This is a genomic window from Pseudomonas sp. Pseusp21 (assembly GCF_059492145.1).
Genome location: NZ_CP168520.1, coordinates 1,091,929 through 1,200,361, shown reverse-complemented (window position 1 = coordinate 1,200,361; position 108,433 = coordinate 1,091,929). Strand labels below are relative to the sequence as shown.

General features: G+C 60.9%; 117 protein-coding genes (2 of these 117 running past the window's edge). 50 read left to right on the top strand and 67 right to left on the bottom strand.

What is annotated here, in order from left to right:
* Together ACEN93_RS05235 and moaA are read right to left on the bottom strand one after the other, a co-directional pair.
* A protein-coding gene (locus tag ACEN93_RS05235) for a bestrophin family protein (RefSeq protein WP_490840914.1) crosses the window boundary here: on the bottom strand, window positions 1-58 show its start. The gene continues 842 nt to the left of window position 1, outside the view; only the first 58 of its 900 coding nucleotides appear in the window; the start codon lies at window positions 56-58; its stop codon lies off the left edge, out of view.
* A gap of 29 nt (window positions 59-87) precedes the next feature.
* Entirely contained in the window at window positions 88-1,086 is a 999-nt protein-coding gene (moaA, locus tag ACEN93_RS05230; RefSeq protein WP_039767130.1) for a GTP 3',8-cyclase MoaA, read from the bottom strand.
* Between the two features lie 357 nt (window positions 1,087-1,443).
* Here moaA and ACEN93_RS05225 point away from each other — a divergent pair, with 357 nt between their 5' ends.
* From ACEN93_RS05225 to ACEN93_RS05210, 4 genes are all read left to right on the top strand, one after another.
* Window positions 1,444-3,768, top strand: coding sequence for an FdhF/YdeP family oxidoreductase (locus ACEN93_RS05225; protein ID WP_490840915.1), 2,325 nt, complete (start codon window positions 1,444-1,446; stop codon window positions 3,766-3,768).
* Window positions 3,769-3,877: 109 nt separating this feature from the next.
* Window positions 3,878-5,293 carry a cytochrome ubiquinol oxidase subunit I gene (locus ACEN93_RS05220; protein ID WP_490840916.1) on the top strand — a complete coding sequence of 472 codons (1,416 nt, stop codon included), beginning with the start codon at window positions 3,878-3,880 and terminating at the stop codon, window positions 5,291-5,293.
* Between the two features lie 17 nt (window positions 5,294-5,310).
* Entirely contained in the window at window positions 5,311-6,327 is a 1,017-nt protein-coding gene (gene cydB / locus ACEN93_RS05215; RefSeq protein WP_064597494.1) for a cytochrome d ubiquinol oxidase subunit II, read from the top strand.
* Window positions 6,314-6,466, top strand: a complete 153-nt coding sequence (locus tag ACEN93_RS05210) for a DUF2474 domain-containing protein (RefSeq protein WP_074688757.1) — start codon at window positions 6,314-6,316, stop codon at window positions 6,464-6,466. The genes cydB and ACEN93_RS05210 overlap by 14 nt, the downstream gene beginning before the upstream one ends.
* 172 nt (window positions 6,467-6,638) lie before the next feature.
* Here the strand turns inward: ACEN93_RS05210 and ACEN93_RS05205 are convergent, their stop codons facing one another.
* On the bottom strand, window positions 6,639-7,490 hold the full coding sequence (locus tag ACEN93_RS05205; RefSeq protein ID WP_039767125.1) for a CAP domain-containing protein: 852 nt from the start codon (window positions 7,488-7,490) through the stop codon (window positions 6,639-6,641).
* Between the two features lie 199 nt (window positions 7,491-7,689).
* Between ACEN93_RS05205 and ACEN93_RS05200 the strand changes: the two genes are divergently transcribed.
* Complete coding sequence (locus ACEN93_RS05200; RefSeq protein ID WP_490840917.1) at window positions 7,690-8,310, top strand: cell wall hydrolase; 621 nt, start codon at window positions 7,690-7,692, stop codon at window positions 8,308-8,310.
* 87 nt (window positions 8,311-8,397) lie between these two features.
* Here the strand turns inward: ACEN93_RS05200 and ACEN93_RS05195 are convergent, their stop codons facing one another.
* From ACEN93_RS05195 to ACEN93_RS05180, 4 genes are all read right to left on the bottom strand, one after another.
* Window positions 8,398-9,804, bottom strand: coding sequence for a heavy metal sensor histidine kinase (locus ACEN93_RS05195; protein ID WP_495611148.1), 1,407 nt, complete (start codon window positions 9,802-9,804; stop codon window positions 8,398-8,400).
* Window positions 9,801-10,472, bottom strand: a complete 672-nt coding sequence (locus ACEN93_RS05190; protein WP_495611147.1) for a heavy metal response regulator transcription factor — start codon at window positions 10,470-10,472, stop codon at window positions 9,801-9,803. Before ACEN93_RS05190 ends, ACEN93_RS05195 begins: the two co-directional genes overlap by 4 nt.
* A 12-nt stretch (window positions 10,473-10,484) precedes the next feature.
* Window positions 10,485-10,742: a DUF2790 domain-containing protein gene (locus tag ACEN93_RS05185; RefSeq protein ID WP_064597487.1), complete on the bottom strand. Its 258-nt coding sequence runs from the start codon at window positions 10,740-10,742 to the stop codon at window positions 10,485-10,487.
* Between the two features lie 147 nt (window positions 10,743-10,889).
* A complete protein-coding gene (locus ACEN93_RS05180) occupies window positions 10,890-11,603 on the bottom strand; it encodes a murein L,D-transpeptidase catalytic domain family protein (RefSeq protein ID WP_011334749.1) in 714 nt (237 codons plus the stop codon).
* A 151-nt stretch (window positions 11,604-11,754) separates the two neighbouring features.
* Between ACEN93_RS05180 and ACEN93_RS05175 the strand changes: the two genes are divergently transcribed.
* Complete coding sequence (locus ACEN93_RS05175; protein ID WP_039767111.1) at window positions 11,755-13,368, top strand: L,D-transpeptidase family protein; 1,614 nt, start codon at window positions 11,755-11,757, stop codon at window positions 13,366-13,368.
* Between the two features lie 3 nt (window positions 13,369-13,371).
* On the opposite strand, the gene ACEN93_RS05170 is transcribed toward ACEN93_RS05175, so the two are convergent.
* Both ACEN93_RS05170 and ACEN93_RS05165 read right to left on the bottom strand, forming a co-directional pair.
* Window positions 13,372-13,887 carry an HvfX family Cu-binding RiPP maturation protein gene (locus tag ACEN93_RS05170; RefSeq protein WP_495611146.1) on the bottom strand — a complete coding sequence of 172 codons (516 nt, stop codon included), beginning with the start codon at window positions 13,885-13,887 and terminating at the stop codon, window positions 13,372-13,374.
* Between the two features lie 57 nt (window positions 13,888-13,944).
* A complete protein-coding gene (locus ACEN93_RS05165) occupies window positions 13,945-14,148 on the bottom strand; it encodes an HvfA family oxazolone/thioamide-modified RiPP metallophore (RefSeq protein ID WP_039767107.1) in 204 nt (67 codons plus the stop codon).
* A gap of 241 nt (window positions 14,149-14,389) precedes the next feature.
* On the opposite strand from ACEN93_RS05165, the gene glsB reads away from it, so the two are divergent.
* The gene (gene glsB, locus ACEN93_RS05160; protein ID WP_085746123.1) at window positions 14,390-15,298 is read left to right on the top strand and encodes a glutaminase B; all 909 of its coding nucleotides are present in this window, start codon (window positions 14,390-14,392) and stop codon (window positions 15,296-15,298) included.
* Between the two features lie 69 nt (window positions 15,299-15,367).
* Window positions 15,368-16,870 (top strand): aldehyde dehydrogenase family protein, encoded by a 1,503-nt coding sequence (locus ACEN93_RS05155; protein ID WP_495611145.1) that lies wholly within the window; start codon window positions 15,368-15,370, stop codon window positions 16,868-16,870.
* Window positions 16,871-16,918: 48 nt separating this feature from the next.
* Here ACEN93_RS05155 and ACEN93_RS05150 read toward each other — a convergent pair whose 3' ends face one another.
* The 3 genes from ACEN93_RS05150 to cynS all read right to left on the bottom strand — a co-directional run bounded on the left by ACEN93_RS05150 (window position 16,919) and on the right by cynS (window position 18,374).
* On the bottom strand, window positions 16,919-17,578 hold the full coding sequence (locus ACEN93_RS05150) for a carbonic anhydrase (protein ID WP_007950573.1): 660 nt from the start codon (window positions 17,576-17,578) through the stop codon (window positions 16,919-16,921).
* A gap of 11 nt (window positions 17,579-17,589) precedes the next feature.
* A complete protein-coding gene (locus ACEN93_RS05145; RefSeq protein ID WP_103385976.1) occupies window positions 17,590-17,826 on the bottom strand; it encodes a DUF2790 domain-containing protein in 237 nt (78 codons plus the stop codon).
* Window positions 17,827-17,909: 83 nt separating this feature from the next.
* Window positions 17,910-18,374, bottom strand: coding sequence for a cyanase (gene cynS, locus ACEN93_RS05140; RefSeq protein ID WP_011334741.1), 465 nt, complete (start codon window positions 18,372-18,374; stop codon window positions 17,910-17,912).
* A 119-nt stretch (window positions 18,375-18,493) separates the two neighbouring features.
* On the opposite strand from cynS, the gene cynR reads away from it, so the two are divergent.
* Window positions 18,494-19,372 carry a transcriptional regulator CynR gene (gene cynR / locus ACEN93_RS05135; protein ID WP_103385977.1) on the top strand — a complete coding sequence of 293 codons (879 nt, stop codon included), beginning with the start codon at window positions 18,494-18,496 and terminating at the stop codon, window positions 19,370-19,372.
* A gap of 72 nt (window positions 19,373-19,444) precedes the next feature.
* On the opposite strand, the gene ACEN93_RS05130 is transcribed toward cynR, so the two are convergent.
* Complete coding sequence (locus ACEN93_RS05130) at window positions 19,445-19,774, bottom strand: hypothetical protein (RefSeq protein WP_047293552.1); 330 nt, start codon at window positions 19,772-19,774, stop codon at window positions 19,445-19,447.
* Between the two features lie 327 nt (window positions 19,775-20,101).
* Between ACEN93_RS05130 and ACEN93_RS05125 the strand changes: the two genes are divergently transcribed.
* Window positions 20,102-20,272 (top strand): hypothetical protein, encoded by a 171-nt coding sequence (locus tag ACEN93_RS05125; RefSeq protein WP_158248852.1) that lies wholly within the window; start codon window positions 20,102-20,104, stop codon window positions 20,270-20,272.
* Between the two features lie 12 nt (window positions 20,273-20,284).
* On the opposite strand, the gene ACEN93_RS05120 is transcribed toward ACEN93_RS05125, so the two are convergent.
* From ACEN93_RS05120 to ACEN93_RS05110, 3 genes are all read right to left on the bottom strand, one after another.
* A complete protein-coding gene (locus ACEN93_RS05120) occupies window positions 20,285-20,788 on the bottom strand; it encodes a GNAT family N-acetyltransferase (protein WP_495611144.1) in 504 nt (167 codons plus the stop codon).
* A gap of 47 nt (window positions 20,789-20,835) precedes the next feature.
* Window positions 20,836-22,779, bottom strand: coding sequence for a DNA topoisomerase III (locus ACEN93_RS05115; RefSeq protein WP_495611143.1), 1,944 nt, complete (start codon window positions 22,777-22,779; stop codon window positions 20,836-20,838).
* 117 nt (window positions 22,780-22,896) lie between these two features.
* A complete protein-coding gene (locus ACEN93_RS05110; RefSeq protein ID WP_085667574.1) occupies window positions 22,897-24,111 on the bottom strand; it encodes an MFS transporter in 1,215 nt (404 codons plus the stop codon).
* 180 nt (window positions 24,112-24,291) lie between these two features.
* Here ACEN93_RS05110 and ACEN93_RS05105 point away from each other — a divergent pair, with 180 nt between their 5' ends.
* Window positions 24,292-24,660 carry a DUF427 domain-containing protein gene (locus tag ACEN93_RS05105; protein ID WP_074688734.1) on the top strand — a complete coding sequence of 123 codons (369 nt, stop codon included), beginning with the start codon at window positions 24,292-24,294 and terminating at the stop codon, window positions 24,658-24,660.
* Window positions 24,661-24,709: 49 nt separating this feature from the next.
* On the opposite strand, the gene ACEN93_RS05100 is transcribed toward ACEN93_RS05105, so the two are convergent.
* Both ACEN93_RS05100 and ACEN93_RS05095 read right to left on the bottom strand, forming a co-directional pair.
* Window positions 24,710-26,332, bottom strand: a complete 1,623-nt coding sequence (locus ACEN93_RS05100) for an MFS transporter (RefSeq protein ID WP_039767085.1) — start codon at window positions 26,330-26,332, stop codon at window positions 24,710-24,712.
* Between the two features lie 81 nt (window positions 26,333-26,413).
* Window positions 26,414-28,063 carry a GMC family oxidoreductase gene (locus tag ACEN93_RS05095; protein WP_074688732.1) on the bottom strand — a complete coding sequence of 550 codons (1,650 nt, stop codon included), beginning with the start codon at window positions 28,061-28,063 and terminating at the stop codon, window positions 26,414-26,416.
* Window positions 28,064-28,196: 133 nt separating this feature from the next.
* Between ACEN93_RS05095 and ACEN93_RS05090 the strand changes: the two genes are divergently transcribed.
* The gene (locus ACEN93_RS05090; RefSeq protein WP_039767081.1) at window positions 28,197-29,084 is read left to right on the top strand and encodes a LysR family transcriptional regulator; all 888 of its coding nucleotides are present in this window, start codon (window positions 28,197-28,199) and stop codon (window positions 29,082-29,084) included.
* 98 nt (window positions 29,085-29,182) lie between these two features.
* A complete protein-coding gene (locus ACEN93_RS05085) occupies window positions 29,183-30,445 on the top strand; it encodes an MFS transporter (RefSeq protein WP_495611142.1) in 1,263 nt (420 codons plus the stop codon).
* A 21-nt stretch (window positions 30,446-30,466) separates the two neighbouring features.
* Here the strand turns inward: ACEN93_RS05085 and ACEN93_RS05080 are convergent, their stop codons facing one another.
* The 7 genes from ACEN93_RS05080 to ACEN93_RS05050 are packed head-to-tail and all read right to left on the bottom strand — an operon-like array spanning window position 30,467 to window position 36,761.
* Window positions 30,467-31,834, bottom strand: coding sequence for an ATP-binding protein (locus tag ACEN93_RS05080; protein ID WP_039767076.1), 1,368 nt, complete (start codon window positions 31,832-31,834; stop codon window positions 30,467-30,469).
* Complete coding sequence (locus ACEN93_RS05075; protein ID WP_085687674.1) at window positions 31,831-32,493, bottom strand: response regulator; 663 nt, start codon at window positions 32,491-32,493, stop codon at window positions 31,831-31,833. The genes ACEN93_RS05080 and ACEN93_RS05075 overlap by 4 nt, the downstream gene beginning before the upstream one ends.
* Window positions 32,494-32,504: 11 nt before the next feature.
* Window positions 32,505-33,149 carry a tetratricopeptide repeat protein gene (locus ACEN93_RS05070; RefSeq protein WP_495611141.1) on the bottom strand — a complete coding sequence of 215 codons (645 nt, stop codon included), beginning with the start codon at window positions 33,147-33,149 and terminating at the stop codon, window positions 32,505-32,507.
* The gene (locus ACEN93_RS05065; RefSeq protein WP_414882843.1) at window positions 33,146-33,955 is read right to left on the bottom strand and encodes an SDR family oxidoreductase; all 810 of its coding nucleotides are present in this window, start codon (window positions 33,953-33,955) and stop codon (window positions 33,146-33,148) included. Before ACEN93_RS05065 ends, ACEN93_RS05070 begins: the two co-directional genes overlap by 4 nt.
* Window positions 33,942-34,616 (bottom strand): iron-containing redox enzyme family protein, encoded by a 675-nt coding sequence (locus ACEN93_RS05060; RefSeq protein WP_414882844.1) that lies wholly within the window; start codon window positions 34,614-34,616, stop codon window positions 33,942-33,944. The genes ACEN93_RS05065 and ACEN93_RS05060 overlap by 14 nt, the downstream gene beginning before the upstream one ends.
* Window positions 34,613-36,094 carry an AMP-binding protein gene (locus ACEN93_RS05055; protein WP_163975678.1) on the bottom strand — a complete coding sequence of 494 codons (1,482 nt, stop codon included), beginning with the start codon at window positions 36,092-36,094 and terminating at the stop codon, window positions 34,613-34,615. The genes ACEN93_RS05060 and ACEN93_RS05055 overlap by 4 nt, the downstream gene beginning before the upstream one ends.
* Complete coding sequence (locus ACEN93_RS05050; protein WP_495611140.1) at window positions 36,084-36,761, bottom strand: thermostable hemolysin; 678 nt, start codon at window positions 36,759-36,761, stop codon at window positions 36,084-36,086. Before ACEN93_RS05050 ends, ACEN93_RS05055 begins: the two co-directional genes overlap by 11 nt.
* A gap of 205 nt (window positions 36,762-36,966) precedes the next feature.
* Between ACEN93_RS05050 and ACEN93_RS05045 the strand changes: the two genes are divergently transcribed.
* Window positions 36,967-37,521, top strand: a complete 555-nt coding sequence (locus ACEN93_RS05045; protein WP_495611139.1) for a cytochrome b — start codon at window positions 36,967-36,969, stop codon at window positions 37,519-37,521.
* A 209-nt stretch (window positions 37,522-37,730) separates the two neighbouring features.
* On the opposite strand, the gene ACEN93_RS05040 is transcribed toward ACEN93_RS05045, so the two are convergent.
* Window positions 37,731-38,309 (bottom strand): DUF4337 domain-containing protein, encoded by a 579-nt coding sequence (locus ACEN93_RS05040; RefSeq protein ID WP_169430773.1) that lies wholly within the window; start codon window positions 38,307-38,309, stop codon window positions 37,731-37,733.
* A gap of 513 nt (window positions 38,310-38,822) precedes the next feature.
* On the opposite strand from ACEN93_RS05040, the gene ACEN93_RS05035 reads away from it, so the two are divergent.
* Window positions 38,823-39,185, top strand: coding sequence for a DUF6124 family protein (locus ACEN93_RS05035; RefSeq protein WP_039767057.1), 363 nt, complete (start codon window positions 38,823-38,825; stop codon window positions 39,183-39,185).
* A 67-nt stretch (window positions 39,186-39,252) separates the two neighbouring features.
* Here ACEN93_RS05035 and ACEN93_RS05030 read toward each other — a convergent pair whose 3' ends face one another.
* Window positions 39,253-39,609, bottom strand: a complete 357-nt coding sequence (locus ACEN93_RS05030; protein ID WP_495611138.1) for a hypothetical protein — start codon at window positions 39,607-39,609, stop codon at window positions 39,253-39,255.
* Window positions 39,610-39,781: 172 nt separating this feature from the next.
* Between ACEN93_RS05030 and ACEN93_RS05025 the strand changes: the two genes are divergently transcribed.
* The 4 genes from ACEN93_RS05025 (at window position 39,782) to ACEN93_RS05010 (ending at window position 43,082) form a co-directional block, all read left to right on the top strand.
* On the top strand, window positions 39,782-41,311 hold the full coding sequence (locus ACEN93_RS05025; protein ID WP_039767056.1) for a phospholipase effector Tle1 domain-containing protein: 1,530 nt from the start codon (window positions 39,782-39,784) through the stop codon (window positions 41,309-41,311).
* Entirely contained in the window at window positions 41,311-41,967 is a 657-nt protein-coding gene (locus ACEN93_RS05020; protein WP_039767054.1) for a DUF2931 family protein, read from the top strand. Before ACEN93_RS05025 ends, ACEN93_RS05020 begins: the two co-directional genes overlap by 1 nt.
* A 10-nt stretch (window positions 41,968-41,977) precedes the next feature.
* Window positions 41,978-42,634, top strand: coding sequence for a DUF2931 family protein (locus ACEN93_RS05015; protein ID WP_495611544.1), 657 nt, complete (start codon window positions 41,978-41,980; stop codon window positions 42,632-42,634).
* 133 nt (window positions 42,635-42,767) lie between these two features.
* Window positions 42,768-43,082 carry a hypothetical protein gene (locus ACEN93_RS05010; RefSeq protein ID WP_246883710.1) on the top strand — a complete coding sequence of 105 codons (315 nt, stop codon included), beginning with the start codon at window positions 42,768-42,770 and terminating at the stop codon, window positions 43,080-43,082.
* Window positions 43,083-43,225: 143 nt separating this feature from the next.
* Here ACEN93_RS05010 and ACEN93_RS05005 read toward each other — a convergent pair whose 3' ends face one another.
* From ACEN93_RS05005 to ACEN93_RS04995, 3 genes are all read right to left on the bottom strand, one after another.
* Entirely contained in the window at window positions 43,226-43,465 is a 240-nt protein-coding gene (locus ACEN93_RS05005) for a hypothetical protein (RefSeq protein WP_011334704.1), read from the bottom strand.
* 72 nt (window positions 43,466-43,537) lie between these two features.
* A complete protein-coding gene (locus tag ACEN93_RS05000; RefSeq protein WP_495611137.1) occupies window positions 43,538-44,641 on the bottom strand; it encodes a DNA alkylation repair protein in 1,104 nt (367 codons plus the stop codon).
* 2 nt (window positions 44,642-44,643) lie between these two features.
* On the bottom strand, window positions 44,644-45,249 hold the full coding sequence (locus ACEN93_RS04995) for a glutathione S-transferase (protein WP_495611136.1): 606 nt from the start codon (window positions 45,247-45,249) through the stop codon (window positions 44,644-44,646).
* 409 nt (window positions 45,250-45,658) lie between these two features.
* Between ACEN93_RS04995 and ACEN93_RS04990 the strand changes: the two genes are divergently transcribed.
* The 3 genes from ACEN93_RS04990 (at window position 45,659) to ACEN93_RS04980 (ending at window position 48,213) form a co-directional block, all read left to right on the top strand.
* Window positions 45,659-46,063 (top strand): TraR/DksA family transcriptional regulator, encoded by a 405-nt coding sequence (locus ACEN93_RS04990; RefSeq protein ID WP_039767046.1) that lies wholly within the window; start codon window positions 45,659-45,661, stop codon window positions 46,061-46,063.
* 228 nt (window positions 46,064-46,291) lie between these two features.
* Window positions 46,292-47,896, top strand: a complete 1,605-nt coding sequence (locus ACEN93_RS04985) for a methyl-accepting chemotaxis protein (RefSeq protein WP_495611135.1) — start codon at window positions 46,292-46,294, stop codon at window positions 47,894-47,896.
* 113 nt (window positions 47,897-48,009) lie between these two features.
* Window positions 48,010-48,213 carry a hypothetical protein gene (locus ACEN93_RS04980; RefSeq protein WP_074688708.1) on the top strand — a complete coding sequence of 68 codons (204 nt, stop codon included), beginning with the start codon at window positions 48,010-48,012 and terminating at the stop codon, window positions 48,211-48,213.
* A gap of 6 nt (window positions 48,214-48,219) precedes the next feature.
* On the opposite strand, the gene ACEN93_RS04975 is transcribed toward ACEN93_RS04980, so the two are convergent.
* On the bottom strand, window positions 48,220-48,456 hold the full coding sequence (locus ACEN93_RS04975; protein WP_039767041.1) for a DUF2789 family protein: 237 nt from the start codon (window positions 48,454-48,456) through the stop codon (window positions 48,220-48,222).
* A 37-nt stretch (window positions 48,457-48,493) separates the two neighbouring features.
* Window positions 48,494-48,757 carry a hypothetical protein gene (locus ACEN93_RS04970; RefSeq protein ID WP_074688706.1) on the bottom strand — a complete coding sequence of 88 codons (264 nt, stop codon included), beginning with the start codon at window positions 48,755-48,757 and terminating at the stop codon, window positions 48,494-48,496.
* 408 nt (window positions 48,758-49,165) lie between these two features.
* Here ACEN93_RS04970 and ACEN93_RS04965 point away from each other — a divergent pair, with 408 nt between their 5' ends.
* The 3 genes from ACEN93_RS04965 to ACEN93_RS04955 all read left to right on the top strand — a co-directional run bounded on the left by ACEN93_RS04965 (window position 49,166) and on the right by ACEN93_RS04955 (window position 50,975).
* Window positions 49,166-49,636: a hypothetical protein gene (locus ACEN93_RS04965; RefSeq protein WP_007950541.1), complete on the top strand. Its 471-nt coding sequence runs from the start codon at window positions 49,166-49,168 to the stop codon at window positions 49,634-49,636.
* Entirely contained in the window at window positions 49,633-49,830 is a 198-nt protein-coding gene (locus ACEN93_RS04960; protein ID WP_039767035.1) for a hypothetical protein, read from the top strand. The genes ACEN93_RS04965 and ACEN93_RS04960 overlap by 4 nt, the downstream gene beginning before the upstream one ends.
* Window positions 49,831-49,958: 128 nt before the next feature.
* Entirely contained in the window at window positions 49,959-50,975 is a 1,017-nt protein-coding gene (locus ACEN93_RS04955) for an ABC transporter substrate-binding protein (protein WP_039767033.1), read from the top strand.
* 114 nt (window positions 50,976-51,089) lie between these two features.
* Here the strand turns inward: ACEN93_RS04955 and ACEN93_RS04950 are convergent, their stop codons facing one another.
* Window positions 51,090-53,222 (bottom strand): TonB-dependent receptor, encoded by a 2,133-nt coding sequence (locus ACEN93_RS04950; protein WP_495611134.1) that lies wholly within the window; start codon window positions 53,220-53,222, stop codon window positions 51,090-51,092.
* A gap of 94 nt (window positions 53,223-53,316) precedes the next feature.
* Entirely contained in the window at window positions 53,317-53,703 is a 387-nt protein-coding gene (locus ACEN93_RS04945; protein WP_011334690.1) for a DUF2946 domain-containing protein, read from the bottom strand.
* Between the two features lie 94 nt (window positions 53,704-53,797).
* Between ACEN93_RS04945 and ACEN93_RS04940 the strand changes: the two genes are divergently transcribed.
* Window positions 53,798-54,238, top strand: a complete 441-nt coding sequence (locus ACEN93_RS04940) for a DUF3995 domain-containing protein (RefSeq protein ID WP_074688700.1) — start codon at window positions 53,798-53,800, stop codon at window positions 54,236-54,238.
* On the opposite strand, the gene ACEN93_RS04935 is transcribed toward ACEN93_RS04940, so the two are convergent.
* The 7 genes from ACEN93_RS04935 to ACEN93_RS04905 form a co-directional block, all read right to left on the bottom strand.
* Window positions 54,235-54,597, bottom strand: a complete 363-nt coding sequence (locus ACEN93_RS04935) for a Na+/H+ antiporter subunit G (RefSeq protein WP_064379433.1) — start codon at window positions 54,595-54,597, stop codon at window positions 54,235-54,237. The two genes, ACEN93_RS04940 and ACEN93_RS04935, sit on opposite strands and share 4 nt — an antisense overlap.
* Window positions 54,594-54,872, bottom strand: a complete 279-nt coding sequence (locus tag ACEN93_RS04930) for a K+/H+ antiporter subunit F (RefSeq protein WP_011334688.1) — start codon at window positions 54,870-54,872, stop codon at window positions 54,594-54,596. Before ACEN93_RS04930 ends, ACEN93_RS04935 begins: the two co-directional genes overlap by 4 nt.
* Window positions 54,869-55,357 (bottom strand): Na+/H+ antiporter subunit E, encoded by a 489-nt coding sequence (locus ACEN93_RS04925; protein ID WP_039767025.1) that lies wholly within the window; start codon window positions 55,355-55,357, stop codon window positions 54,869-54,871. Before ACEN93_RS04925 ends, ACEN93_RS04930 begins: the two co-directional genes overlap by 4 nt.
* Complete coding sequence (locus ACEN93_RS04920; RefSeq protein ID WP_414882851.1) at window positions 55,354-57,033, bottom strand: monovalent cation/H+ antiporter subunit D; 1,680 nt, start codon at window positions 57,031-57,033, stop codon at window positions 55,354-55,356. The genes ACEN93_RS04925 and ACEN93_RS04920 overlap by 4 nt, the downstream gene beginning before the upstream one ends.
* On the bottom strand, window positions 57,030-57,374 hold the full coding sequence (locus ACEN93_RS04915) for a Na+/H+ antiporter subunit C (RefSeq protein ID WP_003192163.1): 345 nt from the start codon (window positions 57,372-57,374) through the stop codon (window positions 57,030-57,032). The genes ACEN93_RS04920 and ACEN93_RS04915 overlap by 4 nt, the downstream gene beginning before the upstream one ends.
* The gene (locus tag ACEN93_RS04910) at window positions 57,374-60,274 is read right to left on the bottom strand and encodes a monovalent cation/H+ antiporter subunit A (RefSeq protein WP_039767016.1); all 2,901 of its coding nucleotides are present in this window, start codon (window positions 60,272-60,274) and stop codon (window positions 57,374-57,376) included. Before ACEN93_RS04910 ends, ACEN93_RS04915 begins: the two co-directional genes overlap by 1 nt.
* Before the next feature lie 106 nt (window positions 60,275-60,380).
* Complete coding sequence (locus ACEN93_RS04905) at window positions 60,381-61,319, bottom strand: DMT family transporter (RefSeq protein ID WP_085667583.1); 939 nt, start codon at window positions 61,317-61,319, stop codon at window positions 60,381-60,383.
* A gap of 85 nt (window positions 61,320-61,404) precedes the next feature.
* Here ACEN93_RS04905 and ACEN93_RS04900 point away from each other — a divergent pair, with 85 nt between their 5' ends.
* The 3 genes from ACEN93_RS04900 to ACEN93_RS04890 all read left to right on the top strand — a co-directional run bounded on the left by ACEN93_RS04900 (window position 61,405) and on the right by ACEN93_RS04890 (window position 65,063).
* A complete protein-coding gene (locus tag ACEN93_RS04900) occupies window positions 61,405-61,968 on the top strand; it encodes a helix-turn-helix domain-containing protein (RefSeq protein ID WP_039767012.1) in 564 nt (187 codons plus the stop codon).
* Between the two features lie 216 nt (window positions 61,969-62,184).
* Window positions 62,185-63,588: an LLM class flavin-dependent oxidoreductase gene (locus tag ACEN93_RS04895; protein ID WP_134333921.1), complete on the top strand. Its 1,404-nt coding sequence runs from the start codon at window positions 62,185-62,187 to the stop codon at window positions 63,586-63,588.
* A 59-nt stretch (window positions 63,589-63,647) separates the two neighbouring features.
* Entirely contained in the window at window positions 63,648-65,063 is a 1,416-nt protein-coding gene (locus ACEN93_RS04890; protein ID WP_074688696.1) for an FAD/NAD(P)-binding protein, read from the top strand.
* Window positions 65,064-65,127: 64 nt separating this feature from the next.
* Here the strand turns inward: ACEN93_RS04890 and ACEN93_RS04885 are convergent, their stop codons facing one another.
* The 5 genes from ACEN93_RS04885 to ppnN form a co-directional block, all read right to left on the bottom strand.
* Entirely contained in the window at window positions 65,128-65,376 is a 249-nt protein-coding gene (locus ACEN93_RS04885) for a hypothetical protein (RefSeq protein WP_039767006.1), read from the bottom strand.
* A gap of 108 nt (window positions 65,377-65,484) precedes the next feature.
* Window positions 65,485-66,219 (bottom strand): substrate-binding periplasmic protein, encoded by a 735-nt coding sequence (locus ACEN93_RS04880; protein WP_074688694.1) that lies wholly within the window; start codon window positions 66,217-66,219, stop codon window positions 65,485-65,487.
* Between the two features lie 162 nt (window positions 66,220-66,381).
* A complete protein-coding gene (locus tag ACEN93_RS04875; RefSeq protein WP_074688692.1) occupies window positions 66,382-66,714 on the bottom strand; it encodes a hypothetical protein in 333 nt (110 codons plus the stop codon).
* A gap of 152 nt (window positions 66,715-66,866) precedes the next feature.
* A complete protein-coding gene (locus ACEN93_RS04870) occupies window positions 66,867-67,604 on the bottom strand; it encodes a response regulator (RefSeq protein ID WP_039766999.1) in 738 nt (245 codons plus the stop codon).
* Window positions 67,605-67,664: 60 nt separating this feature from the next.
* On the bottom strand, window positions 67,665-69,038 hold the full coding sequence (gene ppnN / locus ACEN93_RS04865) for a nucleotide 5'-monophosphate nucleosidase PpnN (RefSeq protein WP_039766997.1): 1,374 nt from the start codon (window positions 69,036-69,038) through the stop codon (window positions 67,665-67,667).
* A 211-nt stretch (window positions 69,039-69,249) separates the two neighbouring features.
* On the opposite strand from ppnN, the gene ACEN93_RS04860 reads away from it, so the two are divergent.
* On the top strand, window positions 69,250-69,771 hold the full coding sequence (locus tag ACEN93_RS04860; protein WP_134333922.1) for a DUF3087 domain-containing protein: 522 nt from the start codon (window positions 69,250-69,252) through the stop codon (window positions 69,769-69,771).
* On the opposite strand, the gene ACEN93_RS04855 is transcribed toward ACEN93_RS04860, so the two are convergent.
* Complete coding sequence (locus ACEN93_RS04855; RefSeq protein WP_039766992.1) at window positions 69,768-70,154, bottom strand: DUF2784 domain-containing protein; 387 nt, start codon at window positions 70,152-70,154, stop codon at window positions 69,768-69,770. The genes ACEN93_RS04860 and ACEN93_RS04855 overlap by 4 nt on opposite strands.
* A gap of 155 nt (window positions 70,155-70,309) precedes the next feature.
* Between ACEN93_RS04855 and ACEN93_RS04850 the strand changes: the two genes are divergently transcribed.
* Genes ACEN93_RS04850 through ACEN93_RS04840 form a run of 3 tightly spaced genes read left to right on the top strand, consistent with a single transcriptional unit; the run spans window position 70,310 to window position 71,506 of the window.
* On the top strand, window positions 70,310-71,008 hold the full coding sequence (locus ACEN93_RS04850) for an AzlC family ABC transporter permease (protein ID WP_064597377.1): 699 nt from the start codon (window positions 70,310-70,312) through the stop codon (window positions 71,006-71,008).
* The gene (locus tag ACEN93_RS04845; RefSeq protein WP_166742327.1) at window positions 71,008-71,319 is read left to right on the top strand and encodes an AzlD domain-containing protein; all 312 of its coding nucleotides are present in this window, start codon (window positions 71,008-71,010) and stop codon (window positions 71,317-71,319) included. The genes ACEN93_RS04850 and ACEN93_RS04845 overlap by 1 nt, the downstream gene beginning before the upstream one ends.
* A gap of 40 nt (window positions 71,320-71,359) precedes the next feature.
* Window positions 71,360-71,506, top strand: a complete 147-nt coding sequence (locus ACEN93_RS04840) for a hypothetical protein (RefSeq protein WP_166742325.1) — start codon at window positions 71,360-71,362, stop codon at window positions 71,504-71,506.
* Between the two features lie 44 nt (window positions 71,507-71,550).
* On the opposite strand, the gene ACEN93_RS04835 is transcribed toward ACEN93_RS04840, so the two are convergent.
* The 4 genes from ACEN93_RS04835 to ACEN93_RS04820 all read right to left on the bottom strand — a co-directional run bounded on the left by ACEN93_RS04835 (window position 71,551) and on the right by ACEN93_RS04820 (window position 74,712).
* Complete coding sequence (locus ACEN93_RS04835) at window positions 71,551-71,823, bottom strand: hypothetical protein (protein ID WP_134333923.1); 273 nt, start codon at window positions 71,821-71,823, stop codon at window positions 71,551-71,553.
* Between the two features lie 267 nt (window positions 71,824-72,090).
* Window positions 72,091-72,771, bottom strand: a complete 681-nt coding sequence (locus ACEN93_RS04830) for an SOS response-associated peptidase (protein WP_134333924.1) — start codon at window positions 72,769-72,771, stop codon at window positions 72,091-72,093.
* A 53-nt stretch (window positions 72,772-72,824) separates the two neighbouring features.
* Window positions 72,825-73,664 carry an ABC transporter permease gene (locus tag ACEN93_RS04825; protein ID WP_134333925.1) on the bottom strand — a complete coding sequence of 280 codons (840 nt, stop codon included), beginning with the start codon at window positions 73,662-73,664 and terminating at the stop codon, window positions 72,825-72,827.
* Between the two features lie 61 nt (window positions 73,665-73,725).
* Complete coding sequence (locus tag ACEN93_RS04820) at window positions 73,726-74,712, bottom strand: aliphatic sulfonate ABC transporter substrate-binding protein (RefSeq protein ID WP_039766977.1); 987 nt, start codon at window positions 74,710-74,712, stop codon at window positions 73,726-73,728.
* A gap of 293 nt (window positions 74,713-75,005) precedes the next feature.
* Here ACEN93_RS04820 and ACEN93_RS04815 point away from each other — a divergent pair, with 293 nt between their 5' ends.
* The 3 genes from ACEN93_RS04815 to ACEN93_RS04805 all read left to right on the top strand — a co-directional run bounded on the left by ACEN93_RS04815 (window position 75,006) and on the right by ACEN93_RS04805 (window position 77,352).
* The gene (locus ACEN93_RS04815) at window positions 75,006-75,953 is read left to right on the top strand and encodes an ABC transporter substrate-binding protein (RefSeq protein WP_039766976.1); all 948 of its coding nucleotides are present in this window, start codon (window positions 75,006-75,008) and stop codon (window positions 75,951-75,953) included.
* Window positions 75,954-76,087: 134 nt separating this feature from the next.
* Window positions 76,088-76,987, top strand: a complete 900-nt coding sequence (locus ACEN93_RS04810) for a polysaccharide deacetylase family protein (RefSeq protein ID WP_074688681.1) — start codon at window positions 76,088-76,090, stop codon at window positions 76,985-76,987.
* A gap of 122 nt (window positions 76,988-77,109) precedes the next feature.
* Window positions 77,110-77,352: a DUF1652 domain-containing protein gene (locus ACEN93_RS04805; protein ID WP_011334667.1), complete on the top strand. Its 243-nt coding sequence runs from the start codon at window positions 77,110-77,112 to the stop codon at window positions 77,350-77,352.
* Window positions 77,353-77,355: 3 nt separating this feature from the next.
* On the opposite strand, the gene ACEN93_RS04800 is transcribed toward ACEN93_RS04805, so the two are convergent.
* The gene (locus ACEN93_RS04800) at window positions 77,356-77,718 is read right to left on the bottom strand and encodes an NUDIX hydrolase (RefSeq protein ID WP_039766972.1); all 363 of its coding nucleotides are present in this window, start codon (window positions 77,716-77,718) and stop codon (window positions 77,356-77,358) included.
* A 197-nt stretch (window positions 77,719-77,915) separates the two neighbouring features.
* Here ACEN93_RS04800 and ACEN93_RS04795 point away from each other — a divergent pair, with 197 nt between their 5' ends.
* Window positions 77,916-78,104 (top strand): hypothetical protein, encoded by a 189-nt coding sequence (locus ACEN93_RS04795; protein WP_039766970.1) that lies wholly within the window; start codon window positions 77,916-77,918, stop codon window positions 78,102-78,104.
* A 59-nt stretch (window positions 78,105-78,163) separates the two neighbouring features.
* Here the strand turns inward: ACEN93_RS04795 and ACEN93_RS04790 are convergent, their stop codons facing one another.
* Entirely contained in the window at window positions 78,164-78,403 is a 240-nt protein-coding gene (locus ACEN93_RS04790) for a hypothetical protein (RefSeq protein ID WP_007950501.1), read from the bottom strand.
* A gap of 177 nt (window positions 78,404-78,580) precedes the next feature.
* On the opposite strand from ACEN93_RS04790, the gene ACEN93_RS04785 reads away from it, so the two are divergent.
* Window positions 78,581-78,916 (top strand): hypothetical protein, encoded by a 336-nt coding sequence (locus ACEN93_RS04785; protein ID WP_039766968.1) that lies wholly within the window; start codon window positions 78,581-78,583, stop codon window positions 78,914-78,916.
* A gap of 64 nt (window positions 78,917-78,980) precedes the next feature.
* Here ACEN93_RS04785 and ACEN93_RS04780 read toward each other — a convergent pair whose 3' ends face one another.
* Window positions 78,981-79,529, bottom strand: a complete 549-nt coding sequence (locus tag ACEN93_RS04780) for an RrF2 family transcriptional regulator (protein ID WP_074688679.1) — start codon at window positions 79,527-79,529, stop codon at window positions 78,981-78,983.
* 336 nt (window positions 79,530-79,865) lie between these two features.
* On the opposite strand from ACEN93_RS04780, the gene ACEN93_RS04775 reads away from it, so the two are divergent.
* On the top strand, window positions 79,866-81,071 hold the full coding sequence (locus ACEN93_RS04775) for an NAD(P)/FAD-dependent oxidoreductase (protein WP_085667588.1): 1,206 nt from the start codon (window positions 79,866-79,868) through the stop codon (window positions 81,069-81,071).
* 51 nt (window positions 81,072-81,122) lie between these two features.
* Here ACEN93_RS04775 and ACEN93_RS04770 read toward each other — a convergent pair whose 3' ends face one another.
* Window positions 81,123-81,401, bottom strand: a complete 279-nt coding sequence (locus ACEN93_RS04770; RefSeq protein ID WP_495611133.1) for a Rho-binding antiterminator — start codon at window positions 81,399-81,401, stop codon at window positions 81,123-81,125.
* Between the two features lie 241 nt (window positions 81,402-81,642).
* On the opposite strand from ACEN93_RS04770, the gene ACEN93_RS04765 reads away from it, so the two are divergent.
* Entirely contained in the window at window positions 81,643-82,248 is a 606-nt protein-coding gene (locus tag ACEN93_RS04765; protein ID WP_039766964.1) for a DUF6338 family protein, read from the top strand.
* A gap of 142 nt (window positions 82,249-82,390) precedes the next feature.
* Here ACEN93_RS04765 and ACEN93_RS04760 read toward each other — a convergent pair whose 3' ends face one another.
* The gene (locus ACEN93_RS04760; RefSeq protein ID WP_039766962.1) at window positions 82,391-83,290 is read right to left on the bottom strand and encodes a LysR family transcriptional regulator; all 900 of its coding nucleotides are present in this window, start codon (window positions 83,288-83,290) and stop codon (window positions 82,391-82,393) included.
* 121 nt (window positions 83,291-83,411) lie between these two features.
* Here ACEN93_RS04760 and ACEN93_RS04755 point away from each other — a divergent pair, with 121 nt between their 5' ends.
* On the top strand, window positions 83,412-84,779 hold the full coding sequence (locus ACEN93_RS04755; RefSeq protein ID WP_495611132.1) for an MFS transporter: 1,368 nt from the start codon (window positions 83,412-83,414) through the stop codon (window positions 84,777-84,779).
* A 24-nt stretch (window positions 84,780-84,803) separates the two neighbouring features.
* The gene (locus ACEN93_RS04750) at window positions 84,804-86,078 is read left to right on the top strand and encodes a glucarate dehydratase family protein (RefSeq protein ID WP_103386931.1); all 1,275 of its coding nucleotides are present in this window, start codon (window positions 84,804-84,806) and stop codon (window positions 86,076-86,078) included.
* A gap of 42 nt (window positions 86,079-86,120) precedes the next feature.
* On the opposite strand, the gene ACEN93_RS04745 is transcribed toward ACEN93_RS04750, so the two are convergent.
* A complete protein-coding gene (locus ACEN93_RS04745) occupies window positions 86,121-87,005 on the bottom strand; it encodes a LysR substrate-binding domain-containing protein (RefSeq protein ID WP_011334658.1) in 885 nt (294 codons plus the stop codon).
* Window positions 87,006-87,164: 159 nt separating this feature from the next.
* Here ACEN93_RS04745 and ydiJ point away from each other — a divergent pair, with 159 nt between their 5' ends.
* Together ydiJ and ACEN93_RS04735 are read left to right on the top strand one after the other, a co-directional pair.
* A complete protein-coding gene (gene ydiJ / locus ACEN93_RS04740) occupies window positions 87,165-90,194 on the top strand; it encodes a D-2-hydroxyglutarate dehydrogenase YdiJ (protein ID WP_495611543.1) in 3,030 nt (1,009 codons plus the stop codon).
* A gap of 115 nt (window positions 90,195-90,309) precedes the next feature.
* On the top strand, window positions 90,310-91,479 hold the full coding sequence (locus tag ACEN93_RS04735; protein WP_495611131.1) for an acetyltransferase domain-containing protein: 1,170 nt from the start codon (window positions 90,310-90,312) through the stop codon (window positions 91,477-91,479).
* A gap of 6 nt (window positions 91,480-91,485) precedes the next feature.
* On the opposite strand, the gene ACEN93_RS04730 is transcribed toward ACEN93_RS04735, so the two are convergent.
* The gene (locus tag ACEN93_RS04730; protein ID WP_103386934.1) at window positions 91,486-92,391 is read right to left on the bottom strand and encodes a LysR family transcriptional regulator; all 906 of its coding nucleotides are present in this window, start codon (window positions 92,389-92,391) and stop codon (window positions 91,486-91,488) included.
* A gap of 130 nt (window positions 92,392-92,521) precedes the next feature.
* On the opposite strand from ACEN93_RS04730, the gene ACEN93_RS04725 reads away from it, so the two are divergent.
* Window positions 92,522-93,352: an oxidoreductase gene (locus ACEN93_RS04725; protein ID WP_085667594.1), complete on the top strand. Its 831-nt coding sequence runs from the start codon at window positions 92,522-92,524 to the stop codon at window positions 93,350-93,352.
* Window positions 93,353-93,428: 76 nt separating this feature from the next.
* Window positions 93,429-94,961, top strand: a complete 1,533-nt coding sequence (locus ACEN93_RS04720) for an MFS transporter (protein WP_495611130.1) — start codon at window positions 93,429-93,431, stop codon at window positions 94,959-94,961.
* Between the two features lie 48 nt (window positions 94,962-95,009).
* On the opposite strand, the gene ACEN93_RS04715 is transcribed toward ACEN93_RS04720, so the two are convergent.
* On the bottom strand, window positions 95,010-96,401 hold the full coding sequence (locus ACEN93_RS04715) for an aldehyde dehydrogenase family protein (protein ID WP_495611129.1): 1,392 nt from the start codon (window positions 96,399-96,401) through the stop codon (window positions 95,010-95,012).
* A gap of 103 nt (window positions 96,402-96,504) precedes the next feature.
* Here ACEN93_RS04715 and ptrR point away from each other — a divergent pair, with 103 nt between their 5' ends.
* On the top strand, window positions 96,505-97,386 hold the full coding sequence (ptrR, locus tag ACEN93_RS04710) for a putrescine utilization regulator PtrR (protein WP_414882873.1): 882 nt from the start codon (window positions 96,505-96,507) through the stop codon (window positions 97,384-97,386).
* A gap of 88 nt (window positions 97,387-97,474) precedes the next feature.
* On the opposite strand, the gene ACEN93_RS04705 is transcribed toward ptrR, so the two are convergent.
* Both ACEN93_RS04705 and ACEN93_RS04700 read right to left on the bottom strand, forming a co-directional pair.
* Window positions 97,475-99,040, bottom strand: a complete 1,566-nt coding sequence (locus ACEN93_RS04705) for an aldehyde dehydrogenase (NADP(+)) (protein ID WP_495611128.1) — start codon at window positions 99,038-99,040, stop codon at window positions 97,475-97,477.
* Entirely contained in the window at window positions 99,037-99,675 is a 639-nt protein-coding gene (locus tag ACEN93_RS04700; protein ID WP_074688656.1) for a cysteine hydrolase family protein, read from the bottom strand. The genes ACEN93_RS04705 and ACEN93_RS04700 overlap by 4 nt, the downstream gene beginning before the upstream one ends.
* Before the next feature lie 99 nt (window positions 99,676-99,774).
* Here ACEN93_RS04700 and ACEN93_RS04695 point away from each other — a divergent pair, with 99 nt between their 5' ends.
* The gene (locus ACEN93_RS04695) at window positions 99,775-100,272 is read left to right on the top strand and encodes a winged helix-turn-helix transcriptional regulator (protein WP_039766945.1); all 498 of its coding nucleotides are present in this window, start codon (window positions 99,775-99,777) and stop codon (window positions 100,270-100,272) included.
* A 70-nt stretch (window positions 100,273-100,342) separates the two neighbouring features.
* Here ACEN93_RS04695 and ACEN93_RS04690 read toward each other — a convergent pair whose 3' ends face one another.
* From ACEN93_RS04690 to ACEN93_RS04665, 6 genes are all read right to left on the bottom strand, one after another.
* Window positions 100,343-101,758: a purine-cytosine permease family protein gene (locus tag ACEN93_RS04690; RefSeq protein ID WP_039766943.1), complete on the bottom strand. Its 1,416-nt coding sequence runs from the start codon at window positions 101,756-101,758 to the stop codon at window positions 100,343-100,345.
* Between the two features lie 288 nt (window positions 101,759-102,046).
* Window positions 102,047-103,195, bottom strand: a complete 1,149-nt coding sequence (argE, locus tag ACEN93_RS04685; RefSeq protein ID WP_495611127.1) for an acetylornithine deacetylase — start codon at window positions 103,193-103,195, stop codon at window positions 102,047-102,049.
* On the bottom strand, window positions 103,192-103,869 hold the full coding sequence (locus tag ACEN93_RS04680) for a DUF1028 domain-containing protein (RefSeq protein ID WP_039766940.1): 678 nt from the start codon (window positions 103,867-103,869) through the stop codon (window positions 103,192-103,194). The genes argE and ACEN93_RS04680 overlap by 4 nt, the downstream gene beginning before the upstream one ends.
* Before the next feature lie 27 nt (window positions 103,870-103,896).
* On the bottom strand, window positions 103,897-104,313 hold the full coding sequence (locus ACEN93_RS04675) for a RidA family protein (protein WP_007950460.1): 417 nt from the start codon (window positions 104,311-104,313) through the stop codon (window positions 103,897-103,899).
* A 58-nt stretch (window positions 104,314-104,371) separates the two neighbouring features.
* Window positions 104,372-105,679, bottom strand: coding sequence for a flavin-containing monooxygenase (locus ACEN93_RS04670; protein WP_495611126.1), 1,308 nt, complete (start codon window positions 105,677-105,679; stop codon window positions 104,372-104,374).
* Between the two features lie 261 nt (window positions 105,680-105,940).
* Window positions 105,941-106,759, bottom strand: a complete 819-nt coding sequence (locus ACEN93_RS04665) for an alpha/beta fold hydrolase (RefSeq protein WP_495611125.1) — start codon at window positions 106,757-106,759, stop codon at window positions 105,941-105,943.
* 184 nt (window positions 106,760-106,943) lie between these two features.
* Between ACEN93_RS04665 and ACEN93_RS04660 the strand changes: the two genes are divergently transcribed.
* Both ACEN93_RS04660 and ACEN93_RS04655 read left to right on the top strand, forming a co-directional pair.
* Window positions 106,944-107,393 carry a winged helix-turn-helix transcriptional regulator gene (locus ACEN93_RS04660; RefSeq protein WP_039766933.1) on the top strand — a complete coding sequence of 150 codons (450 nt, stop codon included), beginning with the start codon at window positions 106,944-106,946 and terminating at the stop codon, window positions 107,391-107,393.
* A gap of 237 nt (window positions 107,394-107,630) precedes the next feature.
* On the top strand, window positions 107,631-108,433 hold the 5' portion of the coding sequence (locus tag ACEN93_RS04655) for a ShlB/FhaC/HecB family hemolysin secretion/activation protein (protein ID WP_490840948.1). 904 nt of this gene lie beyond the right edge of the window; the window shows 803 of its 1,707 coding nt (coding positions 1-803); its start codon is at window positions 107,631-107,633; its stop codon lies off the right edge, out of view.

Genomic DNA, 108,433 nt, shown 5'->3' with positions numbered 1-108,433 from the left:
TCGAGCCCTTGAGGGTGAAGAGAATGGCGAATTGATTGACCTTGGGTCGGATAATCATGCGGCTCTCTGCCTTGCAAACGTGGCGGATCAGCCGCCGGTCATGTTCATGAAACGCACCACTTGCACGTCGTCGTTCACTTCAAAGTTGTGCCGGTAAGGCTTGAGTTTCATCGCTTCGATGATGGCTTTCTCGAGCCGTTCCGGTTGGCCCGGATGAGCCCGCAGCACCGCTTTCAGATCCACCGAATGCTCGTTCCCCAGACACAGTAGCAAACGCCCCTCGACCGTCAGCCGCACCCGGTTGCAGGTGCCGCAGAAATTGTGGCTGTGGGGAGAAATAAACCCCAGTCGAATGTGCGGCGCTTCGGCCAGCCGCCAGTAGCGCGACGGGCCCTGGGTCGATTCGGCGGAGTCGATCAGGGTGTAGCGCTCGGCGATCTTTTCGCGCACCTGAGTGCTGGAAAAGAACGACTCGGCGCGGCTGTGTTCGCTGATGATCCCCAGCGGCATTTCCTCGATGAAGGAAATATCCAGATCCCGCTCGATGGCGAACTGCACCAGATCATTGATCTCGTGATCGTTGCGGCCCTGCATCACCACGCAGTTGAGTTTAGTGCGGGTAAATCCGGCGGCGCGTGCGGCGTCGATGCCGTCGATCACCTGGCCCAGGTCGCCGGTGCGGGTCATCTGTTTGAAGCGCTCGGCATCGAGGCTGTCGAGGCTGACGTTGAGGCGTTTGACCCCGGCGTCGAACAGCGGGCTGGCGAGTTTGCCGAGTTGCGAGCCGTTGGTGGTCAGGCACAGTTCGCGCAGGCCGGGCAGGGCGGCGATCTGCTTGCACAAGCCGACGACGCCGGGGCGAATCAGCGGCTCGCCGCCGGTCAGGCGGATCTTGCGGGTGCCCAGTGCAACGAAGCTCTGCGCCAGTTGATAGATCTCCTCCAGCGTCAGTACCCGTTGGCGCGGCAAAAACTGCATGTCTTCAGCCATGCAATACACGCAGCGGAAGTCGCAGCGGTCGGTGACCGACATGCGCAGGTAGTCGACGCGGCGGTTGTAACCATCGATCAAGACGCGCTCTGACATGACAGCCTCGCTTGGGTGAAATCCGCTATTGAAGGGATTGGGTCGGCGCAGATTATGAGCAACTTGAGACAGCGTCCAATCACTCTTAATGACCGGCCGATTGATGCTGTCGATGATGAAATAATTATTTGGAATTTTGCGCTTCTTAGTTTTGCAAGTGCCCGTATTCAAAGGGTTTAACGCCGTGATAGATGCTTTCGATAACGCAGTCATTAATAGCGATTAGACAAGGTTTTGCAGCGGTTTCTATCCTTGGCCCCGTCAAACGAAACGACCGCTTTTTTAACCTGAAAGTCAGTCGTCGCTGTTTAAACCCGATCAGGTTTTTGCCTGTGTGCATCGTCGTGGAGAAGTCCCATGTCACAAGTCGACCGTTACAAACCCTACAAGGGCGCCGCTGCGGGTTGGGGCGCTGTGATCAGCCTCACCAAGAACTGGCTGGGCAGTGAAAATGCCCTGAAAAACATCCGCGCCATGCTCAAGACCAACCAGAACGGCGGCTTCGACTGCCCCGGTTGCGCCTGGGGTGAAGCACCCGGCGCGAGCATGCTCAAGTTCTGCGAGAACGGCGCCAAAGCGGTGAACTGGGAAGCCACCGGCCGCCTGGTCGATCCGGCGTTCTTCAACAAGTACACAGTCTCGAGCCTGGCCGAGCAAAGCGATTACTGGCTTGAGTATCAGGGCCGGATCACCCATCCGATGCGTTACGACGCGCGGGTCGACCGCTATGTCGAAACCACCTGGGACGACGCCTTTGCGCTGATCGCCAAGCACCTCAAAGGCCTGAAATCGCCCCACGAGGCCGAGTTCTACACCTCGGGTCGCGCCAGCAACGAAGCGGCGTTTCTCTATCAGTTGTTCGTCCGCGCCTACGGCACCAACAATTTCCCGGACTGCTCGAACATGTGCCACGAAGCCAGCGCCGTCAGCATGGGCGAGAGCCTGGGCGTCGGCAAAGGCACGGTGGTCTATGAAGACCTGCACCACGCCGACGCGATTTTCGTGATCGGCCAGAACCCCGGCACCAACCACCCGCGCATGCTCGAACCGCTGCGTGAAGCGGTGAAACGTGGCGCGCAGGTGGTGTGCATCAACCCGCTCAAGGAGCGTGGGCTGGAGCGCTTCCAGAATCCGCAGAACCCGATCGAGATGCTCAGCAACGGCTGGGAAGCGACCAACACCGCGTACTTCCGCCCGGCACTGGGCGGCGACATGGCGATGATTCGCGGCATGGCCAAATTCCTGCTGGAGTGGGAGCGCGAAGCCCAGGCCACTGGCGGCGAACCGGTGTTCGATCACGCCTTCATTGCCGAGCACACGTCGGGTCTCGACAGCTACCTGGCCGAAGTCGATGCCACGAGCTGGGAGCACATCGTCGAGCAGTCCGGCGTGCCGCTGCATGACATCGAACTGGCCGCGCGCATGTATGCCCGGGCCAAGAGCGTGATCATGTGCTGGGCCATGGGCCTGACCCAGCACGTACACTCGGTGCCGACTCTGCAGGAAGTCATCAACCTGCAACTGTTGCGCGGCAACGTTGGCCGTCCGGGCGCCGGGCTGTCGCCGGTGCGCGGCCACAGTAATGTGCAGGGCGACCGCACCATGGGCATCAACGAACTGGCCCCGACCGAGCTGATGGACGCCCTGGAAAAACGCTTCAACTTCAAGGTGCCGCGCATGCACGGCCACAACACGGTGATGGCGATTGGCGCCATGGAGCGCGGTGAAGCCAAGGTGTTTATCGGGCTCGGCGGCAACTTCGCTCAAGCCACGCCGGACACCCCGCGCACCCACGCCGCGATGCGCAAACTCGACCTCACCGTGCACATTTCGACCAAGCTCAACCGCAGCCATCTGGTGACCGGGCGTGATGCGTTGATCCTGCCGTGCCTGGGCCGTACCGACATCGATGTCCAGGCCGAAGGTCCGCAAGGCGTGACGGTGGAAGACACCTTCAGCATGGTGCACTTGTCGTTCGGCCAACTGAAACCGAAGTCGGCGCACCTGAAATCCGAGCCGGCGATCATTGCCGGGATCGCCGCCGCCACGTTGGGCAAACACCCGATCAACTGGGAATGGGCGGTGGGCGACTACGGACGCATCCGCAACCTGATCGCCGACGTGATTCCGGGCTTCGAGAATTTCAATGAGAAGCTGCTGACCCCCGGTGGTTTCCACCTCGGCAACAACGCCTCAGACCGGGTCTGGAAAACCGAATCCGGCAAGGCCCAGTTCACCCCGTGTGTGCTGCCGGAACATCTGATCAGCGAAGGCGTGCGCAACCTGCCGGTCAAACCGCATCTGATCCTGCAAACCATGCGTTCCCACGATCAGTACAACACCACGCTGTACGGCCTCGATGACCGTTATCGCGGTGTATACGGCATGCGCGACGTGGTGTTCGCCAACGAGCAGGACATCCGCCGGCTCGGTTTTGAACCGGGGCAAAAGGTCGATCTGGTGGCGCTGTGGGGCGACGAGCGCGAGCGTCGGGTCAGCGGTTTCACCCTGATCGCCTACGACATTCCCGCCGGGCAGGCTGCCGCGTACTACCCGGAAACCAATCCGCTGGTGCCGCTGGAAAGTTACGGTGACCGCACCTACACGCCGACCTCCAAATTCGTGGCGATCCGCCTCGAAGCGGCCGAGGCGAGCAACCTGATCCCGTCGTCGGTGGCCTGACCGACCCACGCGATCCAACCCTTTTGCATTTTGACTGGCTGCAGGCGTTAGCGCCTGGCGGTGGCCCGGCCGTGTGCTGCCGCTTTTCAGCCTGGATGAGGACATCATCATGTTCAACCTGGAGGCACTGGACCTGGCGCGAATTCAATTCGCGTTCACGGTTTCGTTCCACATCATTTTCCCGGCGATCACCATTGGTCTCGCGAGTTTCCTGGCGGTACTCGAGGGCCTGTGGCTGAAAACCGGTAACGACACTTACCGCGATCTTTACCACTTCTGGTCGAAGATCTTCGCCGTCAACTTCGGCATGGGCGTGGTGTCGGGGCTGGTCATGGCGTACCAGTTCGGCACCAACTGGAGCGGGTTTTCCGACTTCGCCGGCAGCGTCACCGGGCCGTTGCTGACCTATGAAGTGCTGACCGCGTTCTTCCTCGAGGCCGGGTTCCTCGGGGTGATGCTGTTCGGCTGGAACCGTGTCGGCCGTGGCTTGCACTTCTTCGCCACGGTGATGGTCGCCATCGGCACGCTGATTTCGACCTTCTGGATTCTCGCCTCCAACAGCTGGATGCAGACCCCGCAGGGCTTCGAGATCGTTGACGGCCGGGTGATGCCGGTCGACTGGCTGGCGATCGTGTTCAACCCGTCGTTCCCGTTCCGGCTGGCGCACATGGCGATTGCCGCGTTCGTTGCCACGGCGTTCTTTGTCGGCGCTTCGGCGGCCTGGCATTTGCTGCGCGGCAACGACAGCAAACCGGTGCGCAAGATGTTTTCCATGGCGCTGTGGATGGCGCTTATCGTCGCGCCGATTCAAGCGGTGGTCGGTGACGCCCATGGCTTGAACACCCTGGAACACCAACCGGCAAAAATCGCCGCCATCGAAGGTCACTGGGAAAACGCCGACAACGGTCCAACCCCGCTGGTGTTGTTCGGCATCCCGGACATGCAGGCGGAGAAGACCAAATACGCGATCGAGATTCCGTACCTCGGCAGCCTGATCCTCACCCACAGCCTCGACAAGCAGATTCCGGCGCTCAAGAGCTTCCCGAAAGAAGACCGGCCGAACTCGACCGTGATCTTCTGGAGCTTCCGCGTGATGGCCGGGCTGGGCATGTTGATGATTCTGGTCGGTGTGCTGGGCCTGGCGTTGCGGCGCAACGGCAAGGTCTACCGGCATCGCGGCTTCCAGCGGCTGGTGCTGCTGATGGGGCCGAGCGGACTGATTGCGCTGCTGGCGGGGTGGATCACCACCGAAGTCGGGCGTCAGCCGTGGGTGGTGTACGGCCTGATGCGCACCCATGACGCCGCGTCCCATCACTCGGTGGCGCAGATGAGCACCTCGCTGGCGCTGTTCGTCGTCATCTACTGCACGGTGTTCACCGTGGGCATCGGCTACATGATGAAACTGGTGAGCAAGGGCCCGCAGCCGCACCACGAACATCCGCCCGAAGGCACTCAGGTGCAGACCCCGCGCCGGCCACTTTCGGCGGTCACCGACAACCTCGAATCCGCGACCCGGGTCCACTGAAAAAGGAGCATTGAGTCATGGGTATTCAAGGTATCGATCTCTCGTTGATCTGGGGCGTGATCATTGCCTTCGGGGTGATGATGTACGTGATCATGGACGGCTTCGATCTGGGCCTCGGGATCCTGTTCCCGATGATCAGCGACGAGCAGGAACGCGACGTGATGATGAACACCGTCGCACCGGTGTGGGACGGCAACGAAACCTGGCTGGTGCTCGGCGGGGCGGCGTTGTACGGCGCGTTTCCGCTGGCTTACGGGGTGATTCTCGAGGCGCTGTATCTGCCGTTGATCTTCATGCTCGCGGGGTTGATTTTCCGCGGTGTGGCGTTCGAGTTTCGCTTCAAGGCACCGGCTGAAAAACGCCATCTGTGGGACTGGGCGTTCATTGGCGGTTCGCTGCTGGCGACGTTCTCCCAGGGCGTGGTGATCGGCGCGTATGTGGCGGGGATTCCGGTGGTGGATCGGCAGTTCGCCGGTGGCGGTCTCGACTGGCTGGCGCCGTTCCCGCTGGTCTGCGGCGTCGGTCTGGTGATCGCCTACGCCTTGCTCGGCAGCACCTGGTTGCTGGTCAAGACCGAAGGCATGCTCGAATCGCGGATGCGTCACTACAGCCGTCCACTGGCGTGGCTGTTGCTGGCGATGGTGGTGGTGATCGGCGTGTGGACGTTGCAACTGCACCCGGAACTGGCCAGCCGCTGGTTCAACCATGCGCACCTGACCGTGTTCGCCGGGCTGGTGGTGTTGGCGGTGCTGGCGTTGTTCGGGCTGTTGCGTTCGCTGCGTCAGCGCCACACCCACTGGCCGTTCGTGTTCACCCTGGTGCTTATGTTCCTCGGTTACATCGGTCTGGCGCTGAGCATCTGGCCGAACATCATCCCGCCGTCGGTCAGCCTGTGGGCGGCGGCTTCACCGGCCACCAGTCAGTTGTTCGCCTTGATCGGCGCGCTGTTCATCCTGCCGGTGATCCTGATGTACACCTTCTGGAGCTACTACGTGTTCCGCGGCAAAGTGAGGATTGGCGATGGCTACCATTGAGATGCGTGAAGTGAAAAGCCGCTGGTACAAACGCCTGGGCTGGTTGCTGTTGATCTGGTCCGGCAGCGTGGTTTCGCTGGCGGTGGTGGCGAGCCTGCTGAAACTGGCGATGTACGCGGCGGGGATGAGAACTCACTGAGCATAAAAAAACCGGAGCCTGGCTCCGGTTTTTTATTGCCTGCATATTGCATCCCTGCACACCCCCTGTGGGAGCCAGCCTGCTGGCGATCGCGATCTTTCAGTCTGTGAAGATGTGATGGCCTCATCGCGAGCAGGCTCGCTCCCACAAGGGCAGCGGTGGATTCAAGTCATCATTCGCCGCCAAACATCGCGGTCCAGTAAATCCCGGCGCTGCTCTTCGGATCGACTGCGTAAGCAGCGCCCAGCTCGCGGTATTGCGGGTTCATCAGGTTGGCGCAATGACCGGGGCTGGCGAGCCAGCCGGCGACGACCTTCTGCACCGTGTCCTGCCCGGCGGCGATGTTCTCGCCGACCTGCTGGCCGCTGTAGCCGGCCAGTTCCGCGCGGTCGCCGGGAGTGCCGCCGTTGCGGTCCTTGTGGTCGAAATAATTGTTGTTGGCCATCTCGCGGCTGTGTTCCTGGGCAACGCCGCCGAGCACTGCGTTCCACGCCAGCGGCGCAGTTGCTGCGAAGGCCTGACTGCCGCACTGGCGCGGTTGGGCGCGGGCGGCATTGAGTTGTTCGAGGAGTTTCTGGCCTTCCGCCTGACCGTCGCCGAGGCGGGCCGACAGCAGCGGTCGGGCCAGAGTGATGCGCCAGTCACGGTCGGCGCGACTGACACCGATATCGACGAACTGCGGATCCAGCACCACCTGACAGAAGCTCTCCTGAATCGCCTTCATCGCCGACGCCGCGTCCCGTGGTCCGTTCAGGGTGATCGCCTGCACGTTGACCATCGGGTAGCGAGCGCTGGACATCGCCTGCTGCAAATCCACCACGCCGGTGGCCGGCAGAATCAGGCGCGGATCGGCCGACAGCGGCGGCAATTCGCTGGACGCCTGGCTGCCACAACGCTGCGGCTGGCTGCGGTAGCTGTTGATCGATTCGATCAATTGCGACTCGTCGGTGGCCATGGCCGAAGTGGCCAGCGCCAGGCCCACGGACAACGCGGCGAGTCGCAGAACGGATGGCATGAAGCGCATGGAAATCTCCCTTGGGCTGAGTGCGCACATCATGCGCGAAAGGGCCCCGGTTGGTGCAATGTCTTTTTCTTCATGGCACGGATTTTTCTGCGGAACGATGCTGTGAAAATTGCCGTCTACACTTCGCGAAGAGCCCGGGATCCGGGCGTCTCAACCACGTAACACTTTGCCCGCAGCGGGCCCTGCCGGAAGAATGATCATGGGATTGAACGGGTTGCTTTGCTGTCTTGCGTTGACCCTGCTGAGCGGCGCGGCACTGGCCACCGATCAGGCACCGATCAAGGAAAAGGCCGAGGCGAAAGCCGAGGTTCTGGAAGAGAAGGCGGCTGACAAGCCCGACGCGCCCCCGGCACCCAGATCCGAAGCCATCACCCCGACCGAAGCGCAGGCGGTTGACCCCGCCGGTGCCGCGCCGCTGGACGATCCGATCACCTGTCTGGCACGCAGTATCTATTGGGAAGCCAAGGGCAAGGACACCGCCGACATGGAAGGCGTGGCCAGTGTGGTGATGAATCGCTTGGGGCATGACGGCTTTCCGGGCACGGTCTGCGCGGTGGTCAAGCAGGGCTCGGAAAGCAAAAGCTGCCAGTTTTCCTGGTGGTGCGACGGGCGTCCGGATCAGGTCAAGGAAGATGCCGAATACGCGCTGGCCAAGGAAATCGCCGGCAAGGCGCTGAACCGTCAGCTCACCGATCGCACTCACGGCGCGCTGTACTTCCACGACCGCAACGTACATCCGAGCTGGGCGAAGGAGTACAGGAAAACCGCCGAGACCAGGAAATTCCTGTTCTATAAGCCCGCTGGCGGGGATGCGCGTTAGGCGCAGACTTCGCGCACACAATGGCGCCGTCGCACTGCATTTTCCTTGTGGGAGCAGGTTCGCTCCCACAGGGAGAACTTGGCGAAATCAGTCGCGGGGTTGTCGGGCCGGAAAGAACAGTTCAAAGCAGGTGATCCCGTCGGCGCTGCTGACGCTGTAGCGGCCCTGATGCAATTGCATGATGGTCGCGACAATCGACAGGCCCAGTCCGTTGGATTGGGCAGAGCGCTCGCGGGACGGATCGACGCGGTAGAAGCGTTCGAACAGCCGCGACAGGTGTTCGGCAGGAATGGTCGCGCCCTGATTGCGTACCCGCAGATAACTGCCGTCCGCTTCAGCCACGGCCTCGACCTGCAGCGTCGAATCTGCCGCGCCGTACTTGATCGCGTTGGCGCACAGATTGGCCAGGGCCCGGCGCAGCAGCATCGGCTCGGCCCAGATCACGCCGCTGCCACTGGCCTCGATGGTGATACCGACGTCCGCCGCCAATCCCTCGAAGTAATCGGCAATGCGTTGCATCTCATCGCCGGCGTCCAGCTCCTGACGCTGGCTCAGCGCGCTGGCCGGGTCGGTGCGGGCAAGAAACAGCATGTTGTCGAGCATCCGCGCCAGCCGCTCGAGTTCTTCGACGTTGGAGGCGAGCAACTGCTGATAGGCGTCCACGCTGCGGCTCTGTTGCAACGCGACCTGGGTTTCGCCAAGCAGGTTGTTGATCGGCGTGCGCAGTTCGTGGGCCATGTCGGTGGAGACCTGGCTCAGTTGCGCAACCCCTCGGTCGAGCCGGTCAAGCATCGCATTGAAAGCTTCGATCATCGGCTGCAATTCCCGGGGCGTGCCGTGGCGGTCGAGGCGTTCGCCGAGGTTGGCGATGCCGATCCCGTGGGCATGCCGGGCAATCCGCCGCAATGGCAGCAAACCGCGATACACCAGCAGGCAGCCGACCAGCGCCAGCACAATCGCGGCCAATGACGCGAGGCCGTACACGCTGAGCCGGTAATTGGCGAGCATTGCCGTGCGCTCGGTCATCAGGCGTCCGGTGAGCACCTGCAGGTTGCCCAGATCGCCCGAGTCGATGGTCGCCGCCACCGCCGAAAACGGCACACCGTCGACGCTCGGCAAGTGCTGTACATCGCTCAGGGCCATCGGGTGATCGATCGGTACGGCGGGCAAGTTCGGGGTGGCGAGGTTGCCGGGGTTGACCACCAGCAACGGCGGCTGGCCGGGTGCGCCGATGGTCAGCAAGGCTTCGCGGTTGCCGAGCATGTTCTGAAACAGCGCCGGCTTGTTCTTGATCAGTTCCAGGGTGTTACTGTCGTTGAGGAAGGTGCGCAACTGATCGACGCGACTGACCAACTGGATGTCGTCGCGGCGAATCAGAGCTGCTTCCAGCTGGTTGTAAAGCGCTGCGCCCAGGCCTGCCAGAGCGGCAAAGGCGAGCACGGCGAAGACCAGCGCCAGACGCAATGTCAGGGAATAAGTGCCGGCGATTTTCATGGCTGGATATCGAAGCGGTAGCCGATGCCGCGGACGCTGTGGATCAGCTTGAGCGGGAACGGATCGTCGATCTTCGCCCGCAGGCGGCGCACGGCGACATCGACCACGTTGGTGTCGCTGTCGAAATTCATGTCCCACACCCGCGAGGCGATCAGCGAACGCGACAGCACTTGCCCGGTGTGGGTGGCGAACAGTTGCAGCAGGGCGAATTCCTTGTTGGTCAGGGTGATCCGGTTGCCGGCGCGGGTGACCCGACGTTTGAGTACGTCGATCTGCAGATCGGCCACCTGCAATTGCTCGTCTTCATGGATCGGCCCGCGCCGGGTCAGGGTGCGCAGGCGCGCCACCAGTTCGGCGAAGGAAAACGGCTTGATCAGGTAATCGTCAGCGCCCAGTTCAAGGCCTTTGACCCGGTCGGCGATGTCGTCGCGGGCGGTGAGGAACAGCACCGGTGTGTCGGTTTCCTTGCGCAACCGGCGCAGCACTTCCCAGCCATCCATTTTCGGCATCATCACATCCAGCACGATCACGTCGAAGTCAAATTCCAGCGCCAGGTGCAGACCGTCGGCGCCGTCCCGGGCCAGGCTCACGCTGTAGCCCAGTTCCTGCAAGCCGTTGAGCAAATAATTGCCGGCCTTGGGTTCGTCTTCGACAACAAGGATATTCATGGCTACTGCGCCTCAATGGTCGTTGGTGCAGCCGCTGCCTTGCACTTGATAGTCCAGCACATGTTCACGGCCCTGGTGGTCGAGGTAGTCGAGCTGCGCGGGGATCACGCCGCAGGCCTGGGAAATATCGGTGCTGGAGAGGACTTTGTCGACATCCAGATGCACGAAGAAGCCGGTTTTGTCATGAATGACGGCAGCGTCCGGCGCAGGTGCGGCGAACACGGAACCGGTGGCGAGGAGGGCGGTGAAGGCGAGGATCAGGGTTTTCATGATGGGTCACTCGAATCGTTGAAGTTGATCGGCGTTCTGGCCGGGACAACTTCAAGCTACCGGGCGATCCGCTCGGCAAACCGACAACTCGATGACAAATCTGTAATAAACCGAACCTGTGGGAGCCAGCGCACTCCCACAGAGTATTCAGCTGGCGTGAGTGCTGAGAATGCTCGCGATCTGTTGTGGCTGGCAGTTGAGGTACGGCGAGGATTTCAGCCACTGCTGATCCGGGTACCAGGAGAACATGAATTGGCCATTCTTCAGGCTGTCGATCACCCGTTTGGCAACCTGCGGTCGCACCGCCGGGCAACCCTGGCTGCGGCCCAGGCGGCCGGTACGTTTGCTCCAGAACGGGTTCACGTAGTCGGCGGCGTGGATCACGATGGCGCGGTCACGGGCCATGTCGTTGATGCCTGGTTCCAGACCGTCCATGCGCAGCGAGTAACCGTGGGTGCCCTGGTAACTTTCCTGGGTGCGGAACAGGCCGAGGCTGGATTGAAAACTGCCTTCACGGTTGGAAAACCGGGTGGCGAAGTTTTCCCCGGAGTTTGAACCATGGGCGACCAGATCACGCAGCACCAGTTTTTTCCGGGTCAGGTCGAAGATCCACAGCCGGCGCTCGGTGGACGGCTGCGAATAGTCGATGATCGCCAGGTGACGGGACTGCTTCGCGCCGTTGTTGATCGCACATTGCATGGCGTTCAAGGCACCTTTCAGCGCCTGGGGATTGAGTTCCGGAGCGGCGTGCGCGAGGCTGGTGTACAGAACCGGCGAAGAGGTGCCGGCGGCAAAGGCTGGGCTGGTCAGCACGCCAAGGGCGGTGGCAGTCAGCAGAAGTCGGCGCAAAAACGTCAACATTTAAAGTGAGTCTCCACTTGCTACTTGTTTGGCACTTAGGCTCCTGACGTCCAGTCGTTCCCGGCAAGCCCGCGAATCGGGCCTGACTGTGCACCGCACCTGAGGTAAGGTTGACCGTCAATCAAGACGGCCATGGATTGGAGTAAAGCAGTTGTTCAAAAAGTACGCATGCTACTTGAGCATTTGTTTGCTCGCTGCGCCGTTTGTCGCTTGCGCCGAAGAGCCGTTGCCGGGACTTCCGACGCTGCCGCCCGTGCCGACGGAAATGCCCATCGAACCGCAGAGCCCGTTGCAGGCTGCGCTGATCAGCCTGCCCCAGGCGTGCCCGACGATCGGCACCAGCCTCAACGGCCCGGCGCTGGATCAGTTGCGCGCGTTCTACCAGCAGCAGGACTGGCTGCCAGTGTGGGCCGATGGCGGGCAATTGCCGGCCTTGCATGCGCAATTGCAGCTGTTGGCCGACGATGGCCTGAACCCGAAACGCTATCCGGTAGCGCTCACTGCCCCGCAGGACGGCGAACTGTGCGCCGATATCGAGATCAGCCGCTATTACCTGCAAGCCCTGCAGGATCTGCATTACGGCCGCCTGTTGCAATCGCACTTCGAACCGCTGTGGCATTCCGACGAAACGCCACGCGACCGGCAGGCCGAATTGCTGGCGATCGCCGTGCCGGGCGTGCACAACGTTCCCGCCGCCTTCGATCTGGCCCGGCCGCAGTTGGCGCAGTACCAGAACCTGCGTCATCTGTATGCCGCGCAGCGCCTGCAAGCCCTGCCTCAGTGGACGTCGGTGGGCAACGGCCCGTTGCTGCGTCCGGACATGGAAGACAAACGCGTGCCGGAACTGGCCCGGCGGCTGTACAGCGAAGGCTACCTGAGCAGTGTGGTCGGCACGCCGGACAACGCTTATCAAGGCGTATTGGTGGAGGCGGTGAAGCGTTTTCAGGCCAACCATTCGTTGCAGGCCGACGGGGTGGTCGGGCCGGGAACGATTGCCGAACTCAACATCAGTCCGTTGACTCGCCGCGAACAGTTGCGGGTCAACCTTGAACGTTTCCGCTGGATGGCCCAGGACATGGAGCCGGACGGTCTGCTGGTCAACGTCGCCGCTGCCGAGCTGACGCTTTATCAAGGTGGCCTGCCGGTGTGGCAGACCCGCACCCAGGTCGGGCGCGCCGAACGCCAGACCCCGCTGCTCAAATCCCGGGTCACGCGCCTGACGCTGAACCCGACCTGGACCGTGCCGCCGACCATCTGGAAGGAAGACAAACTGCCGGAAATCCGCAAGGATCAGACCTTCCTCAGCCGCCAGAACCTGCAAGTGCTCGACGCCAACGGCCAGCCGCTGGCCGCCGCCGACATCGACTGGGACAACCCCGGCAACATCCTGCTGCGTCAGGACGCCGGGCCGCGCAACCCGCTGGGGCAAATGGTCATTCGGTTCCCCAACCCGTTTTCGGTGTACCTGCACGACACGCCGAGCAAGGCACTGTTCGACAAGGGACCGCGGGCGTTCAGCTCCGGCTGCGTGCGGGTCGAGCATCCGATGAAGCTGCGCGATTTGCTGCTCAGCCCGGCGGAGAAGGCGCGCACCGACACCTTGTTGGCCACCGGCACCACCCATGAATTCCGCCTGAGCAATCCGGTGCCGATCCTCATGACTTACTGGACGGCACAGGTCGACGGCCAGGGTCGTGTGCTCTACGCGCCGGACATCTACAGCCGTGACAGCGCGTTGCTGGCGGGGCTGGACCGAGCGCATTGATTCTCAGCGGCTGGCGCGTTTCCAGAAGGACCGCGCCAGCCACGCATCGACGCTCAACTTGCCGGCCCCGGCAAACACCAGCGGCACCAGCGCAGCCAGGTAGATCGCCGGCAGCTTGAAGTTACCGAAGCCTTTGTTGGTGATCGCGTAACCTTGGGCCAGTTCACTCAGCGATGACCAGTCCGCCGGCCAGTGCACGGCAGCGGTGGCGACGACGGTCACGACAATCAGCGAAATCGCCGAAATCCGCGTGCCGAATCCGATCAGGATCGCCAGCGCGCAGATCAGTTCGGCCCACATCGACAGTTCCCAGTTCAGCGTGGCCGGCAAGTGGTCGAAGGGAAACGGGAACCGCTCCTGAATGTCTTCGAACCAGTTCTGGCCGTTGAATTTCTCCAGTCCCGATTCGAAAAACTCCCAGGCGATGAACAGGCGCAAGGTCAGCGGCGCGAGCCACTGGCCGGCGCGGTCGAGGTTCCAGTGCAGGCCTTTGACGGCCGACGAGAGAGCTGTGGTCATGGGAAGGCTCCATTCATTCAAAAGAAAACGGGGCATTGGCGTGCCCCGTGAAAAGGGTTACTCGCCGGCGCCGCACTTGCCTTCGCCGCATTTGCCTTCCGAGGTTTTTTCCGCCGAGTCGGCTTTGGCCTGAGTCTGGCTGTAGCCGTGATCCAGTTGCTTGACGCTGAACGCTTCGGAAGCCGAAGCGGCGTTGGACAGGGCCAGGCCACCGGCAAGCAGCAGGCCGAGGGTCAGGGAGGTTTTCGAGCGCTTGGTCATGGTGAATCTCCGATGCGATGTGTGAGTTCAAAGGTTTGATCGGGGTTGCCGATCGACAGGTTCATTTGAACGCCGGGCTGTATCGGTGATGTGTCGCGAAGGGCCGGATTTGTTCGCGGGATGTGTCGGGCGTCGGGCCGTACACACTGCGATACACCGCGCCGGTGTGATTCGATTGCCGGGCGCAGCGTCTAGCCACCGTGTCCCCGCAATCCCATGGGGCGAGACTTCGAGACCCGGCATGCAAGCGCTGTTGAACGAGATCCTTGACGCTGTCCGGCCCCTGATCGGGCAGGGCAAGGTGGCTGACTACATTCCCGCCCTCGGCACCGTGCCGGCCAATCAGCTGGGCATCGCCGTGTATGGCAACGACGGCGAGATGTATTGCGCCGGCGACGCCGAGACGCCGTTCTCGGTGCAAAGTATTTCCAAGGTATTCAGCCTGGTGCAGGCCATCGAACATTCTGGCGAGGCCATCTGGGAGCGTCTGGGCCATGAGCCGTCCGGCCAGCCGTTCAACTCGCTGGTGCAGCTGGAGTTCGAACGCGGCCGCCCACGCAATCCGTTCATCAATGCCGGGGCGCTGGTGATCTGCGACATCAACCAGTCACGCTTTGCGGCGCCGGCGTTGTCGATGCGCGATTTCGTGCGGCGGCTGTCGGGCAACCCGCAGGTGATGGTTGACGGCAAGGTCGCTGACTCCGAATACCAGCACCGCGCGCGCAACGCGGCGATGGCTTACCTGATGCAATCCTTCGGCAATTTCCACAACGACGTTGAAGCGGTGCTGCGCAGCTACTTCAGCCACTGCGCGTTGCGCATGAGCTGCATCGACCTGGCCCGGGCCTTTTGTTTCCTGGCCAACGACGGCTTCTGCAAACACAGCGGCGAGCAGATTCTTACTCGCCGCCAGACCCAGCAAGTCAACTCGATCATGGCCACCAGCGGCCTGTACGACGAGGCGGGCAACTTCGCCTACCGCGTTGGTCTGCCGGGCAAGAGCGGCGTCGGTGGCGGCATCGTCGCGGTGGTGCCGGGGCAGTTCACGGTGTGCGTGTGGTCGCCTGAGTTGAACGCGGCGGGCAATTCGCTGGCGGGGATGGCGGCGCTGGAAATGCTCAGTTCGCGGATTGGCTGGTCGGTGTTCTGAGCCCGTGTTGCGTTGAGGGAGGCCAACCTATACATTTTCCGGCCGCCCTCAATATGGTGAATCCGCTCCATGTCTCTCGCGCTCGAACGTCTCGTCGCTGGCACGCCTATCCCTTTCGCCGGTAACCGCGTCACCGTGGTCAGCCCCGAACTGGCCGAGCGTTTCCGACCCGGCGACCACCTGTTGGTGGAGCAGGTGAGCGGCGAGCTGTTGCTGATTCCGGTGGTTGATCAACAGGCAGCCTCGGTGGCGATCGAGCGTGCAGCGGCGGCGTTTACCGCGTTGTCCGCGGTGCCGGACGAGGCCATCAGCCGCTTCTTCGATCTGTTTGCCCAACGCCTGGAAAACCCGGACGCCTGGGCACTGATCGAAACCGCCAACCTCGCCGACATCGAACGGGCCAAGGCGCGCGGTCGCTCCACCACCCGCTTGCTCGCCGACGAGCGCATGCGCCGCGACATGATCGCCGGTCTGCGGGCCTGGCGTGATGCGCCGGCCACCCGTGGCAAGGTGATCAGCAGCGTCGAACATGACGGCTGGAAGGTCGAGCAAGTGGTGTCGCCCCTGGGCATCGTCGCATTCGTATTTGAAGGCCGGCCAAACGTCTTCGCTGACGCCGCTGGTGTACTGCGCACCGGCAACACTGCCGTGCTGCGGATTGGCAGCGATGCGCTGGGCACCGCGCAAGCCATCGTCACCCACGCCCTGAACCCGGCGTTGGCCGATGCCGGTCTGCCGGCGGGTGCGGTGTCGCTGGTGGAGAGCGTCAACCACGCCGCCGGTTGGGCGATGTTCGCCGACCGGCGTCTGTCGCTGGCGGTGGCCCGTGGTTCGGGCCGTGCGGTCAGCCAGTTGGGCAGCATCGCCCAGCAGGCCGGCACCGCCGTCAGCCTGCACGGCACCGGTGGCGCGTGGCTGATTGCTGATCGCGATGCCGACGCCAAACGCTTCGCCGCGGTGGTACGCAACTCGCTGGACCGCAAAGTCTGCAACACTTTGAACGTCTGCCTGATCCAGCGCGACCGTGCCGCCGAACTGGTGCCACTGTTCCTCGATGCCTTGAAACAGGCCGGTACCGCGCGCGGTCAGGGCTGCAAATTGCACATCGTCGAAGGCAGCGAAAGCTACCTGCCGAGCGACTGGCAGAACGCGACGGTCGAGGTCTATCGCGCCGAGGGTTACCAGACCGAGGCCCTGGCCGAGCCGCTGCCCGAAGATCAACTGGGCCGCGAGTGGGAATGGGAAGAAACCCCGGAAACCAGCCTGATGATCGTCGACGATCTGGATCAGGCCATCGCACTGTTCAATCGCTACAGCCCGCAATTCACGGTGTCGTTGATCAGCGAAGATCCAGCGGTTCAGGAACGTTTCTACAGCGCGGTCAATGCGCCGTTCGTGGGCAACGGGATCACCCGTTGGGTCGATGGCCAGTACGCGCTGAACAAGCCGGAACTGGGTCTTTCGAACTGGGAAAGCGGTCGGTTGTTTGCTCGCAGCGCGATTCTCTCCGGCGACGGTGTGTTCACCGTGCGCAGCCGCATGACGCAAATCGATCTGGGCGTAAAACGCTGAACAGAACAACGCCGCGCCCGTCGCAATGACGGGCGCGGCGTTGTGTTTTCAAGCCGCATCGACTGCCTGGCCGTACACCGCGCACGTCGACGGTTGCTCGGCCAGCGAGACAAAGGTACGGCGGTCGGCACTCAGTGCGTCGATCGAGCCGGTCTCGATGTCGTACACCCAGCCGTGCAGATTCAGCAGGCCTTTCTCCTGGGCCAGGCGCACGCTCGGGTGAGTCTGGATGTTCGCCAGTTGCGCGATCACGTTTTCTCGCACCATCGAACTCAGCTTGGCTGCGTCATTGGCATGAGGCCGCGATTCGTTGACCACTTTCGCCGACTCGGCGTGTTGCAGCCAGCCGCTGACGGCGGGCAGGTGATCCATGCATTTGCACTGGGCGATGGCGGTCATGGCGCCGCAATCGGAGTGGCCGCAGATCACGATGTCGGTCACGCCGAGCACGGCCACCGCGTATTCCACCGTTGCCGAAACCCCGCCCGGATGCGGACTGTAGGACGGCACGATATTGCCGGCGTTGCGGATCACGAACAGCTCGCCGGGTTCCTGCTGGGTCAGCAGTTCCGGAACGACGCGGCTGTCGGAGCAAGTGATGAACAGCGTGCCCGGGGTTTGGGTAGTCGCCAGGTGTTTGAACAGCTCGGTGCGTTGCGGAAACGCTTCGTTCTGGAATTTCAGGAAGCCTTCGATCAGGTTTTTCATGGTGTGTCCTCTCAGTTCGAACAGCCGGTGCCGAATTCGCTGTATTGAAGAATGTGTTTTGCGCCGTGGCTGTCGAGGTAAGTCATTTCGACCGGCACCACGCCGCAGACGTCGGCGACCGGGGTGATGCTCACGACCTGCGCGATGTCCAGCGACATGCCGTAGCGGTAGGCGACGGCCTCTTCATCAGCCTGGGCCTGGGCAGCAAGGCCGGCGAGCAGGGTCAGGGTCAACAGAATTTTTTGCATGGGGCAGCCTCCAGACAGATGTGGTGATGTCTTGGCAAATCAGGTTTGAATGGGCCCGCACGCGGGGGGCGGGCCCGGAGGGATCAGAACGGACGCAGCGGAAGGAACTTGCCGTCGAGGGTGACCACAGCGCGGGAACCGCCTTCAGGGTCTTCGACTTTCTTGATGTCGAGCTTGAAGTTGATCGCGCTGATGATGCCGTCGCCGAACTGCTCGTGAACCAGCGCCTTCAGGGTGGTGCCGTAGATCTGGATCATCTCGTGGAAGCGGTAGATGGTCGGGTCGGTCGGCACACCGTCGAGGCTGCCGCGCAGCGGGATGATTTGCAGGGCGGCGACGTCTTCGGCGCTCAGCTCAAGCTTGTCGCCGACCACTTCGGCCGCGGCTTTCGGCAGTGGATGCTGGCCGAGGAGGGCGGCGGTGACGTAGGCCAGGCTCAGGCCGGTGCCGTCGGCCAGATCCTGCCACGACAGGTTTTTCTGTGCCTTGGCATCCAGGGCGCGGGTGGTCAGGGCGATGCGGCTGTCGTTGTAGGCTTGGGATTGCATGGTGCTTCTCCTTTCGGGGTTGGCTTGCTGTGTGGATTCATCTTCTGCCGATTGATCCATAGCGTCCAAGACCGATATACAATGCCAAGCATAAGTAATGCCTATAGATGGAGCGTTCCATGCTGCTGCGACATTTGCGATACCTGCTGGCCGTGGCCGATCACGGCGGCTTCACCCGGGCGGCCGAGGCGCTGCACGTGTCGCAGCCGACCCTGTCGCAACAGATCCGCCAACTGGAAGAAAGCCTCGGTGTCGATCTGTTTGATCGCACCTCGCGCTCGGTCAAACCTACGGACGCCGGACAGGCCTATATCGAATGCGCGCGACGGGTGCTGGTGGAGCTGGAGGCGGGCAAGCGCGCGTTGCATGACGTGAAGGATCTGTCCCGAGGCTCGCTGCGGCTGGCCATGACGCCGACGTTCATGGCGTATCTGGTCGGGCCGCTGGTGCGCGATTACGTGGCGCGGTATCCGGGGATTCACCTGGAGATTTTCGAGTTGTCGATGGATGACATCGAGGCCGGGTTGGCGGATGACTCGCTGGATATTGCGATTGCCTTCACGCCGGTGCGCAATCCGGACATTGAGTGCATTCCGGCGTTTGTCGAGACGTTGGGGGTGATGGTCGGGCGTGAACATCCGTTGTATGCCAGTGCTTCTGTGCTGACGCCGGATGACATTGCGCAGCTGGATTTCGCCTTGCTGGCGCCTGACTTTTTCACGCGCCTGTCGATCGACGAATATTTCCGCCAGCACGGCATCACGCCCAAGGTGCAGATCGAGGTGAACTCGGTGAGTACGTTGCTGGAAGTGATCCGGCATGCGCCGATTGCGACCATGCTGCCCGAGGCGATTGCGACCGAGGACCGGGCACTGCGTCGGTTGCGGGTCGAGAGCGAGGCGCCGCAGCGGGGAGCGGCATTGTTGCGGCGCAAGAACAACTATCACAGTGCGGCGGCTGAGGCGTTCATGAAGCTGGTGCTGGAAACTCGTTCATGAGCTTTTTTTGCGAGCAATAAAAAGAGCCTGCTTCGTTTTCGAAGCAGGCCCTTGTTTTATTGAAGTTTTAACTTAGCAGAACCGATCAATCACCCGAACTTCGTTCTTGTTCTGCATCGAGTCCCACGCCTGTTTCAGCGTCTGCAGAACATTACCGATGAAGTCCTTGTCGGCCGCGGCTTTCTTGCCGACATAGCCGTGGCCGCGGCGGTACATCTTCAGGCGGGCCAGCAGGTTCTGGTTGTTCCGGTCGAACTCTTCTTCACCAGCATGGGGCGACAGGCAGTCGATATGGACCTGACCCGACTTGCTGATCCACAGAATATGGCTGTCGTGGCTGTCTTTTTGCGCCGCGAACATACGAGCCAGTTCTTCGATAGTAGGTTGATTGTTCAGATTCATGATATTGCCCCTTGACCAGTCTGGTGATCTTTCAAAGTTGATTCGCTAATACAGGTAGCCCATCGGTTAGTTGATCCCTGGCACCGAAACCAGGACGTCAGCGGTCGCCCGTATGAAGTACGGGGTCATGCGTCTGTTGCATGTAGTCGTGTTGAATAACTGCTACGCAAAAGCGTCACAACGAGGAGAAGCAGCGAAAACCGGGAGGCTCCTTGACGACGTTTTCAGGGTCGACCACAAGCGTCTTGAGAATTTTCGCCAGCGCTTCTCGTCCTTGTACTGGACGTTCAGGCCAGGTCAGCTTCTTCAATCTGCCTTGTGGGCAGCGTGTATCCGGAAAAACAGCTCGGCGGTCAGACGAGCTTGCTCAAGCGTGTTGCCAGTGCTCCCGATCGGGGAGACGTCTGCATCATGCAAAAGCAAAACGATGCCGTCAACGGTTTTGTAGTGATTATTTTTGGTCACTACATATTGTCGGACAAAGTCATTCTGGAATGAAAAAAGAGGTCTTCAGACAGCGGGAGAAAGGCTGCGCAGGCAGTAGAACGTACAGGGATAGCCGTCCACGGTTTTGGTCTGGCGGGTAAAGTCGCCGCCGCTCAGCTCGGGGATGAACCGGGCCCAGAACCGCTGTGCAGGCAGGTTTGCGTCGACATGGAAAATCTGCCATCGACCGGGCAGGTGGCTCAAGAGGGCAGAGGCGACAAACTGCGCGACGCCTTGGCCACGCCAGCGCCGGCTGACGAATAAATAGCCGATGTTGTAGTCGGCGCCTTCGATGAGAAGGTGGTCATCCACGGTCACGAACCCCGCCAGTTCGCCGTCGACGTGGATCAGGAATGGCCGCGTCGCCGGCTGGCGCCAGTAATCGTCTTTCAACTGGATCGGGAAGAAACCATGCCCGCCGAGCTTCAGCGGCAGCCACTCGCTGAAGTCATAGGTGTAGAACTGCATCAGGTTTTCGAGGGTGTCCAGTTCGTCGCGTCGGGCGACGCGCAGTTCGATGACAGACATGCCGCTGCCTCCTGACCATCACTGTTGAAACAGTAGCGCGCAGCGGGCTATTTGGCCGCCGGTTTCGCCGAGCGTTTGCCGGTTCCGGTGGTTTTGCGCCGAGTGGTCTTGCGTTTGTTCTTCCATGGCGCAGCGGCCTTGCCGGCAGGTGGCGGGCCGCTGATGGTCAGGCTCAGCCCGGCGCAGCGGGTCACTTGCTTGCTCATCCACGCGGCCTGTTTGGTGACGAATACCTCCAGACTCATTTCGCCGCTCTGCACCATGTCCAGCGCCTGCTCCCAGATCGCTGTGGTGCCGGGGTCGGCAATCGCCCGCGGTACGGCGTCGATCAGGCTGAAGGCGGCGGGCGTGGCGGACAGCGCCTTGCCGTTCTTCACCAGATAACCGCGATCCAGCAACCCTTGAATGATCGAGGCGCGGGTGGCCTCGGTGCCGATGCCGGTGGTGTCCTTGAGTTTCTGCTTGAGCAGCGGATCTTCCACCAGTTTGGCGACGTTCTTCATGGCCTTGATCAGGTCGCCTTCGGTGTAGGGCTTGGGCGGTTGCGTCCAAAGGTCCTTTAGCTTCACGTCCGCCACGGCGCACTCGGCGCCTTGGGTCAGTGTCGGTAGCGTCTGTGGTGCGGGGGCTTCACGCCCCCTGGCCGGGGCCAGCGTTTCGGGCAACGCGCGTTTCCAGCCCGGCTCGATGATCTGCTTGCCGACCGCGCGCAAGGCTTCCCCGGCGCAATCGAAATCGGCCTGGGTGCGGTCGTATTCGTGATTGGGCAGGAACTGCGCCAGATACCGCGCGCGAACCAGCGTGTAGACCGCGCGGTGCTTGCCGGTCAGACGCTCCAGGTTTTTCGCGGCAGCGGTCGGAATGATGCCGTGGTGGGCGCTGACCTTGGCGTCGTTCCAGGCGCGGGAGCGGCGCTGTGGCTCCAGATGCTCGCGCAGCGCTTCGAGGCTCGGGTCGGCCTGACGCAGCGCCGCAAGAATCCCTGGCGCCTCGCTGTGCTGGCTCAGGGGCAGGTAGCCGCAATCGCTGCGCGGGTAGGTGATGACTTTGTAGGTTTCGTAGAGAGCCTGGGCGATGTCGAGGGTCTCCTGGGCACCGAGGCCGAGCTTCTTCGAGCAGACTTCCTGCAAGGTGCCGAGGTCGAAGGGCAGGGGCGCCACTTCGCGCATGCGTTCGGTGCGCAGCTTGACCACCCGGGCGCTGGCGGCGCTGCCGATGGCGGCGGCCGCTTGCTGGGCGAGGGCCTGATTGAGACAACGGTCCTGATCGTCACAGGCATCGCCCGGCGCACGCCACTGCGCCGTGAACGGCGTGCCGTTGTGCAGCAGTTGCACGTCGATGGCCCAGTACGCGACCGGCACGAAATCGGCAATGCTGCGGTCGCGATCCACCACCAGCCGCAACGTCGGCGTCTGCACCCGGCCCACCGGCAGTACACCTTGATAGCCTGATTGCCGCCCGAGCAGGGTGAACAGGCGACTCATGTTCATCCCGATCAGCCAGTCCGCCCGGGAGCGCCCCAATGCCGAATGATACAGGCTGAAGGTTTCAGCGCCCGGTTTGAGCGCCGCCAGCGCCTTGCGAATCGAGGCTTCGTCCAGCGCCGACAGCCACAAGCGGCGGATCGGCCCGCGATAGCGGCAATGCTCCACCAGCTCCCGGGCGATCATTTCGCCCTCGCGGTCGGCGTCGGTGGCGATGATCAGTTCGCTGGCCTCGCCGAGCAGGCGCTTGACCGCCTTGTACTGGCTGGCGGTACGCGGCTTTACGGTCATTTTCCATTTGTCCGGGATGATCGGCAGGTCGGCCAGCACCCAGCGCTTGTATTTGGCGTCGTAGGCGTCCGGCGGCGCGGTTTCCAGCAAGTGGCCGATGCACCAGGTCACCGTGACGTCCGTTCCCAGCCAGCAGCCGTCGCCCCGACGCTTTGCGCCGAGCACGGCCGCAATGTCCTTGGCCTGGGAAGGTTTTTCACAGAGGTACAGCCGCATAACCACCGTCGTCGATCATTGCCCGAAGAGGCGCACAGGATGGCCTGACTCGGGCGAACGGGCAACTTTTATCTGTATGGATATACAGATAAAAAGATTGCCGGGCGTGTACAGCTTTTATCGGTCGGTTTCGAAAATCGACGCCATGGAGGAACGCCGTACTCTGGCAAACCACCAGAGAGCCGCAACGCCCAGCAGCGTCGCCAGCACAGCCAGGATCAGGATCACACGTTGTGCCCCCAAAGGCGCGGCGAGCAGCGCAACAAGCAGTCCCGCGAGCGGTTGTGACAAGTTGTTGAGCAGGGTGATCACGCCCACGGTCTTGCCGAAGTCCTGAGGGGGAATCACTCGCTGGCGAATGCTGCGCATGTAAACGTTGAACATCTTGTCGAAGCCGACGATCAACAGAAAACCCAGCACATAACCCGCCAGGTTCGGGCTCAGAGCGCTGATGAAGGCGCCGGCGGCGAGCATCGAATAGGCAACGCCACCCAATACGCGCAACGGCAATACCACCCGGGCGAGGAAAAACAGAATCACGATGGTGGTCACCGCGCCAGCCGCTTGCAGCACGGCGTAGTCGTCCTTGCCGGCGCTGTATTGACCGAGCACCATGGCCGCCGAAGTGGCCAGGGTGACCCCGACAATCAGGTTGACCCCGATCGCCAGGGTGATGATCTTTTTCAGCTCCGCCAGTTCGCGGATATGCCTGAACGCGATGCGCAGAGGCTGCAGCCAGATGTCCTGATGCTGCTCAAACACCTCGAGGGTGATACGACTGAAACGTTGCCACACCAGCATGCTCAGGTCGGCCAGCAGGAACAGCCCGGCCACCCACAGCACCACCCAGTGCCAGGCCGAAACCTCCAGCAGCAATGCCGCCACCAAGGGTCCCAGAACCAGTCCGGTCTGGTCGGCTATCTGCGAGTAGGAAAGGGTTTTGGTGTAGCTGTAGTGCTGGAAAATATGCGGCATCAGCACTTCGCGGGCCATGATGCCCTGAGTAGTCAGCACGCCGCACAGCGCAGACAGCACCACAAGCCACGCGATACCGCCGAAGACGGCATAAAGCCCAACCGCCAACACGCAGAGCAGCGCCCGGTAGACCTGACTGATGTGCAGAATCCTGATGGGCGAGAACTTGTCGCACAGGGCCCCACACAGTGGAAACGCGAGAAAACGCGGCAGCGACTCGACGAAAAATGCGAGCCCCGCCCAGGAAGCGCTGTTGGTGGTCTGGAACACCACCAGCGGCACGATGAACAACAGGATCTGATCCGCCAGCCGCGACAGGAACAGCGAGATGAAGAAAGCCAGGTAATCCTTACGCATGATGACTCCTGTCGGTGAGCGTTTTGGCCGTTTTGCGCGTGATATGAAACCAGAATCCGCCGCCTCCGCAAGCGGCGGTCATATCTGATCGGAGAAAAACCGTTCGGCTGCGGATCCGACGAGATTCCCCCGCATGGGTTATACCTGAACCGGTGCCTTCGCCGCCGTCAGGAGAAACCGATGAAAACGTCCGGTCCCAGTCCCGTCATCACCGTCGCCGAGCAGCCTGGCTGCCTGCTTGTAAAATTCCACGGCATACAGGTCGCCGCCTCGGCCCGAGCGCTGGTGCTGCTCGAAGCCAATTACCCGCCCGTCTACTACATCCCGCGCGAAGATATCGACGAAAAATACTTCGCCCGCACCGACCACACCACCTACTGCCCGTACAAGGGCGATGCCAACTATTTCAGTCTGCAAGTGCCGGGGCATGAAGGGGCGAATGCGGTGTGGACGTACGAAAATCCGAAGATTTCGGTCAGCCAGATCAAGGATTACGTGGCGTTTTATCCCGATCAGGTGAAGTTTGAGTTGCTGGACGCGGAGGTCTGAGATCCAGCAGGGTGGCGAGGGCATTGCGCCCCCGCCACACGAATATCAATCAGTTCTTGTCCAGATCGATATTCTTCGTCTCACGCAGACAGATCATCCCCACCACCAGGCTCACTCCGGTAATCAGCACCGGGTACCACAGCCCGTAAAAAATATCCCCGGTGTACACCACCAGCGCAAACGACACGGTTGGCAGGAATCCGCCGAACCAGCCGTTGCCGATGTGATACGGCAGGGACATCGAGGTGTAGCGGATGCGGGTCGGGAACAGTTCGACCATCAGCGCGGCGAGCGGACCGTAGCACATGGCCGAGATGATGATCAGGCCGACGATCAGGGCCACGATCATCGGTTTGTTGATTTGCTGCATGTCGGCCTGTTGCGGGTAGCCGGCCAGAGTGATGGCGCCTCGCAGGGCGGCTTCGTCGAAGCCGTCGAGTTTCACATCGCCGACGCTCACTTGCACCGTGCTGCCCGCCGGCGCGGCGACGCTGGAGTAGGGTAGGCCTTGTTTGACCAGGAAGGTTTTGACCTTGTCGCACGGGCTGTCGAATTTGGCCTTGCCCACCGGATCGAACTGGAAGGTGCAGGTCGCCGGATCCGCCACCACGGTGATTGGTGCCTGTCGGCTGGCGTGGTCGATGGCCGGGTTGGCGTAGTGGGCCAGGGATTTGAAGATCGGGAAGTACAGCGCGGTGGCCAGCAGCAAGCCAAGCATCAGCACCGGTTTGCGCCCGACCTTGTCCGACAGCCAGCCGAAAATGATGAAGAACGGCGCGCCGATCACCACGCTGATGATCAGCAGACTGTTGGCCACCGCGGGGTCCATTTTCAGGAACTGGGTGAGGAAGAACAGCACGTAGAACTGCGCGGCGTAGAAGGTCACCGCTTGCCCGGCGTTGATACTGAACAGGGCGATCAGCACGACCTTGAGGTTTTCCCATTTGCCGAAGGATTCGCGGATCGGCGCCTTGCTGGCCTTGCCTTCCTCTTTCATTTTCAGATAGGCCGGCGATTCGTGCAGGCTCAGGCGAATCCAGGTGGAAATGCCCAGCAGCACGATCGACAGCAGGAACGGAATACGCCAGCCCCAGACTTCGAATTGATCGCCGGTGAAGTAGCGGCAACCGAGCACCACCAGCAGCGACAGCAGGAGACCAAGGGTCGCGGTGGATTGAATCCAGCTGGTGTGGAACCCGCGCTTGCCGATCGGCGCGTGTTCGGCCACGTAAGTCGCGGCGCCGCCGTATTCGCCGCCGAGGGCAAGGCCCTGAAGCATGCGCAGTATCACCAGAATGATCGGTGCGGCGATGCCGATGCTGGCGTAGGTCGGCAGCAGGCCCACGGCGAACGTCGCCACGCCCATCAGGATGATGGTTGCGAGGAAGGTGTATTTGCGCCCGATCATGTCCCCCAACCGACCAAACACCAGCGCCCCGAACGGCCGCACGATGAAGCCTGCGGCAAACGCCATGAGCGCGAAGATGAACGCCGTGGTGTCGTTGACCCCGGCGAAAAACTGCTTGCTGATGACCGCCGCCAGGGCGCCGTAGAGGAAGAAGTCATACCACTCGAACACCGTCCCCAGGGACGAGGCGAAGATGACCTTTCGGGTATCGGGGCTGGCGTCCGCGCTGCGCACGGCGTCCAGAGGCTGAACGTGTTCTGACATATCGGTATCCCTCACAGTGATTGTTTTTGTTGTTTCCACTGTCGGCGCCGACCTTGTGGGCGTGCGCCGCTGTTCCTTTGGTCAAGAGAGTGCGGTCAGTGCTTTTTCTTCGGCGGGAAAACTCCGGGCGGTTGGGGTGAGAATCAGCTGTGCCGCTTTTTCAGCAATCATCAGCGTAGGCGAACAGGTGTTGCCCGAGGTAATGCGCGGCATGATCGACGCATCGGCAATCCGCAGCCCCGGTACGCCGTGCACGCGCAATTGCGCATCGACCACCGCTTCCGCATCGTTACCCATGCGACAAGTGCCGACCGGGTGGAAAATCGTCGTGCCGATCTTCGCCGCCGCTTCGTGCAGTTGTTCTTCGGTTTGCAGGCTGGCGCCGGGCAGGTATTCCACCGGATTGAAGGCTTGCAGGGCGGGGGCGCTGACGATGCGCCGGGTCAGGCGAATCGCGTCCGCGGCCACGCGCAGGTCTTCGGGATGGCTGAGGTAGTTGGGCTGGATCAGCGGCGCGGTTTGCGGATCGGCGGCGCGGATTTCGATTCGGCCCCGGCTCTGCGGCCGCAAATCACACACCGACGCGGTGAATGCGGGGAAGCTGTGCAGCGGCTCGCCAAAACGCTCCAGCGACAGCGGCTGCACGTGATATTCGAGGTTGGCCGAAGTCTGTTCCGGCCCGGAGCGGGCAAATGCGCCCAGCTGACTCGGCGCCATCGACAACGGCCCGCTGCGGTCGTACAGGTAACGCAGGCCCATGCCCATCTTGCCCCACACGCTGCCGGCGATCTGGTTGAGGGTGCGGGCGTTTTCCAGTTGGTAGATAAGCCTCAGTTGCAGGTGATCCTGCAGGTTGCCGCCGACGCCCGGCAGTTCATGCACCACACCGATGCCGAGCTTTTCCAGCAGCGGGCGCGGCCCGATTCCGGAGCGTTGCAGAATGCTCGGCGAGCCCACGGAGCCGGCGCACAACACGATCTCCTTGCGCGCCTTGAAGCTCTTTTGTTGACCCTGCCAACGGGCACTGACTTTCGAGGCGCGACCGTCCTCGAACAACACTCGATCCACTTCGACTTCGGTCAATACCGTGAGATTGGCCCGATCGCGAATCGGCTTCAGAAACGCCTTCGCCGCATTCCAGCGCACCCCGGCTTTCTGATTTACCTGAAAGTAGCCGCAACCCTCGTTGTCGCCCTGGTTGAAGTCATCGATGCTGGCGATGCCGCTCTGTTCGGCAGCGCTGCGGAAGGCATCGAGAATCGGCCACGACAGGCGCTGGCGTTCGACTCGCCACTCACCCTTGTCGCCATGAAAATCCGCCGCGCCGGCAAAATGGTTTTCGCTCTGTTTGAACAGCGGCAGCACGTCATTCCAGGCCCAGCCCGGATTGCCCTCGGCAGCCCAGCCGTCGTAGTCGTTGGCCTGGCCGCGCATGTAGATCATGCCGTTGATCGACGAACAGCCGCCCAGCACCTTGCCGCGCGGATAACTCAGCGCGCGGCCGTTGAGGCCCGGTTGTTCTTCGGTCTTGAAGCACCAGTCGGTGCGCGGGTTGCCGATGCAGAACAGGTAACCCACGGGGATGTGAATCCACGGATAGTTGTCGCGCCCGCCAGCCTCCAGCAACAGCACGCGCTGCTGTGGATCGGCCGACAGCCGATTGGCCAGCAAACACCCGGCCGGCCCGGCGCCGACCACGATGTAATCGAATTCATCAAGGGAAGTCTGCATTCCCTGACCTCGCTAATTGTTTTTGTTGTCGGTCATCCTAGTTGTTAGCTTTCGTCAAAAGAATGTTAGTTTTTGCGCAGCCGCTGTGCGTTTTCAAACAGCGCTCCCTGACGATAGCCGACAAGGACAAGCCATGTTCGACTGGAACGACCTGCGGTTCTTTCTTGAGTTGCAGCGCAGCGGCCGACTGCTCACCGCCGCCCGTCGCCTGAACACCACGCACGCCACCGTCGCCCGGCATATCGAGGCCATCGAAAAAAGCCTCGGCACCGCGTTGTTCGTCCAGCACGCCCAGGGCTACGAAATGACCCCGGCGGGGGAGGCGCTGCTCAAGCATGCCGAAGCCATGGAGAACGTCGCGCTGCTGGCTCAGGAGGAAATCACTCAATCCACCGCACCGTTGGGCAAGATTCGCGTTGGCGTGACGGAGGGGCTGGGCATCATGTTTTTGGCCAGCCGCATGATCGGGTTGTTCGAACGCTATCCTGGGCTGGAAGTGGAACTGGTGGCGGTGCCGCGCTTCGTCAGCATCCTCAACCGCGAGGCGGAAATCAGCATTCACCTGGAGCGGCCGGCGGCAGACATGCTGGTCACCCGTAAACTCACCGATTACCGGCTTGCGCTCTATGCCAGCCGCGCCTACCTGGACAACGCGCCGCCATTGCGCAGCCGCGAGGATCTTGGCCGGCATGCGTGGATCGGCTATGTCGATGATCTGCTGTTCAGTCAGGAGCTGATGTTTCTCAACAGCTTCTGCCGCAATCCACGAGTGGTATTTCACAGCACCAGCGTGATCGCCCAGCAGCAGGCGGCGCGCTCAGGTCTCGGCATTGCCGTTCTTCCTTGTTACATGGCGGCGTCGGATCCGGATCTGGTGGCGCTTTTACCGGATGAGAGCATCGAGCGCAGTTACTGGATCAGCACGCGGCGCGAGTTGCACAAGTCGGTACGGTTGCGGGTGGTTTGGGATTACGTGGTGGGGCTTTGCGAAGGCGAGCGCGAGTTGTTGATGGGCCAGTAAAGACGGCTGTTTCATGCAACTAAAACGCCCGGCGAAAGGTCATTCGATTTGCGGAGGTTGAGTCATTTCGCAGAACCTCGACAACGAAGACGTTTCCCGTGGCCACTCACCTCGATCGCCGCAATAACCTGTCCCTCGACAGTCTGAATTTCTTTCTCGCCGACGTGCGTGACGGGCTCGGTCCTTATCTCGCGATTTACCTGCTGGCGGTTCACCACTGGGAGCCGGCGAGCATTGGTCTGGTGATGACGATTGCCGGGATCGCCGCGCTCATCACCCAGACCCCGGCAGGCGCGCTGGTCGACAGCACACGCTTCAAACGGGCGCTGATAGCGATTGCCGCGCTGGTGGTCACCGGAAGCTGCCTGTTGCTGCCGTTCGTGACATCGTTCAGCTTGGTGGCGCTGACGCAGGCCATCAGCGCTGCTGCCGCTTCGATTTTCGCGCCGGCCATTTGCGCGATCACCCTTGGCATTACCGGGCCTCGCGCGTTTACGCGAAGAACCGGGCGCAATGAAACCTTCAACCACGCGGGCAATGCTTGCGCTGCGTTGTTGGCCGGTTTGTCCGCGTACCTGTTCGGCCCGGTGGCGGTGTTTTATTTGATGGCAGTCATGGCGCTGGCCAGTGTGATTGCCGTCTCGTTCGTATCGGCCGACGCCATTGACCACGATCTCGCCCGAGGACTGGAGCCTAGCGCAAAGGGGCAGGGCAAGCAGCCTTCGGGCTTTTCCGTGTTGCTCACCAACCGCCCGCTGCTGATGTTTGCGATCTGCTGCGCGCTGTTTCATCTGGCGAACGCGGCGATGTTGCCGCTGGTGAGTCAGAAACTGGCGCAGGCCAATCTGCAGATGGCCACGCCGCTCACGTCCGCCTGCATCGTCGCGGCACAACTGGTGATGGTGCCGGTCGCGCTGCTGGTGGGGGCGAAGGCCGATCTGTGGGGGCGCAAGCCATTGCTGCTGGCGGGGTTTCTAATTTTGCCGTTGCGAGGTGTGCTGTATGTGCTGTCGAACGATCCGTGGTGGCTGGTTTCGGTGCAGTTGCTCGATGGTATCGGCGCGGGGATTTTCGGCGCGCTGTTTCCGGTGGTGGTGAAAGACCTGACGCTGGGGACCGGCCACTTCAACGTCAGTCTGGGGGCGATTTCGACAGTGTTCGGACTGGGCGCGGCATTGAGCAACAGTCTGGCGGGCATCGTGGTTCAAGAGGCCGGTTACAGCGCCGGGTTTCTGACCTTGGCGGCCGTGGCGCTGGTAGCGCTGGTGCTGCTTTGGGTGGCGGTGCCCGAGACAGTGTCGGGTTCCAATGCCGACTCAATGGCACTGCAAAGCAAGGCGCCGCCGATGGTTACGCCTTGACTCAACGGTCCCAAGACCTGTTCAACCGGCGGGAATCGACAGCGTCGCCCGCAGGCCTCCCTCGACCCGGTTTTCCAGTGTGATCCGCCCACCCAGACGCGTTGCGATGGTATTGACGATGGTCAGCCCCAGGCCCGCGCCCTCGGGATTGCCCCGGCTGTAGAACCGTTCGAACAACCGCGCCCGGTCCGCTTCATCGATACCCGGCCCCTGATCTTCAACGCTCAAATGGTAAAAACCGTCGGTCTGGGTCAATTGCACGCTGATCACGCCAAGTTCGGGAGAGAAGTTGGCGGCGTTGGTAATGAGGTTATTCAGGGCGATGTCGATGGCGGCGGCATCGGCGAACGCTGGGAAGGGTTGGTCGCTGACGTCAAAGGCCAATTCCAGATGCTTGCTCAGCAGCCACGGCGTGAGTTGCACCAGACTATTGCGCACGGTGTCGCCAAGGTCGATGCGTTGGTTGGCAGGCGCACTGGCCTTGGGTTCGAGGCGGGCCATGGTCAGCAACTGATTGACCAGTCGGCTGGTGCGATCCACCCCGGCGATCAGAAATTCGAGTGACTCGCGACGTTCCTGCTCGGTGCCAGCCTCCAGCAGGTTTTGCGCATGTACCCGCAGTACCGCCAGCGGCGTGCGCATTTCGTGGGCGGCGTCGGCGATGAACCGGCGTTCCCGACCGAGCACTTCCTGGATCTGCGCAAGCATGCGGTTGAGTGCGGCTTGCATCGGTTCCAGCTCGCTGGGCAGGGGTGTCAATTGCAGCGGTTCGAGGGAGCCGCTGTGCCTGGCGCGTAGCGTCGCCGCCATATTGGCCAGGGGCTTGAGCCCCCAGCCGATGGCCAGCCAGATCATCGCCGCCAGCATCAGGCTGCCGATCACATTCGGCCACAGGGTATGGCGGACGATCCGGTCAACCAGATCCGCTCGCACGTCGCCACGTTCGCCCACCCAGATGCGCAGCCCGTTCTGTTTGTCTTCCAGGACAAACGCCCGCCAGTGGCGCTTGTTCAAATCCACCACATCACTGAAGCCTGGCTGGATCGGCGGCGTGCTGAAGGAGGGCGCGCTGGCGGTATGCACCAGGACCTCGCCCTTGGCATTCCAGACCTGAAAGGCGAGCTTTCTTTCGTAGGGATGGCCGTCACCCTTGGGCACGGCTTCAGCCAGGGCCGAGTTGAACGCCCGATAAAGATCCGCGTGTTCCTGCCCCGGCAACGGCATGCGCATCACCCCTTGCAGCAAGCGTGCGTTCTGCGCCAGTTGCGCGTCGTAGACCTCGGCGATTTCGTGGTTGCTGTCGTGCAGGTTGAACAGGCTGAGCACAGTCAGACCGGCGAGCATCAAGCCGATGATCAGGGTCAGGGTGCGGCGCCGGATCGAGGTCATCGGCGCTCCTCCACCAGATAACCCACGCCGCGAATGGTGCGGATCAGGTCGGTGGAGAATTTCTTGCGCAGGTGATGAATGTGCACTTCCAGGGTGTTGCTTTCGGCTTCTTCGTTCCAGCCGTAAAGCAGTTGTGTGAGGTGGTCGCGGGTCATGACCCGGCCCGGCGGCGAGAGCAGTTCGTGCAGCAACTGATATTCCTTGGGCGTGAGCACCACCGGTTGGCCCAGATAGCTGACTTGCTGGGTGCCGGGGTTGAGGCTGATGCCGGCATGTTCGATCAGCATCTGCGCCCGTCCGGCACTGCGCCGCAGCAGAGCGCGCAGGCGGGCCTTGAGCTCGGCCAGGTCGAAGGGCTTGATCAGGTAATCGTCGGCGCCGGCGTCCAGCCCCGCAATGCGGTCTTCTGTGGCATCGCGGGCGGTGAGGATCAGCACCGGCAGGTTCGAGCCGCTGGCGCGCAGACGGCGTAACACTTCGAGACCGTCCATGCGTGGCAGGCCGAGATCGAGCACCGCCAGGTCAAAGGTCTCGCTGAGCAGGGCGTGCAGGGCGCTGCTGCCGTCCTTGAGCCAGTCGACGGTGTAGCCCTCGCGCCCCAGCGCCTGATGAATGCCCTCGCCGAGGGCCACGTCATCCTCGATCAGTAGTAAACGCACACGGACTCCTGTCAGTCGAGTTTCTTGTTCACGTCCACCAGCAACGCGGCGATCTCTTTGCGGCGTCCGGCATCGGCACTTTCCCGGCCTGGGCGAGGAGCGGCTTGCAGGGCCTTGAGCAGCGCTGCTTTGGCTTCAGCGTAGCGTTTTTGACGGTAAAGGTGATCGCCCCAGAAGTACAGACTGTCGATTCCCTCGGGGTTGAGTTGCAGGGCTTGTTTGAGCAGTTGTTCAGCCTTGTCGCTGTCACCAAAACCGATCGGCCAGCCCGGTACCCGGTCGTACAGCGCGGCGAGGCTGGTGTAGGCCGAACCTTGCAGCGCCTTGGGGTCGAGGGTCAGGGATTTTTCCAGATCGGCCTTGGCGTCCTTGGTTTTGCCCAGGGCTCCGAGCCCGCCCTCGGCACCGGCCCAACTGCTGGTGACGATGCCTTTCCAGATCCAGGCCTCGGCAACGGCCGGCCGTTCGGTGGCGAAGTGCGTTGCCTGGACGGCCAACTGTTCAAACGCAGCGGCGCGCTGTTTTTCCGGTGTTTCGTACTGGATGTGCGCCCAGCTCTGCTGGATGCTGCTGAGGCGTTGTTGATCGGCGGCGTCCAGCGCCCAGACACTTTGACTGAGGGCGCCCAGCAGCACACAGGCGAGAAGTTTTTTCATGGTTTCGGCGTCTCGTTTTCAGGTTTTTCACTCAGGCGACGGATCAATGGCAATTGCTTGCGCAGACCGCGATCCACCAGATTGGGCAGCAGGCTGTTGAGGCGTACGAAGAAGCGCTCCGGCCAGCCCAGATAGAGGTCGCGGCGATCACCGGCAATCGCATGGATCACGGCGGCAGCGACGGCTTGCGGATCGTCGACGCTGGATTTGAGTGCGTCGTTCAATGCCTGGGCGGCGGGGCTGTTCATGGCGGTGCGTGTGGCGCGGGGCGCCACGTACAACACACCGACCCGGGTATCCGCCAACTCTCGGCGCAAGGCCTCGGAAAATCCGCGCAAGGCAAACTTGGTGGCGCAATAACTGGCATAACCGGGATAGCCGATCGACCCGTAGGTCGAGCCAACGTTGACCACCATGGCACTGTCGGCCTGCTTGAGCAGCGGCAGCAACAGCTTGGTCAGGCAGATCGGTGCACCGATGTTCACCGCCAGCATGGCGTTGATGTCGCTGTCGTCGAGCTGTTCCAGCATTGCGAAATGATTGACCCCGGCGGCGTTGATCAGCAGGTTGATGCCGCCGATGGCCTCGGCGGTGGCCAGCACCTTGCGTCGGTCGCTGAGGAATGTCAGGTCGGCAGCGACCCAGCACAGGTTCTGTGGGTAAAGATCGAGCAACGGGCGCAGCGATTCCTGATGCCGCGCGACCGCCAGGACCTGCGCACCGGCAGCGCACAGGGCACGCGTGATCGCTATCCCGATGCCGCCGCTGGCACCGGTCAGCACCACACGGGCTTCATGCAGCTGCATGTTGAACCTCCGCGTCACGGGGCAGGCCGCGGAACATGTCGGCGTAGAGACGATAGACGACTTTCGAGGCATGAATCACCGCCGCCTGGTCGGCCGGATCTTCCAGCTGATTCATCAGCCGGCGATAGGTTTGCATGTGCTCGATGTCCAGCGAACCGTGGGAGCTGAGGTAGCTGAACGCCGTTTCCGGCAGGGCCAGACGTTCGCGGATGCTGCCCGCCGCATGGGTGGCCAGGGCGATGCTGGTGCCCTCCAGCACGTTGACCATGCCAAACAGACCCACCGGATTGCCTCGGGCGATCAGGTCGTAAAGAAAGCTGACCATCAGCTCGATCGGCAGCGACGGCTGGCCATCACGCACCGCGTTACGGTCACCGCCACAGGCCTCGATGTCGTTGAGCACCCATTGCTCATGACCGTATTCGTCCTCGATGTATTCGCACACGGCTTTGCGCAGCCATTCCAGGTGCGTTGGCAGGCGCGCGCCGCAAGCCATCATCAAGGGGACGGTGTGACGCACGTGGTAGTAGGCCTGGGCGAGAAACGCGCGATAGCTTTCAAGGCTGACCTTGCCTTGCAGCGCATCGAGGATGATCGGCAGATTGAACAGCTCGTGGCGTTCCTGGTGCGTGGCTTCTTGCAGGGTGTCGAAAAAACTCATGATGCGGATTCCTCGGAAAAGGCGGATTCGGTAAGCACGGCGCGGTACTGCGCGACGATTGCCTCGCGGCGCGGGCGACCGTTGGCGGTGAGCAGGCCGTTGGTGGCCGTGAAAGGTTGTTCGAGGCGTGTCCAGTGATGCACCTGGGCGTAATCGGGCAAGGCCTCGTTGGCAGCGGCGATGGCGGCTTCCAGTTGTGCATCGGTGCAATCAGGGCGATGTGGCCAGAGCAGGGCGTGGTTGTGCGGCAAGGCCTCGCCATACACAAAGGCCTGGGCGATGTGCTGGCGCTGAGTCAGTTCGGACTCGACCCATTCCGGGTTGACGTTGCGCCCGAAACTGGTAACGAACTGATGCTTCTTGCGGCCCTTGAGGTAGAGAAAACCTTCCGGGTCGAACTCGCCCAGATCGCCGCTGGGCCACCATTCATCGCTGTACGTCGGCTCGCCAAGGTAACCGAGCAAGGTCGAGCCTTTGATCAACACCTCTCCGTCTTCGGCAAGGCGCACGTCGACATGGGGCAGGGGCCGCCCGACACTGCCCGGACGACGTTCGCCGGGTCGGTTGAGGCAGACCACCGAGGCGCACTCTGACAGGCCGTAACCTTCGTAGACCGGCAGGCCGATTCGTTGCGCGCGGTGCAGCAGATCCTCGGAAACCCGTGCGCCACCAACGGCGGCAAAACGCAGCGATTGCGGATCGAAGGCTTTCTGTTCGGCAGCGCTGACCAACAGCAAAAGCAATTGCGGCACCAGGATCAGACTCTCGGGCGCCCGGTGGGCCAGGCAGCCCAGCAAACGCGGCAGGTCGACGCCGCTGGCGCCCTGGATGCCCAGGGTTTTCTGACTTGGCACGCTCAGCATCGCGCCGGCGTACAGGGCCGCGTAACAGCCAAGGTTTTCCAGCAGGATCGCCAGCGGCAGCAACGCCACGTGATGTTGAGGGGCTGTGGGTTTGCTGGCCTCTTCCAGCTCCCGAGCGACCCGCAGCAGACTGTCGGCGCTCAGGCACACGCCTTTCGGTGTGCCGGTGGTGCCGGAAGTGAACGTCAGTTTGGCGGTGCCGACTGGCAGGCGGTTCGGGCCTTCAAAAGCGCGGCACCAGAATTCACCGCGTTGTTCATAACCGGCGGCGAGCAATTCTGGCTCCAGCTCCGGTTCGGCGATCACTCTTTCGGCCTGGCTTTGTTCAAGACAATGGGCACGTTGTGCCGGACTGAAGAACGGCGGCAGGGTCACGCACGTCAAGCCTTCAAACAACGCCGCCAGATCCCAGAGTATGGCTTCGACGCCGTTGTCCAGCGCCAGGGCGATAACCTTCACGTTTTCATCGCGCAAGCGCTGCTGGCGGTACATCACCTCGGCGTACAGCGTGGTGTAACTGATTTTCAGCGTGTCGCCCCACAACGCCAGGGCGTTGTCATTGCGCCCTGCGTGGCTGCGCAGGGTTTCCTGAAATCGTTGACGTTCAAGCGACATGGCAGGCTCCCTCAACGGATGTCGGCAATCCCAGCCGGCTAAACAGACCGATGTTGCGCAGATGGATAAAGCCGGCGCGGATATTGCCGACATGCACCCAGGGTTTGCTTTCGTAGTAACTGCCCCAGTGGTGACGGTCATCGCCCAGACGCTCCGGGTCAGCGGCGCACAGCGTCACCGGTTTCAGACCCAGACGATGGAAGCTGTTGACGAGGCCGATATTGCCGGTGAAGGTCACCCATTCCAGACCGCCCATGGCCAGCAGGTAAGTGAGGGCAATGATGCTCAGACGCGCACTGCCGGTGTCGTTGGCGGCAAGGTTGCCGACTTCGACAATCGCGCTGCGCTCCACCGGTCGCTCGGCGGCTGCGCTGATCAACGGCTCGATCGGCTCATCCAGGTAGAGTTCGAGAAACAGCGATTCAAGATGCGCGCGGCGTACGCCGGCCACCGCGCACAGGTCGCCGGAGTCGTTGTGCACGCCAAACAGTTCGGGCATGAAATGACGAATATCGGCGCCATGGGCCTTGCGAAAACGCTGTTGAATGAACGCTTCGAACGATGCCCGCTGAGCGTCGCCCGGCAGCGAGCTGGACAATTGCATCGGTGGTGTTTCGGCATGGCCGAAGTGCAGGGGCAGGGGGATGTTCCAGTCAGAATCGGGCATGGGCTGAAGGCCTCCCTCAATAGGTTTGAGTGGAGTATCCGGGCCATTTCTTAACGAAGTCTGAAGGTGAAAAAAGGTTAACGAACGTCGGATCTTCAGATTGTCTTAAGACTGTCACGGCAGTGTGACGCCGTCGGTCCGCCCGGCAACCGGATCGAGACAGCCGAACGAATCGGCCTTCGCTTACAACAATCACGAGGCAACTATGACCCGCGACCTGGCCGCACCCCGTTATGGAAAACTGTCGATCACCTTGCACTGGCTGATGCTGGCGCTGTTCGTGGGCGTGTATGCCTGCGTTGAAATAAAAGGCTTCATGCCCCGAGGCAGCGAAGCGCGAGGCCTGTTAATGGGCCTGCACGGAATGTTCGGCGCGAGCATTTTTGTTCTGGTTTGGGTGCGCCTGTTTGGCCGCCTGACGCCACGTCCGCCGATTATCCCCAAACCGCCTGCCTGGCAGACGGCAATCGCGCACCTGATGCACCTGGCCCTTTATGGGCTAATGATTGTTACGCCAGTGCTGGCCTGGCTGATGCTTGCGGCCGGCGACAAACCTTTTCCGTACTTTGGCTTCCATCTTCCAGCCCCGGTGGCTATCGACCCGGACTTTGCCAAACGCCTCAAATACTGGCATGAACTGCTGGGCAGCACCGGCTACTGGCTGATCGGTCTGCATGCGGCGGCGGGGCTTTTTCACCACTATTGGGTGCGGGATAACACCTTGGTGCGGATGTTGCCGGGGCGTAGCAATTCGCAGTAGGCCTGTTCGGATCGACTCCTGGAAGGTCGCCATCCTGGCGCCTGCCCGCCGCATGACCGTGCAGGTAGTGATGTCGGGGGCATTGGTGGTGAAGCAGGCATTGGAGAGCGTGGAGCCGAAGGGGCAGAGGCCGTTCCCAAGCGAAAACGAACAGATTCATGCACTGAGTCTGTTCCTTTTTTCGTCAGCTTCAGCGGTTTCGCCCTTTTTCAGATATGCAACCAGGCCAAGGAGCCCAACATGACACCCAGGCCCGCCGCCCCAAACGAGACCCGTCTGAGCCATTCCTTGCGCGTCAGCAGGGTGATGGCCGCCAGCGAAATAGCGATTTGAATCGCGGTCATGGCCTGGGCCCAGCGGTGATGCTGATGCAGGACCTGCTCTGACTTTTCGTCCCACTCTCGCGCCTGTTGCTCAAGTGTTTCCGCCTTTTTGCGCGCTTGCTCTTTCTGCTCGGCATAGCGCCGAGCCTCGGCAACATAATGAGCGGAATCCAGTCCCGGAAGATGGCTGGCCAGCTCCGACAGGTTCTGCCGACTGGACTTGGCCTGGTAATAGCTCCACTCGTTGGCCGCTTCGGTCTTCTGAATGGCCGCGTTGTTTTTGTCCATGGCCGCCTCACTCTCCGTCGAGCCGGCCTGATAACTCATCAGGGCGCCGACCGTCGCCATGATCGCCGTCATGACCGCAATCTTGCTGGCAAAGCGATCGCCTTTTGCGTGGGCGTGATGGGTGGTGTGTTCAACGTGTTGCTCGTGAGGACTGGGGACTTCGAACTCTTCAGGCATGACGGTCGGACTTGGGTTGATGGGGAAATTTGCGCGGATTATGCCGGGTGGCCGGTTTTTTAGACACAGGGGAATGGTGGTGTCTGGGTGAAAGCGGACGGCCTGATTTACGTATTCCCGTCGGACTGCGAAACAGTCTTTTTTGTCAGATATTAAACACAGAATACGTGGCCTGTTTATGCGTGGTCTTTCGTCACATCCCGATGCCCACAACGCCTTGCGCCACGCCCTACACCTAAGACAGAATCCGCCGGCTTGTGCGTCTGGACTTCCGACCGTAACTTGATTCCCGTCACTGCCCATCAGTGATCGGGTCTGCAAGCCCGCCGGAAAAACCAGTCGCACAGCCTGCCAAAAGGACGCTCGTTCGCGTCCGCTCAATGGCGGCTTTGTGCGGGAGACCCTCGGGTCTGCCGGGTGCCTGGTTTCCCGGTCTTGCAGACCCGCACATGGCTGCCACCCATCATCTGCAAGTGATGCTGGTAGCTCCTATTGAAAATCAGGAGTTTCACCATGATCAAACCCACACCGAATCCCCCGGAAACCGATCCGGTTTCACCCTACAGATTCCCCGACTCCCGAACCCTGAACGAAGCCGCCGAACGCGCGCTCGATCATTACCTCACTCCGCAGCAACGGGTCATGGGGAGTCATCACAAACACGATCCGATGTACCTGGCCAATCCGGCGTATGACACCGAATCACTGCTCGCCAATGCCAGCGAATCCCTAGGCTCGGCCAGCGAAATGCTCAACAACTTTGCGGCCACGCTGGAGCCCGCTCACCGTAAGACTGCGATAGGGATTGCGCAGATTGTGATGCTCGGAGAATTGGCGGTGAATCAGGCGTTGGATAACGTCGAACTGAAGACTTAAGGCTGTCCTTCAGTAAAAAGGGAGCAGATTCACTACCTGAATCTGCTCCCTTTTTTGTTCGTTAAGCTCAACCGTTGGTGTTTGCTCTCTTTTCCGCCGTCACGATGCAAGCCTTGTAGAAATTGGAATGGAAATCGCTGATCGCTTTCTGTTGCAAACTCTCGCTTGAGTATTGAGGAATCTCGTACGCCTCGCGAATCAACGACTTGAACACCTCACCCACATACTCGTTCTGCTTACCTGCCGCTTCGGCCAGTTCCAACACCGAAGCCATGGGCACGCCTTGCTGCCTGGTTTTCATGACCTGTTTGGCCGAGTTTTCTATTCGTTGGCACTCTTCGAGCTCTTCCTGCGGTACGGGAGAGGCAAGAGCGGAAAAACTGATGGCGAAGGTTACTGCTGCTGCCAGACATTGTTTGTGCACGAGGTGTCGTCCCTGGTTTTGAGGCTGAACCATATCATTCGTGGCTCGGCGCCACCATTGCAGGCAGGGAGAAAGAGCGCCAAGTGCTGGCACGCGGCCACGCCTTGCGCCCCCCGATTTCCGCTGTCACCCTTCGGCCCGTTCTTCAAGGATCAGAAGAAGGAATCAAGGATTGAGTGGCTACATTCCCAACCCGCCTAAAAACTATCGCAACAAAGGAACCGACCCCGTCGATATTCATGCCCAGCGTTGGGCTGAATATGAGAAACACGGGAAGGAACCGGCATCGGCTCGTGAAAAGATCGGCATAGCCCTGCGGATCGGAGTGTTCTTCGATGGGACGGGGAATAATGCCAATAATGCTGCGGCCGGGCTTTTGTGTGGTGCTCATCATCCGATTGCGGCTCAAGATATTGATGCGAGTTGCAAGCCGTATATGAGTGATCCGGACAGTAGTTATGGCAACGATGTCAGCAATATCAAAAAGCTGAGTGAGCTGTATGACGCGGTTCCTGTAGCGCAAGGGGGACGAGCCTCCCGCGTTGTCTACGTCGAGGGCATCGGCACGCGATCTGGCGAAAAAGACAGCACACTCGGTGCTGGTACCGGGCGCGGAGAAACAGGTGTCGCAGGGCGAGTCGAGTCCGTGTTTCCCATGATCCAACAAGCGATCAATCGAGTCCTGGAAGATAACCCGGACAGTGAAATCACCTCACTGACGTTCGATACGTTTGGTTTCAGTCGTGGCGCCGCAGCCGCACGGCATTTCGCCAACGAAATTGTTCGCACCAGTCGCGGCCCTCTTGGTCATGTACTGCGAAATCTACCGAGAGCATTCGGTCCTAGATTCAATGACCAGTATAAAAGCGACATCAATATGGGGTTTATCGGCTTATTCGATACAGTGCCCTCGATTGCTGGTTGGTCGAATTTGGGAAACATCAAAAGTCCAATTGCGACGGGTATCAAGCTTTACCTTGATCGTCGTTTTTTCAGTGATGTCGCTCAGTTGGTTGCTCGTGATGAATGCAGAGCCAACTTCGCACTCAGTCGCGTCAAACCTGATCATCTGGAGATTATTCTGCCTGGAGTGCATTCCGACATCGGCGGGGGGTATCTGGAGGAAGCGCAGGAGTGTGTTCTTGTTAGCCCAATGCAAACACTGATCGTGCCATTGAACACCGACGTCGTGACTACCTCGATCTACAGCGATGCGGTTAATGTTAGAAACCAGTGGTTATCCAAGGGATGGCCTGCAGACATGCTTGAGATTGTGACTCCAGAAGCGCTTCTGGTGCCGAATAGTCCGCAAGATCGGCTGAGTCCAAGCGCTAAACGTGTTTACGCAGCTGTACAGCTCAAGCGTCCGGTGAGTGGCATGCTATCCAGGGTTTACCTGAGAGTGATGCATCATCTGGCAAAAGAGAAAGGCGCTCGATTCAACGATATTCCTGACACTCCGGATTTGACCGTCCCCGCAGAACTTCAAGCTTTGTGTGATCGGTTCGTTGCGGGTGACTACAGCACCACGCCTGAAGAGGAGCAGTTGCTGAAACTCAAGTACATTCATATGTCCGCAAACTGGAACCATCCACTCGGCCGCAGAGATGGCAGCGGACTAAATGCGGTATACATCAACGCCCCTACCGCCGATGCCATCCGCGTGCTACACCCACACGTACCTGATTGGACGCTTTGGTAATGAGAGTTTTTGTAACCCTGTTTTGTGCTTTGTTCATGACTGGCTGTCAGTCTGCGGACCCGCTGTCTGCCAAAAGCGACCCTAAGTCCGAGTCGTGGGAGCTCGCATTTACTGAGCCTTACTATATGAAAGTGTGGGTGGAGGACAGTGCCGTCGAAGATATAAACGGCAAGCTGTTCAAACGTACGGGAGGAGGTACGGCCGCTGGTGGGGAGCCTGAAGACGGTAAAGAATCTGCACGTGGATGGCACGCTGTAGGCGCTGCTGCAAAGCCAGTAATTGGTGCAGATCTCCCCAAACGCATTTACGTGCGTTGGCAATCGATTGTCGAACCTCAGACCTATAGTGTTTGGTTGGATGTGCCCGAAGAGGCCAGACAATTAATGAGAACGTCGGTCGATCAGCGTTGTCCGGAAACTCCGAAGGAGCAAGCGAGTTATTCCGCTTCTATCTACTTGGGACTGGCTCCCGGCGGGGTTGTACAAGTCTGGGTCAGGGACTCGTGCCACCATCCAGTGAGAGTGGCCAGGGCCAAAGCCGAAATCGAACCGCTTGGTCCGAGCCAGGGTAAGAACCAAGGGCGTTACGCTTATCCGGTCAGTGAGAAGTCGCAACGCTACATTGAGAAATTTGGCATTCCGTACGGCAGCTGGTAACAGTCAGCAAATGAGGCCATTCATAAGTTTTCTATGTGTGGTGTTGATTGCTGGTTGTCATTTGACCGATCCGTTGTCAGGCGAAAATGATCCCAAGTCCGAATGGTGGGAGCTGGGTTTCACAGAACCTCACTACATGAAGGTTTGGGTGGAAGATACTTCGGTGGAAGACATCAAAGGAAGAACGTTCCTGCACACCGGCGGAGGATCCGCCTCGGGCGGACAACCAGAGGATGGCACAGAGTCAGCCCGAGGTTGGCATGGCGTAGGCGGCTCTGCAAAGGCAGTAGTAGGCGCCGATCTTCCCAAGCGGATCTTCGTTCGTTGGCAATCTATTGTGGAGCCTCGGACCTATCGTGCTTGGGTTGATATACCGGAAGAAGCCAGGCAACTAATGCTGACATCGGTCAACCAGCGATGTGCGAAAACTCCGGAGGAAACGGCCACCTATATTTCTTCCGTTTATTTAGGGTTGGCGCCGGGCGGAGTTGTGCAAGTGTGGGTTAGAGACTCTTGTCATCACCCGATCAAAGTGGCTAGGGCGCAAGCTGAGATTGAACCGTTGGGGCCAAGCCAAGGCAAAAACCAGGGGCGTTACGCATATCCGGTCAGTGAAAAATCCAAGCGTTATATCGACCAGTTCGGCATTCCATATGGCAGTTGGTAATTCTTGGAAACGGGGGGAGTCGGAAAAAATAGAGCGGGTCTTTTGATAAATAGATGCGTCCCCATTTTTCGATTTTTTGCACGTCCCCATTTTTTTTAGCATTTCTTTGAAACGATCCTTCTATGGTGATCAAATGCTGGATGCCACTTTGAAGATAATAAAAGCTACTCGCTTTGATGACATCGACCACGACCTCGGGTATGAGTATCGTGGTTATAACTACGAAATACAGAGCGAAGAGGATATGTTTCTGATCAGGATTTACGATGACGAACCCGGACAGGCAGCGGTAGTGCGTCCGACGTCGATGTCTAAAAACAAAAAGCTAAGAACGTTAGTCGAGCTTTTACAGTCCGAGCTGGGCGTGTCCAGGGTCTCGCTTTACAAGGGGGATATAGGTTCTTACGCCGAGATCAATCTTGACAGTTTGACCTTCCTTCCCGCCTGAAGCCGGCTGTGAAGGGGTGCCAAGCGTGTTTAGATACTTTTGGTCAAAATCAGTCAGAAAGTAAAGTCGTAAATTTTTGATCGGTTGCGAAGAGTTGAAAGCGTCGAGTTGGATTAGTCGGAATGACGCATAGGTGTGAAGTTTTATCTCTTGTTGAACATTTCATACACCCATTTAGCCAGCTCCTCTGGTGATGTTGTCTCTTTTCTCAACACTTCATAACCGCGATCTCGCGCAACGATAGCCAGTTTTCCTGAGTCGGAAATTTCAACATACGGCCCGCCAAACTCATCGATTTCAGTGGTAAGGGGGAAGCTGCTGTACGGATTTCTCCGTTCAATCGCATATTTAAAAAAGCAATCGACTATTTGTTTAAGCTTCATGGCCAGGTCCTTGGATTTTTTTGTTGGCTAGTCCACGTACGAGAGCAACGTCAGAGAGAATCTTTCAGTCCGTCAAAAATCGATGTCAACCGCTGTACTCCCCAACCGCTCCCCATTAACCACCACATGCACCGCATGCACCCCCGCATAGTGCTTGCGCGTAGTGAAATCCTTGATCACCTGTCGCCGCGCCACAACCTCACTCCCAAACCCTGCCAACTCCAACGTCTTCAACTTGAAAACCTTCGCCGAAGTCCCGCCATTCGCCTTCACATAGTCAATCGCATAATCAATCACCAGCCGCTGTTCAACTGGCACCAACGATCGAACGGTAAACGACAAGGTAATCGTCTCCCCAAGCCGCACAACCGCCGGTTCCACCTTCACATCCAGCAATTCAACCTCAGCCTTCGCCCCAGCGCCTATAACCGTGAGCGCCCGAGAATTCCCCTGTTTGATCAAACTCCGCAACGCATGTCTGGCAATCCACGCCGTGTGCCTGTTCTCCAGTGACCACCCCTCAACCGTATCCAGCACCCATTCCGGATGCTCCTTGGTTACATCATTCAAATGATTCGCCACGGACTTGCGCACGTACAAACTTTCATCCGCCTTCAACCGGTCGAGAATCCCGGCAGCCAACAGCGGATCCGCCTGCACCGGTTCCAGGCGAAACGACCACGGCAGGCGAGGGCGGCTGCCTTCGCTGGCGAGGCGGCGGACGTGGTGGTTTTCGTCTCGTGCCCAGTCGTGCATCCGTTCCAGCGAGCGTTCCAGGTCGCTGCGCAGGAAGTGGCGGATGGCGAATTCGGAGGAGCCGAAGGTGGTGAAGTACTTCAGGGCCTCCATCGAGGTGTCGAACGCGTGCGCGCCGTAGCTCGCGACGTAGTGCGGCAGGCTCATGCTGACGAAGCCGCTGTTCAGACGTGGGGCGAGTTCGCGCAGGACGGCGAGGGAATCTGCGTAGTCCAGTGGCAGCACGGCGTGCAGGCTTTCGCTGACGCGGGCCATGCGTTGCATGACGGAGAGGTCGGCGAGGCCGTCGTTGGCGTGCTTGAGAAACGCCTTGGCCTTGAACGCCGGGTACACGGCGCTCATTTGTGTGGCGATGTGTTGCAGGCGTTCGGCGTTGAAGATTTCTTTCAGGGCTGGGGCGGTGGTTTCGGTCGTGCTCATGGTCAGGTCATCGGGGTGCTGATGAACGCTTGGGTGCTTTCGGCGTACGCGGTGTATTGGGCGATGCGCGGGAAGCGTTGGGCGTCGATCTGGTCGGGGACGACTAAGCTGGTGAAGCTCCAGGCGATGGCGAGGGTGATGCCGTCCTGATGGAGGGAGCCGTCGGTGGGCAGCGGGTGCTTTTCGAGTTGGTGTTCGAGGGCGGTGAAGGCGGCGGCGAGTTGGCCTTCGACGCGTTCGACCCACGGCTGGTATTGAATGTCGGCCGGGCGCAGGTTGCGTTCGTAGTAGAGCTGCACGGCTTTTTCGCAGGCGGCAAGGCCGAGGCCGGTCAGGCGCAGGGCTTTGGCGCGTTGCGGCAGGTCGGCGGGCAGCAGGGTTTTGCCGGACAGGGCTTCGAGATAGTCGAGGATGAGGGTCGAGTCGATCAGCACTTCGCCGTCATCAAGGATCAGGGTCGGCGCCTTGACCACCGGGTTGATCTGCTGGAAACGTTCGAAGTGGCGGAACACCGAGACCGGGTCGTGTTCCAGTTCGACCCCCAGGCATTTGGCAGAGATCGCCACGCGGCGCACGTAAGGGGAGTCCAGCATGCCGATCAGTTTCATGACGCGTTCCTTCTAGTCGAACCGGGGAGGGCATAACGTAGCCGAGGTTGGGGGGATTTGTCAGTCTTTGGGAAGGGCTGGTGTCGCGGTCAACGACTGTAACGAATTGCGACAAAGCGCCGCTCGTCCGACGTTTGTCTTCTATATACAGCCGCTAGACTGAATTTCTTGCTATAAACGCACTCCGATGAGCGCTGTGAAGCCTGTGTCAGAGCAGTTTCCGGGCCTTGTCGGACAAATTCCCGGTATTTACAGTTGCTGAGGCCTCAAACGGGCCTTAGACTGCCGCCCCTTCGTAAATTGAGTGCCGGGTGGCGTTTGCAATAAACGATGCCTTTCCGATGACCGCAGGCGGTTCGCCGGAACGCTCCCTAATTCGCCTTAATGCACGTTTTTTATAGAGATATCAATGACAAAGGACAAGTTGCTGGCCATGCCGGCAGATGACTACATGAATGCCGAGCAACACGCTTTCTTTCAAGAGCTGTTGCAGAACATGAAAGTCGAAACCCATGAGCGCATTGAGCAGAACCGTATTGCCATCGAAAGCCTGGACACCCCGGCTGACCCGGCGGACGCCGCATCGGTGGAAGAAGAGCGCACCTGGCTGGTAAACGCGATCGATCGCGACCAGCGCATGCTGCCGCAACTCGAGCAGGCCCTTGAGCGTATCAAGGAAGACAGCTTCGGCTGGTGCGACGACAGCGGCGAGCCGATCGGCCTGAAACGCCTGCTGATCAGCCCGACCACCAAGTACTGCATCGAAGCTCAAGAGCGTCACGAGCAGATCGACAAGCACCAGCGTCAGGCCTGATTCCTGAGGCGACCCCTTCAATGCGGGTCGTCGCGAAAAGATCGCAGCCTTTTGCAGCTCCTCCGGGAACTGCAAAAGGCTGCGATCTTTGCTTTTTCTCGTCTGCCGGAAAGTCTCCCCGCCATTCCATTGACCTGCCACAGACCCACGACTAACGGACCATGGATAATGGCGTTGTAGTGGCGTTTAATGCAGTCACAACAATGAGAACAAGCGTGGGGTAACAAAATGACGAGAGATGGATCTCTGGTTGCGGCTCTGCCTGCACCAGTTGTTTTGCCGAAGAATCGCTGGCTGACGCCGACCCTGCAAAGCATCGCCCTGATGCTGTTGCTGGCCGGGATGAGCCTGGGCGAATGGCCGTTGTACGTCGGCATGCCGCTCGCGGTGCTGATCGTCTGGCTGCCGCGCCTGCGTTCCCGGCCGGTCCCTGATGCGCAACCGGTCGATAGCAGCAACGCGATGTCCGAGCTGACTCGCGACCTTTCCTACACCACCAGTCATAATGCGCTGTCAGCCGCCGGCGTGGCATTTTCCGTCAAGGAATTGGCCGGCAAGCTGCAATCGCAACTCGACGCCGCCGCGCAGATAGTCAACAACGCTCAAGTCATGATCGCCACTGAGCAGGCCACTTCGCAGCTCAGCCGTGAAGCCTTGGGCGCTGCCAGCGAAGCCCATCACAGCAGCGCGGCGGGGCGCACCGAGCTGGTGGATTCCATTTCGCGCATGCATCAGCTCAGCCAGCGTGCCAATGCCAGCCGCGAACTGATCGAAGCTTTGAGCCAGCGCAGTGACGACATTCAGCGCGTGACGTTGGTGATTCAATCCATCGCCAGCCAGACCAACCTTCTGGCATTGAACGCCGCCATTGAATCGGCCCGGGCCGGCGAGCACGGTCGTGGATTTGCAGTGGTCGCGGACGAGGTACGCGGCTTGGCGGCGCGTACCGCGACGGCCACTGGCGAAGTGGGCGAGATGGTCGCCGACATCCAGCAACGCACGGCGCAGGTGGTGGAACAGATTCGCCAGCTCTCCGACGATTTGCACATGGGTGTCGAGCAGGTCGAACACACCGGTCAGCACCTGGAAAACATTGCGCGACTGGCGGCCGGGGTGAAAACCCAGGTTGGCGAAATCGCCCGAGGCGCGGAAACCAATCGTGAACAGCTCGACAGTCTGTTCACCGCCATCGAACAGATGCGCAGCGATCTTGCGATCAGCGACCAACAGACCCAGCGCCTGGCCGAAGCCGCGGTGCAGATGGAAGGACAGGCAGAAACCATCAGCGAACGTCTGGCAGAAGTCGGGCTGGATGACTATCACCAGCGCATCTACGATCTTGCCCGCGAAGGGGCCAGTCAGATTGCCGCGCGGTTCGAGGCCGATGTCGAGCAGGGACGCATCAGTCTTGAGGACCTGTTCGACCGTCAGTATCAGCCGATTCCAGACACCCAGCCCGCCAAGTTCCAGACTCGTTTTGATCGCTACACCGATCAGGTGCTGCCGGCCATCCAGGAACCGTTACTGCCGCGCCACGAAGGCCTGGTGTTCGCCATCGCTTGCACGCAGCAGGGTTACGTGCCGACCCACAATCAGGCGTTCAGCCAGCCGCTGACCGGGGATGTGCAGGTCGATACCGTGAACAACCGCACCAAACGCAAATTCGCCGACCGCACCGGCATCCGCTGCGGCAGCCATCAGCAACCGGTGCTGTTGCAGACCTACACCCGTGATACCGGCGAGCTGATGCACGACCTGTCGGTGCCGATCATGGTCAAGGGCCGGCATTGGGGCGGGTTGCGTCTGGGCTATAAACCGGAGAAGCCGCGCTGAGCCATTGTTGCCGGAACTGCAATTAAGCTGTGCAGCGGAGTTGCTGTTTCCTCTTGATCCAAATCATTAACATGCCCACATAGTTAGGTTGCTAATGAAATTGGGAGGTCAACATGCAATGCAGAGTCGATGTCGCGGTGATGATCGGCACCGGTGTACCCGCCGGTCTGCGCGCGATGGGGCAAAGTGTCTGCTGGGTGGTGCTGCTCAATGGCGAACGCCGGGGCACTGCGTTTGCAAGTCGTAACGAGGCGGAAGAGTGCAGGGCTGCATGGCTTGCGCAATTGAGCGCTGAAACCGGTGACAGCCTGCACTGATCAAGATTACTTGCCCCGGTGCAGGCGCACATTCAGCTCATCGACCATGATGGCTTCCTCGCCATCGGCCCGCAGCCACTCCTTGAGCATTTGCGCCTGTTGTGGGCTCCAGAAGTCGGCGTCGATCAGCTTGGTATCGGCATCCAGCGGATGGGCTTCGATGAAGTCGTCGATCGCCGTTTCCTCCGAAGGCAGCCCTAATTGATCGAACAGGGTTGTCAGGTTGTAGGCAGGCAGTTCCATGGTGTGCTCCTTGAAAGATGGCGGGGTCGATCTCTCTTTATCTGAGGTGCTCGCTGGCCAGGAGTTCGATCCGGGATTCAAGTGAACGGGCGAGGGCGCAAGCGGCGTTGTGATTCTCACGGAAACCTCTGACAAGCCCCGTCGACTTTTCCCTGATATGGAAAAAGCCGTTGCCCGCCGGGATTACCTGAAACAACGGTGCCTGACCGCAAGACTCGATTGCAGGAACAGTCTCGAAGGCTGGAGTGTTCAAGGCAAAGGCGGGTTCGTGAGTCACGGCAAAATGCGTCATAGTGCACATATGAAGTCCTTTTCATGGTTTGACCCGCATTTACAGGGTGTTGCGGGTAGTCGCGAACAGCATCGCTGCTCTAGAATCGCCAACACCTGTTGACGGCATGGCCCTATCTAAAGCAATTTTTTGCGTGCGATATGTCGGAAAAGTGCTTTTGTTGGTGAGTTTTTTCCCTAAAGTTCGTAGTCAGTTTTTTCCTGGCCGGCCGTGACGCGTTTTCCTTCAACATTTGGAGAACGTCTTTGCAGGTTTCGCGAGTGGCATTCCAGTAGTCTTGTGCAACTCGCGTTGAATGAGCACTTCGCTCCCTCAGGCGTATATTCGAGTCATCGCGCAACACCTTCGGCCCGGCCGACTTTTTTTGCTGTGCGCGCTTTCGCGTATGGCACTCTTTTCAAGTGTGGGGATGTTTCTTTGGCAGTCAGTAACCTCGATATGCATGCTTTGTTCGTGCTGGGTGATTTGCGGGCAAAGCTGGTCAAGCAGTTTCAATCGCGTTTTGTTTACATCACCGAGCAAAACGCCGAAGGCATTTACGTTGCCGAGATCGACACCGAAAGCGCATTGGTGGTCGATGACAAACCTGGCCTCAAGCTCAAGGTCGGCGATCATTTCAGCGCGTCGGTACTGCCCAGCCGTGAAGGCGGCAAGATGGACATCCGCTTTCGCGAAATCAAAATGACCGTGTACGGTCTGGGCGACTACGCGTTCGTCACCACGGCCGATGGCCACGCCATCGTGTTCAAGGAAGGCCACAGCGCGGTTACCGTGTTCGCCGCCAATGAACAACTGCAGGAAGGCCTGACCAAAACCTTGAAAGCCGTCACCGCCAAAGCCGCCAAGTGGCGCAAGGGCGAACTGGTGACGTTCAAGGCCAGCGAGTGAGCCGCGCCGATTTCCATTTGCAGAACCTCGACAGCGCCCGCGAGGAAGCACGTCGGTTGTTCACGGCAAAGGCTGAATTGAAGGGTGCCTGGCTGGGTTGGGTCGCCTCGCAAATCTACGCCTTGCAGCCTGCGGAATACGCCAGCATGGTCAGACGCGAGCTGAAGAGCCTGCAGGAAATGTCTGAAAAGTAGCCTCGTGCGTGTCATGCCCCTGAAAAAGCAGGAACCTCGTCTACAGTCAGTTGACTGAGTATTCAGAGGCTTGCGGTCTTCTGTCAGGCCATCCTGCTATTGCTGTGAACGGCACGAGGTGCAAAAGCATGAACGGATTTCGACGGTTGCTGGCTGCTGGGTTGACCACATTCGGCCTGATGACGGTGGTGCCTTCGGTGAGCGCGGCACAGGCGCCGATTCACTTTGCCGATCTGAACTGGGAAAGCGGCAGCCTGATTACCGACGTCCTGCGGATCATCGTCGAGAAGGGTTACGGCCTGCCGACCGATACCTTGCCGGGCACCACCATCACCCTTGAGACTGCGCTGGCCAACAATGACATTCAGGTCATCGGCGAAGAGTGGGCCGGGCGCAGTCCGGTATGGGTCAAGGCCGAGGCCGAAGGCAAGGTCGCCAGCCTGGGCGATACGGTCAAAGGTGCCACTGAAGGCTGGTGGGTGCCGGAGTACGTGATCAAGGGCGACCCGGCCAAGGGTATCAAACCCTTGGCGCCGGATCTGCGCAGTGTCAGCGATCTGAAGAAGTACAAGGACGTGTTCAAGGATCCGGAAACCCCGAGCAAGGGCCGGTTCCTCAACAGCCCGATCGGTTGGACGTCGGAGGTGGTGAACAAGCAGAAGCTCACGGCTTATGGCTTGCAGAATGACTTCACCAATTTCCGTAGTGGCTCCGGTGCTGCGCTGGATGCCGAGATCAGTTCATCGATCCGCCGCGGCAAGCCGGTGCTGTTCTATTACTGGTCGCCGACACCGTTGCTCGGCAAGTTCAAGCTGATCCAACTGGAAGAGCCGCCGTTCGATGCCGAGGCCTGGAAGACCCTGACCGACGCCGACAACCCCAATCCGAAACCGACCCGGTCACTGGCCTCGAAGCTGTCGATCGGGGTGTCCACGCCGTTCCAGAAGCAGTATCCGCAGATCGCCGAGTTCTTCAGCAAGGTCGACTTTCCGATTGATGATCTGAACAAGGCGCTGGCCGAGATGAGTGAAAAACACACGCCACCTCGTGATGCGGCGACAGCGTTCATGAAAGCGCATCCGGATGTGTGGCAGGCGTGGCTGCCGAAGGATGTGGCAGATAAGGTTTCAGCTGATTTGAAATAGAGGTCGTACCGATGGGCGTCATCGCGGGCAAGCCCGCTCTCACAGGTTTTTCGGTGTGCTCTGAGCGTTGCAAACACATCGATTCCTGTGGGAGCGGGCTTGCCCGCGAAGCTTTTAGAAGCGGGTTTGCACAGCCAGCTCAAAGGTGCGCGGTGTGCCGAGGTAATACGCCGGCGACACATGGGCGAACTCGGCATACACCTCATTCGTCAGGTTGCGCACCCGTCCGGTCACAGTTGTGTGCGAGTCCACCTTGTAGCTGAGAAAGCTGCCAAACAACGTGTACGACGGCACGGTCATGGTGTTGGCCGTGTCGGCGAACACCGACGCCACGTACCGTGCATCGACCCCGCCTTGCCATTGCGGCGAGAAATCGTAGGTCAGCCACAGATTGCCGACCCGGTCCGGCACGTTGGTCGGTGTATTGCCCTTGCGCGAAACCACCACACCGGCGGCGTTCTTCTCGTTGAACTCATCGTATTGCGCATCGACCCAGGCGAAGTTGCCTTCGGCCAGCAACTTGTCGGTGATCCGCAGCGAGCTGGCAATCTCGATGCCCTTCGAAGTCTGCTGGCCGACCGGAATGCTGCTGGTCGGGTCCAGTGGATCCGTCACTGCGAAGTCCTTGCGCTCGATGGTGTAGGCGGCCACCGTCGCCGAACCGCGCCCGTTCAGGTAGTCGAACTTGCTGCCGATTTCCCATTGTTTGCCGGTCGAGACGTCGAAGTCCTGGGTGCCACTGGGTTGCTCGGCGGCGGTGCTGTATTGCACGTACACATTGGCTGACGGAATGAACTGATACGTCAGGCCGACACGCCCGGTGACCGGTTCCCAACTGCGCTTCAAATGACGCGGGTTGCTCGCGGTCACAGTGCGATGGTTGGTCACGTCGAGGTCGATGTCGTCATAGCGAAGACCGGTCAGCAGCGAGAGCTTGTCGGTCAGTGCCAGGCGGTTTTCGCCGAACAGCGCTTTGGTCGTGACTTCGTTGGTCTTGTCGCTGACGAAACCCGGCATCGTTCCGGGGATGTCATAGAAATGCCCCGGTCGGTAGTTGTTCGGGTCCACCGCGCTGGCGCCTTTGACGTTCAGCGGCGAGTTGGTGGTCTGGTTGACCTTGTACTCGAATCCGCCGGACCAGGTGGTGTGGAGGCCGAACAGGGTGTTGTCGTGGCGCAGTTCGAACTGGTTGCCGTTCTGCTCGCCCTGGTGTCGCACCTGATACGCAGTGGAGCGGTTCACCGCGCTGTTGTCGGCGTTGTATTGATAGGTTTCCAGGTTGCGGTAATCACGCTGACTGTCGAGGTGATAGAGGGTGTTGCGCAGGGTGGTGCTGTCGTTGATCCGGTAATCGATGATCGAGCGCACCCAGATCGTCCGCTGCTCGTAGCGGCCGTCCTCGACGTTGTAGTTGTTGAAGCGGTTGTGCTTGTCGATCTTCAACTCGCCGGCCTTGGGGCTGAGCACCGGCGTGCCCCAGTACGGGCTGTCCTCGTGTTCGTCCTGATATTCCAGGGCCAGGGTGTGCGACAGGTTCGGCGTCAGGTCACTGAGCAACGAGAACGCCGCGCTCCAGGCATCGCGTTCCTGGCGGTCGATGTAGCCGTTGCTGGTGTTGTGGCTGACGTCGAGACGCGCGTAGTGCTGCACGTCGGCGCCGGGGTCGGTCAGCGCGTGATTGAGGCCGAACGCGGTTTCGGTGGTGTCGTAGGTGCCATAGCTGACCCGGCCTTCGATGGCTTGCTCGTCGCGGGTGGCCAGTTTGGTCACGTAGTTCAGCGAACCACCGACCGAGCCGGCGCCGTTGATCAACGATGACGGGCCGCCGACCAGTTCCACCCGATCATAAATCCATGAATCCACGGGGCGCGCCAGCCCGCCGGAAACGTTGACGCCGTTGAACATCTGGGTGATCTGGCTGCTGGTGAAACCGCGATAGGAGACGAATCCGCCAAAGCCCGGCGGTGCACTGGCGTTCACACCCGGCAAGGTGTTGGCCGCGTCCTGAAAGTTTTGCGAACCGCGACGTTCGATGTCACTGCGGTTGGCAATGGCCACCGAGGCCGGGGTGTCACGCACGCTGAGGCCGAGGCGCGAGGCCATGCCGCTGGACTGGTCGAGGCTCAGGCCGGGTTCGGCGCCGGACTCGCCGTCAATAGTGATCGGCGCCAGATCCACGGTGGATTGCGCCCAGACGTTGACGGACAGGCAGCCGCACAGGCTCGCCAGCAAGGTAAGTTGTTTCATTGATTGAATCCTGAATGCTTGTTCTCGGAGTCAGCGCACAGGCGAACGCCGCGCGTTGGCGCAGTGGGCTGACAGATCAAAAAGGCAAGGGCACTCAGGCGAGCGGCGGGGCGCGGGGATTGGCCGAAGGCCAGATAAAGCGGGCAGGAAGGTCGGCACTGACGATGGCCGGCAGCGGCGGGCTGTGTTGTTCCGGCAGAATCGCCAGGGTCAGGCTGGAGTTGAACGCCGGGCCCATGCCTCCGGTGGAGCAGAGCGGACAGCCGAAGGCTTTGGCCAGGGTCGGCAGTTTTTCTTCGGCGGGATTTGAGGCGAGCGGCGCCTGGGTGCTCGGGTCGACGGCACAGAACTGTCCGCCGATACCGTTGAGCTGCATACCGACCATTTGTCCGTGACCGATGCTGCAGGCGAACACGTTGAACAGGACGCAGCAATAGAGCATCCAGGCCAGCAGTGAGCGATCGGTACGGGTGAATTTCATGGGGCGGCACTTTACCGCACCGCCGATCGGTCGTGCACATGGAAAAATGCCGACTAGGATGTTTTGTTCAAATCCCTTTCAAGGATTCTCGACCATGACCTTTGTGTTGGCTCAATGGCTGGTGACGACATTCGCGGTGATCAGCCTGATGCATGTGTATTGGGCGATGGGTGGGCAGTGGGCGGCCGTTGCGGTGGTGCCGCAGGTTCCGGTGGATAACGGCGGGCTGACCCTCAGGCCTGCGTTCAAGCCGTCAGGCTGGATCACGCTGGTGGTGGCGGCAGCTCTGCTACTGATTGCCGCACTGGTGTGCATGCGAGTGGGGTGGTGGCTGCCCGCCGTGCATCACTGGGCGCTGCAATGGGTGATCAGCGCGATTGCGCTGTTGATGTTTGCGCGGGCGATCGGCGATTCGGAGCTGGTGGGTTTTTTCAAGGAAGTGAAGGGATCGAGGTTTGCCCGGCTCGACACTTGGGTTTACTCGCCGCTGTGTCTGATATTGGGAGCCGGGCTGTTGGCTGTCGCCTGGATCTAGCTGCCGGTTTCAGTACGCCGGCTGCTGACCTCGGCCGGCACGTCATCCCCGGCCATGCGCTTGCGGAACAATGCCGCCCGCGCCAGCAGCAGGGTGGTCACTGGCACGGTGATCGACAGCAGAATCGGGATCAGCCATGCGTGCAGCACCGGCCCGGACTTGAGTGCGGAAAAACAGATGATCGAGGCCAGCGCCACGCACCACGCGCCGAGGGTCGAGGCCAGCGCCGGCGGGTGCATGCGCTGGAAGTAATCCTTCATCCGCAGCAGGCCGGTCGCACCGATCAGGGCGAAAATACCGCTGAGCACCAGCAGAATTGCCACCGGGATTTCCACCCACAAAGACAGTTCAGCGTTCATTCGATCACCTCGCCACGCAGGAGGAATTTCGCCAGGGCAAACGAGCCGACGAAGCCGAACAGCGCGATCAGCAGCGCCGCTTCGAAGTAGGTGTCACTGGCATAACGAATCCCCAGGGTCAGCATCATCAGCATGGCGACGATGTACAGGTAATCCAGCGCCAGTACCCGGTCCTGCGCCGACGGGCCTTTGAACAGGCGCACCAGCGTGAGGACCATGGCCAGGGAAAACAGGAACAGCGTCAGCAGAATCGCGTTCGACAGCAGCGGGCTCATTCGAAAATCTCCATCAACGGCCGCTCGTAAGTGACCTTGAAGTGCTGGATGAACTGCGCCTCGTCATCCAGATCCCAGACGTGCAGCAACAGAATGCTGCGATCCAGCGCCAGTTCCGACCAGACTGTGCCGGGAATAACCGTGGTGATCATCGACAATGCTGCCAGGCCGTTGGCGTCGCGCAGGTCCAGCGGCACCTTGATGAAGCGCGAGCGAGGCGGGCGGCGACCGGCGTTGAGCACGCCCCAGGCCACCTGCAGGTTCGAGACGATCACGTCACGCCCGACCAGCAGAAACAATCGCAGGATCGTGCCCGGGCGGCGGATGTGAATCCGCTGCGGGCGCAATTTGCGCATCATCAGCGGGGCGCAGAAACCGAGTACGGCACCCAGCAGCAGGTTGCCCGGGCTGACCGACAGGTTCAGTACCAGCCACAGCAACCACAGCGCAAGCGACAACCACGGAGCCGGAAACAGACGCTTCATGGTTGCACCTCCAGCAGCGCAGCCTTGGCTTCCGGGCTCGGCACGGCGCGGGTGCCGAGTACCGCCATTACGTATTGCTGCGGATTGTTCAGGGCATCGGCCGCTGCCTGGGTGTAACGCAGCAGTGGTTCAGCCTTGAAGGTCAGCGCGATGCTCAGGCCGAGCAGCAGGAAAATCGGTGTGCATTCCAGTTTGCGCAGCAGCGGCGACGGGCGCTCCTCTGGCGACCAGAAGCGCTGGATCCCCAGGCGTGAGAACGCCATCAGCGAGCCGAGGCCTGTAAGAATCAGCAAGGCCAGTAAGCCCCAGGCGGCATTCGAGATCGGTTCGCCTGCGCCGAGGCCCAGTGGATTGAGCAGGGCGCCGATCAGGTTCAGCTTGCCGATGAAGCCGGACAGCGGCGGCATGCCGATAATCAGCAGCGCGCAGGCAATGAAGCTCAGACCGAGGAACGCCATGGTCCATGGGATCACCTGACCGACCACCGCTTTCTGATCGTCGTCGAGGTTGATGCCCTTGACCGGACGCTGCCATTCCTGCGGACGTGGCAGCAGTTCGTTTTCATCTTCCAGCGGCACTTCGATGGCGGTACGCGAACGTTCGATCAATTCGGCCAGCAGGAACAGCGCACTCAGCGCCAGGGTCGAGCTGACCAAATAGAACAGCGCGGCGCCGATCAGGTTTGGCTGGGCGAAACCCACGGCCGACAGCAGAATCCCTGCCGATACCAGAATGCTCAGGCTGGCCATGCGTTCCAGGCGTTGCGCGGCAATGATCGCCACGCCCGCGCCGGCCATGGTCGCCATGCCGCCGTAGATCAACCAATCGCCGCCAAAATACGCCGAAGCGCCGGCCTGGCCGGAGAACAGCAGCGTCCACAGGCGCAGCAAGGTGTAGACACCGACCTTGGTCATGATCGCGAAAATCGCCGCGACTGGCGCGCTGGCCGACGAGTAGGCCGGCACCAGCCAGAAGTTCAGCGGCCACATGCCGGCCTTGGCCAGGAACGCCACGGCCAGAATTCCCGCGCCGGCGTGCAGCAGGCCACGGTCGGCTTCCGGCACCAGCGGGATCTTCAGGGCCAGATCCGCCATGTTCAACGTGCCGGTCACGCCGTAGATCAACGCCGCGCCGATCAGGAACAGCGACGACGCCAGCAGGTTGATCGAGATGTAATGCAGCCCCGACGACACTCGGGCCCGGCCCGAGCCGTGGAGCAGCAAACCGTAGGACGCGGCCAGCAATACCTCGAAGAACACGAACAGGTTGAACAGGTCTGCGGTCAGGAACGCGCCGTACAGCCCCATCAACTGAATCTGGAACAGCGCGTGGAAGCTCGACCCGGCGCCGTCCCAGCGGGCCATGGCGAACAGCAGGGCGCTGACGCCAATGATTCCGGTCAGCACCAGCATCAATGCCGACAGACGATCGACCACCAGCACGATGCCGAACGGCACCTGCCAGTTGCCCGGCAGATAAACCCCAATCGAACCGGGCACGCCGGTGGTCTGGGTCCATTGCAGCAGCATCACCGAAATGCCGAGGCCGAGGAGGCTGGAGAACAGGTTGATTTTCGCCTTCAGCGGACGGTGCTTTTCGCCGAGCATCAGCATGATGGCGGCAGTCAGCAGCGGCAGCAGAATCGGTGCGGCGATCAGGTGAGTCATCGCCGTCATTCCTTGGGCTCCCTTCCGTCAACGTGGTCGGTGCCGGTCAGGCCCCGTGAGGCCAGCAACACCACCAGGAACAATGCGGTCATGGCGAAGCTGATGACGATGGCCGTCAGCACCAGCGCTTGGGGCAGCGGGTCGGTGTAATTGAGCAGGTCCTGCGGCACGCCGTCCTTGATGATCGGCTCCTTGCCGATGAACAGGCTGCCCATGCTGAAGATGAACAGATTGACGCCGTAGGACAGCAGGCACAGGCCCATCACCACCTGGAACGTCCGTGGTCGCAGGATCAGCCAGACCCCGGACGCGGCGAGCACGCCGATGGCGATTGCGATGACTTCTTCCATCAGACGGCTCCTTTGGCGGCAGCGGTTTTATGGCCCCGGACTGATTGGTGGGCGAGGGCGGTGAGGATCAGCAAAGTCGAGCCGACCACCACGGCGTAGACGCCGATATCGAAGAACAGCGCGCTGGCGATATGGATATCACCCAGCAGCGGCAAGCTGAAATGCCAGGTGTGGGTGGTGAGGAATGGATACCCGACCGCCATCGCCCCAAGCCCGGTGACGGTGGCGAACAGCAGGCCGGTGCCCATCCAGCGCAGTGGGCGCAGGCTCATTTGCGCCTCGACCCACTGGGTGCCGGCGACCATGTATTGCAGGATGAACGCCACCGACATCACCAGACCGGCGACGAAACCGCCACCCGGCTGGTTGTGCCCGCGCATGAACAGATAGAACGACACCACCAGCGCAATCGGCAGCAGCAGGCGCACCAGCACCGCCGGCACCATCATGAAGCCGAGCGCGGTATCGCTGGCCGAGCGCGGGTTGACCAGATCGGTGACCACGTCGGGGGCGAGCAGGCGCTGTTGGGCCGGCAGTTGCAGGCTTTCTTTCGGCGGGCGGAAGCGACGCAGCAGGGCGAACACGGTCAGTGCCACGGCGGCGAGCACTGTGATCTCACCAAGGGTGTCGAAACCACGGAAATCCACCAGCATCACGTTGACCACGTTGCTGCCGCCGCCCTCGGGCAGGGCGCGACTCAGATAGAACGAGGAAATGTCGTTCGGCGTCTGCCGGGTCAGCATCGCGTAGGACAGCAGCGCCATGCCGCCACCAACGGCAATCGACAGCAGCAAGTCGCGCAGACGTCGAACCCGCGCCTTGCGCAGGCTGCTTGGCAGCGGCGAAACCTCTTCGATCCGCCGTGGCAGCCAGCGCAGGCCAAGCAGGATCAGCACGGTGGTCACCACTTCGACTACCAGTTGCGTCAGGGCCAGATCCGGTGCCGAGAACCAGACGAAGGTCACGCAGGTCATCAGGCCGCAGACACTGACCATGGTCAGTGCGGCGAGACGGTGATACTTGGCCTGCCACGCAGCACCCAGGGCGCAGGCGATTGCCAGCAGCCACAGGGTCACGAACACGATCGAGCCCGGAATCTTCGGCCGGTCGCCCCAGCTCAGGCTGCTGTGCAGCATCGGGATCAGCCCGGCCAGCACCGCCGCCAGCACCATCAGGAACAATTGCGCTTGCAGGCGCTTGGTGCCGATTCGTCGCTCCAGGCGTCGAGCCAGGCGCATCATCGCCACCAGGCTGCGTTCGAACATTCGCTTGCCGTTAAGGCGACCCGCCAGCGGCGGATACTTGAAGCGGCCGCGCTTGAGTTGGTTGCGCAGTAGCAGATACAGCACGATGCCACCGGACATGGCGATCAGGCTCATGATCATCGGTGCATTGAGGCCGTGCCAGATCGCCAGGCTGTATTCCGGCAGCACGCCGCCCACCACCGGCAAGGCGGCAGCGGCGAGCAACGGGCCGACCACCTGGGCCGGGAAAATCCCCACCAGCAGGCAGGTGAACACCAGCAGTTCCACCGGTGCACGCATCCAGCGCGGCGGTTCGTGCGGGGTGTGCGGCAGGTCGGTGGCGGTCGGGCCGAAGAATACGTCGACGGTGAATCTCAGCGAGTAGGCAACGCTGAACATCCCGGCAATGGTCGCGACGATCGGCAGGCTGGTTTCAACCCAGGCGGTGGCGTTGATGAACACGGTTTCGGCGAAGAACATCTCCTTGGACAGGAAACCGTTGAGCAGCGGCACGCCGGCCATGGACGCACTGGCGACCATCGCCAGGGTGGCGGTGAAGGGAATCAGTTTGAACAGACCGTTGAGCTTGCGGATATCGCGGGTACCGCTTTCGTGGTCGATGATCCCGGCGGCCATGAACAGCGAGGCCTTGAAGGTCGCGTGGTTGAGAATGTGGAACACCGCCGCCACAGCGGCCAGCGGACTGTTCAAACCCAGCAGCAGCGTGATCAGGCCGAGGTGGCTGATGGTCGAGTAGGCCAGCAGCCCTTTGAGATCGTTCTGAAACATCGCGCAGTACGCGCCGAGCAACAGCGTAGCAGCGCCGGCGCCGCTGACGATGTAGAACCATTCTTCGCTGCCGGACAGCGATGGCCACAGACGGGCCAGCAGGAAAACCCCGGCCTTGACCATGGTCGCCGAGTGCAGGTACGCCGAAACCGGTGTGGGTGCCGCCATCGCGTGGGGCAGCCAGAAGTGGAAGGGGAACTGGGCGCTTTTGCTGAGGGCGCCGATAAGAATGAGGGGAAGCAGGATGGGGTAGAGGGCATGTGCGCGAATCAGATCGCCGGCGGCCAGGACCTTGTCCAGGTCATAGCTGCCGACCACATGGCCGAGGATCATGACCCCCGCCAGCAGGCACAATCCCCCTGCACCAGTGACCATCAACGCCATGTACGCGCCACGACGCGCGTCGTGGCGGTGGTGCCAGTAGCCGATCAACAGGAACGAGAAGAGGCTGGTCAGCTCCCAGAAAAATACGATCTGGATCAGGTTGCCGGAGATCACCAGCCCGAGCATGGCACCCATGAACGCCAGAAAAAACGCGAAGAAGCGCGGCACCGGATCGTCCGGCGACATGTAATAACGGGCATATAAGGAAACGAGGGTGCCGATGCCCAGCACCAGCATCGAGAACAGCCAGGCGAAGCCGTCCATGCGCAGGACGAAGTTCAGGCCCAGGCTGGGCAGCCAGGTGAATTCTTCGCGAATCACGCCGCCGTGGGCGATCTGCGGGTACAGCAGCGCGACCGAGACAGTGCCGATCAGTGCGACCAGACCTGCCAGCAGGGATTCGGCGTTACGTGCGTTGTGCGGCAGCACGGCTGCCAGACAGCTGCCCAGAAAAGGCAGAAGCAGTAGAACTATCAGGGACATAGGCTTCTAATCTGCGGAAGTTTGTGAAGCATCATACGTGCCAGCTCCCGGATCGCCAAACGCGAGGATGTCTCTGAATCCTACAAAGTAGCCGTAAAAACCCCGTTTAGCCTTCGGTCTCGTGTTCCAATTCTTCCGTGACCGTTTGTGTCTCTTTGCCTTTGGTCTTCAATTCACTGACGATCACCGCCGCCACGATCAGCCCCGCACCTATCAATGCGATCGCTGGCAGACGCTCTCCTGCGATGCGCCCGACGATCCCGGCCCACACCGGCTCACCGGCGTAAATCAAGGTCGCACGGGTCGGCGAAACACTTTTCTGCGCCCAGTTCATTGCCACTTGAATCGCCGCACTCATCGCGCCCAGGCCCAGGGCAGTGCTCAGTAACAACCACGAGAAATCCGGAATCGCCTCGCCGGTCGGCACCACCATCAAGAAAGACAGGGCCGAGGTTACCGCCAGTTGCACCACCGTCACTCGGCGCACATCCACCTGCCCGGCGTAGTTACTGATGAGGATGATTTCGGCCGCAATCGCGATGGCGCTGATCAGCGTGGCGATTTCACCGGGGCTGAAATTCAGCGAAGCCCCGGACGGCCCGGAAAGCAGCATCAGCCCGGTAAACGCCAGCATGATGCCGATGCTCGGCATCAAACCCGGGCGCCGGCCCAGCACCAGCCATTGCAACAGCGGCACGAACGGCACGTACAACGCCGTGATGAACGCCGACTGGCTGCTTGGGATACTCTGCAACCCAACGGTCTGCAAGCCATAACCGAGCAGGATCGCCACGCCGATAAAGGCGCCAGCCTTGAATTCGAACAGGGTCAGTTCCCGCAGGTGTTTCCAGGAGAACAGCGCAACAATGCCAGCTGCGGCGGCAAAGCGCAGACCGACGAAAAACATCGGGCCGCTGACGGTCATCGCGTGCTGCACCAGCAGGAAGGTGCCGCCCCAAAGCATGGTGATCAACACCAGCACGCACTCGGCTTTGCTGAACCGGGAAAATCGCAGGGGAGTTTGAGGGGAGTTGGCTGACGTCATGACCTTGCGCACTTTTGAGGAGGAGACGCACAATGCGCCAAATGTTGCGCAGTATACTGCCCAACCCCAGCCAGTGAGCAATATAGTGCACAAAGATTCCGTTCAGCGGGCTTCGGTCCTGCAACACGTCAGCCAGAATGTCCGACGCCTGCGCCACGCCGCCGACATGAGCCAGACCGCCCTCGCGGAAAAGTCCGGGGTCAGCCGACGGATGCTGGTGGCCATCGAGGCCGGCGAGAAGAATGTCAGCCTGACCACCCTCGACCGTGTCGCCGAAGCCCTCGAAGTGGCCTTCAGCGATCTCATCCAGGCCCCGGACAATCGCGATCCGGGCCGTATCAACGAACTTGCCTGGGCCGGCAGCATCCCCGGCAGCAAAGCCGTTTTGCTATCCAAGGCCAATGCCACCCGCGCGGTGGAGCAGTGGGAATGGTGCCTGCAACCGGGTGAGGTCTATCCCTCGCAACCGGACGCCGAGGGCTGGAGCGAACAGATCTTTGTGTTCGAAGGCTGCCTGACGCTGATGCTCGGCGATCAACCCCAGCAGATCGCCGCCGGGGAGTTTTTCATGTTCGCCAGCAATCAGCCGCACACCTATCGCAATGACGGGGAAGTGGCCGCGCGCTTCGTGCGCAATGTGGTGATCTGACTGTTGCAGGGCCGACAGCGGATAAACAGTTTGCTCCATCCTGCGTGCAGACTGCTTTAGGTTGTTATCTCAACCTATTGATAAATAAGTTAAATATATTAAGGCATGACTCCTGCTACGGGTTCTGGATCCTCATCCGGAAACAACGGAGTCGCCTCACATGACCGTCTCAATTCACACCTTCAAACGCCTCCTGACAATCGGGAGTGCCGTCTGATGCCCCGCGAAATCCGTCTCAACGCCTTCGACATGAACTGCGTCGGCCATCAGTCGCCGGGCCTGTGGGCTCACCCTCGGGATCGCTCCTGGCAATACAAGGATCTGGAGTACTGGACCGATCTGGCGAAAATCCTCGAGCGCGGCAAGTTCGACGGTTTGTTCATTGCCGACGTGCTGGGCATCTACGACGTCTACAACGGCAATGGCGAAGCGGCGATCCGGCAGGCGGCGCAGGTGCCGGTCAATGACCCATTGCAGTTGATTCCTCCGATGGCGCTGGTCACCGAGCACCTGGGTTTCGGCCTGACCGCCTCGTTGTCCTTCGAACATCCGTATCCATTCGCCCGACGCCTGTCGACCCTCGATCACCTGACCAAGGGCCGTGCCGGCTGGAACATCGTCACCTCTTATCTGGAGAGCGGTGCGAAGAACATCGGCCAGCAAGCTCAGACCGAACATGACGCGCGCTACGACTTCGCCGAGGAATACCTGGAGGTCTGCTACAAACTGTGGGAAGGCAGTTGGGAAGAGGGCGCTATCCTGCGGGATCGCGAGCGGCGGATTTTCAGTGACCCGAGCAAGATCCACGAGATCCGCCACCACGGCAAACACTTCCAGGTGCCGGGCATTCACCTCTGCGAACCGTCGCCGCAGCGCACGCCGGTTCTCTATCAGGCGGGTGCTTCCAGCCGGGGCAAGCAGTTTGCTGCCGAGCATGCCGAATGCGTTTTTGTCGCTGCCCCGTCGAAAGTGCTGCTGAAGAAAACGGTGGCCGATATCCGCCGCCGCGCCGCCGAGGCCGGGCGCGATCCGTCGAAGATCCTGATCTTCAATCTGCAAACCGTGATCCTCGGCGAGACCGACGCCAAGGCCAAAGCCAAGTTCGAAGAATACAAATCCTGGGTCAGCTACGAAGGTGCGATGGCGCTTATTTCCGGCTGGACCGGCATCGACTTCAGCCGCTTCAAACCGGACGAACCGCTCAAACACGTACACACCAACGCGATTCAGTCGGCGGTCGAAGCGTTTTCCACAGCGGATCCGAACAAGGTCTGGACCCCCAACGAACTGGCCGATTGGGTCGGTATCGGCGGCTTCGGCCCGTTGTTCGTCGGCAGCCCGGAAACGGTGGCGGACCTGTTGCAGGAATGGGTCGACGAAACCGACGTCGACGGCTTCAACCTCGCCTACGCGCTGACCCACGAAACCTTCATCGACGCCGTGGAATTGCTGGTGCCGGAGTTGCAGAAGCGCGGTGTCTACAAGACCGAGTACGCGCCGGGAACCTTGCGCGAGAAGCTGTTTGGCGAAGGGCCGAGACTGCCGGAGATCCATCCGGGCAGCGGCTATCGAAACCTCGGCGAGCTGCATCTGCAGGAGAAAAAGGTCGCGTCTGTCTAGACGTCTTCGCGGCGTCTGAATGACACTGGCCCGAGCATATCCTCAGCTGCGAGAACGGCATGACTCAAACCGATACAACCGCCACCCGTCACGCCGACATTCTGATTGTCGGCGGCGGCCTCAGCGGTACGATGCTGGCGGTGCAATTGCTGCGTTTGCCGGGGCGCAGAACGATTCTGGTGATCGAGCCCCGGGCCGAACTGGGCCGGGGCGAAGCGTACAGCGCGGTGGAGCTGGGCCACACGCTCAACGGCAATGCGGCGCGGATGAGCGTCGATCCGGACAATGCCGATGACCTGACTCAATGGCTGACCGATCACATCGCTGGCGGTGGCTGGCCGGAGTCGGATCAGCAACATGCACCGGTCAGCGAACTGTTTCCGCCTCGGGGGCTGTTCGGCGTGTACGTCCAGCAGCGTCTGGCCGAAGCGCAGCAGGTGGGTGCGCAACAGGGTTCGACAGTCGAGCATGTACGGGCCGAAGTTGTCGATGTTCAGGCTTCCAGCGATTGCGTGCAGCTCACCTTGAGTGACGGCCAGCAACTGCGGGGCGCTTATGCGGTGTTGGCGACCGGTATGTTCCCGGCTGCCCGCACACCGCAAAAAGACTCCAGCGGCCTCAACGCGGCGGCGCTCGATCCGTGGGATGTCGGGGCCATGCGTCAGCTCGATCCGCAATCGACGGTGCTGATCATCGGCTCCGGCCTGACCATGGTCGATGCTGTGGTGTCGCTGGAGCAGGCCGGGCATCGCGGGCCGATCGAGGTGTTTTCCCGGCACGGGCTGCTGCCTCATGTTCGTCGGCAACCGCCCGCGTGGGTGGACTTCCTCGCCGAGGATCACAGCATTCGCACACCGCGCCAGCTATTGCGCGAATTGCGTCGGCATTGCCGCGACGCCATCGCCCAAGGCATCGACTGGCAGGCGCCGCTGGACACCGTGCGTGCGCACATCGGCCGGTTATGGAGTCAGGCCAGCGATGCGCAGCGCCGGCAGTTCGTACGGCATGTGCGACCGTGGTGGGAAAGTCATCACCATCGTTCACCGCCGCTGAGCGCGGAACTGGTCGAGCGTCTGCACCGGGAAGGGCGATTGCGCATTCATGCTGCGTCCTACAAGGGTCTTGAATTGGCGTCGGATGGCGGGGTGAGTATCCGTATTCGCCCTCGCGGTAAGGCTGAGACCCGCGTGGTGCAGGGCGCGGTGTTGATCAATTCCAGCGGCATCGAATACGACTGGCGCCGGGTCGCGCGACCTTTGCCACAGCAATTGTTGGCGCGCGGTCTGGTTCGCCCGGGGCCGTTGGCGCTGGGCATCGCGGCGGCGGTGGACGGTGCGGTGCTGGATGAAGAGGGTCGGGTCTCGAACCGCCTGTTCGCCATGGGCCCGCCGCTGCGTGGCATGTGGTGGGAAAGCACCGCTGTCACCGACGTGGCGTTGCAGGCCAAGGCGCTGGCCGCGCGACTGGTGCGCTGACGCCCGAATGCAAGAAACCCCGCTTCGGCGGGGTTTCCTGTTTCTGGCAGCTCAAACCGATCACTCAGTAGCGCTGATATTTGGAACCGAATTCCGGGCGGTTTTCCGCGACGTACAGTTTGGTCTGTTCGGCGTTCTGTTGCAGTTTGAGGCCTTGGTGTTCGGCGTCGTTGCTGACGGTGTCGACGTTCAGGGTGCCGGACTGGCCAACGGTCGCAGCCGCGACAACTGGAGTGCTGGCGTGTGGGGCAGCGATGGCGGAGGTGGCGCCGATCAGGGAAACGATGAAGCCGAGTGCGATGATGTCTTTCATGATGTTGCTCCAGAGAGTGGGGAGAAGATGGGGCCCACTGTAGTGCTGGAGGGTTTTGATGTGAAAACACCCTTGCGCATAGTTGTTATCGAAGGTGTTGATGCGCGATCAGCGCGGTAGGGTATTGCTCAGCCAGCGCTGGCGCAGCTGCTCCAGACGGCCATCGGCCCGCAATGTATCCAGCGCCTGCTGCCAGCGTGCGACCTGTTTCGGATCGGTTTGCGGCGAAAAGGCAATGTAGGTGTTCTGTTTCATCAGCGGGATCTGGTACTGCAAGCGTCCCGGCTCCAGGCCTTGTTCGCGGGCGAGGGCGGCTTTGGACCAGGTATCGGAGACCACGAAATCGGTACGCCCCAGGCTGAACAGTCGCATCATCTGCTCCGGGGTTTCCACGCCGTAGAGGTTGTTCAGGTCTTGCCCTTGCAGGTAGCTGTAGACCAGCCATTTGCGCGGCACGGTGATCCGGCCCAGGTGATCGGCTTCACGCAGGCTGTGCACGGGAGGCTGGAGATTGTCGCGGGCGTATAGCGCGGTTTCGACTTCGATCAGCGGCCCGACCCATTGATAGCGATCGTCGCGCTCATCGGTACGCAGCACGGTGAATACGCCGGTGTCGGGCGTGTCGCTGGCCATGCGCAGGGCGCGCAGCAGCGGGACTTGTTGCAGATGGATACGATCGCCGGTCTGGGTTGCCAGGGCCTGCACCACGTCCACACCGAATCCCGCGAGCTGATTGCCTTGCATGAAATGCAGGGGCGGGTGGTTGTCGGTGAGCAGTTGCAGGTCCGCCGCAGTGGCCGTCAGGGCCAGCATGGACAGCAGACAAGCGGCAAATCGTTTCATGGATCGTCCCTGAACAAATCAATCGCGCAGCTTAGTACGAGCAGTGATGACTGTCGTGGGGAAACAGCGGGGCTTTTGTGTCAGAGAACAAGGCTTATCGGTAGTGATCGCTGCGGGGGCAGAGCGCCCCCGGCAGGAATCGACAACGGCGGGTACAAACGATCAGTAGCGCTGGTATTTGGAACCGAACTCGGGACGGTTCTCGGCGACCAGTACGCTGCGGGCCGAACGTTCGCGCAGTTCCTGCAAGCGGTCGGCGCCACCTTCAGCGACGCGTTCACGCAGTTCCTGCAAGCGATCCGCGCCGCCTTCAGCCACGCGTTCACGCAGTTCCTGCAAGCGATCCGCGCCACCTTCGGCTACGCGATCCTTCTGCAGGTTTTCCGAGCCGTATTCTGCAACCAGCGGCTGGGAGCTGGCGGACGCCAGGTCGGTCAGGGCCAGGCCACCGAGCAGGCTGATTGCGAGTACCAGGGATTTCGAGGACTTGAACATGGTGCTTCTCCTTGCGTTTGATGATGAGTGAACCAGTGCTTTCTGGTGGGTTCATTCAAACGCGAAGGTGTATCGCTGATATGTGGTGTTACGGCCCAAAAACACCGGTTACGTATCTGCGCGGCGAATTTATACAGAGTGATACAAATCCATCAGGATTCGGCGAGCATCTCCACGGCGAAGGAGAACACATAACCCTCGTTGCGCACGGTCTTGATGTAGGTCGGCTCGCGGGAGTCGTCCAGCAGACGCTGACGCAGGCGGCTGACCAGCAAATCGATGGAGCGGTCGAACAGGTCGGCGTCGCGCCCCTGGGTCAAGTTCAGCAATTGATCGCGGCTGAGCACCCGTTGCGGATGATCGAGAAACACCCGGAGCAGGCGATACTCGGCGCCACTGAGGGCGACCATGGTGTCGTCTTCATCGAGCAGGTGGCGGGCGGTGGTGTCCAGGCGCCAGCGGCCGAACGCGAGCAGGCGTCCGGTTTCGGTGATCAGCAGATTGGGCGGCAGCATTCGCGTGCGGCGCAGCACGGCATTGATCCGCGCCAGCAGCTCGCGGGCGGCGAAGGGTTTGGTCAGGTAATCATCAGCGCCCATTTCCAGGCCGAGGATTCGGTCTGTCTGGTCGTCGCGGGCGGTGAGCATCAGGATCGGGATCGCCTTATGCTTGCCGGCACGCAACTCGCGGCACAGTACCAGCCCGTCATCGCCGGGGAGCATGATGTCGAGCACGATCAGGTCGACCGTGTTGGCTTCCAGAAAACTGCGCATCTGCCGGCCATCGGCGACCACGGTGCTGCGCAGGCCGTTCTTGGTCAGGTAATTGCCGACCAGCTCGCGGATCTCGCGGTCATCGTCGACGATCAGGATGTGGTTGATGTGATCCATGGTTCGCTCTTTTTATAAGGAGTGCCGAAGCGTTGCGCTTGGGGCACCTGTCTCTTCGGGTCAGGACACCACGCGATAGCACGGCACATACGCCGCGCCGCCCGGCAGTTTCATCCGGTGCTGGGCGACGAAGGCTTTGAGCAGCAGATCGAGCGGCTGCATGATCGCGGCGTCGCCACGGATCTGATACGGCCCGTGTTCCTCGATCAGACGAATGCCCTTGTCCTTGACGTTGCCGGCGACGATCCCGGAGAACGCGCGGCGCAGGTTGGCCGCCAGTTCGTGGGGCGGCTGATCGCGGTGCAGCTTGAGGTTGGCCATGTTCTCGTGGGTCGGATCGAACGGGCGCTGGAAGCCTTCGTCGATCTTCAGCAGCCAGTTGAAGTGGAATGCATCGGCGCGTTCGCGGCGGAACTGCTTCACGGCCTTCAGGCCCGCGGTCATCTGCCGCGCCACTTCCGCCGGGTTGTCGATGATGATTTCGTAGTGCTTTTTCGCCGCTTCGCCGAGGGTGGCGGTGACGAAGGCGTCCAGTTGTTCCAGGTATGGCGCGGCATGTTTCGGCCCGGTCAGGATCACCGGGAACGGCAGGCCGGCGTTGTCCGGGTGCATCAGGATGCCCAGCAGGTACAGGAACTCTTCGGCAGTGCCGGCGCCGCCCGGGAAGATGATGATGCCGTGGCCGACGCGGACGAAAGCTTCCAGACGTTTTTCGATGTCCGGCAGGATCACCAGCTCGTTGACGATCGGGTTCGGCGCTTCGGCGGCGATGATGCCCGGCTCGGTCAGACCGAGGTAACGGCCGCCATGAATGCGTTGCTTGGCGTGGGCGATGGTCGCGCCTTTCATCGGGCCTTTCATGACGCCGGGGCCGCAGCCGGTGCAGATGTCGAGGCTGCGCAGGCCCAGTTCGTGGCCGACTTTCTTGGTGTATTTGTATTCTTCGGTGTTGATCGAGTGGCCGCCCCAGCACACGACGATTTTCGGCTCGACGCCCGGACGCAGGGTGCGCGCGTTGCGCAGCAGGTGGAAGACGTAGTCGCTGATGCCCTGGGAGGTGCTGAGGTCGATGCTCAGGGCGTCGAGTTCGTTTTCGGTGTAGACGATGTCGCGCAGGGCGCTGAACAGCATTTCCCGGGTGCTGGCGATCATTTCGCCGTCGACGAAGGCGTCGGCCGGGGCGTTCAGCAGTTCCAGGCGCACACCGCGATCCTGCTGGTGGATGCGGATTTCGAAGTCTTTGTAGGCTTCAAGAATGGTTTTTGCGTTGTCGACATGGGCGCCAGTATTGAGGATGGCCAGGGCGCACTGGCGAAAGAGGGTGTAGGTGCTGCCGGTTCCGGCCTGGCTCAGTTGCTGAACTTCACGTTGGGAAAGGGTTTCGAGGCTGCCTTTCGGGCTGACCGAGGCATTGATTACGTGTCGTTGGGTCATGCAGTGATCCTTAAAACGATGTCATTGCCGGCACGGCCAATGGCATCTGAATAGTGTGTATCCATGAATGAAGATGGCACGATCTGCGTGGTATCGCCATGTCCCCGTTGGACTTTGAAAAGATGAAAAGGCGCTCCAGCATAGCTAAATCCGCCTCAGAGGCGATAATGCGCCGGCCTCTTTTTATTTCAAGCCATGGAAGCCTGTCGCGATGTTCGAGATTCAACCGATCGATGCCATCACTTATCGCCAGCAGACCCGGCGCAGCACGCTGATCATCGCGGTGCTGTTTCTGGTGCTGGCGATGGCGTTTTCGACGGCGGCGGTGGCGCTGTTCGGCGAGCCGGGCGGGGATAATCTGCGGTTCAATATCGGCGGGGTATTTGGCGCATTTCTGCTGACGGCGGCGTTGCTGCGCGGGCGTTTCTGGAATCAGACCTGGATGGCTCCGGCGGTGTATGGCTGGCGGCTCAAGCGCAGCCTGATGAGCGTCACCAACGTGATGCATCAGGTGACGGCGGCGGTGGAGAAGGGTGATCCGGTGGCGATGAAGGTGCTGCGTTTCTATCACCTTGGGTTGACCCAGATGCATGAACTGGACGGCAACTCCAGCGATCACGCGCAATTGCACCGGGAAGTCGAAGCGCACAAGACGCGGATGGAGGCGCTCGGTCTGGACACCGATCAGACGCGCCTCGATCCGGCCTGGCTGGAAACCTTGAAAGCGCGTTAAAACGGAATGCGCGCGGCGCGACGCAGTTTCCAGCGGCGAATCAGGCGCCCGTAGACCAGCAGGTTGACCACCAGCACTACGCTGCCCAGCACCAGTTGAATTTGCGGTGTCAGCCCGGCCGGGTAGATGATCGGCCAGACGTAATGTTCGATGAAACCACCCGCGTATTCGGTCTGCCCGGCAGCGTGGCGCATCAGGTTTTCCCAATAGGTCAGCGGACAGGTCAGGTGCAACACCTCGACCGCCACGCCCCAGGCCGCTGCTGGCAAATGCAGCCACATCAGCCGCGGCCACTTGAGCACCAGCAGTCCGCCGAACAGCACGAACAGAATGAACAGCAAATGAAACAGCACCAGCCCGTCGGCGGCTATTCGATACAGCATGTCGTCTCCCTGACGCGTGTGTGAGTGGTTGCCATGTTACGCCCGTAAACGACTGACGGAAGGAAGGATTTGCGCCAACTGCGCAAGATTGTTCAAGCCATGAAAAGGCGTTTGCTGGCAGAGTCCGGGGCCTTGTCTCACGGTTGAAGCGTGTTATGTCTGACTCATTAATGCCGCGCAGTGCCTTCCTTCACGGCGCCGCGGCGATCATGCCGTTATCCCTGGCGACCGCGCCGTGGGGGCTGCTGGCCGGCTCCATGGCGATCGAAGCCAACCTCACGCCGCTGCAAGGGCAGGGCCTGTCGAGCATCGTGTTTGCCGGCGCTGCGCAATTGGTGGCGATCGGCATGCTCAAGGGCGGCGCCGGGATTTTCTCGATTCTGCTGACCACGCTGCTGCTGACCTCGCAGCACTTGCTTTACGGCATGAGCATGCGTCAGGTGATTTCGCCGTTGCCGGGACGTTGGCGCATCGGCTTGGGCTTTTTGCTCACTGACGAGCTGTTCGCGCTGACCAGTCAGCACGATCGTCAGCAGTTCAACCGCTGGTACGCCCTGGGCGTCGGCCTGACGTTCTACATCGCCTGGAACCTTTTTACCCTGGCCGGCATCGTGCTCGGCAGCAGCATTCCGGGGCTTGAGCACCTGGGGCTGGACTTCTCGATTGCCGCCACCTTCATCGCATTGATCACCCCGGTGGTGCGCAATGTGCCGACGGTGGTCTGCGTGGCGGTGTCGCTGTTCTGCTCGGTGTTGTTCAGTTACTGGCAATGGGGTTCGGCGCTGGTGCTGTCGGGACTGGCCGGAATGACCGCCGGGTTTATCTGCAACAAGCTGTATCGGGAGCGCACATGATGGTCTGGGCAGTGATTATCGGCATGGGGATTCTGGTGTTCCTCAACCGTTACGTGTTTCTCGAACCACGTTTGCCGGTGCGTCTGAGCAGCAACGCGCGGCAATTTCTCGGTTTTGCCGTTCCGGGCATGTTGACTGCGATTTGCGGGCCGATTGTATTCATGCCAGACAAACAACTGAATCTGCAGTGGGACAACCCTTATCTGCTGAGTTCACTAGTGGCAATCGGCCTGGTGATCTACACGCGTAATACATTGCTCAGCATGCTGTTGAGCATGGCGTTCTTCTTTCTATTGCGCTGGTGGCTTTAAGTTCTACGCTTAATGGATGAATTCCATTAGCGAGGTGAACATGGCAACCGAGCAGAAACGTCCCGAAGAAGATGACGAACCGAGTGAAGAAGAGCTCGAGCGGGAGAAACACAAGGAGCAGACCTGGAAGCATGACGACAGCCGCGAGTTGTCCGACCGTGATCAGGAACGCCCGCTGAAACCCTGAACGCCACAACGAAAAGCCCCGCGATTGCGGGGCTTTTCGTTTTATCAAAGATCTTCCAGCTGCGTGAAATCGGGGTGGGAGGCCCGATAACCCAAGGTCTTGTCGATCCAGGCATTCAGCTCGTTGACCATCACCGGCGGGTGGCAGGGATAGCTTTCGAGGGTGGCGCGCAGGATGCGGTCGATATCGGGTACGTCACGCAGGTTTCGAGTCTTTATGTAGTGGCCGATAAAACAGTCGAGTTCAAAGCGTTCTGTCGTGGACAGATGAATACACTTCAGGCCTGTGACCTGTTTGATTGCAAAATCGTCGCGCAACTTGGTTCTCTGCAAGGCTTGTAAGTTTGTGGGGGATTCCTGGTTTTGCTGACTCTTTGGTCAACTGGTATGCCAAAAGGAAATGCGGCGCGCATGCTATCCGTAGTGTTTGTAAATGTATGTATGACGGTTGAAATGTCAGACAGGCGGTTAGTTCAATCAAACGACTGTTTAGGTTGAATGTTTCGCGTTTGAAACACCGCGTGTAACACGCAGGATTCGATTCGTGAATTCCTGCTTTTGATAACGCACCACGTCGACATTTATTTACGGTACGGCATCAATCAATTCCGCACCCTGATTGCGGGAGTTGCCCACCGCTTTGCCGACTTTGTGCCATTGGAACGCTTCGCTGGGCTCGGCTTCGAACAACAGCATCTGCTCGGCACGCTCTGTGGGCGTGGCGGGATCGAGCCATTCCTGAACCCGGTCAGGGCGCAGCACAATCGGGCGCCGGTCATGCACATCGAGCAAGCCGCCTTCGCTGTTGGCGGTAATGATGACGAAGCCGTCGTCTTCCCGTGAAGGTTCGCCGGGTATCGGAAACTGGCCGATGGCGGCGCAGAAAACCGGCTGGTGATCGGCCCGACGAATCAGCCAGGGCTGTCGGCTCTTGTCGGGTGCATCGACCCACTCGAACCAGTTGTCGACCGGCACGATCAGTCGATGACGCCAGATCGCTCGAAAGAACGGTCCGTGGGCGACTTTTTCCAGCCGCGCGTTGATCGGTGCAGCGCGATCCCTGGCCCAGTGCGGGCGCCAGCCCCAGCGCAGATTGTCGGCGTATAGCCGTTGTTGGTGCTGATGAAGGATCGCCAGTGACGTGGTGGGCGCGGCGTTGTAATGCGCCAGCGGGGCGTCGCCGACGTGATTGATCAGCGCATCGGGAATACTCAGCACTGCGACGAAATCGTGGATACCCCGGTATTGCGACAGTCTTCCGCACATCGGCCGACCCTCCGGCGAACAGCTGCCTGAAGGTTTGAGCTTAGTTGCACGGTTCAATCCTTGCTGCCCTGGCCGGTGAACGCGTCGCGCCAGACCAGCCAGCGACGTTCCAGCACGGCCAGCAGACCGTCGCTGAGTTTGCCCAGCAGCGCCAGGACGATGATCGCGGCCAGCACGATGTCCGGCCGCGAAGTTTCGCGACCGTCACTGAGCAGGTAACCCAGCCCCTTGGTCGCGGCGATCAGCTCGGCCGCCACCAGAAACATCCACGACAGGCTCATGCCGCTGCGCAACCCTGTGAACAGGCCGGGCAGGGCGGCGGGCAACAGTATCCGTCGCACCAGTTGCAGCGGGCTGAAGCCGTAGATGTGCCCGACCTCCACCAGTTTGCGGTCGATGTTGCGGATCGCCGCGACTACGTTGACGTACACCGGGAAGAACGCGCCGATGGCGATCAGAACGATTTTCGAGGTCTCGTCGATCCCCAGCCATAGCAGCAACAGCGGCACCCAGGCCAGGCTGGGAATCGACCGCAGTGCGGCGAACGTCGGTTCCAGATAAGCCTCGGCTTCACGGCTCAGGCCGACCCACGCGGCAAACACCAGCGCCAGGCTCGCGCCGATGGCAAACCCCAGCAGCACGCGAATCAGGCTGGCGCCGATGTGTTTCCACAGGGCGCCTTCGGCCAGGTCGGTGAGGGTCAGGGCGATCTCGCTCGGCGCCGGCATCTGGTAGGACGGCAGCCAGCCGATGCGCACGATGAATTCGAGGGCGATCACGATCAGCAGTGGCAGGGCCAGGCCTTTAAGGCGCCGACGCCAGAGCGGATTCAGCAGTGGGAGTTTTCGGTGTGGTGCCGGCACGGCGAGGCGGGCGGGCAAGTCGTTGCTCATGGATGGTTCTCCGCTCACGACAAATCCGCGACGGGCGCGGACTTGTTGTGAGCCTGATCGGTTATTGGGCGGCGGCGACTTGCTGGAAACCGGTGTCGATCAACTGATCGATGACCTGATCGACATTCACCCCACGGCGCACCAGTTCTTCGGAGACCAGAATCGGCGCGGCGGCTTTCGAGGCCAGCACGTCCCTGGCGGTCAACTGCGGGCTGCTCAGGTCGGTGCGCGACAATTGCAGTTTGGCCACGTCCAGCGGCAGACCGGATTCGCTGGCGAGCAATTTGGCCAATTCGTCGGGGTTCTTCACCGACCACTCGCGGGCCTGCTCATAGGCCTTGATCACGGTGTCGATGGTTTGCGGGTGTTGCTTGGCGTATTGCTCGGTGACGCTGACCACGCCGTAGCTGTTGAAGTCGCGATTGCGGTACAGCAGGCGCGAACCGGCCTGCACCTGACTGGCGGCCATGTGCGGATCGAGGCCGGCCCAGGCGTCGACATCGCCTTTCTCCAGCGCGGTGCGGCCGTCCGGGTGCTGCAGGTGCACCAGTTCCACGTCGTCCTTTTTCAGCCCGGCCTGTTGCAGGGTGCGCAGGGTAAACAGGTACGGATCGGTGCCTTTGGTGGCGGCGATTTTCTTGCCCTTGAGGTCGGCGACAGACTGGATCGGCGAGTCCTTGCGCACCACCAGCGCGGTCCACTCGGCGCGGCTGTAGACGTAGACCGATTTGATCGGGCTGCCATTGGCGCGACTGAGCACGGCGGCGAGGCTGGCCGACGAGGCGAAATCCACGCCGCCGCTGTTGAGGTATTCCAGCGAGCGGTTGCTGCCCTGGCTCAGCACCCAGCTGACTTTGCTCTGGGGCAAGGCTTTTTCCAGGTAGCCCAGATGTTTCAGCGCCAGGCTGACCGGCGAGTAATAGGCGTAATCCAGATGCACTTCGGCCGGCGGCGCTTCGGCAGCGTGGGCCAGAGGTTGCAGGCTCAGGGCTACAGCGCAGGCCGCGAGCAGCGTTTTGACGCGGGAAAACGGTAAGAAGGGTTTCATGGGCACGCTCCGGCAAGGCAACAGATTCTTATGTCCAAAAAGATATTTTTATCGAATGCTTCCTGCATGAATGGAATATTGCAGGCTCTGTGCCATGTACGTTTTGTCCCGTATTTACGGGGGGTGACGCCGGTTTTGCAGGTTTGAAGTGTTGCAGGGAAAACACTGTGCCGAGCCACTGTTGCTCGGCAAACAGTGCAACTGGAAGGTGCTGAGCTTATGCGCTAATAGAATTTCAAATCTCATTTGTAAGAGCGTTATGGTCTATAAAAATCCCTTCTGCAGGACTCGCCATGAAGCTCTCACGTTTCCTACGCGCCGCGTTGACCAGCGCACTGTTTGCCACGCCATTGACCTACGCTGCCGAACCCTTGGTCCTGCACGTCGGCGACCAGAATTACTACAACATCCGCGCGTCCATAGAAGCGTCCGGCGTATTGAAGGACACGCCTTACACGGTTGACTGGAAACACTTCCAGGCCGCTGCTCCGTTGGCCGAAGCGTTGCAGACCGGGTCGCTGGATCTGGGTTTCCTGGGGGATTCGGGTTTTCTGTTTCTGGCCGCTAAACAAGCGCCGGTTAAGCTGATCGGTGTGTCACGACAGAATCCGGACACCATCGCGCTGTTGGTGCCCAAGGATTCTCCGGTGAAAACTATCGAGGACCTGAAGGGCAAAAAAGTCGCTTACTGGCCGGGTGCCTGGAGTCAGCAACTGACCTTGCGGGCACTGGAGCAGGGCGGTTTGCCGGAAAATTACGTCGACTTCGTCAAACTGATGCCAATCGATGCGGCGGCCGCGCTACCGCAAGGCAGCATTGACGCGTTCCCGGTATGGGAGCCGTACATTTCCCAGCAGATCGTTTTCTCCGGCGCCCGGCCGATTCTCACGGCGAAAAACCTGATGCCGGGCTTGAGCGCCATCGCCGCGTCTGCGCCGTCCATCGACAGCAAGCGCGAAGCGATCGCCGATTTCCTCGGACGTTTGAAGCAGGCCAGGGCCTGGGTCGACAGCCACACCGACGAGTACGCCGACCTGTGGGCGAAGAAGGCCAACCTCGATCAACAGGTTTCGCGGCACTGGTTGCGCCAGGCGCACATGACGGTCGGCCCGGTGGATCAGCAGGCTGCCGCCGATCTGCAAAGCACGGCCGACTTCCTGTTCAAGGTCAAGGCGCTGCCGGCTCCGCTGGCCACGGCCGGTATCATCGACAGCTCGTTTCAACAGGCGCTGGCGCGCTGAGCGAGCGCCGGAACCAAACCCTGTGTATCTTTATCCAACCTCGGCCCATCTCAATGGGTCGCAGGGAGGCAGCAGCGGCGAAGGAGTTTTGCCAATCGACAACATGACCGCAACGGTCGGGCTCAAGGCAAAACATGACACAGTGGTTCAAGCTTTTCTGTGCGATGGCGGTAGCCGTCGGGTTGGCCGGATGCATCGCCGCTCCCATCGAAATGACCGCGCAGACCGAAGCCCGGCTCAAGACTCAGGCGCCTGTGCGCTTTCTATTGACCTTCGATGACGGCCCCAGCGCTTCCAGTCTTTTCAACCCCACCGACACCGTACTCGACAGCCTCAAGGACAACCCGCTGCAACCGGGGATCAAAGCGGTGTTTTTCGTCCAGACCCGCGCACCCCGAGCGGGCAACAGCGAGATCGGTCGGCGAGTCATGCGCCGCGAGCACGCTGAAGGGCACATTCTGGGCTTTCACACCGCCACCCATTGGCACACCAATCATCGATTGCTCGATCCCCAAGAACTCGAAACCTCGCTGACCAACGGTTCGGCGGACATCGCGGCAATCACTGGCGCGCCGCCGACGTTATTGCGTCCGCCATTCTGGAACTACGACAAACGCACCTTCGCCGCCTATCAGCTGCACCATATGCAGGTGTTGCTGACCGACCTGAGCGCCAACGACGGCAAGATCTGGGGCTTCAACGCCAGCCCCCGGCGGCGGGCGAACATGCTGCGACAACTGTCGGAAGTCCGCGAACGGATTGCTCTTGGCGAACTGCCCACTGTGGACGGGGTGATTCCGGTGGTGGTGACCTTCCATGACCTCAACCGCTACACCGCGCGCCACACCCGCGAGTATCTGCAGATTCTGCTCGACAGTGCCGCCGCCACCGGCGTACGACTGGCAGGCAAACCGTTCTATGACGATCGCGCGGCGCTGGAAAAAGCTGCGCTGGCGCGCACGGTGCGCGAGTCGTCGAAACCGGTGAATCTGCCGGGAATATGGAACTGGATCTGGGACCATGACGCCCATTGAGAACCGCGATTTGAAGTTGTGAAGCGGTTGGCAATTTTTACACTGGGCGGCAGGGGCGGGGCAGTGAAAGCTCATCTATGCTGATCGGGTCGCCCGAGCCAAAGCCTGTGAGGCGTGCCCCCATGATTGCCATTGCCGACATTTGCCGCATCGTCGAATCCGGCTTTTCGCCGTTGTATTGCGACTGCACCGAAACGGCGCAGGGCCTCTTGCAGATCAAGGTTTACGAACCCGACAGCGGGCGTGTCGAGTTGCTGCTCAATGGTGTTTCTCCTGAGCATCTGGTCACCATTCGTGACATCTCCAATTTCATCGGTGAATTGCGCACGGAAATGAGCGCCGGACGCCGGGCGTTCGCCGGCTGAGAGTCAAAGGCGTCGTTGAAAGGCGCGGACGATGCTCAGCGTGGCGTCACTGACGTTCAGATTCTGCACCGCATCCAGCGGGTGCCAGAGGCAGTCGACGATCTCGTTCAGCGGGCGAACCTGCTCAATGTTCAGCACCGACGCCTCGTAGACGTGGTGGCGGGTGCTGCCGTTCTGCAACTCCATCAGATAAAGCATGTCATCGCTGTCCAGGCCGGTCTCTTCCTTGAGTTCTCGGGCGGCGGCTTGCGCGCGGGTCTCTCCCGGTTCGACGGTGCCCCCCGGAAGCGTCCAGCGGCATCTGGGTTTGCGCACCAGGAGAATGTGTCGATCCTGTTCGCATATGACGGTTGCTCGTACTTTCATGTGTTACCCGATTGCCGTTTGTCATAAATCTGTCATGAATTAGCAATATTTGGGCCGCTGCCGGTTTAGAGCTTCTGAGTGCCCGGCAGCGGCAAAAGTGCCGGAGACTTGACGCGGCTGCGGTGCGACGTCCGGTCGGCACGATTGCGCGTTGCGGGTGTAAGGTGCAAAAGTTCGTTAGAAGACAGGAGGTGCCTATGAGCATGGCGATGCTGAACAAAATGCACATGAATGGCTACGACGTACTCAGCGTGAACAACGGCCCGTGGCGGGTCTGCACGCAGGGTGACCGGCTCGCTTCGTTTGCCAGTCGCGAAGAAGCGCTGGCCTACGCCGCCGCACTGCCGGGGTACAAAAGCCGTGTACGCGGTCGCAAGACAGGCTGAAGGCCTGTGGAGAAAAAGCCCCGGATGTCCGGGGCTTTTTGTTGTGGACCGGGTGGGTTTCAGTGGACTTTGGTTCGGCTGATGGCGCGGGCTTTCACTTCCCGGGCATACAGTTGCAGGCGCTCTTCATCGCTTTGCAGCACCTCGCAGGATCGCAGGACCGCCTGGGCGTCCGCCTCGTTGCCCGACTGGCGCAATTGCTCGGCAATGCGCTTGAGGTCCACCGCCGACCATCTCAAGTCCGATGCCACGCTTTGCAGGTCACGTTGAAGTTCGTGTTCGTATTCATTGAGCCGCATGATCACCTCCGGAACATTCTCGGTAAAACAGAGTAGCCGCATTTTTTGGGAGTGGGGCAAGGTCATCTGTCGGTGAGCTGATTGGTCCGGTTTTCGAGGAGTACAGGCAGAGCGCTACGATGGATGTCCGAACAGTTACAGGTTACATTCGCGTTTTTTTCAGATGAAGGAATCACCATGCGGATGTTGATCGGGGGCATGCTGTTGGTAGCATTGGCCGGTTGTTCGTTGCCTGCGTCACTGGTGCCGGGCGAGCCGAATGTCAGCAAGACCAGCAACAAGACTCCCAAGGACTACGCCGCGTGTGTATTGCCGTTGTGGCAGCAGGACGTTGCCAAGACGTCCCAGACAGCGATTTCCAATGGCTACCGGATCACCGCGCCGAGCATCGTCACCGCTGACGAGATTCTCGATGTGGTCAAGTACAAGGACGGCAGCCGCGTTTCCCTGTATCAGGGGCCGCCGTGGGCGAAGTCCGGATCGTTGCGCAAAGCGGTGCGCGACTGCCTGTGAGGTCGAAATAAAAAAAGCAGAAACCGGAGATCGGTTTCTGCTTTTTTTTGCCTGCTGATCGAGCTCAGTCCGAGATGTCGGTGAGCGGAATGCCGGCGCCGCCGGTCTTCTTTTCCCGGCGATCCTGCATCCAGTCTTCCACCTGACTGTTGAACCCCGCCGGTGCCTTGCGCCCGACCTTTCTGGCGATGTCGAGGATGGTCTGCTGGGCGAGGGCTTCTTCCATGCGCTTTTGCGCGGTCATCATCGCGGCGTGAATCGAGCAGGTGCCGTCCAGCGCCCAGTCCGGCGGCGAGCCATCGAACAGCGCGCAGCGTCCGCGAATGTCCCGGCATTCGAAAATGTTCTTGGGACCATCGATGGCATTGACGATGTCGAGCAGGGTGATTTCTTCCGCCGGACGCGCCAGGGTGAAGCCGCCGCGCACGCCACCGGTGGATTCCACCAGCTTGCCTTTGGCCAGTTTGGTGAAGATCTTCGCCAGGTAATCCAGCGGCACCCCTTGCAGCTCTGCCAGGTCACGCACGCTGGCTTCACGACTGTCACCGCCGCTGCCCACCAGAAAGGCCAGGCAGTGAATGCCGTACTCGACCCCCGCACTGTAAAGCGACATAACTATCTCCGACTGTATTTGTCGCCGATGTTATCAGGGTTGTTCGTGGCAAACAAATCGAGAGCGCCTTGAGTGTTTGGCTATTAGGATCCCGGATTTCTTGATTTCAGCTGAATCAACGAGTTGAAGAGGGTGGCTCCGTTCAATCTGAGCTATCGAAGTTTTCGATGCTAATCATCACAAAATCTGACTTGTCGGATATAACGGCGACCAATACAGTCGCCGTTATCCGGTGAGCAGCCTTCCGCGTTCTTGAAAAATACAGACGTGTCCGCTCCCGATGATGTGAATCCTTCCACCTCATTCAGTGACTTGGCTTCGTGCCTGGAGAGAACAATGAAACAGCACATTCTGGTAATCGGCGCAGGTTTCGGTGGCATGTGGACGGCATTGAGCGCCACGCGTCTGGTCGACATTCACAATCGGGACAACATCGACGTAACCGTGTTGGCGCCGCAAGCCGAGCTGCGCGTTCGCCCACGTTTCTACGAGCCGAATGCCCACACACTGGCCGCACCACTGGGCGATCTGTTCGACGCGGTTGGCGTCAATTTCATCAAGGGCGCCGCGAACACCATCGACGTACAGGCGAAAACCGTGGGCTACACCGACGCAGCCGGTGCGCAACAGGTGTTCAGCTACGACAAACTGGTGCTGGCCTCCGGCAGCGGCCTGGCCCTGCCGGACACCCCGGGTGTGGCGCAATATGCGTTTGACGTCGACCAGATCGAAGCTGCGATCCGCCTGGAAAACCATCTGGATTCCCTGATCTGCCAGCCTGAAAGCCAGGCGCGCAACACCGTGGTCGTCGCCGGCGGTGGTTTCACCGGTATCGAAACCGCCACTGAAATGCCGGCGCGTCTGCGGGCCGTGCTGGGCGACGATGCCAATATTCAAGTGATCATCGTTGATCGCGGGCAAAAAGTCGGCGCGTCCATGGGCGAAGCGATCAGCGTGTCGATTGCTGAAGCTAGCGAAGAGCTGGGCGTGGAATGGCGACTGGGTGTGTCGGTGGTGTCCGTCGATGAAAACGGCGTGACCTTGTCGGACGGCCAGCGTATCGAGGCAAAAACCGTGGTCTGGACCACCGGTGTACGTGCCAGCTCCCTGACCGAGCAGATTCCTGCCGAGCGTGATCGTCAGGGCCGTCTGCACGTTGATGCCAACCTGAAAGTCATCGGCCAGGACGACATCTTCGCCACCGGCGACGTGGCTTACGCGGCCACCGACGATGTCGGCAACTTCGCCCTGATGACCTGCCAGCACGCGATTTCCCTTGGTCGTCACGCCGGCAACAACGTCGCAGCGCAGATCCTCGGGGTCGACCCAACGCCGTACAGCCAGCCGAAATACGTGACCTGCCTAGACCTCGGCGCCTGGGGCGCGGTGTACACCGAAGGCTGGGATCGTCAGGTGAAACTGGTCAAGGAGGAGGGCAAGTCGCTCAAGACCCAGATCAACACCCAGTGGATCTATCCACCGGCGGCTGACCGTGCCATCGCGCTGGCGGCTGCGGATCCGATGATCCCCGTCGTCGCGTAAACGGCGTGTTTAGAAAATCCCGCCCGGTTGATGCCGGGCGGGATTTTTTGTTCAGATTCCGCAAACCCCTCCGGCAAGGACCACCCGACCGAACTCGGCGTTGGTCTCCTGAGGTGTGATGGCGAGCAACTGGTCGAGGCGAATTTCCTGTTGCGCGCCCTGTTGTTCGATCACCAGAAATTCTTCTTTGTCACTGCTGGTCCGCGTGGTCACGGCCCGGGCCGTCAGACGCTGACCGTCGACCAGCTCGATGTCCAGCTGATAGCCGCGCAGGCAGGCGATTTCCAAGTAGTCGTGCAGATCACAGTTCAACGGCTGATAACGGGTCATGGCGTTACTCCTCGAAACCTTGCGCGATGATGAAACGATCCGGCTCGTGCATCAACCTTCATGCGGCGGTGTTGATGGCGGCAGGGAACGGCGCGGATCAGATTCTGCGGGAAGTGTAATGCGCGGTGACAGTTGATTGCGGGCTTTTTTCCCGCGAGCACTAGGCTTTGAATGCCGGACCATTACAGGCCGGGATTGCTGTTTTGGGAGGAGTGTTTCTTGATTCAAGGAGCGACCGATCATGGATGATCTGGTGAAGGAAGTGATTCCGCTTTTGCAATACCTGGTCCCGGGGTTTGTTTCGACCTGGATTTTCTACACGCTGACGGCCTTCAAGCGACCGGATACGTTCGGCCAGATTGTGCAGGCGCTGATTTTCACGTTTGTGATTCACGGGATGGTGCTGGGGATTGGGGCGGTTTGTGTGTGGGTGGGGGAGGAGGGGTTTTCCATAGGAAAGTGGGATGCGAAGGCTGAAGCGTCGTGGGCATTTTTTGCGTCGCTGGTACTCGGGTTGTTGGCCTGTTGCCTGTCAGCGAATGGCAAGTTACATGGTTGGTTGCGCAGCAGAAACGTCACGAAACAATCTTCCTACCCCAGTCAATGGTTCAGCGCATTTGCGAAATATGATCGCGTTATCACCCTGCATTTGGATGATGAAAGGCGCGTCCTGGGCTGGCCGGTGGACTGGCCACCCGAGTCAACCAGCGGGCAGTTTGTGATGCAATATCCCTGCTGGATCAACGAGGATGGAACGGAGGTGCCTATTAGTGCGGAATTTTTGCTGATAGATTCCACGAGGGTTAAATGGGTTGAATTCAGCCCTGTATCAGAGGGTTCATCATGACCGCCAGAGCATCACAACCAATACCGCCACATATAAAGCGTCTTTTTGTAGGGCCGGACGGAAAGCGGCTGGAGAAACCATTGATCGAGGCATCAAAGGCACCTCCACCGCCGAAATACCCTCCATATCCGCAAGCCCATTCCTAACCCCATCCATCCTTCACCGCCCGGCGAATGCCCTCCAGCAACATCGCAAACGCCGGGTTGTCGTTGTTCTCCCGCCAGATCAGATGCAGCTCGCTCTGCACCCCTTCGCCCAGATCGATCTCGCGAAACACCACATTCCTGAACACCACGCTGGTCGCGCAACGCGGCACCAGCGCCAGGCCCATGCCCGCATTGACCAGCGCCAGAATCGTCAGCGAAGACCCCAGCCATTGCACGTAATCCGGGGCGACCCGGGCCGAGCGCAGCATGCCGGTGAGCAATTCGTTGAACGGCGGATAGGCCGCGTGGGAATACATCAGGAACGGCTGCCCATCCAGATCCTTCACTGAAACCTCGTCGGCCTCGGCCAGTCGATGGCCGCTCGGCACCGCCAGCACAAACGGCTCACGCACCAGGCATTCGGTGGCGTAACCAGGCTCCAGCAACGGCGCGCGGACGATCCCCAGGTCGATGCGTCGGGCGCGCAAGGCCTCGTGTTGCTGATAGGTGTTCATTTCGGTCAGGTCGATCTTCACCTGCGGCTGCTTGAGGCGCGCCTCGGCGATGACCTTGGGCAGAAATTCATACACCGCGCTGCCGACAAAACTGATGTTCACCGAGCCGATATCACCCTCGGCAAAACGTCGGGCGGTGACGGCGGCCTGTTGTGCGCGTTCGAGCAGATTCTGCGCCTCGATGAAAAACGCCCGGCCGGCAGCGGTGAGCGCCACGCTGCGTGTGCTGCGGGTGAACAGGTCGACGCCCAGGTGATGTTCCAGTAACTGGATCTGCCGGCTCAGTGGCGGCTGGGTCATGTTCAACCGCTCGGCGGCGCGGCGGAAGTTGAGTTCGGTGGCGACAGTGGTGAAGCAGCGCAGTTGGGTCAATTCGAACATTGATCTAATCCAGGTATCAATCGAATGCCAAGTTAGATTAGACGGGATCAATCACCCCGTCCATGATCGCTCTACGCCTGAACAGGCCATCCCTACAAAAACAAAGATCGGGAGTCGCCCCTTGAATACCCTCCAGAGTCCGCCGGACATCACGGTACTCGCCCGCGCCGCCGCCAAGGTCAAGCGCCATGTGCTGCCGCTGTTCGTGGTGATGTTCATCGTCAACTACATCGACCGGGTCAACATCGGCTTCGTGCGCAGTCATCTGGAAACCGATCTGGGTATCGGCGTCGCTGCCTATGGCCTTGGCGCCGGTCTGTTTTTCATCGGTTACGCCTTGTTTGAAGTGCCGTCCAACATGCTTCTTCAGCGCTACGGCGCCCGCGCCTGGCTGACACGGATCATGTTCACTTGGGGCGCCGCCGCGATTGCCATGGCGTTCGTCAAGGGTGAAACCAGTTTCTACGTGCTGCGCTTCATTCTGGGCGCTGCCGAGGCCGGGTTCTTCCCGGGGATCATTTATTACTTCACCCAATGGCTGCCGGCCTCTGAGCGCGGCAAGACCATGGCGGTGTTTCTCAGCGGTTCCGCAATTGCTTCGGTGATTTCCGGCCCGGTGTCCGGCGCGCTGTTGCACATCAGCGGTCTGGGCCTGCACGGCTGGCAGTGGATGTTCCTGATCGAAGGCGCTGCGTCGGTGGTGCTCTGCGGGTTTGTCTGGTTCTGGCTGCAATCCCATCCGCGTCAGGCCAAGTGGCTGAGCGAGGAGGAGCGTGAAGCGCTGGTGACGGCAATCGCTGAAGAGCAGCGCGCCCGCGAAGCGACTCACGTCGCCAAACCATCGATGTTCAAACTGCTGGCGGACCGGCAGATTGCGCTGTTCTGTTTCATCTACTTCTCCATCGCCCTGACCATCTACGGCGCCACTTTCTGGCTGCCGAGCATGATCAAGAAGATGGGCAATCTCGGCGACTTCCAGGTCGGGTTGCTCAACTCCGTGCCGTGGATCATTTCCATCGTCGCGATGTACGGCTTTGCGGCGCTGGCCGGCAAGTGGAAATTCCAGCAGGCGTGGGTCGCGCTGACTCTGGTGATCGCCGCGTTCGGCATGTTCATGTCCACCACCGGCGGGCCGATTTTCGCCTTCGTCGCGATCTGTTTTGCGGCCATCGGCTTCAAGGCTGCTTCGGCACTGTTCTGGCCGATTCCGCAAAGCTATCTCGATGCGCGTATCGCAGCGGCGGTGATCGCGCTGATCAACTCCATCGGCAACCTCGGCGGCTTCGTTGCGCCGACCGCGTTCGGTTTTCTTGAACAGACCACCGGCTCCATAGAAGGCGGCCTGTATGGCCTGGCCGCAACTTCGCTGGTGGCAGCAGTAGTGATCTTCTTCGCCCGCATGGCGCCAGGCGCCAAAGGCAAAACCCCGGCAAAGCCTGAACCCGAAACTGCCGTTGTGCCGACGGCCAACCCGGTGGCGAGCCACTGATTTCGACTCAACAGGAGCGTCATTTTGAAAATCACTCGCGTAACCGTCACTCCGATCGCTTTCCGTGATCCGCCGCTGCTCAACGCCAGTGGCATCCATGAACCGTTCGCCCTGCGCTCGATCATCGAGATCGAGAGTGACAACGGCTACATCGGCCTCGGCGAAAGCTATGGCGATGCCCCGGCGTTGGCGATCCAGCAACAGTTGCAGTCGCAGTTGATCGGTCTCGATCCGTTTAATCTTAATCAGCTGCGTCGGATCGTTCAGACCACGGTTGCCACCCACAAACCGGCAAGTCTGGCGGGTGCCGAACTGGCGCCCGGTTCCCACGCCAGCAAGGCCGTCAGCAATGCGTATTCGGCGTTCGAAGTGGCGTTTCTCGACTTGCAGGCCCGTTACCTGAATGTGCCGCTGGTGGATCTGCTGGGCGGTGCGGTGCGCGACGAAGTGCCGTTCAGTGCCTACCTGTTTTTCAAGTATGCGCAGCACGTCGATTCACCGTACAAACCGGACAACTGGGGCGAGGCGCTGAACGAGCAGCAAATCGTCGCCCAGGCGGCGCGGATGATCGAGGCGTACGGTTTCAAGAGCATCAAGCTCAAGGCCGGCACGTTGCCGCCGGAGCACGAAGTGGCGTGCATCAAGGCGCTGAAAAAGGCCTTTCCCGGTTATCCGCTGCGCATCGATCCCAACGGCAACTGGTCGCTGGAAACCTCGATCCGCATGGCCGAGTTGCTGGGTGATGATCTGCAGTATTACGAGGATCCGACCCCGGGTCTCGACGGTATGGCCGAGCTGCACAAACGCACCGGGCTGCCGCTGGCGACCAACATGGTGGTCACTGACTTCGACGAGTTCCGCCGCAGCGTGGCGCAGAACAGCGTGCAGATTGTTCTCGCCGATCACCATTACTGGGGCGGCCTGCGTGACACCCAGACCCTGGCGAAAATGTGCGACACCTTCGGCCTCGGCGTGTCGATGCATTCCAATTCACACCTGGGCATCAGCCTTATGGCCATGGCGCACGTGGCGGCCGCCGTGCCAAATCTGGACTACGCCTGCGACACCCATTATCCGTGGCAGGAGCCGGATGAAGAGGTGATCAAGGGCGGCAAACTGCCGATCGTCGATGGCTGCGTGACGATCACGCGTGCGCCGGGCCTGGGGTTGGAACTGGATCACGATCAACTGGGCAAGCTGCATGACCAGTACCTGACCTGCGGCATTCGCCAGCGTGATGATGTGCGGCAGATGCAACGCTATAAACCTGACTGGAAAGCGCTGAAGCCGCGATTCTGATCGAGCAAAACCAGAGGGCGCCAAACGGCGCCCTCGATTGTTTCAAAGCGTGCGCATTAACCAGTCGCGAAACGCCTTCAGCGACGCCAGCGACTCATTGCGCGCCGGGTACACCAGGTAATAGCTGCGCCGGCTGCTGATCGGTTCACCCAGTTGCAATAGCTCGCCGTTGTGCAATTCATCTTCCACCAGAATCCTCGGCACCAGCCCGATGCCGATATTGGCGCGCACGGCCTGGATCAAGTGCGAGGTCATCTCGAAACTTGGGCCAATGCGCATGCTGCGATGGGGCAGGGCATGATGGCTGAACCACTCGGACCAGGCCTGAGCGTTGCTACTGACGTTGAGCAGCAGTTGCCCGGCGATGTCCTTGTCGGCCGCACGGCGTTCGGCATCGGACAGCTGCGCACTGGCGATCACCACCAGTTCTTCGGTGTGCAGGCGGTGAGCGGTCAGCCCCGGCCAGTCACCGCCACCGACGCAAATCGCCGCGTCGATTTCGCTGGTGTCGAAGTCGATCGTTTCGATGCGTGAATGCAGGTGCACAGTCATGCCGGGGTGGGCAGTGTAGAAATCCTTCAAGCGTGGCAGCAGCCATTTCGAGCCGAAGGTCGGCAGGGTCGCCAGGCGCAAACTGTGGATGCCAGAGCCAAACGCCATGGCCTGCAACGTCGCGCTGCGGATCTGGCCGAGGGCTTCGGACAGTTCGCGCTGATACATGCGCCCGACGTCGGTGAGAATCACCCGCCGGCCTTCACGGCTGAACAGGCGCATGCCGAGCATCTTTTCCAGAATCTGCACCTGCCGGCTGACCGCGCTTTGGGTCAGCGACAGTTCGTGGGCGGCGCGGGTGTAGCTTTCATGGCGTGCGGCGGCTTCAAATGCCAGCAGCAACGACATCGAGGGAGTGAGGGTTCGCGGATTCATTCGTTTTAGTCATGGATTGCGGGTCGATTTTACGGTTGTCCCGGCATCGCTCTGCAATGAACATAAGGCCTATGAGATGGCGGGAGCGTGACGCAATCATTCATTGCGCACAACTGTTCACCGCCACACGGCCCGTTTTTGACCGAGATTGCCCTCCCGATGATTGCCCAGCTGTCGCCTTCCACCGCGTTGAACACCGACTACCAACAGTTTCTCAAAGCCCTTGAAACCAGCGGCTTTCGTGGCGAAATCAGTGCCGACTACGCCAGCCGCGTGGTGCTCGCCACTGACAACTCGATCTATCAACGTTTGCCGCAAGCGGCGGTGTTCCCGCGTGATGCCGACGACGTGGCGCTGCTGGCGCGCCTGATCGCCGAACCGGCGTACCAGAAAGTGGTGATCACGCCTCGCGGTGGCGGCACCGGCACCAACGGCCAGTCGTTGACCGACGGCATAGTCGTCGACCTGTCGCGGCACATGAACCGCATTCTCGAAATCAACGTTGAACAGCGTTGGGTAAGGGTGCAGGCCGGCGTAGTGAAGGATCAACTGAACGCCGCCCTGAAATCCGCCGAGCTGTTTTTCGCCCCGGAACTGTCGACCTCCAACCGCGCTACGGTCGGCGGCATGATCAACACCGACGCCAGCGGCCAGGGCAGTTGCACCTACGGCAAGACCCGCGACCACGTACTGGAACTGCACATGGTCCTGCGCGGGGGCGAGCGCTTGCACGGCCGCCCACTTGAAGAAAGTGAGCTGGCAGCGGAATGCGCCCGTGAAGGCCGGGCCGGCGAGGTGTATCGCTGTGCGCGGCAGATCATTGATGAGCAGGGCGAGCTGATCCGGGAAACCTTTCCCGATCTCAACCGCTGCCTGACCGGCTATGACCTGGCGCACCTGCGCGAGGCCGACAACCGTTTCAACCTCAACAGCGTGCTGTGCGGCGCCGAAGGTTCGCTGGGGTTTGTGGTCGAGGCCAAGCTCAACGTGTTGCCGATCCCCAAGCACACGATGCTGGTGAACATTCGCTACGCCGGCTTCATGGATGCCTTGCGCGATGCCCGGGCGTTGATGGCGCTCAAGCCATTGTCGATCGAAACCGTCGACTCCAAAGTGCTGTTGCTGGCGATGCAGGACATCGTCTGGCACGGCGTCGCCGAGTACTTTCCGGAAAGCGCCGAGCGGCCGACGCTGGGGATCAACCTGGTGGAATTCTGCGGCGACGATCCCGAGGAGCTGCAACGCCGGGTCGAAGCCTTCGTCCAGCACTTGGGCAACGACGCCACGGTCGAACGCCTGGGGCATACGCTGGCCGTCGGTCATGCGGCGGTGAATCGCGTCTACGGCATGCGCAAACGCGCGGTGGGCCTGCTCGGCAACGTCGCCGGTGAAGCGCGGCCGCAGCCATTTGTCGAAGACACCGCCGTGCCGCCGCAGCACCTGGCCGAGTACATCGCCGAACTGCGCGACCTGCTCGACAGCCACCAATTGCAGTACGGCATGTTCGGCCACGTTGATGCCGGCGTGCTGCACGTGCGGCCGATTCTCGACATGAAGGATCCGCAACAAGCTGCACTGGTGCGTCCGGTGTCGGACGGTGTCGCCGCGCTGACCCAGCGTTACGGCGGCCTGCTGTGGGGCGAACACGGCAAGGGCCTGCGCTCGGAATATGCGCCGGCCTTCTTCGGCGACTTGTACCCGGCGCTGCAAGCCCTGAAGGCGGCGTTCGATCCGTTCAACCAGTTCAATCCGGGCAAGATCGCCACGCCGAATATTCCCGGCGCGGCATTGCTGAAGATCGATGAAGTGACCCTGCGCGGCGAACTCGACCGGCAGATCAACGAGAAAGTCTGGCAGGACTACGGCGCGGCCATGCATTGCAACGGCAACGGCGCCTGCTACAACTTCGATCCCGACGATGCCATGTGCCCGTCGTGGAAAGCCACCCGCCAGCGCGCGCAATCGCCCAAGGGCCGCGCCTCGCTGATTCGCGAATGGCTGCGGTTGCAGGGCGAGGCGGGGGTCGACGTGTTGGCCGATGCCAGCCGCCGTCCGCCGTTTTTCAGCACGTTGCTGCAGCGCTGGCGCAACAGCCGTGCGCAGGAACAGGACTTTTCCCACGAGGTGTACGACGCCATGGCCGGGTGCCTGGCGTGCAAGTCCTGCGCGGGGCAGTGCCCGGTGAAGGTCAACGTGCCGGACTTCCGTTCGCGGTTCCTTGAGCTGTACCACACCCGTTATCTGCGGCCGGCGCGGGATTACCTGATTGCTTCGCTGGAGTACACGATTCCGTACATGGCGCGGATTCCGTTTCTCTATAACGGCTTGATGGGCGCCTCGTTCAGCCGGCGCTTGATCGAACGTCTTGGCGGCATGGTCGATGTACCGTTGCTCAGCCGTTTCGATTTCCACGCGGCTATGCGTCGCTGGCAGGTTCAGCCGGCATCGGTCGAGGTGTTGTCGGCGCTGTCTGCAGCCCAGCGCGAACGCAGCGTGGTGCTGGTGCAGGACGCCTTCACCCGGTATTTCGAGGCGCCGTTGCTGGCGGATCTGATCGAGCTGATTTCGCGTCTCGGCTATCAGGTCTACCTGGCACCGTTCAGTGCCAACGGCAAGCCGCTGCATGTGCAGGGCTTCCTCTCGGCGTTCAATCGCGCGGCGTTGCGCAATGCCGGGCAATTGCGCGCGCTGGCCGAGATCGGTGTGCCGTTGGTAGGGCTCGACCCGGCCATGACCCTGGTCTATCGCCAGGAATATCTGAAAGTCCCGGGAATGGAGAAATGCCCGGAGGTGGCGCTGGTGCAGGAGTGGCTGCTCAAGATCATGCCGGAGCAAGTCGGAACGCGCCGCGACGAAACCTTCCGCCTGCTGGCGCACTGCACCGAAAAAACCAACGCTCCGGCCGCCACTCGGCAATGGGAGCAGGTGTTCGAGCGTGTCGGTCTGAAGCTGGCGACCCAGGCCACCGGTTGCTGCGGCATGTCCGGCACTTACGGGCACGAAGCGCGTAATCGCGAGACCTCGGCGGTGATCTACGAGCAATCCTGGGCGAAGCAGATCGAGGCGCCGTTGGAGAAGGGCGAAGCACTGGCCACCGGCTATTCCTGCCGCAGTCAGGTCAAGCGCCAGGCCGATCGACAGTTGCGCCATCCGTTGCAGGTCGTGCTGGAAACCCTGCGCACCGCGTGATCGCTGTTTGAGAACCGCTAGCGATTAGATCGGTTTTTCATGTTATAAGGTAACGCAAATTTTACGGCCGCTTTCGGGCGGCTGCATCGATCAACCTTTCGATTGCGATACTTCCATGACGATTGCGGTTCCCCGTTCTGCCCCCTCGGCGACTGGCCGGTTGCTGTCCATTGATGCGCTGCGTGGCCTGGTGATTCTGTTCATGTTGCTGGACCACGTGCGCGAAACCTTTCTGCTGCATCGTCAGGTCACCGACCCGATGGACATCGCCAGCACCGAGCCGGCGCTGTTCTTCAGTCGCACCCTGGCGCATCTGTGCGCGCCGGTGTTCGTGCTGCTGACCGGGTTGTCGGCGTGGCTGTTCGGGGAAAAGTACGCCGGCAAGGCTGACGTCAGTGCCTTTCTGTTCAAGCGCGGTTTGTTTCTGGTGGCGCTCGAATTCACCCTGGTGAATTTTGCCTGGACGTTCCAGCTGCCACCGACCGTGATCTATCTGCAAGTGATCTGGGCGATCGGCCTGAGCATGATCGCGCTGTCGCTGCTGGTCTGGCTGCCACGCTGGCTGTTGTTGACGCTGAGCCTGGCGATCATCGCCGGGCACAACCTGCTCGACGGACTGCACTTCGCAGCGGAGTCGGCGCTGCACATACCGTGGGCGATCCTGCATGACCGGGGCTGGATCGAGGCCGGCGAGACCTTGCGTCTGCGTACCTCGTACCCGTTGTTGCCGTGGATCGGCGTGATCGGGTTGGGTTACGCGCTGGGGCCGTGGTTCGCTCGTGCGGCCGATGCCGGGGTGCGTCAGCGCCGTTTGTTGATCAGTGGCATCACCGGTTTGCTGGGCTTTGTGGCGCTGCGGCTGGTCAACGGTTACGGCGAGAAACCCTGGGCCTTCGGTGACAGCGGTCTGCAAACCCTGATGAGTTTTTTCAACATCACCAAATACCCGCCGTCGCTGTTGTTCATCACATTGACGGTGAGTGTCGGACTGTTGCTGTTGCTGGTGTTCGAACGCGCACAGGATCGACGCTGGATTCGCTGGCTGACGGTGTTCGGTTCGGCACCGATGTTTTTTTACCTGCTGCACCTGTATGCGCTGAAGGTGCTGTACCTGATTGGCGTGGCGCTGTTCGGGCTTAATCAGGGCACGTATTTCGGTTTCTCGTCGGTGACGGCGGTGTGGCTGGCGGCGATGGTGCTGGCGGTCGCGTTGTTCCCGGCCGTGCGCTGGTTTTCGGCATTGAAGGCCCGGCGTCGCGACATTGCCTGGTTGAAGTATCTGTAAAACGGCTCAGCCCGTTTTGCCATCGCGGGCAAGGCGGGCGAAGTCGATAAACGCCTTGAGTGGCGCCGGTACATGGCGCCGGCTCGGGTAATACAGGTGCAGGCCGGGATAGTACGGGCACCAGTCCGCCAGTACCTGCACCAGCCGCCCGCTTGCCAAGTGCTCGCGGGCCATGTCCTCGAACACATACGCCAGTCCCAAGCCCTGCAACGCCGGGCCGACCATCAGGCTGACATCGCCCAGGGTCAGCGGGCCGTTGACTTCGATTTCCTGATCGATGCCACCGCGTTCGAATTCCCAACGATACAGCGCGCCGCTGGGAAAGCGGTGACGGATGCAGGGCAGGGCGTGCAGATCCTCGGGTTTTTGCGGCGCGGCGTGCCGCTCGAGAAATGCCGGCGAGGCGACCACCACCGAGCGCAAGGTCGGACCGATCGGCAGCGACACCATGTCCGCCTCCAGCCGATTGCCGAACCGCACCCCGGCATCAAAACCGGCGGCGACGATATCCAGCAGCGCATCGCTTTCAACCACTTCCAGGCGGATGTCCGGATAGGCCTGCAGGAACGCCCCGGCAATCGGTAGCAACACCAGTTCGCAGGCCTGGCGCCCCGCAGTGATGCGCAGGTTGCCGGAAGGTTTGTCGCGAAAGTGATTGAGGTCTTCGAGCGCGTCGTCGATGTCGCGAAATGCCGGTTTCAGCCGCGCATATAACCGCTCGCCCGCTTCGGTCAGCGCCACACTGCGAGTGGTGCGATTGAACAGGCGCACGCCCAGGCGATTTTCCAGAGCGCGCAACGAATGGCTCAGCGCCGACGGTGTCAGGCCCAGATCCACCGCTGCACGGCTGAAATTCAGGTGCTGGGCGATGCAAAGAAAGATCGACAGATCCGCCGTGGACGGGTTTTTCATTTGTGAACACCTTTCACAAAGTCATGCAAATTTGTTGGGATTATCACATCAGTAGCACGGCTTTAAAGTCGACTCAACTCATCAAGAAGGCCCGGCAATCTCGCCAGGGTCACCGACAGGAGGAGTTGATATGCGTACCTGGCTGATTACCGGAGCTTCCCGTGGTTTTGGCATCCTTATCGCTGAACAGGCCCTGCGTGCCGGTGACGCGGTGATTGCCACCGCCCGCAACCCGCAAGACATCACCGACCGCCTCGGCGATCACCCGAACCTGCTGGCGGTGCGCCTCGATGTCACCCGCGAAGAAGAAGCCCACCAAGCGGTGGCAGCAGGCATCAAGCGCTTCGGCCGCATCGACGTACTGATCAACAATGCCGGCTTCGGCGTGTTGGGCGCCGTCGAAGAAACCAGCGCCAGCGAAACCGAGCGCCTGTTCGCGACCAACGTGTTCGGCCTGCTCAATGTCACCCGCGCGGTGCTGCCGCACATGCGTGCCCAGCGCAGCGGACGGGTCATCAACATCTCGTCGATTGGCGGTTATCAGGCCTACGTGGGCTGGGGTGTCTACGGCTCGACCAAGTTCGCAGTGGAAGGCATCAGCGAAGCGCTGCATCAGGAACTGGCGCCGCTGGGCATTCATGCCACGGTGGTCGAACCGGGCTTCTTCCGCACCGACTTCCTTGACGAACAATCGCTGATCAAGACCGCACTGGTGCTGCCGGACTACGACGAAACCGTCGGCAAGATGCGCACGTTTGCCGAAGCGGCCAACCATGCCCAGCCGGGCGATCCGCTGAAGTTTGCCGAAGCGATGCTGGCGCTGGTCAACGCACCGAACCCGCCGCAACGGCTGGCGCTGGGCAGCGACACGGTTGCACGGATCGAGGCGAAGAACCGCTTGGTGGCGCAGGAATTGGCCGAGTGGAATGAGCTGGCGCTGTCCACGGATTTCAAGGACTGACCTGGCCCCTCGTTGAAGCTATCGCAGGCTGCGCTCTATTGATCGCAGCCTGATTTTCTTTTCATTGGATGAAATCATGACAAACGTCTCCCAACACACGGGCGCGCGCGACAAGCTGCTGATCCTCGCAGCCATTTGCCTGTCGGCTCTGGTCCTTCCGTTAAGTTTCACTGGTGGCGCGGTGGCAACGCCGGCCATTGGCGGTGACCTGGGCGGCAGCCCGGTGGCGCTGACCTGGATCACCAATGCGTTCATGTTGTCGTTTGGCAGTTTGCTGATGGCAGCAGGGGCGTTGGCCGATGTCTATGGACGCAAGCGCCTGTTCACCAGCGGAATGCTGTTGTTCACCGCCGCGTCGATTGCCCAGAGCCTGGCACCTTCGGTGTTCTGGCTCGACGTATTGCGAGCGGTTCAGGGCGTGGCCGGTGCGGCGGCTCTGGCCAGTGGTTCGGCGGCGCTGGCGCAGGAATTCGAAGGTCATGCGCGCACCCGTGCGTACAGCATGCTCGGCACCACGTTTGGTATCGGTCTCGCGTTCGGCCCGTTGGTGGCCGGAGCGTTGATCGAGGCGTTCAACTGGCGCGCGATCTTTGTGTTCACCGCGCTGATCGGTGTGATCGCGATGGTCTTCGGTCTGCCGCGCATGCGCGAAACCCGCGACCCCGACGCCAGCGGTCTCGACTGGCCGGGCACCGTGACATTCAGTTCGATGCTGGCGCTGTTTACGTTCGGTGTGATTCAGGCACCCGAGAGCGGTTGGGGCAGTCCGTTGGTGGTTGGTCTGCTGGGTGCTTCGGCGCTGTTGCTGGCGCTGTTCGTCTGCATCCAAATGCGCGTCAAACGTCCGATGCTCGATCTGACGCTGTTCCGCTTTCCGCGCTTCGTCGGTGTGCAGATGCTGCCGATCGGCACCTGCTATTGCTACATCGTGCTCGTGGTCATGCTACCGCTGCGTTTTATCGGCGTCGAAGGCTTGAGTGAAATCGATGCCGGCCTGCTGTTGCTGGCGCTGTCGGCGCCGATGCTGGTGGTGCCGATGCTCGCGGCGTCCATGACCCGGTTTGTCTCGGCCGGCATCCTGTCGGGCGTGGGTTTCCTGATAGCTGCCATGGGGCTGCACTGGCTGAGCCTGTACGACGTCGGCGAGCCGAAATTTGCGCTGGTGGTGCCGATGGTATTGATCGGAATCGGCGCGGGCCTGCCGTGGGGTTTGATGGACGGACTGTCGGTCAGCGTGGTGCCGAAAGAGCGCGCCGGCATGGCGGCCGGGATTTTCAACACGGTACGGGTGGCGGGTGAGGGGATTGCACTGGCCAGTGTCGCGGCGATTCTTGCCTCGCTGCTGCATACCGATCTGCAAGCCGTAGCCAGCGGTGCAGACACCGCGCTGATTGCGGAGACGGCGCACCGGGTGACCACCGGCGACATGGCCCATGCGATCAACACGGTTCCGGGGTTGGATAATGAACGTCTGGTGCAGGGTTACGCCTCGGCGTTCCAATATCTGCTGCACATCCTGACGATCATCACCCTGGTGTCGGCGGCTGTGGTGCTGGGGCTATTAAGCAAAGATCGGACGGTCTCGGAACCCCAACAGGCTGCGGCATAAATGAAAAAGCCCGGAAGCGCAAAACGCTTCCGGGCTTTGTTCATTGGTTCAGCGGCGATCCAACCACACCGTCTGCGCATTGCAGAACTCGCGCACGCCGAAGTGCGACAGCTCGCGGCCGAAACCGCTTTTCTTCACGCCGCCGAAGGTCACGCGCGGGTCGCTGGCGGAGTAGCCGTTGATGAACACGCCGCCGGTTTCCAGTTCGCTGGTCAGTTGCTGGGCCAGGGCGACGTTGGCGGTGTAGATCGTGGCGGTCAGGCCGAACTCGCTGTCGTTGGCCAGGGCCACGGCATGGGCGCAGTCGCGAGCGGTGATGATCGAGGCCACCGGGCCGAACAGTTCCTGCTTGAACGAAGTCATGCGGTCGGTGACGTCGGCCAGTACGGTCGGCTCGTAATAGTTGCCCGAACCTTCTACTTTGCTGCCGCCGAGCAGCAGGGTGGCGCCTTCTTCCAGGGTGTCGCGCACTTGTTGATCGAGTTCGTCACGCAGGTCAAAACGGGCCATCGGGCCGATGTAGTTGTCGGCGGACAATGGGTCGCCCATCTTCAACTGGCGGGTGGCTTCGACGAATTTGCGGGTGAATTCTTCGACCACACCTTCTTCGATGATCAGGCGTTTGGCGGCGGCGCAGACTTGCCCTGAGTTCTGGTAACGACCGATCACCGCCGCTTGCACGGCTTCGTCGATATCGGCGTCATTGAGCACGATAAACGGATCGGAGCCGCCCAGTTCCAGTACGCATTTCTTCAGCGCGGCACCGGCCTGTGCACCGATGGCCATGCCGGCGCGGACGCTGCCGGTCAGGGTTACGGCTGCAATGCGCGAATCGGCAATGGCGGTCGAAACGCCTTCCGGGGTGACGTTGATCACTTCAAACACGCCATCGGCAAAACCGGCGCGGGTGAAGGCGTCGCGCAGCAGGTAGGCGCTGCCCATCACGTTCGGCGCATGTTTGAGCACGTAAGTGTTGCCGGCGATCAGCGCCGGGACCGCACCGCGCAGCACTTGCCAGATCGGGAAGTTCCACGGCATCACGGCGAGGATCGGGCCGAGCGGACGGTATTCGATGCGCGCCTTGCCGCCTTCGACCAGCGTCGCTTCGGCGTTGAGCATGGCCGGGCCGTGTTCGGCGTACCACTCGCAGAGCTTGGCGCATTTCTCGATTTCGCCACGGGCCTGGGCGATCGGCTTGCCCATTTCCTGGGTGATAATGGTCGCCATGGCTTCGCTGCTGTCACGCAGCGCGCCGGCCAACGCTGTCAGGGCGCGGGAGCGATCCTGCAGCGGTTTGCGTTTCCACTTGTTGAAGCCGAACGCCGCGCGGGTCAGCGCAGCATCGAGGGCTTCGGCGGATTCGAAGGCGTAATGACCGATCTGCTCGCCGGTGGCGGGATTGATCGAGATAGCGTGGGTCTGGCTGGAAATCGGGCTCATGGCATCGTCCTGCGAGGTCAGTGGATGCGCTCAGAGTAGGGTGGCGTTTGGTTTCTGGAAACTGAATAATAAAGAGCGTTTCTTTCACGATTGGAGAATGACTGTGGATCTGGTGCAACTGGAAATCTTCAAGGCCGTTGCCGAGCACGGCAGCATCAGCGCTGCGGCGGCGCAGATCCATCGCGTGCCGTCGAACCTGACGACGCGCATCAAGCAATTGGAGGAGGACCTGGGCGTCGACCTGTTCATCCGTGAGAAAAGCCGCTTGCGCCTGTCGCCGGCGGGCTGGAGTTTTCTCGAGTACGCGCGGCGCATTCTCGACCTGGTGCAGGAAGCGCGCGCCACGGTGGCCGGCGAGGAACCGCAAGGCGCGTTCCCGCTGGGCTCGCTGGAAAGTACGGCGGCTGTGCGGATTCCCGGTCTGCTGGCGACCTACAACCAGCAACATCCGAAGGTCGATCTGGACCTGTCGACCGGTCCGTCCGGGACGATGATCGACGGTGTGCTCTCCGGGCGCCTGGCGGCCGCGTTTGTCGACGGCCCGGTTTTGCACCCGGCGCTGGAGGGCATTCCGGCGTTCGAAGAGGAAATGGTCGTCATCTCGCCGCTTCACCACGGGCCGATCCAGCGCGCGGCGGACGTGAATGGCGAGAACATCTATGCGTTCCGCTCGAACTGCTCCTATCGCCATCACTTCGAAAAATGGTTCAGCACCGACGCTGCGGTGCCCGGCAAGATCTTCGAAATGGAGTCCTATCACGGCATGCTCGCCTGCGTCAGCGCGGGTGCCGGCCTGGCTTTGATGCCGCGCAGCATGCTGCAGAGCATGCCCGGCTGCGCGACGGTCAGTGTATGGCCGCTGGCGTCGGATTTCCGCTTTCTGACGACGTGGCTGGTATGGCGGCGGGGTACGGTTTCGCGCAGTCTGAGCATGTTTGTGCGTTTGCTGGAGGAGCGCGGTGTGGTGCGTGCAGAAGAGAATTGACGCTCTGGGTTCGGGTCTTCTCCATGAAGACCTGCTCATTTGATTGAAAAGCGTGCCCGGTTCGGTGATTCGCCGAACCGGGCATTTTTCATTGGCCGTCGATGCTGCGAGGCAGGTCGAGTGGATTGGCGTCGCGCAACACCTCCGGCAGCAATGCATCGGGAAAGCCCTGATACGCCACCGGCCGCAAAAAGCGCTCGATCGAGGTCATGCCGACCGAGGTGAAGCGGCTGTCCGAGGTGGCCGGGAATGGGCCGCCGTGTACGGTGGCGAAGGTCACTTCCTGCGGATGGGCGAAGGCGTTGACCACAATGCGTCCGGTGCGTCGTTCGAGGATCGGCAGCAGACGCTGGGCCAGATCCAGATCGCGGTCTTCAAGGTGAATGGCTGCGCTCAGTTGGCCCTTGAACGTGCGGGCGACTGCCAGTAACTCTTCATCATCCCTGACCGTTACCAACAACGCGGCCGGGCCGAACACTTCATGGGCCAGTGCGGTTTCGTTGAGAAAGTGCTGACCACCGACTTCCAGCAACGCCGAGCGGCCCTCAAACTGGCCATCCGACGGCGCGCCGACCGCCACCAGATTCGCCCCCACGCTTTCCATCGCCACCAGGCCGTTAACGTATGACCCGTGAATCCCCGGCGTCAGCATCGTACGCGCTGGCGCTTCGCTGACCCGTTTGATCATCGCATTGCGCAGCGCTTGCAGACCTTCGCCTTCAATCGCGATCAGAATCGACGGACACAGACAGGCCTGCCCGACATTCACCAGCATCCGCTCGATAAAGCCATCGCCGATTTCTCCGCCACGCGCGGACAGCGCTGCGGGCAAAATGAACGTCGGGTTGACGCTGGTCATTTCGGTGAAAACCGGAATCGGATCAGGCCGCAACTGCGCGCGGCGATAAAGCGCCATGCCGCCCACCTCTGAACCGGTGAACGTCACCGCTTTAATCAAAGGATGATCGACCAGCGCCTCACCGATCGCATTGCCGCCACCGCGCACCATGGAGAAAACCCCTTCATGCAAGCCATGCGACTGCACCGCTTTGCGGATAGCGCGAGCCTGGATTTCCGATGCGCCGGGATGTGCGTTATGCGCCTTGAGAATCACCGTCGCACCGGCCGCGAGTGCCGACGCAGTATCGCCACCGGCTACCGAATAGGAGATCGGAAAATTGCTCGCACCGAAGATCGCCACCGGGCCGATGGCGACTTTCTGCAGGCGATGATCCATCCGTGGTCGCGGCTGGCGATCAGGTTGCGCCGGGTCTATCGCCAGTTGCAGAAAGCGCCCCTTGCGCACCACCTCGGCGAACTGACGGAACTGGGTCGCGGCCCGGGCGGCTTCGCCTTCGAGCTGCGCCTGAGGCAGGCCGGTTTCCAGCGCGGCGCGGGCGGCCAATTCTTCGCGTACGGCGTCTAGGTTGTCGGCGATGCTTTCGAGAAACGCCGCACGTTCGGCCAGCGAAATGTGGCTGTAGCTGTCGAAGGCCGCGTCGGCGAGGGTTGCCGCCTGATCGACCTGCGCTGCACCGCCGAAGGCGAATTCCGGTTCGATCAGCGTGTTGGTTGCCGGATTCAGCGCCTTCATCGTGCCCTCGGTGGCGGGGACGTCAGCGGCGCCGATCAGCATGTGGCCGGTCAGAGTCATTTTGCGTCACCTTGCGACTGAAGGTTGGCGATCAGTTCGTCTGTAGTGGTGATGACATGAGCGAAGGTCGGGCCGTTGAGTTCGTGGGCGGCGTGCATCATTTCCTCTTTAAACGCGGCGGTCGCATCGCGCACCAGCGTGACGTGATAGCCGAGTTCCGATGCATAGCGCGCGGTGGCCTCGATGCAGGTATTGGCCAGCAGGCCGACGATGATCACGTGGGTGACGCCTTGCTGTTTCAGGCGAAAGTCCAGGTCGGTGTTGGCGAAACCGCTGGAGCCCCAGTGTTCCTGGACCACGATGTCGCCGTCCTTCGGCGCGAAATCCGGGTGCCATTCACCGCCCCATTCGCCGCGCGCAAAGTGGTGCATGTGCATGATCTTTTGTTGGGTCGGGGTTGGATGGTCCCAGTTCTCGTAGTCGCCTTTGACCCAGCGATGATGCGGTACGATGACCACCGGAATCGGCAGGGCCCGCACGGCGCGATCGAGTTTGCGCAGGTTGTCGAGCAGGCCGTTCTGTTCGGCCATCGGTTTGAGCAGCGGAAAGATCTTGCCGCCCTCGGAGAGAAAATCGTTGTACGGATCGACCAGCAGATAGGCGGTTCTGTCGAGCGGATAGAGAGGTTTCGACATGACGATGGACTCCGGCAATGAGAGTGATCGATGCTCAGGGCTTGTTCCCGCATCTTGTTGATATGATAATCATAGTAACTGTGAAAGAGGCAAGCCCTGATGGCTGTAAACGATAGTCTTCCCGACACGCTGTGCCCGATTTCCCGGGCCGAGTCGATCGTCGGCGACCGCTGGACGGTGCTGGTTTTGCGCGAATTGTTCATGGGCAGCCATCGCTACGACGAGATCCTGGCCCAGACCGGCGGCACGCCGCAGATGGTCGCCGCCCGTCTGAAAAGCCTGGAAGCGGATGGACTGGTCGAGCGCCGCTTGTACAACGAACGGCCGAAACGCTACGAGTACCATCTCACCGCGAAGGGCGAGGCGTTTTACCCGGTGATAATTGCGTTGCGCGCCTGGGGCGAGACCTGGTGCAAATCGCCGGAGGAGGGTCTGGCGGTGAACATGACCCACAAGAACTGCAACCACAGCGCCGGCCTCGGGCCGTTGTGCGATCACTGCGGCGAAGTGTTGCGCCGTGAGGATCTGATCAGCCAGCCGCAAGAGGCGTACGCCGCGGAACGACAGGCGCGGCGTGAGGCGTTCAAAGCGAAATAGGCGGCCCCATCCAAAACAAAAAAGGCCCTCATTTGCGAGGGCCTTCGTGTGTCAGCGCAGAACGAATGGCTTACAGACTGCCCGCCAGTTTCCCGGAGGTCAGCCGCCGACGATAAGCACTGTCACGGGTCGCCAGCCAGAAATACAGCGGCGAGGTCACCAGAAGGCCAACCAGCCACGACAGGTCCGCGCCGTTGATGTGCGCCGACACCGGCCCGACGTACAGCGGCGTGTTCATGAACGGAATCTGCACCGCGATACCGATCGCATAGGCCAGCAAGGCCTGCGGGTTGTAACGGCCGTAGATGCCGCCATCGACCTGGAAGATCGAGCCGATGTCGTACTGGCCTTTGTGGATGGCGTAGAAGTCGATCAGATTGATCGCGGTCCACGGCACCAGTACGACCAACAGCACCAGCACCATGTCGACGAAGTGGCCGATGAAGTCCGCCGAGGCGCCGACCGCAGCGAAGCAGCAGGCCAGCAGGACGATGATCGAAATCACTGCGCGGCTCTTGGCGGTTGGAATCCAGCGGTAGGCAAAGGTCTGCACCAGGGTGATCAGCGACAGCACCGCGCCGTACAGGTTGAGGGCGTTGTGGCTGATCACGCTGAGCAGGAACAGCACCAACATCAGCGGGCCGATGGCGCCGGTGGCGAGTTTCACCGCGTCCATGGTGTCCATGCCCACCGGGGTTGCCAGCACCGCGACGGCGCCGAACACGAACGACAGGCTGGAGCCCAGCGCCGATCCCAGATAGGTGGTCCAGAAGGTCGCCGCCACCGGCACGTTCGCCGGCAGGTAACGCGAGTAGTCCGACACGTAAGGCGCGAACGCGATCTGCCACAGCGCCGCCAGCGACACCGTTGCCAGCCAGCCCGAGAGGTTGAAGCTGCCGCGCGTGAGAAAATCATCGGTCTGGATGTGGGTGAGGATGTAGCCGAAGCCGACCACGATGCCGATTCCCAGGACCCAGGTGCCGATGCGGTTGAGCACGTGGATGAAGCGGTAACCGATGATGCCGATGATCCCCGAGCCCAGTGCGCCGATGACGATGCCGACCGGCACTGGAACGCTGTCGACCACGCCATGCAGGGACTTGCCGGCCAGCACGATGTTGGAGGCGAAGAAGCCGATGTACATGACGCCGGCAATCAACACCACCAGCAGCGCGCCGAGGGAGCCGAACTGCGCACGGCTCTGGATCATCTGCGGGATACCCATCTGCGGGCCTTGCGCCGAGTGCAGCGCCATCAGCACACCGCCGACCAGATGGCCGACCAGAATGGCGACGATGCCCCACACCAGATTCAGGTGAAACAGTTGCACGCCGAGAGCGCCGGTGACGATGGGCAGCGGCGCGATGTTGCCGCCGAACCAGAGGGTGAACAGATCCCGAACCTTTCCGTGGCGATCTTCGGGCGGCACGTAGCCGATCGTGTGTTTTTCAATGAGCGGTGCAGACGTTGATGCAGAGGTGGTCATGACGAACTCCAAGGCAAGGACGAGTACGTGGACGTACTTCAATGAGCGCCGGCACGGACGGCGCATTTCTTGTTGGGGTGATCATGGGCAAGGAAAGGGCAGAGATAAATTAGTAGTTTTGTTGCTTCAGGCGTTAAAAAAACGAGGCTCTCCGGTCAGCTGAAAACGCTCTGTTCCGGTTGTTTCAGAGCCATGAACGACAACGCAGCTGACCTCCATCGGAGCAGCTGTCTGTCGGTGTTATTGCGGCTCGGCTGCGGATTTGAAACCGGCAGCCAGACCGGTTTTTCAAAGGCGAATAGACGCCAACATTCGATGCAGCATTTCATCGCAGGCCGTGAGCTGATCGACGCTGACAAACTCGTCCGGCTTGTGGCCCTGATCCATGCTGCCGGGGCCGCACACCACCGTGGGAATCCCCACCGCGTCGAACAATCCGCCTTCGGTGCCAAAGGCCACGGTGCCGAAATCGTCCGAGCCACAGAACGTGGCGATCAGTTCCGCAGCCTTGCTTCTGGCATCGGTTGCGAGCCCCGGATAGGCCGACAATTCGCTGAAACGGATATCGCTCTGCTCGCTGACGGCTCGCATGCGCGGCAGCATTTGCTGCTCGGCGTAGGCCTTGAGTTGCTGCGCGACCAACGCCGGATCCTGCGAGGGCAGGGCACGGATTTCGAAGTCGAAACGGCAATCGGCGGGGACGATGTTCAACGCCTTGCCACCGCTGATCACGCCGGTTTGCACCGTGGAATAAGGCGGGTCGAAACGCGGATCGAGGTGTTCATCCTTGAGTTGCCGGCCGATGCGTCCCAGCTCGCCGATCAGCTCGGCGGCGCATTCGATGGCGTTCACTCCGAGCGGCGCATAGGCCGAATGACAGGCGTGCCCCTGGACATCGCAACGTATGGCCAGTTTGCCCTTGTGCCCGAGCACCGGTTTGAGCTCGGTCGGCTCGCCGATGATGCACAGCAGCGGTTTGACCGGACGTTGCTCCAGCACCTTGAGCAGCGAGCGCACACCGAGGCAGCCGACTTCTTCGTCGTACGACAGGGCAAAGTGCACCGGCAGGCGCAACGGTGCTTCGATCAACGACGGCACCAGCGCCAGCACACAGGCGATGTAGCCCTTCATGTCCGCGGTGCCGCGACCGTAAAGCTTGCCGTCGCGCTCGCTGAGTTCGAACGGCGGCATCGTCCACGGCTGGCCATCGACGGGCACTACATCGGTGTGCCCCGACAGCACGATGCCCGGTTGATCGGCCGGGCCGATCGTGGCGAACAGGTTGGCTTTGCTGCGCTCATCGTCGTAGATCAGCTCGCACGGCACATCGAAACCTTCGAGGTAGTTGCGCACGAACTCGATCAATTGCAGGTTGGACTCGCGGCTGGTGGTGTCGAACCCCACCAGCGTCTTGAGCAACGCGACGCTGTCGCTCATCGGTCGTCTCCGGCAACTCCATAACCCGGCGCCTTGGCCGGATCCAGGGCGCGGTCGATGTAGTCCTGAAGCTGCGGGCGATAGGCGTCCCAGAGTTTCTGCAATTGGCCGATCGGGTCCTCATCGGCCCAGTCCACCCGCAGGTTGACGATGGGCCAGGTCAGTTCACCGACCACGACCACGGCCGCCGAATGCACCGGGCCCGCTTCACCGCCCAAGGCCTGAGCGGCGTGCAAGGCCTTGATCAGGCGATCGGCCAACTGGCCTTCGCCTTCTTCGAACGCGCTGACCATGGCTTCGATCACCGAGCGCCCGGCCAACATGTTGCCCGCCGCCACGCATTGCTCGCCCGACACGGCGTTGTGCACGCCCAAGGTCTGCGCGCCGCTGAAATGCGCGGTCTGGCCGAGGTGGTTGATCGCCGTGATCTGCCGGTACTGACTGTAGCCGTTGCGGGTCAGCACCTTGTCCAGCGCCGCCTCGGGCGCCAGGCCTTGTTCCATCAGGGCAAGCACTTCCGGGCCGAGGGACGGCAGGGTGATGTTCTGGCTCGACACTGCGCCGACACCCGGCAACAGCCACGGGCAGCGTGCGCCGACGGCGATGCTGGAGGAGCTGATGGCGATGCCGAACTGACCGGTTTCGGGGCAGCGGGCGGCGATGGAAAATGTCATGTGTGGCCTCCTTTCGCTAAGGTCGAATTACTCGGGAATCACCGCAACCACATCAATCTCCATCAGCCACTGCGGCTGACCCAAAGCCGACACCACCAGCCCGGTGGAAATCGGGAACACACCCTTCAGCCATTTGCCGACTTCCTGATACACCGGCTCGCGGTAGCGCGGGTCGATCAGGTAGGTGGTGGTCTTGACGATATGGCTCAGGTCGCTGCCGGCCTCTTCGAGCAGTTGCTTGACGTTGCGCATCGCCTGTTCGGTCTGCGCGCGCGGGTCGCCGAGGCCGACCAGTTCACCGTCGAAATTGGTGCCGACCTGGCCACGGACATACACGGTGTTGCCGGCGCGCACGGCCTGGCACAGGTCGTTGTCCAGGGTCTGGTTCGGGTAGGTGTCCTTGGTGTTGAACATGCGAATGCGGGTGTGGGTTGGCTGACTCATGTGAGGCTCCTGACGAAATCGGACCCGGCGCGACGGGCGCCGGGATTGAAGAGGGAAATCAAGCGTCGACGGTGTCGACAGCGTGGTTGTGCAGCGCGGCTTCGCGTTGTTCGGCATCGCGATAGGCCAGGTATTTGCGTTGGGTGGCGATGTGATCGGCCACGTGTTTGGCGTCGTGCCACACGCCCCAGATGAACGACGACCCGCGCCGCGACTGCCACGGCAAACCGAGGAAATACACACCCGATTCGCTGGACACGCCGCGCTGATGTTGCGGCTTGCCGTTGTCGTCGAAAGCGGCGACTTTCAGCCACGAATAGTCCACGGCAAACCCGGTGGCCCAGATGATCGAGGTGATGCCGGCGGCGGCCAGATCGAGATCGGCCAGCGGGTTTTTCACGCATTCAGGGTCCGGATAAGCCTCGCGGGCTTCCGGTTCCAACGGCAGATCCAGACCGTTGCGTTCGATGTAGGCGTCGGCGGCATCCAGCAGCGCGAGGTAGTTCTCGTCGCCACGTTTGAGGTTGTCGCGCAGGTCCTGTTTGAAGGTCACCACGCCGTCGCTGAACGATTCGGTGACGCCAACCAGGGTCATGCCGCGATGGGCCAGACCACGGAAGTCGATGGTGCGGCCACCGTGGGCGCCGCTGACGGCGATGGTCACATGCTCGCGGCCGGGTTTCATCGCGGCCTGATCCCACTCGCCGAGCACGCCTAGCCACCAGCAGAAATCACGGTTGCGGTAAGCGCGGGGAGGGCGATCGTGGGCGCCGACCGAGAGGTAAACCTGCTTGCCCGAGCGCTGCAATTCATCGGCGATCTGCACGCCCGATGAACCGGCACCGACCACCAGCACTGCGCCGGCCGGCAGTTGTTGCGGGTTGCGATAGTCGGCCGAGTGAATTTGCAGCAGACGCTCATCTTTTGGCGCAATGGCCGGGATCACCGGACGCTGGAACGGACCTGTTGCAGCGACGACGCGGGCGGCTTCGATCACGCCTTCGGAGGTCTCGACGGTGAAGCCAGGACGTCCGACATTGCGCACCACGCTTTTTACCTCGACGCCGGTGCGGATCGGCGCGTTGAATTTTTTCGCATAGGCTTCGAAGTAGTCGGCGACGCGTTCCTTGTGGGCGAAACCGTCCGGATCGACATCATCGAATTCCATCCCCGGAAACCGGTCGTGCCACGCCGGACCGTTGGCCACCAGCGAGTCCCAGCGCCCGGTGCGCCAGCGTTCGGCAATGCGGCTGCGCTCCAGAACGAGGTGCGGCACCCCGAGTTTGCTCAGGTGTTCACTCATGGCCACACCCGCTTGACCGGCGCCGACAACAAGCGTGTCTGTTTTTATTATTTCAGTGGTCATCTCTGATCCCTTCTCACGAGGCCGTTGGATTCAGGTCGCTGTCGACCTGTTCTCTGTGCTTGGGATCAGACTAGGGAGGGGGGGGGTTATCGGTAAAATATTATTAAGCTGGCATGTGAAGATAAAAACGTGATGCAGAGGTCTGAAAGCCCCGTAAACAAGGGGCTTCGCCCTGGCACCGGAATCCGGGACAACGAAAAAAAGGGCCGTCGACAGGTGTGTCGACGGCCCTTTTCAGTTGGCGCTTGATTTACATCGAATTCAACGATTGAGGAACGCCAGCAGGTCTTCGTTCAGTGCCTGCGCATGGGTCACGGCAAACCCGTGCGGCGCACCGGCATAAACCTTCAGCTCGGCACCCTTGATTTGCTCGGCGGCGCGTTTGCCGGTGGTTTCGAACGGCACGATGACGTCGCCGTCACCATGGATCACCAGCGTCGGCACATCGATTTTCGCCACGTCAGGACGGAAGTCGGTTTCCGAGAACGCAGTGACGCAATCCACGGTGCCTTTGAGCGAGGCCAGCAGGGCGATGTTCAGGGTTTGTGTCAGCACGCCGTCCGAAACTTTCTGACCTTTATCGAGGCCATAGAACGGCGTGTTGAAGTCTGCGATGAACTGCGCGCGATCCTTCAAAAGACCCGCCTTGATCCCGTCGAATACCGACTTGTCGACGCCCTCGGCGAAGTCCGGTTTCTTGCCGAACAGCGGCGTTACCGCGCCCAGCAACACCAGCCCGGCGACACGCTCGCTGCCGTGACGCGCGATGTAGCGGCTGACATCGCCGCCGCCCATGGAGAAGCCGACCAGGGTCACGTCACGCAGGTCGAGGTGCTCGATCAGTTGCGCGATGTCATCGGCGAAGGTGTCGTAGTCGTAGCCGGTCCACGGCTGCTCGGAACGGCCGAAGCCGCGGCGGTCGAAGGCGATGGTGCGGTAGCCACGGCTGCTCAGATATTCCATCTGGTATTCCCACATGTCGGCATCCAGCGGCCAGCCGTGGCTGAACAGCACGGGCTTGCCGCTGCCCCAGTCCTTGAAATAGATCTCGGTGCCGTCTTGGGTCGTGAAGGTGCTCATGAAAACTCCTTATGTCGGGGCGTGTGTGGTTGCCGGGATGGCATCGCTGACTATCGCGGTTAAGCGTCTGGTCTACTTGTACGCAGGTGCTAAGTTTCGCCAGCCGATCAGCGTAGACGCCTGCGGGCGTCAGAGTTGTAAGATGCAACCACGATTTGATGACCGTTTTGCTGGAGAGCGCTGGATGAAACGCAAAAGCCTGGAGGGCAACATCTGCCCGGTTGCCCGGACACTCGACCTGATCGGTGACTGGTGGTCGTTGCTGATCATCCGCGACGCGCTGGAGGGCATCAGTCGTTTCAGCGATTTCGAGAAGAGCCTGGAAATCGCCAAGAACATGTTGAGCATGCGGCTCAAAGGGCTGGTGGAGCGGGGCATCCTGCGCCTGGTGCCGGCGTCCGACGGCAGCGCCTACAAGGAGTACGTGCTGACGGAAAAAGGCCGGGCGTTGCAAACCGTGATCGTTGCGTTGTCGCAGTGGGGTGGGGAGTTCATGTTCGAGCCTGGCGAGCCCGGGTCGGTGATGGTAGATGCGCAAAAGCGTCAGCCGATCAGGAAGCTTCAGTTGCTGTCGGCCGATGGTCGGGTGCTGGCGCCGGAAGATGTGGCGACGAAACTGGCGGTTGAGCACTGAGGTGAAGTAAGCGGGGTCTGTCGGATGTTTCGTTTTTCGGAACGTTCTCTGATTTGGTGACCGTTTTTCCTTGGTTGATCTACGAAACATCCTGCATCTCTGTCGGAGTCGGACGATTTCACCGATGCCGCTCGTCGGCCACACTATTTCGGTGAATCCTTAAATTGACGTCAGAATAGTGGCTCTTTAACATAGTGCCACTATTCTGATATCGCTTTCCGTCTCGAGGGATCGAACATGTCCTCACCCGCCCTCGTGGCGAGGTTGTGCCTGGCTTTGCTATGCCTTTCTCCGCTCCAAACCGCACTTGCAGCACCCACCCCCGGTGAAACCGACCTGATCCGCGAACGCCAGAACCGTCTGCTCGAAGAGCAGCAGCGACGGCTCGAAGAACTCAAGGATCTACCTGGCAAAGAGGCCAAACCGGCGCAGCCGGAAGCCCCCACCGACACGCGTTGCTTTCAGATCAACGACATCGAGCTCAAAGGCGCCGACAGCCTGTCGGAGAGCGACAAGAGCCGTTTGCTCAAACCCTACCTCGGCCAGTGCCTCGGTGTGCCTCAGCTGAATGAAGTGCTGAAGGTCATCACCGATCACTACATCGAGAAGGGTTGGGTGACCAGCCGTGCTTACCTGCCACAGCAGGATCTGTCCGGTGGACATCTCAAAGTACTGGTGGTGGAAGGCAAACTCGAGGGCTTGAAAGGCGCCGACAACAGCAAGCTTTCGGAGCGTGAGTTGTCGATGGCGTTTCCCGGCAAGGCCGGTGAGTTGGTGAACCTGCGCGAGATCGAGCAAATGGTCGATCAGCTCAATCGCCTCCCTTCCAACCAGGCCCAAATGGAGCTGTCGCCAGGCAAGAACGTTGGCGGCAGTGAGGTGCTGGTCACCAACACCCCGCAGAAACCATGGCGCGCCGGGCTGTCGCGTAGCAACGACGGCCAGCGCAGCACCGGTGAACAGCAGTGGGGCACCACGTTCGATTGGGACAGCCCGTTGGGTCTGGCTGACCAGTTGAGTCTGCGCGGTGGTCACGACGC

Excerpts from the sequence above, each read along its gene's own strand:
- moaA (WP_039767130.1), bottom strand. The coding sequence starts at position 1,086 with ATGTCAGAGCGCGTCTTGATCGATGGTTACAACCGCCGCGTCGACTAC.
- ACEN93_RS05225 (WP_490840915.1), top strand. The coding sequence starts at position 1,444 with ATGTCACAAGTCGACCGTTACAAACCCTACAAGGGCGCCGCTGCGGGT.
- ACEN93_RS05220 (WP_490840916.1), top strand. The coding sequence starts at position 3,878 with ATGTTCAACCTGGAGGCACTGGACCTGGCGCGAATTCAATTCGCGTTC.
- cydB (WP_064597494.1), top strand. The coding sequence starts at position 5,311 with ATGGGTATTCAAGGTATCGATCTCTCGTTGATCTGGGGCGTGATCATT.
- ACEN93_RS05210 (WP_074688757.1), top strand. The coding sequence starts at position 6,314 with ATGGCTACCATTGAGATGCGTGAAGTGAAAAGCCGCTGGTACAAACGC.
- ACEN93_RS05205 (WP_039767125.1), bottom strand. The coding sequence starts at position 7,490 with ATGCGCTTCATGCCATCCGTTCTGCGACTCGCCGCGTTGTCCGTGGGC.
- ACEN93_RS05200 (WP_490840917.1), top strand. The coding sequence starts at position 7,690 with ATGGGATTGAACGGGTTGCTTTGCTGTCTTGCGTTGACCCTGCTGAGC.
- ACEN93_RS05195 (WP_495611148.1), bottom strand. The coding sequence starts at position 9,804 with ATGAAAATCGCCGGCACTTATTCCCTGACATTGCGTCTGGCGCTGGTC.
- ACEN93_RS05190 (WP_495611147.1), bottom strand. The coding sequence starts at position 10,472 with ATGAATATCCTTGTTGTCGAAGACGAACCCAAGGCCGGCAATTATTTG.
- ACEN93_RS05185 (WP_064597487.1), bottom strand. The coding sequence starts at position 10,742 with ATGAAAACCCTGATCCTCGCCTTCACCGCCCTCCTCGCCACCGGTTCC.
- ACEN93_RS05180 (WP_011334749.1), bottom strand. The coding sequence starts at position 11,603 with ATGTTGACGTTTTTGCGCCGACTTCTGCTGACTGCCACCGCCCTTGGC.
- ACEN93_RS05170 (WP_495611146.1), bottom strand. The coding sequence starts at position 13,887 with ATGACCACAGCTCTCTCGTCGGCCGTCAAAGGCCTGCACTGGAACCTC.
- ACEN93_RS05165 (WP_039767107.1), bottom strand. The coding sequence starts at position 14,148 with ATGACCAAGCGCTCGAAAACCTCCCTGACCCTCGGCCTGCTGCTTGCC.
- glsB (WP_085746123.1), top strand. The coding sequence starts at position 14,390 with ATGCAAGCGCTGTTGAACGAGATCCTTGACGCTGTCCGGCCCCTGATC.
- ACEN93_RS05155 (WP_495611145.1), top strand. The coding sequence starts at position 15,368 with ATGTCTCTCGCGCTCGAACGTCTCGTCGCTGGCACGCCTATCCCTTTC.
- ACEN93_RS05150 (WP_007950573.1), bottom strand. The coding sequence starts at position 17,578 with ATGAAAAACCTGATCGAAGGCTTCCTGAAATTCCAGAACGAAGCGTTT.
- ACEN93_RS05145 (WP_103385976.1), bottom strand. The coding sequence starts at position 17,826 with ATGCAAAAAATTCTGTTGACCCTGACCCTGCTCGCCGGCCTTGCTGCC.
- cynS (WP_011334741.1), bottom strand. The coding sequence starts at position 18,374 with ATGCAATCCCAAGCCTACAACGACAGCCGCATCGCCCTGACCACCCGC.
- cynR (WP_103385977.1), top strand. The coding sequence starts at position 18,494 with ATGCTGCTGCGACATTTGCGATACCTGCTGGCCGTGGCCGATCACGGC.
- ACEN93_RS05130 (WP_047293552.1), bottom strand. The coding sequence starts at position 19,774 with ATGAATCTGAACAATCAACCTACTATCGAAGAACTGGCTCGTATGTTC.
- ACEN93_RS05120 (WP_495611144.1), bottom strand. The coding sequence starts at position 20,788 with ATGTCTGTCATCGAACTGCGCGTCGCCCGACGCGACGAACTGGACACC.
- ACEN93_RS05115 (WP_495611143.1), bottom strand. The coding sequence starts at position 22,779 with ATGCGGCTGTACCTCTGTGAAAAACCTTCCCAGGCCAAGGACATTGCG.
- ACEN93_RS05110 (WP_085667574.1), bottom strand. The coding sequence starts at position 24,111 with ATGCGTAAGGATTACCTGGCTTTCTTCATCTCGCTGTTCCTGTCGCGG.
- ACEN93_RS05105 (WP_074688734.1), top strand. The coding sequence starts at position 24,292 with ATGAAAACGTCCGGTCCCAGTCCCGTCATCACCGTCGCCGAGCAGCCT.
- ACEN93_RS05100 (WP_039767085.1), bottom strand. The coding sequence starts at position 26,332 with ATGTCAGAACACGTTCAGCCTCTGGACGCCGTGCGCAGCGCGGACGCC.
- ACEN93_RS05095 (WP_074688732.1), bottom strand. The coding sequence starts at position 28,063 with ATGCAGACTTCCCTTGATGAATTCGATTACATCGTGGTCGGCGCCGGG.
- ACEN93_RS05090 (WP_039767081.1), top strand. The coding sequence starts at position 28,197 with ATGTTCGACTGGAACGACCTGCGGTTCTTTCTTGAGTTGCAGCGCAGC.
- ACEN93_RS05080 (WP_039767076.1), bottom strand. The coding sequence starts at position 31,834 with ATGACCTCGATCCGGCGCCGCACCCTGACCCTGATCATCGGCTTGATG.
- ACEN93_RS05070 (WP_495611141.1), bottom strand. The coding sequence starts at position 33,149 with ATGAAAAAACTTCTCGCCTGTGTGCTGCTGGGCGCCCTCAGTCAAAGT.
- ACEN93_RS05065 (WP_414882843.1), bottom strand. The coding sequence starts at position 33,955 with ATGCAGCTGCATGAAGCCCGTGTGGTGCTGACCGGTGCCAGCGGCGGC.
- ACEN93_RS05060 (WP_414882844.1), bottom strand. The coding sequence starts at position 34,616 with ATGAGTTTTTTCGACACCCTGCAAGAAGCCACGCACCAGGAACGCCAC.
- ACEN93_RS05055 (WP_163975678.1), bottom strand. The coding sequence starts at position 36,094 with ATGTCGCTTGAACGTCAACGATTTCAGGAAACCCTGCGCAGCCACGCA.
- ACEN93_RS05050 (WP_495611140.1), bottom strand. The coding sequence starts at position 36,761 with ATGCCCGATTCTGACTGGAACATCCCCCTGCCCCTGCACTTCGGCCAT.
- ACEN93_RS05045 (WP_495611139.1), top strand. The coding sequence starts at position 36,967 with ATGACCCGCGACCTGGCCGCACCCCGTTATGGAAAACTGTCGATCACC.
- ACEN93_RS05040 (WP_169430773.1), bottom strand. The coding sequence starts at position 38,309 with ATGCCTGAAGAGTTCGAAGTCCCCAGTCCTCACGAGCAACACGTTGAA.
- ACEN93_RS05035 (WP_039767057.1), top strand. The coding sequence starts at position 38,823 with ATGATCAAACCCACACCGAATCCCCCGGAAACCGATCCGGTTTCACCC.
- ACEN93_RS05020 (WP_039767054.1), top strand. The coding sequence starts at position 41,311 with ATGAGAGTTTTTGTAACCCTGTTTTGTGCTTTGTTCATGACTGGCTGT.
- ACEN93_RS05015 (WP_495611544.1), top strand. The coding sequence starts at position 41,978 with ATGAGGCCATTCATAAGTTTTCTATGTGTGGTGTTGATTGCTGGTTGT.
- ACEN93_RS05010 (WP_246883710.1), top strand. The coding sequence starts at position 42,768 with ATGCTGGATGCCACTTTGAAGATAATAAAAGCTACTCGCTTTGATGAC.
- ACEN93_RS05005 (WP_011334704.1), bottom strand. The coding sequence starts at position 43,465 with ATGAAGCTTAAACAAATAGTCGATTGCTTTTTTAAATATGCGATTGAA.
- ACEN93_RS05000 (WP_495611137.1), bottom strand. The coding sequence starts at position 44,641 with ATGAGCACGACCGAAACCACCGCCCCAGCCCTGAAAGAAATCTTCAAC.
- ACEN93_RS04995 (WP_495611136.1), bottom strand. The coding sequence starts at position 45,249 with ATGAAACTGATCGGCATGCTGGACTCCCCTTACGTGCGCCGCGTGGCG.
- ACEN93_RS04990 (WP_039767046.1), top strand. The coding sequence starts at position 45,659 with ATGACAAAGGACAAGTTGCTGGCCATGCCGGCAGATGACTACATGAAT.
- ACEN93_RS04985 (WP_495611135.1), top strand. The coding sequence starts at position 46,292 with ATGACGAGAGATGGATCTCTGGTTGCGGCTCTGCCTGCACCAGTTGTT.
- ACEN93_RS04980 (WP_074688708.1), top strand. The coding sequence starts at position 48,010 with ATGCAATGCAGAGTCGATGTCGCGGTGATGATCGGCACCGGTGTACCC.
- ACEN93_RS04975 (WP_039767041.1), bottom strand. The coding sequence starts at position 48,456 with ATGGAACTGCCTGCCTACAACCTGACAACCCTGTTCGATCAATTAGGG.
- ACEN93_RS04970 (WP_074688706.1), bottom strand. The coding sequence starts at position 48,757 with ATGTGCACTATGACGCATTTTGCCGTGACTCACGAACCCGCCTTTGCC.
- ACEN93_RS04955 (WP_039767033.1), top strand. The coding sequence starts at position 49,959 with ATGAACGGATTTCGACGGTTGCTGGCTGCTGGGTTGACCACATTCGGC.
- ACEN93_RS04950 (WP_495611134.1), bottom strand. The coding sequence starts at position 53,222 with ATGAAACAACTTACCTTGCTGGCGAGCCTGTGCGGCTGCCTGTCCGTC.
- ACEN93_RS04945 (WP_011334690.1), bottom strand. The coding sequence starts at position 53,703 with ATGAAATTCACCCGTACCGATCGCTCACTGCTGGCCTGGATGCTCTAT.
- ACEN93_RS04940 (WP_074688700.1), top strand. The coding sequence starts at position 53,798 with ATGACCTTTGTGTTGGCTCAATGGCTGGTGACGACATTCGCGGTGATC.
- ACEN93_RS04935 (WP_064379433.1), bottom strand. The coding sequence starts at position 54,597 with ATGAACGCTGAACTGTCTTTGTGGGTGGAAATCCCGGTGGCAATTCTG.
- ACEN93_RS04930 (WP_011334688.1), bottom strand. The coding sequence starts at position 54,872 with ATGAGCCCGCTGCTGTCGAACGCGATTCTGCTGACGCTGTTCCTGTTT.
- ACEN93_RS04925 (WP_039767025.1), bottom strand. The coding sequence starts at position 55,357 with ATGAAGCGTCTGTTTCCGGCTCCGTGGTTGTCGCTTGCGCTGTGGTTG.
- ACEN93_RS04920 (WP_414882851.1), bottom strand. The coding sequence starts at position 57,033 with ATGACGGCGATGACTCACCTGATCGCCGCACCGATTCTGCTGCCGCTG.
- ACEN93_RS04915 (WP_003192163.1), bottom strand. The coding sequence starts at position 57,374 with ATGGAAGAAGTCATCGCAATCGCCATCGGCGTGCTCGCCGCGTCCGGG.
- ACEN93_RS04910 (WP_039767016.1), bottom strand. The coding sequence starts at position 60,274 with ATGTCCCTGATAGTTCTACTGCTTCTGCCTTTTCTGGGCAGCTGTCTG.
- ACEN93_RS04905 (WP_085667583.1), bottom strand. The coding sequence starts at position 61,319 with ATGACGTCAGCCAACTCCCCTCAAACTCCCCTGCGATTTTCCCGGTTC.
- ACEN93_RS04895 (WP_134333921.1), top strand. The coding sequence starts at position 62,185 with ATGCCCCGCGAAATCCGTCTCAACGCCTTCGACATGAACTGCGTCGGC.
- ACEN93_RS04890 (WP_074688696.1), top strand. The coding sequence starts at position 63,648 with ATGACTCAAACCGATACAACCGCCACCCGTCACGCCGACATTCTGATT.
- ACEN93_RS04885 (WP_039767006.1), bottom strand. The coding sequence starts at position 65,376 with ATGAAAGACATCATCGCACTCGGCTTCATCGTTTCCCTGATCGGCGCC.
- ACEN93_RS04880 (WP_074688694.1), bottom strand. The coding sequence starts at position 66,219 with ATGAAACGATTTGCCGCTTGTCTGCTGTCCATGCTGGCCCTGACGGCC.
- ACEN93_RS04875 (WP_074688692.1), bottom strand. The coding sequence starts at position 66,714 with ATGTTCAAGTCCTCGAAATCCCTGGTACTCGCAATCAGCCTGCTCGGT.
- ACEN93_RS04870 (WP_039766999.1), bottom strand. The coding sequence starts at position 67,604 with ATGGATCACATCAACCACATCCTGATCGTCGACGATGACCGCGAGATC.
- ppnN (WP_039766997.1), bottom strand. The coding sequence starts at position 69,038 with ATGACCCAACGACACGTAATCAATGCCTCGGTCAGCCCGAAAGGCAGC.
- ACEN93_RS04860 (WP_134333922.1), top strand. The coding sequence starts at position 69,250 with ATGTTCGAGATTCAACCGATCGATGCCATCACTTATCGCCAGCAGACC.
- ACEN93_RS04855 (WP_039766992.1), bottom strand. The coding sequence starts at position 70,154 with ATGCTGTATCGAATAGCCGCCGACGGGCTGGTGCTGTTTCATTTGCTG.
- ACEN93_RS04850 (WP_064597377.1), top strand. The coding sequence starts at position 70,310 with ATGTCTGACTCATTAATGCCGCGCAGTGCCTTCCTTCACGGCGCCGCG.
- ACEN93_RS04845 (WP_166742327.1), top strand. The coding sequence starts at position 71,008 with ATGGTCTGGGCAGTGATTATCGGCATGGGGATTCTGGTGTTCCTCAAC.
- ACEN93_RS04840 (WP_166742325.1), top strand. The coding sequence starts at position 71,360 with ATGGCAACCGAGCAGAAACGTCCCGAAGAAGATGACGAACCGAGTGAA.
- ACEN93_RS04830 (WP_134333924.1), bottom strand. The coding sequence starts at position 72,771 with ATGTGCGGAAGACTGTCGCAATACCGGGGTATCCACGATTTCGTCGCA.
- ACEN93_RS04825 (WP_134333925.1), bottom strand. The coding sequence starts at position 73,664 with ATGAGCAACGACTTGCCCGCCCGCCTCGCCGTGCCGGCACCACACCGA.
- ACEN93_RS04820 (WP_039766977.1), bottom strand. The coding sequence starts at position 74,712 with ATGAAACCCTTCTTACCGTTTTCCCGCGTCAAAACGCTGCTCGCGGCC.
- ACEN93_RS04815 (WP_039766976.1), top strand. The coding sequence starts at position 75,006 with ATGAAGCTCTCACGTTTCCTACGCGCCGCGTTGACCAGCGCACTGTTT.
- ACEN93_RS04810 (WP_074688681.1), top strand. The coding sequence starts at position 76,088 with ATGACACAGTGGTTCAAGCTTTTCTGTGCGATGGCGGTAGCCGTCGGG.
- ACEN93_RS04805 (WP_011334667.1), top strand. The coding sequence starts at position 77,110 with ATGATTGCCATTGCCGACATTTGCCGCATCGTCGAATCCGGCTTTTCG.
- ACEN93_RS04800 (WP_039766972.1), bottom strand. The coding sequence starts at position 77,718 with ATGAAAGTACGAGCAACCGTCATATGCGAACAGGATCGACACATTCTC.
- ACEN93_RS04795 (WP_039766970.1), top strand. The coding sequence starts at position 77,916 with ATGAGCATGGCGATGCTGAACAAAATGCACATGAATGGCTACGACGTA.
- ACEN93_RS04790 (WP_007950501.1), bottom strand. The coding sequence starts at position 78,403 with ATGCGGCTCAATGAATACGAACACGAACTTCAACGTGACCTGCAAAGC.
- ACEN93_RS04785 (WP_039766968.1), top strand. The coding sequence starts at position 78,581 with ATGCGGATGTTGATCGGGGGCATGCTGTTGGTAGCATTGGCCGGTTGT.
- ACEN93_RS04780 (WP_074688679.1), bottom strand. The coding sequence starts at position 79,529 with ATGTCGCTTTACAGTGCGGGGGTCGAGTACGGCATTCACTGCCTGGCC.
- ACEN93_RS04775 (WP_085667588.1), top strand. The coding sequence starts at position 79,866 with ATGAAACAGCACATTCTGGTAATCGGCGCAGGTTTCGGTGGCATGTGG.
- ACEN93_RS04770 (WP_495611133.1), bottom strand. The coding sequence starts at position 81,401 with ATGACCCGTTATCAGCCGTTGAACTGTGATCTGCACGACTACTTGGAA.
- ACEN93_RS04765 (WP_039766964.1), top strand. The coding sequence starts at position 81,643 with ATGGATGATCTGGTGAAGGAAGTGATTCCGCTTTTGCAATACCTGGTC.
- ACEN93_RS04760 (WP_039766962.1), bottom strand. The coding sequence starts at position 83,290 with ATGTTCGAATTGACCCAACTGCGCTGCTTCACCACTGTCGCCACCGAA.
- ACEN93_RS04745 (WP_011334658.1), bottom strand. The coding sequence starts at position 87,005 with ATGAATCCGCGAACCCTCACTCCCTCGATGTCGTTGCTGCTGGCATTT.
- ydiJ (WP_495611543.1), top strand. The coding sequence starts at position 87,165 with ATGATTGCCCAGCTGTCGCCTTCCACCGCGTTGAACACCGACTACCAA.
- ACEN93_RS04735 (WP_495611131.1), top strand. The coding sequence starts at position 90,310 with ATGACGATTGCGGTTCCCCGTTCTGCCCCCTCGGCGACTGGCCGGTTG.
- ACEN93_RS04730 (WP_103386934.1), bottom strand. The coding sequence starts at position 92,391 with ATGAAAAACCCGTCCACGGCGGATCTGTCGATCTTTCTTTGCATCGCC.
- ACEN93_RS04725 (WP_085667594.1), top strand. The coding sequence starts at position 92,522 with ATGCGTACCTGGCTGATTACCGGAGCTTCCCGTGGTTTTGGCATCCTT.
- ACEN93_RS04720 (WP_495611130.1), top strand. The coding sequence starts at position 93,429 with ATGACAAACGTCTCCCAACACACGGGCGCGCGCGACAAGCTGCTGATC.
- ACEN93_RS04715 (WP_495611129.1), bottom strand. The coding sequence starts at position 96,401 with ATGAGCCCGATTTCCAGCCAGACCCACGCTATCTCGATCAATCCCGCC.
- ACEN93_RS04705 (WP_495611128.1), bottom strand. The coding sequence starts at position 99,040 with ATGACTCTGACCGGCCACATGCTGATCGGCGCCGCTGACGTCCCCGCC.
- ACEN93_RS04700 (WP_074688656.1), bottom strand. The coding sequence starts at position 99,675 with ATGTCGAAACCTCTCTATCCGCTCGACAGAACCGCCTATCTGCTGGTC.
- ACEN93_RS04695 (WP_039766945.1), top strand. The coding sequence starts at position 99,775 with ATGGCTGTAAACGATAGTCTTCCCGACACGCTGTGCCCGATTTCCCGG.
- ACEN93_RS04690 (WP_039766943.1), bottom strand. The coding sequence starts at position 101,758 with ATGACCACCTCTGCATCAACGTCTGCACCGCTCATTGAAAAACACACG.
- argE (WP_495611127.1), bottom strand. The coding sequence starts at position 103,195 with ATGAGCGACAGCGTCGCGTTGCTCAAGACGCTGGTGGGGTTCGACACC.
- ACEN93_RS04680 (WP_039766940.1), bottom strand. The coding sequence starts at position 103,869 with ATGACATTTTCCATCGCCGCCCGCTGCCCCGAAACCGGTCAGTTCGGC.
- ACEN93_RS04675 (WP_007950460.1), bottom strand. The coding sequence starts at position 104,313 with ATGAGTCAGCCAACCCACACCCGCATTCGCATGTTCAACACCAAGGAC.
- ACEN93_RS04670 (WP_495611126.1), bottom strand. The coding sequence starts at position 105,679 with ATGACCACTGAAATAATAAAAACAGACACGCTTGTTGTCGGCGCCGGT.
- ACEN93_RS04665 (WP_495611125.1), bottom strand. The coding sequence starts at position 106,759 with ATGAGCACCTTCACGACCCAAGACGGCACCGAGATCTATTTCAAGGAC.
- ACEN93_RS04660 (WP_039766933.1), top strand. The coding sequence starts at position 106,944 with ATGAAACGCAAAAGCCTGGAGGGCAACATCTGCCCGGTTGCCCGGACA.